105 protein-coding genes and 1 tRNA gene (1 of these 106 running past the window's edge) are annotated in these 115,343 nt (G+C 50.1%); 23 read left to right on the forward strand and 83 right to left on the reverse strand.

Annotated elements, in window-relative coordinates:
- Positions 1-428: 428 nt before the first annotated feature.
- Positions 429-1,196 carry a DeoR/GlpR family DNA-binding transcription regulator gene (locus tag NGM62_RS05260; RefSeq protein WP_262246387.1) on the forward strand — a complete coding sequence of 256 codons (768 nt, stop codon included), beginning with the start codon at positions 429-431 and terminating at the stop codon, positions 1,194-1,196.
- Between the two features lie 35 nt (positions 1,197-1,231).
- Here the strand turns inward: NGM62_RS05260 and NGM62_RS05265 are convergent, their stop codons facing one another.
- Complete coding sequence (locus NGM62_RS05265; protein WP_262246389.1) at positions 1,232-1,582, reverse strand: hypothetical protein; 351 nt, start codon at positions 1,580-1,582, stop codon at positions 1,232-1,234.
- Between the two features lie 90 nt (positions 1,583-1,672).
- On the opposite strand from NGM62_RS05265, the gene NGM62_RS05270 reads away from it, so the two are divergent.
- Both NGM62_RS05270 and NGM62_RS05275 read left to right on the forward strand, forming a co-directional pair.
- A complete protein-coding gene (locus NGM62_RS05270; RefSeq protein WP_262246391.1) occupies positions 1,673-2,833 on the forward strand; it encodes a glycosyltransferase in 1,161 nt (386 codons plus the stop codon).
- The gene (locus NGM62_RS05275; protein ID WP_262246392.1) at positions 2,830-4,257 is read left to right on the forward strand and encodes an arylsulfatase; all 1,428 of its coding nucleotides are present in this window, start codon (positions 2,830-2,832) and stop codon (positions 4,255-4,257) included. The genes NGM62_RS05270 and NGM62_RS05275 overlap by 4 nt, the downstream gene beginning before the upstream one ends.
- A gap of 159 nt (positions 4,258-4,416) precedes the next feature.
- Here NGM62_RS05275 and NGM62_RS05280 read toward each other — a convergent pair whose 3' ends face one another.
- The 8 genes from NGM62_RS05280 to NGM62_RS05315 all read right to left on the reverse strand — a co-directional run bounded on the left by NGM62_RS05280 (position 4,417) and on the right by NGM62_RS05315 (position 17,621).
- Positions 4,417-5,091 (reverse strand): DUF3823 domain-containing protein, encoded by a 675-nt coding sequence (locus tag NGM62_RS05280; RefSeq protein WP_262246394.1) that lies wholly within the window; start codon positions 5,089-5,091, stop codon positions 4,417-4,419.
- A gap of 17 nt (positions 5,092-5,108) precedes the next feature.
- Positions 5,109-6,956, reverse strand: coding sequence for a RagB/SusD family nutrient uptake outer membrane protein (locus tag NGM62_RS05285; RefSeq protein WP_262246396.1), 1,848 nt, complete (start codon positions 6,954-6,956; stop codon positions 5,109-5,111).
- A 35-nt stretch (positions 6,957-6,991) separates the two neighbouring features.
- The gene (locus tag NGM62_RS05290) at positions 6,992-10,099 is read right to left on the reverse strand and encodes a SusC/RagA family TonB-linked outer membrane protein (protein WP_262246398.1); all 3,108 of its coding nucleotides are present in this window, start codon (positions 10,097-10,099) and stop codon (positions 6,992-6,994) included.
- A gap of 138 nt (positions 10,100-10,237) precedes the next feature.
- The gene (locus NGM62_RS05295; protein ID WP_262246400.1) at positions 10,238-11,446 is read right to left on the reverse strand and encodes an enolase C-terminal domain-like protein; all 1,209 of its coding nucleotides are present in this window, start codon (positions 11,444-11,446) and stop codon (positions 10,238-10,240) included.
- A 43-nt stretch (positions 11,447-11,489) separates the two neighbouring features.
- Complete coding sequence (locus tag NGM62_RS05300; RefSeq protein WP_262246402.1) at positions 11,490-12,338, reverse strand: sugar phosphate isomerase/epimerase family protein; 849 nt, start codon at positions 12,336-12,338, stop codon at positions 11,490-11,492.
- A gap of 42 nt (positions 12,339-12,380) precedes the next feature.
- Complete coding sequence (locus NGM62_RS05305; RefSeq protein ID WP_262246404.1) at positions 12,381-13,490, reverse strand: Gfo/Idh/MocA family protein; 1,110 nt, start codon at positions 13,488-13,490, stop codon at positions 12,381-12,383.
- Between the two features lie 38 nt (positions 13,491-13,528).
- Positions 13,529-14,239 (reverse strand): ThuA domain-containing protein, encoded by a 711-nt coding sequence (locus NGM62_RS05310; protein WP_262246406.1) that lies wholly within the window; start codon positions 14,237-14,239, stop codon positions 13,529-13,531.
- 34 nt (positions 14,240-14,273) lie between these two features.
- A complete protein-coding gene (locus tag NGM62_RS05315) occupies positions 14,274-17,621 on the reverse strand; it encodes a PVC-type heme-binding CxxCH protein (RefSeq protein WP_262246408.1) in 3,348 nt (1,115 codons plus the stop codon).
- 130 nt (positions 17,622-17,751) lie between these two features.
- On the opposite strand from NGM62_RS05315, the gene NGM62_RS05320 reads away from it, so the two are divergent.
- Positions 17,752-18,654 carry an AraC family transcriptional regulator gene (locus NGM62_RS05320; RefSeq protein ID WP_262246410.1) on the forward strand — a complete coding sequence of 301 codons (903 nt, stop codon included), beginning with the start codon at positions 17,752-17,754 and terminating at the stop codon, positions 18,652-18,654.
- On the opposite strand, the gene NGM62_RS05325 is transcribed toward NGM62_RS05320, so the two are convergent.
- From NGM62_RS05325 to NGM62_RS05360, 8 genes are all read right to left on the reverse strand, one after another.
- Positions 18,648-19,718, reverse strand: a complete 1,071-nt coding sequence (locus NGM62_RS05325) for a family 43 glycosylhydrolase (protein ID WP_262246412.1) — start codon at positions 19,716-19,718, stop codon at positions 18,648-18,650. The two genes, NGM62_RS05320 and NGM62_RS05325, sit on opposite strands and share 7 nt — an antisense overlap.
- A 29-nt stretch (positions 19,719-19,747) precedes the next feature.
- Positions 19,748-20,755 carry a glycoside hydrolase family 43 protein gene (locus tag NGM62_RS05330; RefSeq protein WP_262246414.1) on the reverse strand — a complete coding sequence of 336 codons (1,008 nt, stop codon included), beginning with the start codon at positions 20,753-20,755 and terminating at the stop codon, positions 19,748-19,750.
- Between the two features lie 88 nt (positions 20,756-20,843).
- Positions 20,844-21,893 (reverse strand): glycoside hydrolase family 43 protein, encoded by a 1,050-nt coding sequence (locus NGM62_RS05335; RefSeq protein ID WP_262246416.1) that lies wholly within the window; start codon positions 21,891-21,893, stop codon positions 20,844-20,846.
- A gap of 11 nt (positions 21,894-21,904) precedes the next feature.
- Complete coding sequence (locus NGM62_RS05340; RefSeq protein WP_262246418.1) at positions 21,905-22,918, reverse strand: hypothetical protein; 1,014 nt, start codon at positions 22,916-22,918, stop codon at positions 21,905-21,907.
- A 225-nt stretch (positions 22,919-23,143) separates the two neighbouring features.
- The gene (locus tag NGM62_RS05345; protein WP_262246420.1) at positions 23,144-24,343 is read right to left on the reverse strand and encodes a sialidase family protein; all 1,200 of its coding nucleotides are present in this window, start codon (positions 24,341-24,343) and stop codon (positions 23,144-23,146) included.
- 116 nt (positions 24,344-24,459) lie between these two features.
- The gene (locus NGM62_RS05350; protein WP_262246422.1) at positions 24,460-26,262 is read right to left on the reverse strand and encodes a RagB/SusD family nutrient uptake outer membrane protein; all 1,803 of its coding nucleotides are present in this window, start codon (positions 26,260-26,262) and stop codon (positions 24,460-24,462) included.
- Between the two features lie 7 nt (positions 26,263-26,269).
- On the reverse strand, positions 26,270-29,398 hold the full coding sequence (locus tag NGM62_RS05355) for a SusC/RagA family TonB-linked outer membrane protein (protein WP_262246424.1): 3,129 nt from the start codon (positions 29,396-29,398) through the stop codon (positions 26,270-26,272).
- A 58-nt stretch (positions 29,399-29,456) separates the two neighbouring features.
- The gene (locus tag NGM62_RS05360; protein WP_262246426.1) at positions 29,457-30,617 is read right to left on the reverse strand and encodes a glycosyl hydrolase; all 1,161 of its coding nucleotides are present in this window, start codon (positions 30,615-30,617) and stop codon (positions 29,457-29,459) included.
- A gap of 422 nt (positions 30,618-31,039) precedes the next feature.
- On the opposite strand from NGM62_RS05360, the gene NGM62_RS05365 reads away from it, so the two are divergent.
- A complete protein-coding gene (locus NGM62_RS05365) occupies positions 31,040-34,255 on the forward strand; it encodes a ligand-binding sensor domain-containing protein (protein WP_262246428.1) in 3,216 nt (1,071 codons plus the stop codon).
- Positions 34,230-35,024, forward strand: coding sequence for a response regulator transcription factor (locus tag NGM62_RS05370; protein ID WP_262246430.1), 795 nt, complete (start codon positions 34,230-34,232; stop codon positions 35,022-35,024). The genes NGM62_RS05365 and NGM62_RS05370 overlap by 26 nt, the downstream gene beginning before the upstream one ends.
- Here the strand turns inward: NGM62_RS05370 and NGM62_RS05375 are convergent.
- From NGM62_RS05375 to NGM62_RS05415, 9 genes are all read right to left on the reverse strand, one after another.
- Positions 35,021-37,288 (reverse strand): GH92 family glycosyl hydrolase, encoded by a 2,268-nt coding sequence (locus NGM62_RS05375; protein WP_262246432.1) that lies wholly within the window; start codon positions 37,286-37,288, stop codon positions 35,021-35,023. The genes NGM62_RS05370 and NGM62_RS05375 overlap by 4 nt on opposite strands.
- A gap of 31 nt (positions 37,289-37,319) precedes the next feature.
- The gene (locus NGM62_RS05380; protein ID WP_262246434.1) at positions 37,320-38,234 is read right to left on the reverse strand and encodes an endonuclease/exonuclease/phosphatase family protein; all 915 of its coding nucleotides are present in this window, start codon (positions 38,232-38,234) and stop codon (positions 37,320-37,322) included.
- Positions 38,235-38,262: 28 nt separating this feature from the next.
- Positions 38,263-39,654 (reverse strand): sugar porter family MFS transporter, encoded by a 1,392-nt coding sequence (locus tag NGM62_RS05385; protein WP_262246436.1) that lies wholly within the window; start codon positions 39,652-39,654, stop codon positions 38,263-38,265.
- Entirely contained in the window at positions 39,632-40,669 is a 1,038-nt protein-coding gene (locus NGM62_RS05390; RefSeq protein ID WP_262246437.1) for a class I mannose-6-phosphate isomerase, read from the reverse strand. Before NGM62_RS05390 ends, NGM62_RS05385 begins: the two co-directional genes overlap by 23 nt.
- An 856-nt stretch (positions 40,670-41,525) precedes the next feature.
- Complete coding sequence (locus NGM62_RS05395) at positions 41,526-42,827, reverse strand: hypothetical protein (RefSeq protein WP_262246438.1); 1,302 nt, start codon at positions 42,825-42,827, stop codon at positions 41,526-41,528.
- Positions 42,828-42,860: 33 nt separating this feature from the next.
- Positions 42,861-44,294 carry a glycoside hydrolase family 92 protein gene (locus NGM62_RS05400; RefSeq protein ID WP_262246439.1) on the reverse strand — a complete coding sequence of 478 codons (1,434 nt, stop codon included), beginning with the start codon at positions 44,292-44,294 and terminating at the stop codon, positions 42,861-42,863.
- Between the two features lie 12 nt (positions 44,295-44,306).
- Positions 44,307-46,019 (reverse strand): polysaccharide lyase family protein, encoded by a 1,713-nt coding sequence (locus tag NGM62_RS05405; RefSeq protein ID WP_262246441.1) that lies wholly within the window; start codon positions 46,017-46,019, stop codon positions 44,307-44,309.
- Between the two features lie 14 nt (positions 46,020-46,033).
- Positions 46,034-47,614, reverse strand: coding sequence for a RagB/SusD family nutrient uptake outer membrane protein (locus tag NGM62_RS05410; protein WP_262246443.1), 1,581 nt, complete (start codon positions 47,612-47,614; stop codon positions 46,034-46,036).
- An 18-nt stretch (positions 47,615-47,632) separates the two neighbouring features.
- Positions 47,633-50,680 (reverse strand): SusC/RagA family TonB-linked outer membrane protein, encoded by a 3,048-nt coding sequence (locus NGM62_RS05415; protein WP_262246444.1) that lies wholly within the window; start codon positions 50,678-50,680, stop codon positions 47,633-47,635.
- A 237-nt stretch (positions 50,681-50,917) separates the two neighbouring features.
- Between NGM62_RS05415 and NGM62_RS05420 the strand changes: the two genes are divergently transcribed.
- The gene (locus NGM62_RS05420) at positions 50,918-51,667 is read left to right on the forward strand and encodes a GntR family transcriptional regulator (protein WP_262246446.1); all 750 of its coding nucleotides are present in this window, start codon (positions 50,918-50,920) and stop codon (positions 51,665-51,667) included.
- A gap of 36 nt (positions 51,668-51,703) precedes the next feature.
- On the opposite strand, the gene NGM62_RS05425 is transcribed toward NGM62_RS05420, so the two are convergent.
- Positions 51,704-53,563, reverse strand: a complete 1,860-nt coding sequence (locus NGM62_RS05425; protein ID WP_262246447.1) for a glycoside hydrolase family 2 protein — start codon at positions 53,561-53,563, stop codon at positions 51,704-51,706.
- A 286-nt stretch (positions 53,564-53,849) separates the two neighbouring features.
- Between NGM62_RS05425 and NGM62_RS05430 the strand changes: the two genes are divergently transcribed.
- Positions 53,850-54,512 (forward strand): carbonic anhydrase, encoded by a 663-nt coding sequence (locus tag NGM62_RS05430; RefSeq protein WP_262246449.1) that lies wholly within the window; start codon positions 53,850-53,852, stop codon positions 54,510-54,512.
- Between the two features lie 41 nt (positions 54,513-54,553).
- Here NGM62_RS05430 and pruA read toward each other — a convergent pair whose 3' ends face one another.
- The 6 genes from pruA to NGM62_RS05460 all read right to left on the reverse strand — a co-directional run bounded on the left by pruA (position 54,554) and on the right by NGM62_RS05460 (position 59,359).
- On the reverse strand, positions 54,554-56,188 hold the full coding sequence (pruA, locus tag NGM62_RS05435; protein WP_262246450.1) for an L-glutamate gamma-semialdehyde dehydrogenase: 1,635 nt from the start codon (positions 56,186-56,188) through the stop codon (positions 54,554-54,556).
- A 200-nt stretch (positions 56,189-56,388) separates the two neighbouring features.
- Positions 56,389-57,396 (reverse strand): zinc-binding dehydrogenase, encoded by a 1,008-nt coding sequence (locus tag NGM62_RS05440; RefSeq protein ID WP_262246451.1) that lies wholly within the window; start codon positions 57,394-57,396, stop codon positions 56,389-56,391.
- A 90-nt stretch (positions 57,397-57,486) separates the two neighbouring features.
- Positions 57,487-58,095, reverse strand: coding sequence for a superoxide dismutase (locus NGM62_RS05445; RefSeq protein WP_262246452.1), 609 nt, complete (start codon positions 58,093-58,095; stop codon positions 57,487-57,489).
- A 166-nt stretch (positions 58,096-58,261) separates the two neighbouring features.
- Positions 58,262-58,738 (reverse strand): nucleoside deaminase, encoded by a 477-nt coding sequence (locus tag NGM62_RS05450; protein WP_262246453.1) that lies wholly within the window; start codon positions 58,736-58,738, stop codon positions 58,262-58,264.
- Positions 58,739-58,785: 47 nt separating this feature from the next.
- Positions 58,786-59,124, reverse strand: coding sequence for a tRNA-binding protein (locus NGM62_RS05455; protein ID WP_262246454.1), 339 nt, complete (start codon positions 59,122-59,124; stop codon positions 58,786-58,788).
- A gap of 19 nt (positions 59,125-59,143) precedes the next feature.
- Positions 59,144-59,359 carry a hypothetical protein gene (locus NGM62_RS05460; RefSeq protein ID WP_262246455.1) on the reverse strand — a complete coding sequence of 72 codons (216 nt, stop codon included), beginning with the start codon at positions 59,357-59,359 and terminating at the stop codon, positions 59,144-59,146.
- Between the two features lie 178 nt (positions 59,360-59,537).
- Between NGM62_RS05460 and NGM62_RS05465 the strand changes: the two genes are divergently transcribed.
- From NGM62_RS05465 to NGM62_RS05485, 5 genes are all read left to right on the forward strand, one after another.
- Complete coding sequence (locus NGM62_RS05465) at positions 59,538-60,134, forward strand: porin family protein (RefSeq protein WP_262246456.1); 597 nt, start codon at positions 59,538-59,540, stop codon at positions 60,132-60,134.
- A gap of 175 nt (positions 60,135-60,309) precedes the next feature.
- Positions 60,310-61,083 carry a succinate dehydrogenase cytochrome b subunit gene (locus NGM62_RS05470; protein ID WP_262246457.1) on the forward strand — a complete coding sequence of 258 codons (774 nt, stop codon included), beginning with the start codon at positions 60,310-60,312 and terminating at the stop codon, positions 61,081-61,083.
- A gap of 59 nt (positions 61,084-61,142) precedes the next feature.
- Positions 61,143-63,074: a fumarate reductase/succinate dehydrogenase flavoprotein subunit gene (locus tag NGM62_RS05475; protein WP_262246458.1), complete on the forward strand. Its 1,932-nt coding sequence runs from the start codon at positions 61,143-61,145 to the stop codon at positions 63,072-63,074.
- Between the two features lie 66 nt (positions 63,075-63,140).
- Complete coding sequence (locus tag NGM62_RS05480) at positions 63,141-63,911, forward strand: succinate dehydrogenase/fumarate reductase iron-sulfur subunit (RefSeq protein WP_262246459.1); 771 nt, start codon at positions 63,141-63,143, stop codon at positions 63,909-63,911.
- Between the two features lie 85 nt (positions 63,912-63,996).
- On the forward strand, positions 63,997-67,755 hold the full coding sequence (locus tag NGM62_RS05485) for a sensor histidine kinase (protein WP_262246460.1): 3,759 nt from the start codon (positions 63,997-63,999) through the stop codon (positions 67,753-67,755).
- 29 nt (positions 67,756-67,784) lie between these two features.
- Here NGM62_RS05485 and NGM62_RS05490 read toward each other — a convergent pair whose 3' ends face one another.
- The 5 genes from NGM62_RS05490 to NGM62_RS05510 all read right to left on the reverse strand — a co-directional run bounded on the left by NGM62_RS05490 (position 67,785) and on the right by NGM62_RS05510 (position 71,999).
- A complete protein-coding gene (locus tag NGM62_RS05490) occupies positions 67,785-68,729 on the reverse strand; it encodes a hypothetical protein (RefSeq protein WP_262246461.1) in 945 nt (314 codons plus the stop codon).
- A 92-nt stretch (positions 68,730-68,821) separates the two neighbouring features.
- Positions 68,822-69,940, reverse strand: a complete 1,119-nt coding sequence (gmd, locus tag NGM62_RS05495) for a GDP-mannose 4,6-dehydratase (RefSeq protein WP_262246462.1) — start codon at positions 69,938-69,940, stop codon at positions 68,822-68,824.
- Between the two features lie 4 nt (positions 69,941-69,944).
- Positions 69,945-70,823 carry a glucose-1-phosphate thymidylyltransferase RfbA gene (gene rfbA / locus NGM62_RS05500; protein ID WP_262246463.1) on the reverse strand — a complete coding sequence of 293 codons (879 nt, stop codon included), beginning with the start codon at positions 70,821-70,823 and terminating at the stop codon, positions 69,945-69,947.
- Positions 70,824-70,901: 78 nt separating this feature from the next.
- Positions 70,902-71,420, reverse strand: coding sequence for a DUF2911 domain-containing protein (locus NGM62_RS05505; RefSeq protein WP_262246464.1), 519 nt, complete (start codon positions 71,418-71,420; stop codon positions 70,902-70,904).
- Between the two features lie 54 nt (positions 71,421-71,474).
- Positions 71,475-71,999 (reverse strand): hypothetical protein, encoded by a 525-nt coding sequence (locus NGM62_RS05510; RefSeq protein WP_262246465.1) that lies wholly within the window; start codon positions 71,997-71,999, stop codon positions 71,475-71,477.
- 156 nt (positions 72,000-72,155) lie between these two features.
- On the opposite strand from NGM62_RS05510, the gene NGM62_RS05515 reads away from it, so the two are divergent.
- From NGM62_RS05515 to NGM62_RS05530, 4 genes are all read left to right on the forward strand, one after another.
- Positions 72,156-72,491 (forward strand): hypothetical protein, encoded by a 336-nt coding sequence (locus NGM62_RS05515; protein ID WP_262246466.1) that lies wholly within the window; start codon positions 72,156-72,158, stop codon positions 72,489-72,491.
- 91 nt (positions 72,492-72,582) lie between these two features.
- Positions 72,583-73,581 carry a lysylphosphatidylglycerol synthase transmembrane domain-containing protein gene (locus tag NGM62_RS05520; RefSeq protein WP_262246468.1) on the forward strand — a complete coding sequence of 333 codons (999 nt, stop codon included), beginning with the start codon at positions 72,583-72,585 and terminating at the stop codon, positions 73,579-73,581.
- Positions 73,582-73,597: 16 nt separating this feature from the next.
- Complete coding sequence (locus tag NGM62_RS05525) at positions 73,598-74,299, forward strand: SDR family NAD(P)-dependent oxidoreductase (protein ID WP_262246470.1); 702 nt, start codon at positions 73,598-73,600, stop codon at positions 74,297-74,299.
- A 116-nt stretch (positions 74,300-74,415) separates the two neighbouring features.
- The gene (locus NGM62_RS05530) at positions 74,416-75,150 is read left to right on the forward strand and encodes a lysophospholipid acyltransferase family protein (protein WP_262246471.1); all 735 of its coding nucleotides are present in this window, start codon (positions 74,416-74,418) and stop codon (positions 75,148-75,150) included.
- A 3-nt stretch (positions 75,151-75,153) separates the two neighbouring features.
- Here NGM62_RS05530 and NGM62_RS05535 read toward each other — a convergent pair whose 3' ends face one another.
- Both NGM62_RS05535 and NGM62_RS05540 read right to left on the reverse strand, forming a co-directional pair.
- Positions 75,154-76,293, reverse strand: coding sequence for a glycosyltransferase family 2 protein (locus NGM62_RS05535; protein ID WP_315975851.1), 1,140 nt, complete (start codon positions 76,291-76,293; stop codon positions 75,154-75,156).
- Positions 76,274-77,248 carry a lysylphosphatidylglycerol synthase domain-containing protein gene (locus NGM62_RS05540; protein ID WP_262246472.1) on the reverse strand — a complete coding sequence of 325 codons (975 nt, stop codon included), beginning with the start codon at positions 77,246-77,248 and terminating at the stop codon, positions 76,274-76,276. Before NGM62_RS05540 ends, NGM62_RS05535 begins: the two co-directional genes overlap by 20 nt.
- A gap of 112 nt (positions 77,249-77,360) precedes the next feature.
- On the opposite strand from NGM62_RS05540, the gene ruvC reads away from it, so the two are divergent.
- Positions 77,361-77,927 (forward strand): crossover junction endodeoxyribonuclease RuvC, encoded by a 567-nt coding sequence (gene ruvC / locus NGM62_RS05545; RefSeq protein WP_262246473.1) that lies wholly within the window; start codon positions 77,361-77,363, stop codon positions 77,925-77,927.
- Between the two features lie 4 nt (positions 77,928-77,931).
- Here the strand turns inward: ruvC and NGM62_RS05550 are convergent, their stop codons facing one another.
- Positions 77,932-78,969 carry a hypothetical protein gene (locus tag NGM62_RS05550; RefSeq protein WP_262246474.1) on the reverse strand — a complete coding sequence of 346 codons (1,038 nt, stop codon included), beginning with the start codon at positions 78,967-78,969 and terminating at the stop codon, positions 77,932-77,934.
- Positions 78,970-79,172: 203 nt separating this feature from the next.
- Between NGM62_RS05550 and NGM62_RS05555 the strand changes: the two genes are divergently transcribed.
- Entirely contained in the window at positions 79,173-79,646 is a 474-nt protein-coding gene (locus NGM62_RS05555) for an Lrp/AsnC ligand binding domain-containing protein (protein ID WP_262246475.1), read from the forward strand.
- 36 nt (positions 79,647-79,682) lie between these two features.
- Here NGM62_RS05555 and NGM62_RS05560 read toward each other — a convergent pair whose 3' ends face one another.
- The gene (locus NGM62_RS05560) at positions 79,683-80,981 is read right to left on the reverse strand and encodes an FAD-dependent oxidoreductase (RefSeq protein ID WP_262246476.1); all 1,299 of its coding nucleotides are present in this window, start codon (positions 80,979-80,981) and stop codon (positions 79,683-79,685) included.
- 64 nt (positions 80,982-81,045) lie between these two features.
- Here NGM62_RS05560 and NGM62_RS05565 point away from each other — a divergent pair, with 64 nt between their 5' ends.
- The gene (locus tag NGM62_RS05565; RefSeq protein ID WP_262246477.1) at positions 81,046-82,716 is read left to right on the forward strand and encodes a glutamine--tRNA ligase/YqeY domain fusion protein; all 1,671 of its coding nucleotides are present in this window, start codon (positions 81,046-81,048) and stop codon (positions 82,714-82,716) included.
- A gap of 38 nt (positions 82,717-82,754) precedes the next feature.
- Here NGM62_RS05565 and NGM62_RS05570 read toward each other — a convergent pair whose 3' ends face one another.
- The 4 genes from NGM62_RS05570 to era all read right to left on the reverse strand — a co-directional run bounded on the left by NGM62_RS05570 (position 82,755) and on the right by era (position 86,098).
- A complete protein-coding gene (locus tag NGM62_RS05570) occupies positions 82,755-83,711 on the reverse strand; it encodes a methylenetetrahydrofolate reductase (RefSeq protein WP_262246478.1) in 957 nt (318 codons plus the stop codon).
- A gap of 132 nt (positions 83,712-83,843) precedes the next feature.
- Positions 83,844-84,365 (reverse strand): ribosome maturation factor RimM, encoded by a 522-nt coding sequence (rimM, locus tag NGM62_RS05575; protein WP_262246479.1) that lies wholly within the window; start codon positions 84,363-84,365, stop codon positions 83,844-83,846.
- A 107-nt stretch (positions 84,366-84,472) separates the two neighbouring features.
- Positions 84,473-85,105 carry a 30S ribosomal protein S16 gene (locus NGM62_RS05580; RefSeq protein ID WP_262246482.1) on the reverse strand — a complete coding sequence of 211 codons (633 nt, stop codon included), beginning with the start codon at positions 85,103-85,105 and terminating at the stop codon, positions 84,473-84,475.
- Between the two features lie 114 nt (positions 85,106-85,219).
- Entirely contained in the window at positions 85,220-86,098 is an 879-nt protein-coding gene (gene era / locus NGM62_RS05585; RefSeq protein WP_262246483.1) for a GTPase Era, read from the reverse strand.
- Between the two features lie 81 nt (positions 86,099-86,179).
- Between era and NGM62_RS05590 the strand changes: the two genes are divergently transcribed.
- Positions 86,180-86,255: transfer RNA gene (locus NGM62_RS05590), tRNA-Met, on the forward strand.
- Here the strand turns inward: NGM62_RS05590 and NGM62_RS22185 are convergent.
- Positions 86,212-87,828 carry a recombinase family protein gene (locus NGM62_RS22185; protein WP_390936558.1) on the reverse strand — a complete coding sequence of 539 codons (1,617 nt, stop codon included), beginning with the start codon at positions 87,826-87,828 and terminating at the stop codon, positions 86,212-86,214. The two genes, NGM62_RS05590 and NGM62_RS22185, sit on opposite strands and share 44 nt — an antisense overlap.
- A gap of 60 nt (positions 87,829-87,888) precedes the next feature.
- Positions 87,889-88,071, reverse strand: a complete 183-nt coding sequence (locus tag NGM62_RS05600; protein ID WP_262246486.1) for a hypothetical protein — start codon at positions 88,069-88,071, stop codon at positions 87,889-87,891.
- Positions 88,072-88,191: 120 nt separating this feature from the next.
- Between NGM62_RS05600 and NGM62_RS05605 the strand changes: the two genes are divergently transcribed.
- Positions 88,192-88,422 (forward strand): DUF4407 domain-containing protein, encoded by a 231-nt coding sequence (locus NGM62_RS05605; protein ID WP_262246487.1) that lies wholly within the window; start codon positions 88,192-88,194, stop codon positions 88,420-88,422.
- A gap of 110 nt (positions 88,423-88,532) precedes the next feature.
- Here the strand turns inward: NGM62_RS05605 and NGM62_RS05610 are convergent, their stop codons facing one another.
- The 31 genes from NGM62_RS05610 to NGM62_RS05760 all read right to left on the reverse strand — a co-directional run bounded on the left by NGM62_RS05610 (position 88,533) and on the right by NGM62_RS05760 (position 111,520).
- On the reverse strand, positions 88,533-89,054 hold the full coding sequence (locus NGM62_RS05610) for an ADP-ribosyltransferase-containing protein (protein ID WP_262246489.1): 522 nt from the start codon (positions 89,052-89,054) through the stop codon (positions 88,533-88,535).
- Positions 89,055-89,897, reverse strand: coding sequence for a DNA adenine methylase (locus NGM62_RS05615; protein WP_262246491.1), 843 nt, complete (start codon positions 89,895-89,897; stop codon positions 89,055-89,057).
- Positions 89,898-89,915: 18 nt separating this feature from the next.
- Complete coding sequence (locus tag NGM62_RS05620; protein WP_262246493.1) at positions 89,916-90,116, reverse strand: hypothetical protein; 201 nt, start codon at positions 90,114-90,116, stop codon at positions 89,916-89,918.
- A gap of 70 nt (positions 90,117-90,186) precedes the next feature.
- Complete coding sequence (locus NGM62_RS05625; protein WP_262246495.1) at positions 90,187-90,393, reverse strand: hypothetical protein; 207 nt, start codon at positions 90,391-90,393, stop codon at positions 90,187-90,189.
- Complete coding sequence (locus NGM62_RS05630; protein ID WP_262246497.1) at positions 90,345-91,211, reverse strand: hypothetical protein; 867 nt, start codon at positions 91,209-91,211, stop codon at positions 90,345-90,347. Before NGM62_RS05630 ends, NGM62_RS05625 begins: the two co-directional genes overlap by 49 nt.
- Before the next feature lie 41 nt (positions 91,212-91,252).
- Entirely contained in the window at positions 91,253-91,570 is a 318-nt protein-coding gene (locus NGM62_RS05635; protein ID WP_262246499.1) for a hypothetical protein, read from the reverse strand.
- A 4-nt stretch (positions 91,571-91,574) separates the two neighbouring features.
- Positions 91,575-92,144, reverse strand: coding sequence for a hypothetical protein (locus NGM62_RS05640; RefSeq protein ID WP_262246500.1), 570 nt, complete (start codon positions 92,142-92,144; stop codon positions 91,575-91,577).
- A 3-nt stretch (positions 92,145-92,147) separates the two neighbouring features.
- Positions 92,148-92,954: a DUF3945 domain-containing protein gene (locus tag NGM62_RS05645; RefSeq protein ID WP_262246502.1), complete on the reverse strand. Its 807-nt coding sequence runs from the start codon at positions 92,952-92,954 to the stop codon at positions 92,148-92,150.
- 13 nt (positions 92,955-92,967) lie between these two features.
- Positions 92,968-93,594, reverse strand: a complete 627-nt coding sequence (locus NGM62_RS05650) for a M23 family metallopeptidase (protein ID WP_262246503.1) — start codon at positions 93,592-93,594, stop codon at positions 92,968-92,970.
- Complete coding sequence (locus tag NGM62_RS05655; RefSeq protein ID WP_262246505.1) at positions 93,570-93,998, reverse strand: hypothetical protein; 429 nt, start codon at positions 93,996-93,998, stop codon at positions 93,570-93,572. Before NGM62_RS05655 ends, NGM62_RS05650 begins: the two co-directional genes overlap by 25 nt.
- A 27-nt stretch (positions 93,999-94,025) precedes the next feature.
- On the reverse strand, positions 94,026-96,068 hold the full coding sequence (locus NGM62_RS05660; protein ID WP_262246506.1) for a type IV secretory system conjugative DNA transfer family protein: 2,043 nt from the start codon (positions 96,066-96,068) through the stop codon (positions 94,026-94,028).
- A 144-nt stretch (positions 96,069-96,212) separates the two neighbouring features.
- Positions 96,213-96,647, reverse strand: a complete 435-nt coding sequence (locus tag NGM62_RS05665; RefSeq protein WP_262246507.1) for a hypothetical protein — start codon at positions 96,645-96,647, stop codon at positions 96,213-96,215.
- 30 nt (positions 96,648-96,677) lie between these two features.
- Positions 96,678-97,517 (reverse strand): conjugative transposon protein TraN, encoded by an 840-nt coding sequence (gene traN / locus NGM62_RS05670; protein ID WP_262246508.1) that lies wholly within the window; start codon positions 97,515-97,517, stop codon positions 96,678-96,680.
- Between the two features lie 11 nt (positions 97,518-97,528).
- On the reverse strand, positions 97,529-98,728 hold the full coding sequence (locus NGM62_RS05675) for a conjugative transposon protein TraM (RefSeq protein ID WP_262246509.1): 1,200 nt from the start codon (positions 98,726-98,728) through the stop codon (positions 97,529-97,531).
- Complete coding sequence (locus NGM62_RS05680) at positions 98,725-99,159, reverse strand: hypothetical protein (RefSeq protein WP_262246510.1); 435 nt, start codon at positions 99,157-99,159, stop codon at positions 98,725-98,727. The genes NGM62_RS05675 and NGM62_RS05680 overlap by 4 nt, the downstream gene beginning before the upstream one ends.
- Complete coding sequence (gene traK, locus NGM62_RS05685) at positions 99,137-99,757, reverse strand: conjugative transposon protein TraK (protein ID WP_262246512.1); 621 nt, start codon at positions 99,755-99,757, stop codon at positions 99,137-99,139. The genes NGM62_RS05680 and traK overlap by 23 nt, the downstream gene beginning before the upstream one ends.
- 9 nt (positions 99,758-99,766) lie before the next feature.
- The gene (locus NGM62_RS05690) at positions 99,767-100,909 is read right to left on the reverse strand and encodes a plasmid transfer protein (RefSeq protein WP_262246514.1); all 1,143 of its coding nucleotides are present in this window, start codon (positions 100,907-100,909) and stop codon (positions 99,767-99,769) included.
- 10 nt (positions 100,910-100,919) lie between these two features.
- Entirely contained in the window at positions 100,920-101,702 is a 783-nt protein-coding gene (locus NGM62_RS05695) for a hypothetical protein (protein ID WP_262246515.1), read from the reverse strand.
- 1 nt (position 101,703) lies between these two features.
- On the reverse strand, positions 101,704-102,390 hold the full coding sequence (locus NGM62_RS05700) for a hypothetical protein (RefSeq protein ID WP_262246517.1): 687 nt from the start codon (positions 102,388-102,390) through the stop codon (positions 101,704-101,706).
- On the reverse strand, positions 102,387-103,046 hold the full coding sequence (locus NGM62_RS05705) for a hypothetical protein (RefSeq protein ID WP_262246519.1): 660 nt from the start codon (positions 103,044-103,046) through the stop codon (positions 102,387-102,389). The genes NGM62_RS05700 and NGM62_RS05705 overlap by 4 nt, the downstream gene beginning before the upstream one ends.
- A complete protein-coding gene (locus NGM62_RS05710; protein ID WP_262246520.1) occupies positions 103,043-103,705 on the reverse strand; it encodes a hypothetical protein in 663 nt (220 codons plus the stop codon). Before NGM62_RS05710 ends, NGM62_RS05705 begins: the two co-directional genes overlap by 4 nt.
- A gap of 23 nt (positions 103,706-103,728) precedes the next feature.
- Positions 103,729-106,227: a TraG family conjugative transposon ATPase gene (locus NGM62_RS05715; RefSeq protein ID WP_262246522.1), complete on the reverse strand. Its 2,499-nt coding sequence runs from the start codon at positions 106,225-106,227 to the stop codon at positions 103,729-103,731.
- The gene (locus NGM62_RS05720) at positions 106,208-106,507 is read right to left on the reverse strand and encodes a DUF4133 domain-containing protein (protein ID WP_262246524.1); all 300 of its coding nucleotides are present in this window, start codon (positions 106,505-106,507) and stop codon (positions 106,208-106,210) included. The genes NGM62_RS05715 and NGM62_RS05720 overlap by 20 nt, the downstream gene beginning before the upstream one ends.
- Positions 106,507-106,821 (reverse strand): DUF4134 domain-containing protein, encoded by a 315-nt coding sequence (locus NGM62_RS05725; protein WP_262246526.1) that lies wholly within the window; start codon positions 106,819-106,821, stop codon positions 106,507-106,509. The genes NGM62_RS05720 and NGM62_RS05725 overlap by 1 nt, the downstream gene beginning before the upstream one ends.
- A 31-nt stretch (positions 106,822-106,852) precedes the next feature.
- A complete protein-coding gene (locus tag NGM62_RS05730; protein ID WP_262246528.1) occupies positions 106,853-107,167 on the reverse strand; it encodes a DUF4134 domain-containing protein in 315 nt (104 codons plus the stop codon).
- Positions 107,168-107,169: 2 nt separating this feature from the next.
- Positions 107,170-107,532, reverse strand: coding sequence for a hypothetical protein (locus NGM62_RS05735; protein ID WP_262246529.1), 363 nt, complete (start codon positions 107,530-107,532; stop codon positions 107,170-107,172).
- Positions 107,529-107,903: a hypothetical protein gene (locus NGM62_RS05740; RefSeq protein WP_262246531.1), complete on the reverse strand. Its 375-nt coding sequence runs from the start codon at positions 107,901-107,903 to the stop codon at positions 107,529-107,531. The genes NGM62_RS05735 and NGM62_RS05740 overlap by 4 nt, the downstream gene beginning before the upstream one ends.
- Entirely contained in the window at positions 107,900-108,535 is a 636-nt protein-coding gene (locus NGM62_RS05745) for a ParA family protein (protein WP_262246533.1), read from the reverse strand. Before NGM62_RS05745 ends, NGM62_RS05740 begins: the two co-directional genes overlap by 4 nt.
- A 21-nt stretch (positions 108,536-108,556) precedes the next feature.
- The gene (locus NGM62_RS05750; RefSeq protein WP_262246535.1) at positions 108,557-109,693 is read right to left on the reverse strand and encodes a relaxase/mobilization nuclease domain-containing protein; all 1,137 of its coding nucleotides are present in this window, start codon (positions 109,691-109,693) and stop codon (positions 108,557-108,559) included.
- Positions 109,694-109,703: 10 nt separating this feature from the next.
- Positions 109,704-110,117 carry a MobC family plasmid mobilization relaxosome protein gene (locus tag NGM62_RS05755; RefSeq protein ID WP_262246537.1) on the reverse strand — a complete coding sequence of 138 codons (414 nt, stop codon included), beginning with the start codon at positions 110,115-110,117 and terminating at the stop codon, positions 109,704-109,706.
- Between the two features lie 422 nt (positions 110,118-110,539).
- A complete protein-coding gene (locus NGM62_RS05760; RefSeq protein WP_262246539.1) occupies positions 110,540-111,520 on the reverse strand; it encodes a toprim domain-containing protein in 981 nt (326 codons plus the stop codon).
- Between the two features lie 76 nt (positions 111,521-111,596).
- On the opposite strand from NGM62_RS05760, the gene NGM62_RS05765 reads away from it, so the two are divergent.
- Positions 111,597-111,791 (forward strand): hypothetical protein, encoded by a 195-nt coding sequence (locus NGM62_RS05765; RefSeq protein WP_262246541.1) that lies wholly within the window; start codon positions 111,597-111,599, stop codon positions 111,789-111,791.
- 348 nt (positions 111,792-112,139) lie between these two features.
- On the opposite strand, the gene NGM62_RS05770 is transcribed toward NGM62_RS05765, so the two are convergent.
- The 4 genes from NGM62_RS05770 to NGM62_RS05785 form a co-directional block, all read right to left on the reverse strand.
- On the reverse strand, positions 112,140-113,018 hold the full coding sequence (locus NGM62_RS05770) for an RteC domain-containing protein (protein ID WP_262246543.1): 879 nt from the start codon (positions 113,016-113,018) through the stop codon (positions 112,140-112,142).
- Between the two features lie 129 nt (positions 113,019-113,147).
- Positions 113,148-114,050 carry a helix-turn-helix transcriptional regulator gene (locus NGM62_RS05775; RefSeq protein WP_262246545.1) on the reverse strand — a complete coding sequence of 301 codons (903 nt, stop codon included), beginning with the start codon at positions 114,048-114,050 and terminating at the stop codon, positions 113,148-113,150.
- A gap of 21 nt (positions 114,051-114,071) precedes the next feature.
- On the reverse strand, positions 114,072-114,428 hold the full coding sequence (locus tag NGM62_RS05780; protein WP_262246546.1) for a GNAT family N-acetyltransferase: 357 nt from the start codon (positions 114,426-114,428) through the stop codon (positions 114,072-114,074).
- 815 nt (positions 114,429-115,243) lie between these two features.
- A protein-coding gene (locus NGM62_RS05785; RefSeq protein ID WP_262246548.1) for a helix-turn-helix transcriptional regulator crosses the window boundary here: on the reverse strand, positions 115,244-115,343 show its final stretch. The gene runs 311 nt beyond the window's last position; the window shows 100 of its 411 coding nt (coding positions 312-411); the start codon falls outside the window, past its right edge — the gene reads right to left on this strand; the stop codon is at positions 115,244-115,246.

Consider the following 115,343-nt stretch of genomic DNA (forward strand, 5'->3'; position numbering starts at 1 on the left):
TGGTTGATCAGCTAATTTAGCCATACAAATCGTCATAGAACCGTAATTATTAATCAACACCTCAATCAGCAAATAGACTACAATGTTGTTAATTTCGGTTCATTCGTATAACCACTACCGCCCCCGACTCATCCACTTTTCCAAACGTACCACTATCGGGGAAATCACCCTCGTGACCTACGAAAACCTACCAATCTTACACTCATCGTATCAATGAACTCAGGCTCATAACGCTACAAATGTAATAAAATATAATACTTAAAAACAAAATAAAATTAAAAATAATATCAAATTAAAGTTTAATTAACTTAATAAAAGTTATTTGCTAACCGTTATATCCCAAAACACCATGTTTTTACTTCGACTTGTTCATAAAATAAACTACTTTTGTGCAAAAAGAAAGCTCCTTAAACTAAAGATAAGTCATCATGAAGAACATCACGAAGCGGCACCAGTTCATTTTGGAACGACTCAAGAAAAAAGGACAAATCACTATCCCCGAGTTGATCGACCAAACTAAGGTTTCTGGTGTCACCATTCGAAAGGACCTCAAATTCCTAGAAGACAAGGGACTTATCTTTATTACGCGTGGAGGCGCTTCGCTCACTAATCCATACACGATCGACCGTCCTATTTTAGAAAAGGCAACCATCAATGCCGAGCAGAAGAAAAAAATCGCAAAGGCCGCCGTCAAGCTTATCGGACAAAATGATGCCATCATCATCGGCTCCGGCACCACTGCTTTCGAATTAGCCCATTATTTGCATCCGGCCAAACCGCTTACCGTTATTACGCCTGCCATCAAGGTAACGATGGAATTATGTAATCGCACGAATGTTGAAGTGCTGCAATTGGGCGGCATCATTCGCATCAACTCATCGTCCGTAGCAGGTTCTTACGCCGAATATATGCTTGACCGGGTTTCCTGCGGGGTGTTGTTCATCGGCGTGGATGGAATCGATCTCGATTTTGGGTTTTCCATCAGTAATCTCACCGAAGCCAATATCAACCAAAAGATGATTAATGCATCGCAGGTCGTGGTGGTATTGGCCGACAGCTCGAAATTCGGAAAGCGTGGCATCGGCAAAATATGCGAACTGGAACAAGTACAATACATTATAACGGACACTGGTGTATCGGAGACGACGGTCAAGGAACTTGAAGAGCGCGGGTTGAAAGTAATCGTCGCCAAGTGAGACGGCGACAGCTTATAACGTGCGGGCCGGTTAGGTCAACCCTTCCGCCGCACCAGCAGCACCTCGTCCGCATCCAACAACAGGTATCCATACTCGTAGCAAAACCGATACTGGCACGCTTCCGTCGGCTCATTCATGTCGGTGATATAATTGAAATTGAACCCTTCGTCTATCAGCGCTTGCCATTTCACTTTTCTACCGCCTTCTGGGCTCAGTTTCGCTAAAATCCTCCGATTTCGCTTAAGAATGTTATTTACCTTACGGAGGTAACCGCTCTCTTCACTGTTGCGCCGGTTATTGTAATTGGCACGGCAGGCATCATCGCAAAATTTCTTGTCGGCTCGCCCTACAACCGGCTCACCACAGTCCATGCATCTTCTTTCCATAGGAAACGGTTATGTTTGACAACCATTTGATGGTGCCCTAAAGATAACATTTTTTTTGCAAATACATTTCGTAGCTTTGCCATACACGCCATGCGCATACTCATTATCCATAATTTTTATCAGCAGCCAGGCGGTGAAGATGTGGTTTTCGAGCAGGAGCGCGTTTTACTTAGCACCACCGAAGAAGTCTTCACGCTAGTGTTCCAAAACCGGAAAGGGTGGCGGGGTGCCTGGCAGACCCTATGGTTACCCTGGAATGTTTGGGCAGGGCGACGCATAAGAAAGGCTATCGAGCGCTATCAGCCAGACCTCGTCCATATCCATAACCTACACTATGCGGTCGGCCCACTCGCCATACGCATAGCCAGCCGCTTGGGGGTACCCGTGGTTATGACACTACACAACTACCGCTTGCTTTGCCCTTCGGCAACCCTATTCCACCAAGGACAGGTCTTCACGGCCAGTCTCCACACAAACTTCCCTTGGGAAGCGGTGCGAAAAGGCGTACACAGCCACTCGGTAGTGAAAACAGCGTGGCTGGCTTTCTCCAATTGGCTACACCGGAAAGTGGGCACGTGGCGCATGGTAGACAGATACATTACGTTGACGGATTTCTCCAAACAGCTATTCGTAAACTCCTCATTAGGTGTGGCCGCCGAAAAATTTATAACCAAGCCGAATTTCGTGGTTGACGGTCCCGAAAGCTCCGCATCTCGTGGTGACCATTTTCTATTCATCGGGCGCCTCTCCGCAGAGAAAGGGGTTCAGGTATTGCTGGATGCCTTTACTCGCACCGATCATCAACTCCGTATAGCAGGCGACGGTCCGCTACGGGAACAGGTGATAGCGGCAGCACAAGCCTCTCCAAACATCACATACCTCGGTAACCTCAGCCGCACCGCTATCGGCCATCAGCTGGCAGAATGCACTGCATTGCTTTTTCCGTCCATCTGGTTTGAAGGGCTGCCCATGACATTGCTTGAAGCATTTGCCGCAGGCACTCCGGTCATCGTCAGCGATCTCGGCGCCATGCGTAGTCTGGTACACGAAGGGCAGAACGGTTGGCGGTTTGCCGCCAACGATGCTACGGCCTTACGTCAAAAGGTTGCCGAATGGTTGCGCACAGACCGCCCATACAAAATGCAAATCAGTCGTAACGCACGGGGGGAATATGAGCAGTATTATACGGCATCACAAAACAAAAAGCTATTATTAACCTGTTATCACGCAACGAAAGGAACCGCATTATGATTATCCGCAACATCTTTAGGCTTATACTATTACTGGGCTCATTACCGCTGGCATTACACGCCCAACAACGGCCCAACATCGTTTTTATCCTTGCCGACGACCTCGGCTATGGTGATCTCGGTGTATACGGGCAAACACACATCCACACCCCCAACTTGGACCGGCTGGCAGCCGAGGGCATGCGCTTCACACAGTTTTATGCGGGCACCACGGTATGTGCTCCGTCGCGTTCCGTTCTCCTCACCGGCCAGCATACAGGGCATACCTATATACGTGGCAATAAAGAAATCCAACCGGAGGGCCAAGAGCCCCTAGCCGATTCCGTGCAGACGTTCGCCCAGTTGCTGCAGCAGGCGGGCTATACCACCGGGGCTTTCGGTAAGTGGGGTTTGGGCATGGTGGGCACCAGCGGCGACCCTAACCATAAGGGGTTCGATGAGTTTTTCGGATACAATTGCCAGCGCCAATCACATCGCTACTATCCTACTCACCTTTGGCACAATAGCGAAAAAGTCATATTGGAGGGCAATGATTTATCGCAAAAGGTGCATTACGCCCCAGCTATCATCCAAGAAAAGACGTTAGCATTTATCGAAAACCATCAAGATCATCCCTTTTTCTTATTTATCCCCACTATACTGCCCCATGCCGAGCTGCAAGGTCCGGAAGATGAATATTACAGGCAGTATGAAAATATGTTTCCGGAAACGCCCCACAAAGGTAACGACTACGGCCCGGAAGCCACCGTAGGCGGCTATGCTTCCGTAGCCAAGCCACGGGCTACGTTTGCCGCCATGGTAAGCCGAATGGATGCATACGTAGGTCAGGTATTGGACAAACTCGACGAACTGGGGTTGGCCGATAATACCATCGTGCTGTTCAGCAGCGACAATGGGCCCCATCAGGAAGGCGGCGCAGACCCCGACTTTTTCAACAGTGCAGCAGGCTTCCGCGGGGTGAAACGCGACCTATACGAGGGGGGCATCCGCACGCCGTTCATCGTACGTTGGCCGAACCATATAGCTGACGCAAGCGTATCGGATCATATCGGGGCTTTTTGGGATGTCATGCCTACGCTGGTTGAGATTACCGGGGCAACCCGGCCCCGCTATACCGACGGGATTTCATTTTTACCAACGCTCCTCGGCCAAGGCAACCAGCGGCAGCATACCTACCTGTACTGGGAGTTCCACGAGGGTGGTGGCCGACAAGCCGTACGCATGGGCAAATGGAAAGGTATACGGCTCAATGTGAAAGAAAATCCGGATGCACCCATAGCTCTTTACAATCTCTATGACGACCCCGCTGAAACAACAGACGTGGCCGCCGAACATCCGGAAATCGTGGGCCAGTTGGCAGGGATGATGGCGGAGGCCCATGAGGAAAGTGCTGTGTTTCCATTTATTCCGACGCAGCTCCGTTAACGTTACACGGCTTGTAGTTGGTTTAACAAAAGTAGCGGGTTACAAGAAAGGAAGCAAAATTGACCGTCGCGAGGTAACAGGAGTAGTTCCAACGCCAAACAAAAAACCGTTACCCGCCTTAACTGACGGATAACGGTTTAAAGATAAGTTCAATGGAACTTATCGTAACTTAACAACCTGCGAATAAATCGCTTGATCCTTACCTACCGGGCGTAATCCTACACGCGCATACAATGCCTTCCCCGATTGGAAATCCGCATTGTTTGCCAAATCAATGGAGCCGGTAACCGTGCTGCCAGCAGCAACTTCATTGATATCGACCCGTGCCGTGTACGAGACATCATCAACAAAGGAGGTTTTACCCACCAAAATCATTACGTATTCGATATCCCTGCCTCCTGCCACTTCATTAACCTGGAAAGAGGCATTGGCAGTATTACCACTTAGCGAGAGCTGTACATTGGATAGTGTGTAAAACGGCGTTACCTCAATATCGACGTTTGCTGTGCCCTTCACGTTAACCACTGTTGTATCACGGTCGTTTACCCACGGACCATTATTATCCCGTGTAACCAATTTGTATTCACCGTCGAAGACCAACGCCTCGAAGCTACCATCCTGTGCAACATACACCGGAATAGGGCTGCCCAATTCGTAACCATCTTGGTATAGCTGAAGCTGAACCGCCTCACCCGTACCACGGACACCTACCGGCTCCCCGTTATAGACTACGCGTCCCAGTATTTTTGACTCCGGTGCATCATAGTTATCCAGTCCACAACTACTTACCGCTACTATTGCGGGAAGCAACAACATATTAAATAATTTTTTCATCGTCATAATCATTAAAATCATTGAAACGGATTCAATACAATCTTCGGATTCGCATTCTGCCAACCTAAGTCGATGAAATTGTAATAATTTCTCAACTCAAAAAAGCGTGGGTGCAATGAATTGCTGAACACCAACCGATCAAACACGTATTTGCCGTCATTCTCGGTTCCAGGCGCAACCACTAAATATGGAAATAATGCATATTGTTGGGCTGTTGGGCTATTCACCACACCATTCCATACAATATGTGCCCTACGGAAACGCTTCAAATCCCAGTAGCGATGATTTTCAAAAGCAAACTCTACTCGACGTTCTTGGATGATATCATCCAAGGTCACGCTTGTCAACGGCTGTATCCCCGCCCGATCGCGCACCTGATTGATATATCCAACCGCTGCAGATTGCTGGCCCAGCTCCATCGCAGCCTCCGCAGCAATCAACACCGCTTCGGCGAACCGAAATCTTGGGAACCACATATCGCTATTACGGCCGCGCGTGGATGCTAACGGGGCTTCATCCAAAAATTTACGAAAGAAAAAACCGGTTTTGTTGACGTATGGTTCACTGGAACGGTTCGGCCCATTAGCCGCGGTTATCAACCGACCTGCATCGTCTTCCTCGTCACCGCCACTCGTTATCGTTTGCCACGCTCCGTTGTTCCACACTTTTTGGCCTGCTTGCAACACAACAGGTATACCCTTGAATGGTGCGTTTGGCAAAATCACCGTTCCTCCTAACCGGGCATCTTTATTTGCAAATGCATCCAATGGGTCGTCATAGAAAATATAATCACCTTGGCCATCCCGGATACGGATATCACCATTTCGGTTATCCGTATATTCGAAATCTTCTACCAGGTTCAAAATGGGGCCGGCATACGCGCGGTCAATATCCTCGGCATGCGAACCAGGGATGTTCTGAGTGGTAAAGTTAGTCTGTTGGCCACTACCCGGATAGATACGGTCTTGTGCCCAGATAACTTCTTTGTTGTTATCCTTCACACTCAATGCTTCGTAAAAATTCCGCTCCAAATCATCCGGCTTATTCAGCTGCAGCTCGTATGGACTGTTTTCAATGACATCTTTTGCGGCAGCCAAGGCTTGCTCGTAATAACCAGCTGCTCGATCGGCAGGAATCCCTACTTCACCTCCCGAGGTCCTGATGGGGCTCGGCATCTTGTTGTTGTAATTTGCCAGCGAGCCCGCATAAATTGCGGCACGTGCCTTCAACATCAGTGCCACCCACTTATTGGCACGGGCGGAGTTTTGGTTTGTTCCGTCTGGTAGCAGAGTAGAAATTGCGTCGCATTCTTCGATGACGTAATCATAAATCCCCGCCTCGGTAGACCGCGGATATTGCAAGGCTGTGACGTCCATACCACTTTCGTAATCAAATACCTCATCGCCTACAATGGGCATACCGCCCAATCCCTTGGCCATATTAAAATACGTCCAGGCACGGAGAAACCTGGCTTCTCCCTCGTACACCTGTTTGTCTGCAGCAGCCAATGCTGTCGTTTCTCGCAGACCCTGCAAAAATTGATTGATATTACGTATCAAGGTATAATCGTAAACGCGCCAGAGACTGTTCGAATAACCCTGTATATTATCAGGGCCTCCATCGGATTTTCCAGCCTCATCCAAGATGGTGTAATCATAGCCATTACCTGAGTTACTCTGCCCCCAGTTCACGCGACCGTAGTAATTAGCCAGTACCGAACGGATCATCACCGCATCACCAAAAATCTGGTCGTCGGTCATGATGGTGTCGGGCTGGCGCTCAAGGAAGTCTGAACAGCTATTAAAGCAGGTAATCCCGCTCGCTAGTATCAGCACCTTGAATATTGATATGCTAGACTTTTTCATAATACTTTCTTTTCTACTTAATAATCTTCAACCTATTAAAACCTCACATTGATACCGAAGTTCATGATCCGCATCGTCGGGTAACCTAATCCGTTGTTATCCTGTGTTTCAGGGTCAATACCAATCAGGTTGGTAAGCGTGAGCAGGTTCTGACCGGAGAAATAAACCCGAACACCTGTGATGGAAAGCGGCTCAAGAATCCGTGTCGGCAACGAATAGCCGAAGTCCAAATTCCGGAGTTTGATATAGCGGATGTTTTGCTTCCAGAAATCACTGTTCCAGTAGTTACTGTGTGACCCATTACCGATTAGGAGCATCGGGTATTCACCCGGTATAAGCTCACTATTGGCATCCCAGATATCGGAAAGCTTCCACGCACCGTCCGCATAGTACTGCGGAATATTCCCATCATTTTGGAAAGGAGTACGCATCTCCCACTCCTTGTAGAAGGTGTACATCGCACCACCGGAGAAATCTAGTGCTAAATCAAAGTTTTTATAGCCGAATGCAAAGTTTAAACCGAAGTTAATAACCGGTGTCGCATCTTGACGGTATCCAATCGGGCGTTCATCCAGCCCATTGATTACCCCATCGCCATTGAGGTCCTTGTATTTTACATCACCCGGCCGCAACGTGCGGTTACCTTGGCGGTCATTGTCGATTGGCCAGCTGTCAATCTCTTCCCAGCTTTGGAATTGCCCATCAGACTGCAAGCCCCAGTTCAAGTAACCATACCGGTGACCGAGTGAACCTCTATACTCATCCCAGGAGTTGCTGAAGCGGGGTTTGTAGCGGTCCCAATCGTAGAATCGAGCATAAGTAAAGTTACCTCCCAACGAGTAGGAAAACTCCCCCGCACGATCACTCCAGCGAACCATGGTTTCATAGCCTTTAATCATATCAGAATTCAGGTTTTCATTAGGAAGCCCAAACCCGACTTCTGCAGGTAACAAAATATCATAACGACCTGCCGGCAACCCCGTACGTTTACGCTGAAATAGTTCGACGGTGGCGGTCAACCGGTTGTCCAGGAAAGCCGCATCGAAACCGATATTGATCATCTTAGCACGCAACCAGGACAAAGTGGTTACAGGTAGGCCGCGTGGCTGCGTACCCAAAACGTATTGTCCGTTGATTACCGAACCACCTTGTTTGTAATTATATCCCGGCATGTAATCAAATGCCCCATAGCCCGGCGTGTCATCATCACCCACCAAACCATAGGATCCCCGAAGTTTCAAATCGTTAACAACATTCGCCAGCTTGCTGTCTTGCCAGAACGATTCCTGCGAAATACGCCATCCAGCAGATGCTGCAGGGAAGAAACCCCAGCGGTCATTGGGTGGGAATTTCCATGAACCATCATAGCGTCCAAGTAACTCAAGGAGATATTTGCCATTATAATCGTAATTGATTTTTCCAATATAACCTATCCGAGCTTGTGGATTATCACCCCTATCGTTATAGGTATCCATCGTTTCATAATCAATCAGGTGCAACGAATTGGCCGTAGGAATGGAATGCAGCCACGCCCCCGGCTCCTTTCTCAGGATCGTTTCCACACCACCAATTACCGCGAGATTATGCCCACCAAATGCCTTGGCGTAATTCAGCTGCACGTTCGAGGTCATTTCCTCCACATGGCCCATTTCCCGCTCGCGCCAAGGGTTGTTGTTTTCGAAAATCACCGGATAGGTATCGGTAGCTTCGTCATACCCATACAACTTATAGGTATACTCCTGATTATCCATCCGGTTGTTGGCGAAATAATAACCTACCAATGCTTTCGCTTTCAACCCATCGATAATATCATATTCAGCATCAAAGTTGAGTTGGCTAACCCGCCAAGTATCTGTCCGTTTACCCGCCAAATCATAGGTCAGCCAGCCGAAATTCGTTCCTGGGTCATTCGAAGTCAGCGTCGGGTACAATGGGTTGTCGTTGGCAAACGGCCGTACCGTAGGCAAATTACGGAATGTACCGAAGCGCGGTAACCACAGATCGTCACCGCCGGGTACACCTGGGTTTTCACGGTACTCTAGACGCGCGTTATAGCTGGCGCCAATCTTAAAACGGTCAGAAATCTGTGAATTGACATTTATCTGTACGTTGGTACGCTTGAATCCGCCATAATTCACAATCACATCCTGCTGGTTAAGGTGGCCCAAGCTAAAGTAATAATTGATCTTGTCCGAACCTCCTGATACGTTGGCATTCAGGTAAACTTGGGGAGAGGTTTCCCAAATAAAATCACGCCAATCAAACGGCACGTAGCCTTTCTCGGTGCCTTGCTTCCATTTGGCGAGGTCTTCAGCATTGTACCGATAATTATCTACCTGTTGTACAGTTTGGGATTGAATATAACTCTCCACATAGGTCACTGCATCCGCTGGTTCAGGAAAGGTGGATAAGTTCTGGAAACCATAATTTGATGTCAGATTGAACGTGTTTTTTGTGTTCCGCTTACCCTTTTTGGTCGTGACTACCACGACACCGTTCGCCGCCCGTACACCATAGATAGCTGCTGATGCATCCTTCAACACCGCGATTGATTCAATGTCATTGAAATCAAGATTGTTGAATTGCCCGGCATCTTTCTGTACACCGTCGATAACATACAGCGGGTTACCCATGTTGCGTATCCGCAACTGCGTAGACGATCCCGGCCGGCCGTCGGTTTGCCGAAAGTTTACGCCAGATAATTTTCCCACTAACGCACCAGACGTGGTGGAAGCTAATGATCGGCTGATATCCTCTGCACCGATAGATGCGATAGCGCCAGTTAACGTCTCTTTCCGCTGTGCCATACCAAAGCCTGTGACGACCACTTCTTCCAACGACTCGGCAGACGAAGTCAAACTGATAGATATATTATTCGTACCGATGCCAATGTTTACCACCGCCTGGTCGTAGCCAAGGTAGGTTACCAATAAGGAATCACCGGTGGATGACACCTCAATGGAAAACGTTCCATCAGCCGAACTCGACGTGGTCCGTTCGCTGGCCAACGCTTTGATGGTTGCACTGCCGATTGGCGTGCCTCCCGTCGCATCCCTTACCGTCCCAGTAACGGAACGGGTCTGGGCCATTGTCATGGATAGTCCAACACACCATAACAATGTTACAAGTAAAGTTTTACTCATAGTTCTGTTGTTGTTTTAATTGTTTATAACTGTATTTATTAATCCTGTATTCAAGTTTTCCAAACATCCACCCGTTAACTAAACCGGTTTACTAATCCCAGCAAAAGCGGCAGACATGGAATTTTCACCTTGCCAAGACTACCTTAACAAGGTAATCCCGAATCCCGGTGCATCCGGCGGAATGAGCCTTCCCGCTTTGATGGTATATCCACTGAGGTCCACATCGTCCGACGTGCTCGTTACCCCTTCTATCGTCACCGTATTGCCCAAGCCCCCGGCCATATGGGCGGTATAATAGGTCTTGAGCAGCGAACCCCACGCGTGGGGAGACGCTTGGACGCCGTATTGCACCAGTCTTGGCATGAGTTTCCGCCAGTTGGTAAATCCAAGCCCTTCGATATCCGAGATGTGCACGTCCATCAGCTTTTGCTGCATCAACTCGTCCAGCAATGCCGGATCTGGGTCGGCCTCACCCTCCGCGAGCAAACTTTTTACATTGGCTTTGGCCATCCAGTCGCGCAGTTTCCGGTAGTCCTGCACGGTCTCATGGAAGGGTTCCTCGATCCAGAACAGGGGCGTATCGCCTATCCCTTCGAGGTACTCAGTAAACTCATTGACCGTAAAACCGTTGTTGCCGTCTACCAGAATCTCACAATCGGGGAAGGCTGCCGCCACCCGCTTGGTGACCTCAATATCCCGGGCCAACCCTTCCTTTTGGGCCATCCAACGGTGTCCTCTACCGATTTTCAATTTGAACTGGCGGTAGCCGTAGTCGTAGTCATAGCGGCAGTTGGCCAACACTTTATCGATACCTCCCGGCGCGTGGGCTGGTTCGAGGTCATCGAAATAAATCATGCCGCTATAGTACTTTGTTGTAAATGGCTTGTCACGCCCAAGCAGGGCATATACCGGTTTGTTCAGGGCTACACCGGCTAGGTCGTGCAGCGCGATATCGAACGATAGATAACGGTCGTCTGTGATGCCTGCATCGACATGGAACACCTCTGATAATTTCTTGCCTACCAGTTCCGGAACAATCCGTTGTGCGCTATCGCGGCCGCCCCGAAGGGAGGCCCAGCCTTTGGCCCCCTTGTCTGTCGTGATGGTACAGATACCGATACGCGGTCCGAAACCATGCACGTCTAGCCGCGCATTTTTCCCCACAAAACGAGGGTACTGCATGCGCACATCGCCAAACGTTACCGATTGTATGGTATGGTAGGCTAATTCCTCTTGCATGCGGGCTGCACCCGGCCTGCTTCGCAACACCCCGCCAAGGGCCGTCTTTGACAGCACACCCGCCGCCAGTCCGGCATTCAGCATGTAAATGAATTCCCTTCTTCTCATAATTTAGTGTTTTAATAGTTAATCATTGTGTATCAATTACCCATCATTCACGAAATGTTTTCTTTAAAAATTCAAATCCTTCCACTGCCAGTTCATCGGCGCTATTGGCCAACGGGCGCCAGATACTGGCCGCCCGGGCTAGTTCTTTAGACGGTGCACCGAAAGTCTCGATCACCAGGCTTCCCTCATAGCCAATGGTGCGCAGCGCATCACGTATGCCTATCCAGTCCAAATGGCCCGTTCCGGGTGTCCCGCGGTCATTCTCATTGGCCTGCACATGGACCAGCCGATCCCCTAGCTTCACGATGCTGGCAGGGATGTCTTTTTCTTCAATATTGTTGTGGAAGGTATCTAACAAAACCTTCAAATAAGGGCTGTTCAATTCATCTACAATGGCAATAGCCTGATCGACGGTATTGACCATATCGGTCTCAAAACGATTCAATGGCTCCAATGCCAGGGTCACACCCAGCTCCTCAGCTCGCTTAATGGCTTCATGAAGGTTGTCCAGGCACCATTGCCTTTCCTGTGCTTTCTGTTCGGCAGAAACCAATCTTGTCTTCCCGACGGCCGAATAAAGAGGTCCGCCGAATACCGGACTTTCAAAGTCATTCGCGATCTCTAGGCAATCGATGATATAGGAAAGCCCATTTGCCCGGATTTCCGGCCGATCACTGGAAATATCGCGGTCCATACCGAAAGCGCCGCTGACCGTCACGCGCAAACCCAGCTCGCGGCTCACCTTCTTCAAGACCACCCAATCAATCAAATCGCGATCTTCCACAGCTATTTCAATGACATCGTACCCGATAGCTTTTGCCTTATGCAACACATCAAACGATGCTGTTGAGAACGGTGAAACCCAAACAAACGTGCTAATTCCTATATACATCTTTTTAAACCAACCTAACTTATGAATGGAACAAACCTTAACTTATTCAAAACTTGGAATCTCCACTCGGATGCCGCCTTTCATGGCCGACTCGTGGGCGCAGATACCCGCACAGGTATAGTTAGCCGCGAGTGCCGCATCCACCGCTGAGTCGCGGCCTTCCACGATGGCTGCAACGAATTCCTGCACCAAGTGGGGGTGCGAACCACCGTGTCCGGCCCCCTGGAGGAAAGACACGTGGTTAGGATCGTCGATGCGCTCGCGCTTGGTGAAATCAGCAATCTCCGGAATCAATAGTTCGTCGGTATCAGGCACGTCAATCCGACGCGCATTTTCACCGCCGTCAAAAATCACATGCTGCTCATCCTGCAATTGCTCCCATTCAAAAGACATCTTCGTTCCGTATACATCATAGCTCTCACGGTATTGCCTTACCACGTCAAATAACGACCGTGTAGCCTCTGCCACGACATCCGAATCTTTCAACTTGAACGTTGCGGTTTCTACGGCGTAGGGCGCATTGTAACGGCTGGCCAGATCGTCTGACAACCTCCCAGAGCCATGGCAAACCACAGACTCGGCAATGGTATTGTTGATGCGCAGCAATGGGGAGATGGCGTGCGTACCGTTCAACATTGGTGGATAGCCCTTCCAGTACTCCGCCCAGCCATCCATACTCATGTCTTGGATGTGCGATCCACGGACAAACTGGATTTTACCCAATTGTCCGGTTTCGGCCAATTTCAGTCCATAGAGGAATTCACGGGTATACAGTGCGGTTTCCATCATCATGTATACCTTACCTGATCTACGCTTGGCAGCTACAATGGCCTCACAGTCTGCTACCGTCATGGCCATCGGTATGGTACAGGCCGTATGCTTATTCGCATTTAATGAAGCCAGTGTCATCCGGGCATGTTCCGGTACAGGCGTTACAATGTGGATGGCATCCACATCATCCCGTTTCACGACTTCTTCGAAATCGGTAAACACCAAATCTTCATCGAGGTCGAACTTTGTTTTCAGCTCATTCAATGTATTTTCGTTGCGCGTGCAAATCCCAACAGCTTTGATATTCGGGTGTTTTTGGTAGATGGGTATAAACTCTTTACCAAAACCCATTCCTACGATAACGACAGTGATTTGTGACATGTTCTAATCTTGTTTTTAGCTAAATATTTCGTTTTTTGTTAGTTTGCAATCCAGTTAACAGCATTGATCAGCAGCGATTTGTATGCATCATGCTGGTGGCTATGTTCGTCGTGTCCCAAGGTGATTCCTGCAATCTTCGCTTTGCGGTGTTTCACGGTAAAAACAACTGGGTAAACGGCATCGGTTTCTTTCGACTGCCCGATAACCAGCACCTCAATCCCTTTAGCTGCTGGGTCCGGTACGTGGCGGTATAATTCGTCCTTAAATTCAAACTTTGCCGGCACGCCCTGTGTAATAGGGTGCGCTGGGTTAATGACATAGTCCTTGAATTCTTGGAACTTCTCGTGGCTCCTGCTACCGCCGCCCACATAATTAAGGTTGTACTCAGGCCAATCTTCCCAATTATACCATACAGCCGCGTGCAACAGCAGTAAGCCACGGCCTTTCTCCACGAATTTCGTGATTGCGGCCTGTCCTTCTGCGCCGATCGGCTGGTTGTTCGTTAGGATAAGAAGATCAGCGTGCTTCAGGTATGCCGGTATGGAATCGGTGTTCTCGGTATAAATAACACGGAATTCACCTGCCGATTCGATGGTGCTTTTGTCCTCCTGGCCATACCACCGGGCGAAATCATGGGAGCCGCCACCTCCAACCATCAAAATTTCGATAGGTTTGGTCTGACCCGGCGCTGTGCTCACCGTAATAAGCAACAATGCCAATACCGCTAATAGTTTCATTGTGTTGTTCATCTTTTATATTTTATAAATACATTTAATCCAATCCCTATTTCACTACCCGCATAATACCGTTCATCCCCCGCCAGTGCCCCGGGAACGTACATACGTAAGGATAGTCACCCGGCTCCCCCGGTGCCGTAAACTCCAACGTGTAGCTCTCGCCCGGATCTACCAATGGCGTATGGTGCAATACCTCGGGTATGCTGGGGATATATTGTTTTTCAAACGCTTCGGATGAACGGAGCATATCATCTGCCGCCTTGCCTACGATATCCAGCGTACCGGGTTGGATAATCAGTAGATTATGCTGCATTCCGTCAGGGTTTTCAAACACGAGTGTTATCCGCTTGCCGGCCGGAACGGTGATCAGTTTCTTATCATACTGCATGATATCTTTCACCGCTTTCAGTTCAATCCGTTCAGAAGGTACGCTCGCGGCAGCGTCGGCCGCAGCTGCTGCCCCATCGCTTGCCAAAGCAGACCGGTTTGCCTTTGAAAGCCTGACGATGATATTATTGGCATTACCTGTAAACCGGGAATGGTCGCCATAGTCTGTAAACGCTTCGGGTCCTTCTATATCTTCGCCCGAGCGCAGGTTGAGGCCCAGCGGCTGGGCAAAGAGGTGCATCGCTTTTGCACTTCCCTGGCTTACCCCATTGATGAGTAGCTCTATCGAGGCATCGGCCGTCAAACGGGCATCGGCCACAAACTCACCGGGCAGATTGCCACGTGAAGTTACCGTTGCCGATTGGCCATGCTGGTATACCTCGAAAAACAGTCGGTTGTTCTTGGCATACAACGCATAACCGCTATTTTTATCGCCCTGTCCTACAATCAGCCCGTTGTAAGGCTGGTTGTCTCGTCGCTGCACCTCCGCCTGGATGCGGATTTCCTTGTTTGAAACGTCGGGCGAAAACGTGAAACGGCTTCTACGGCCGAGCGTGTACTCTTCCGTAGCGAGCGACTCAAGTATGCGTGTAGCAAAATTACTTACGCCCGGTGCAGACGCCAACCTAAAAAATGGGTCTTCGTGATGCGCTATTGCCGCAAACAGTCCTTGTGATAGCCACCTATCGCTCTCATTAACCGAATCGCTCGTGGCTTCTAGCAACGCCTCTGCGACTTGTTCCGACACCGGGTACTCCGTGAGCTTCACAAACGCGGCGAGCCGGGTATTCAGATTAGTATCGGCCAACACGCCACTCTTCAATAACTCATCACGGAACTGCTCTCCTGTCGGCAACACCTGTACCGCAGCTTTACGTACCCCGGCTGAGGGGTGCCCCAAAGCTTTCACCACGGCGTCAGATACATCCTGCCGCTGACCAACCAGGTTCAATCCTTGCAAAGTCCAAAGTGCATGGATGGCCGGTGCATTCAACCCGATTTTGTCGACGCTACGATCACCCGCTATCCTGATCAAGTCCTTGGCAACGTCATCCTTTTGCCGCTCCACCAATAGCCGCTGCGCGTGCATGCGCCAAAATTTATTGTCGCTCTTCAGGGCCTTCAGTAGGCCACCCGTATCGTCTTTGGAAAGCTTATATGAGCTGTGGTGTTTGGCGTCTTTGTACACCAAGCGATATACACGGCCGTATTTTTTATCCCGCAACTCACTCTCAAACGCATTGCCGGGACCATGGGGTTGTTCCACAAATGGCAATACCAATTCCGATGGTGCCTGGGCCGGTACGAACACATTGTGCTGGATGATGAAGTTATACCAGTCAAGCACCCACACAGCTCCATCGGGACCTACCTCTGCGTGGACCGGACCGAACCATTCATCTGAACTGGCCATCAAATTCCACCCATCGTGCTCCTTAAAACCCGCGCCGTCAGGCTCGATAATGGCTTTATGAACCAAACGCACAGTTGGCTCGGTGACAAATGCGACCTTATTCCAATAACTTTGCGGATAGTCACGTGCGGTGTAGAAATGATGCCCAGCGGCCGAAGTGAATCCACCCACCACATCCACCTGGCGGAGGTTTGGTGTCATCGTATGCACCTCATAGTGACCATCGATTTTTTGCACTGCATTGATCGATGGCCGCGAGTCATCGCCCCGAAGCCTACGCTGCAACAGCTGCTCGGGCATCGAATAGTAGGCACTGTGCGTGTTGTTTGCCGTTGAAATAAAAACGTTGTTATCTTCAGTCATACCCAACCCCCATGTATTGTTGCTGGTGGTAGCTAAGAATTCGAAATCAGTACCATCGGGGTTAAAATGGTATACACCTTGGCCGAAGGCTAGCCGCTGGCCATTAATGTAACCGTTGAAACCAGCATAGCCCGTAACACCCCAGATTTTGTTATCGAACCCATACTGTAGGTTAGAAGGTCCAGCGTGGGTATCATTCTTATTCCATCCCGTCATCACGGTGTCGCGTAGGTCTGCCACGTCATCGCCATCGGTATCTTTGAGGAAAATGAAATGGGGGGCCATCGATACAATGACACCATCATTGGCAAAGGTCAGGCTCGTGGCTATATTCAGCCCGTCTGCAAATACCGTGAACTTATCCGCCACGCCATCGCCGTCGGTGTCTTCACAAATCTTAATCCGGTCGTTCGCCTCCCCTTTAAGCTCAACAAAATTGTTGGGATAATCCATAGCCTCAATAATCCACAGGCGCCCCTTCTCGTCCCAGCTCATCGCCATAGGGTTAACGATATCCGGTTCCGAAGCGAATAGCTTCAATTCGAAATCTGTGGGAACCTGGATAAGTTTCTCCGATTCCTCCGGCGACAACGGATCTTGCATTTTTGGAACAAAATGCCGGGCAGTAAAATCGGCAATGGTATCTTCATAAATACTTACACTTGGAATCTGTAATTGAGCTACCAAACCCATCACTTTCTCACCCAATGCCCACTGCGCACCACTATTGATCATTCGCAAAAAGTCCAAACGCTTCCACGTGTCGTTTTCTTTACCAAGCGCCGTATGGAATATACGGCCATTGCCCTTCACTAGCTGTTGCGCCGAGTTTGCGGCACCGCCATCCATTGCTCCGGCGGGTGTGGCGTCATCGATAACCAGTGATTCCGTACCTAAAGAGAGAAGACCCTTACCACCGGATACATAGTCAGATAAAATCCGCTTTTGATCTGCTGCAAGGGAGTCGGAAATGCCAAATAACACCACGCCATCGTATACGTGTAGGTTTTTTTTATTCAGATCTTCAAAGTTCTCGGTATACGTCAGGTTGATGCCGCTCTTAAAAAGTTCGATTGCCAGCCACGATGCATACTTACCTGCTTCGTCTGCTTCATCAGCGCTGCCTACGAACAACACCTCGGCTCGCCGGGGGTAATTTCGATTATCGCCCGTACATTGGACAAGAAACAGACACAAAACGGCAAGATACAAGTAGGAAATTAGTTTCATATAATAAGCTCTATAATCGTAAACAATACAAAAGTACACCGCAAACCCGCAGAAAAACCACGGTATCTTATCTCTTTATAATCAAATTATATCATTATTTTGTATTTTTATATATTTGCAATGATAAATCATGAAAAAAAAGAACGTTATACCCAAAGCACTTATCCCCGAAAACCGGACGTTCGTGGTACGTAAGCAAGTAGAACCTTATTTTGACCCCACATTCCACCTCCACCCGGAGTTCCAATTGTCTTACGTGGTTGAAGGCGAGGGAAACCGGTTCGTCGGCGATAGCATCAAACCATTCAAATCAAATGACTTGGTTCTTATCGGTCCGAACCTACCCCACGTATGGCGCAGCCATAACAGTTATTTCGAAAAAGACAGCGGCTTGAGTACCACGGTTATCGTCATTTATTTCCTCGACCATTTCTTGGGTGAAATCATCCATGACAAAGAGGAATTTGAAAGTATCAAGCATCTTTTCCAGCGCTCGCAATGTGGCATTGAAATCACTGGTGTCACCCAGCGGGCCGTAAGTCATATGATGGTCGAGTTGCTGGAGTTGAAAGGTACCGACAGTATCATTCAGCTCCTTAGGATACTCAATACCATCGCGTTATCAGACGAGTGCCAACTTATTACCGATACCCACTCAAAAGTCTACAATACCGAAGCAGAAACAGACCGGATGAACAAAGTGTATGAATTCATCATGAAGAACTTCCATCGGAAAATACATCTGGAAGAGGTCGCATCTATTGCTAGCATGACGAATACATCATTCAGCCGGTATTTTAAGTCGCGGGTCAACCAATCATTTTCCGACTTCCTGAAGGAGATCCGTATCGAGTATGCGTGCAAGCTTCTCAAAGAAGACAAGATGAACATAGACCGTATCGGATTCGCATGCGGTTTCCAGTCGGTCACCAATTTCAACAAACAATTCAAAAGCGTAACAGGCAAGCAGCCCCACCAGTACCGGAACGAGTACCAAAAGGTTGCGATAGACACGTACCACCAATATCATTGAAACACCGGCGCCGCTTGCGGTGTGGTGCTGGGTACGCCGCCGGCGATTTCCGGCCAGCCGTCGCGCCAAGTGACTTTATCCAATAGCAGCATCCGCCGGCTCGCACCGCTCGACACCTTGCCCTTAGCGCGGTCTATGCCATGGTATAGGAACCAATCTGTTCCTTCATCGTCGGCAATCAGCCGCGCATTATGGCCCGGACCAGCAATACGTGCGTTCCCTTCCATAAAAAGCGTACCTTTTCCACGGTCGGTAATGGCGTATCCTGCCTTGTCCACATACGGTCCCATCAGGTGTTCCGAGCGCGCCACCAACACATGGTATTTACTATCGGCCCCTTCGCAACAACTGCCTTTGGAACCGAAGAAATAATAATATTCGCCCCGTTTATGGATCATCACGGCTTCATAATCGCCGGCGGCGATTTTCACTTTTTGCGACAGATCGGGTACAGATAGCCCGTCGTCTGCCATTTTCACGCCATAGGTGCCTTGTGTTGGCGCATTGCTGAAGCTGCCCCAAAATAGGTATTTTTCTCCCTCTTCTTCAAAATAAAAGGCATCGATGGAATTCGGAACGTCCACTTCTTCGCTGGTAAACACCTTACCGTGGTCGGTAAAGGGGCCCGTCGGCTGGTCCGCCACAGCCACGCCGATACCCGGATTAGGGTCGCCCCACGTGGAATACGCATAGTAAAGGTGATATTTACCATTCACGAGATTTATATCCGGAGCCCATATCCCCCCGTCTTCCTTCCAAGAGGGCTTCTGTTCAAATGCCTGCCCCACCACTTGCCAGTCTACCAGGTTGGTCGATCGGATGATGGGCACGAGCCGGCTACCTTGCCCATCACCCCAATTATCCTGGGTGCCATAAGCGTAAAAGAATCCCGTTTCCGGGTCGCGGACCACGGTCGGGTCAGCAAGGATGGGTTCAAAGACCGGATTGGTGTATGTCGCCACCGATGTATCCGGTTGCTGTACATCGTCGGTATCAGGTTGTTCGTCTGTGCGTGCGCAGCCCGCAAGTAGCAACAAGACAACGAGAAGATTGTAAATCAGCATCGCTTTTGAACTTGAATGAGAAAATAGTTTTATTTCTGTAGCGTGGGTTTAATTATCCCATCGCTGTCCACACGAAACGTGTAGTGGCCGACCGCCTCATCCCACTTCCTAATGACGGGAACAATCCGCGTCCGCCTGGGCGTTACCTGTTGCTGGTCGAAATGCACATGGTACACGTAGTACAATTGACCATCCAATCCTTCAAATAAATCGCCATGTCCGGAGCCGTTTTCACCCACGATTGTACGGTGGATGATGGGGCTATCGCTTTGTTTGATCCAAGGGCCGTATGGCGAATCGGCAACGGCATATCCTACGGCGTAGTCGATATTCATGAAGTGATTGGCCGAATAAAACAGGTAATATTTATCTTTCAACTTGATGACGGTGGGTCCTTCCATGATGGGTGCCGACTCATAAGCCGGCGTTGCTTCCCATGGTTCGGTTTGACCAAAACATTTCGTTAATGTTTCGGGTTTTATCTCTCCTTTCTTCAAATCGAACTCGGCCACCCACAGGTAATTGCCATTATCAAACCGAACATGGTAGAGGTAATGTTTACCATCTTCATCTTTGAAGATGTAAGAGTCGATATTCTTCTCGGTACCGTCTATGGGCCTAACTTCACCTTGCGTATAGGGGCCTAGCAACGTAGTCGATTGCGTCAACACGGTTTGCTCATTGGCGGTATACGTCAAATAATACGCACCGTTTCCCTTTAATACTTGCGGCGCCCAGAACCCGTGGCTACCGAAGGCCTGCTCACCCTTCGAGAGGATCATATGCGAATCTTGCATACCCGTGGGCACGGTCCAGGTTTTTAGGTCCGTCGATTCCAACGCCGCGAATCCCGACGATGCCGACTTTCCACTTCCTCCTGTGCCTGTTAGGTAGTACTTTCCATTTTCGACATATATCGTTGGATCGGCAAAAAAAAGTTCCTGCTTTTCCTGCGCCCTCAGGTATATTCCGACGGTCAATAATCCGGTTACTAGCAAAAAGCAATAGCAAGTCGTGTTGTTCATTCGCTCGTTCATCTCAAAGGTTAGTATACGTTCAACTCGTTACAAGACAAAAATAAACCGTTCGCTTCCACAAAAACCATGATATATTGCCTCATTATAGTCAAATTATAGCATCGCACAGTCTTTCCGCCCATTTAGAATGACAATCACGGAGGAAACCAACAACCGACGAATAGGTGTCGTTATTGCAAAAGCACCGGTGTAATGTAATCGGCATCGATCTGCATGGTGGTTTCTCCATCCTTTTCGACGAAGTCCACCTTGCTGATATGCATGATACGGGGATGAATCTTCGCCTCACTGTGATGGGCATGGAAACGATCCGCAAGTCGCCCGCTTTATCGGTAAATAGGGCACTGTGGCCTACTCCGACCAAGTCGCCCGGCTTTTGTAAAATCGGGTTACCGGCGTACTTCGTCCAAGGCCCTGTTACCTTGTCGGCTGTAGCATACCCGATACCATAAAATGGACTCTCATAGCTATTAGCTGAATAGGTCATGTAATATTTCCCATCATGCTTTAGCACGAAAGGCCCTTCATTCACCCGCGGCCACACTTCTTCCCACGCTTGCGAAACGTTGATGCATTTCACAGCTGTTTCCGGCCGAATTTCCGTCAGGTTTTCTTCAAGCTCAGCCACCCAGATGTTCAAGCCGTCGTTAAACCGATCATAGAAAAGGTAAGGTTTCCCATCACCGTCTATGAACAACGAATTGTCGATGCATTTCTCACCGCTGATCATCGGCTGCTGTACTTCCTGCTTAAACGGGCCGAGCGGGTGGTCACTCGTGGCTACACAGATATGTTCGTCAGCTGAGTAATACATATAAAATTTGCCGTTCACATGGTACACTTCGGGCGCCCAAAACCAACGGTCGCCCCAAGAGTCTTTCTTATCCAGCGCCAACCGATTGCCCGGCACGGCTTCCCATGTAAGCAGGTCTTGCGACACATAAACGGCAATACCGTCGTCGGCATAGGTACCGTAAGCGTAATATGTATCCCCGTGCAATAAAATGAAAGGGTCACCGAAAAATACCTTTGTTTCCACTCGCTTGGGAGGCGGTTCCGGCAGCTCACCGTTCTTGCTCGACGAACAAGCCAATACATTGAAACTGATGGCGGCTGTGATCAATAAAATCGTCCTCATACCCATATACTTTACTCGTTATCTATTCCAAAATGATTTACTAACGCGTCGTACTCCGCTTTCGAAATCGTGATCATACAGCCATGGCGTACGGATGCCGGCAGGCTGTACTTGTCCCAATCTGCATGGAACGTATAACCCGATGCCTGGTACCAAGGCCCTTCCAGTCGATCGGCAATAGACAAGCCATATGAAACGCCGGGGTATTGTTCGTAGTACATGTACCAGATCTGGTTATCGGGCGACGGAATCAACATCGGTGCTTCCCGGAAATTGGGGCTTATCGGTGCCATAGGTTCCGAATAGGGGCCGGTAAGCGCCGGTGCCCGCGAAATACGGATGGTTTTGCCCGTAGGCCAGTACAAGGTGGGATACGTTTCGTCCTTGATAACGGCATAGTAATGAGCGTCTATCTTGCGGATGAACACATCAATGGTACCCATGTCCCAATCGAACAATTTCGTGGGGTGTTCGGAGAACGATTTGAGGTCTTTGGAAAGCACATACAAGGTGCGTTGGCTTGCCCAGTACCGTTCGGGGTCCTCCTTGGTACCCTCTTCGTGCGGCGTATGCCACGTAAGGATGTATTGCCGCGATGGCGCATCGAAATAGAGTTTTGGTGCACCGATACGTTGCAAAGCATGCCCATAGTCGGGTGTACTCTTCAGGTCGGGCGTGTAGGTGCTGTATTTTTCCCACTTGATCAAATCGGCAGATACCCAGATGTTGATATCCGGCGACGAATCACTGGTGTTTCCGGCGATGTAATACCTACCATCGTGCCCCTTGCAGATATCGGGGTGGCCGCGATAGTCTTCAAATACCCGCTTCTCGCCGTTGAGGGCATACCAATGCAAGCCATCGGTGCTGACCGAGTAGTACAATTTGCCATAATCCTGGTGGGTCATGTGAGCAAACAGATAGGCTTGGTTTATGGCCTCCGCGGGCTCCTCTACCTGTCCGGGAGGATCGGGTTGTTGGGCAAGAGTGGGGTTGCCTATCCATATGAATAGGAACAGTACCATCCTCGTTTGATTTTGTTTAACAGTTATCATAGTTTGTTCATTGACGCATCATTTGCGTCATAAATTAACATCTACTTCTCCACAAAAGGGCGGTAATAGGTATTCGCTGTGACATTACTTGTTTTAATCTTTACCCAAATAAAAACCGCGTTCTCAATTGATTTAGCCTCATTTATTTATTAAAAAAGAGGCAATGATATTATGTATCATGGAGGTAACAAGCAATCAATCCCGTTTTATTTGCCCCACAATCATCCATACGCCGATATTCCCACCGTCTAAATTGGAGGCCGATGTCGCTACCACGGTGTTATTATTCAAAACGGTTATCGCGTTCCATTTCGCTTCCCGATCCAATGAAACAGAAAAGGGCTGAGAAATATGCTCAAATTGGCGTCCGTCCTTGTCACCAATAGCCACTTCCATGGTCGATTTTTCCCAGTCAGGTCCGCGCCGCCTTGTCGTTTGGTACGATAGTAATACCTCGCCGGTAGTGAGCCGTGCCAGGTATGGCGCACCGGCATAGACATCATCGGGCAATAGATCTTTTAACGCATATTCCCGCTTGGGCGAATCGCCCAAAACAGGTTGGTTCCAGTTGTCGGGGATAGAAGTGCGTACGATATAGGGTTTAAACTGCCCGACCTTATTGTCTTCAATCGCCACCAAAATCTCATCGCCAACCAGCAATGGTACAGGCATACCATCCCGACGGCCCGCCCGGAAACTGACGGTCCGCGAGTCGGTATCCCATGTCTTTCCATTATCCACCGACGTCAGCACTGCAATCTCTTGCTCATCCGACTCGGTAAACGGCGCTTCATTTGCAAAGTAAACCTGCAACGTACCATCAGGCAATTGCAGGAAGGCCGGTTCCCAACAACCATCGCGGAACCGAGGCTCCGCCTCGAAAATTACCTGCGACTCGCTCCACGTTTCTCCCCGGTTAGTACTCCGGGTGATAGCTATCGCGAACGGCGCTACCTCCTCCCTAACGGGCCTGTAATTGCAGGCAGCCAGCCAGTCGCCATTTTGCAGTTCGATAAACTCCGGATTGGAAATATTGACCCGTACGGTATTCCCTTTTTCATCCGTATAGTCGTGCGCAGGAAAAAGGACCATAGGTTCAGACCACGTCTGCATGTCGGCTGTACTTCGAATCAACTCGACATCCCCATCGGCCTCATACACGGCGACGATTGCCCCGTCCCTTAGCTGTTTCACCCGCGGATAGCCCGCATAAGCGAGTTGTCGATCACTTTGCGGCGCAATCCGTTGGAGTGTAGAACGATCCCACTCAATTCGCAACCCCTTTGGCTTCTCCTCGGGAGGGGCAATTTCCGACCGAGGTTCCCCCTTCGATGTGCACCCCAAAAAAGCCATGCATACCAGCCCCCTTAGTAGCCATTTACTTTTTTTTCTCATTTATACTAGTAAGCGTTTCCGCTTTCGATGTTATACTCGACAATGTATGATCGCTGCCATCTAAAGACTACCTCACACGTAATGGCGTAAGGTAGTCTTCATCGATTTGCCTACTCCTATATCCAACCTGGATTTTGGATAATCGTGGGCGTCTTATTGATTTCCGATTGAGGTATTGGCCAAAGGTAATGCTTCTTCTCGAATACCCTGCGCTTCAAGATTGATCGCTCATAAAACTCATCGTCCTGCAAATGTGTCCCTTTGTCCACCGTCATCCGATAGAAATCCTTATTATCGGTTTCTTCGGCAATCAACCACCGACGCGTATCAAAATACCTATGCGTTTCAAAAGCGAGTTCGATTCTCCGTTCGTGACGAATCTTCTCCCGCATTTCGTCTTGGGTCAATCCTTCAGGAAGCTCCGGCAACCCAGACCGGTTTCGGATCGCATTCACATACTTGTAAACGTCAGCTACCGGGCCTTGTGCCTCATTTAGCGCCTCGGCATAATTGAGGTATTGTTCACCCAGCCGGAAATAAATCCACGTTTTCTGGGTAAAAATATTTTGCGGTATACGGACAGATTCTTCCGAGAATTTTTTCATGAGATATCCCGTCACGGAATGGTCCACTGCACTTCTCGACCGGCCATCGAGGCCACTATTCCAAAACTCGATGCGACGTTCGCGCCAGAAAGCTCCACTGTAATTGATAGCGGCATAGAAACGGGGTTCGCGGCCGACGTACATATTCCTGATCTGGTCCAAGTGGTAGCCTTTGGGATGGGCCTCCTCGGCATAGCCGGTTTCCCGATAACCCGATTCCGGATTAATAATAGGTTGCCCATTGGCCTCATATCCTAAAATCGGCGTAGACCCATCCGCCATCTCGTAGGCATCCACCAACTCCTGCGTAGGGCAATAGCCGCTCCATCCCCCCATTCCGTTAGGGCTCGTACAGCGCTCTTGATGGTCCCAATTGCCCATATTCCGAGCAAACAATACTTCTTTGTTGTGACGTACGTAAAACAACTCCTGATAATTGCGCATCGGATCATTATTGGTCGAGGTGTAAAGGCCATAACCGGCGGCTTCAGCCGCTGTGATTACATCACGTGCTGCGTCAGCAGCCTTCTGCCAACCTTGCGGGTCATATTCGGCAAACAATTTCAACCCGTCTTGATCGGTAAAGTCCGTATACTCTGGATTACCGTTCCAGAGTGGACTAGCAGCATACAATAACATTCGGGCTTTTAATGCCAGAGCCGAAGACTTGGTCGGGCGACCTAGCTGCGTCCGGTCTTCAGTGGCCCCACTAATATACGAAGGCAGCAATAATGAAGCTGCGCGGTCGCAGTCAGCCACGATAAAATCGACCACTTCTTTATAAGGCCGCCTTTTTATCGCTGCAAAGTCATCATCCAATGTAGCTGCACGGTCCATGATGGGTATCGGTCCATGAATACGCACTTGGAAAAAATGGAAGAATGCCCGCAAGAAATACGCCTCACCTTTCCAGATGTTTTTTTCCGCCTCGCTCATCGGTGTCTGGTCGATGCGTTCCAGGAATATATTTACCTTCCGCATACCTTCCCAATCAAATCGCCAAATGTTTTCCTCAATATTCTGCGGGCTCCATGCGCCAGACGTCATGACGTGTGCAAAAGGGTACGTCCATGTAATTTCCATCTCATCCGAGGCACCCACAAATGGATTACGCCCCCACCAATCGTTGAAACTAATCTCTTCATGCAGGGTAAAATAGGCCGAGGTAAGAAATCGCTCGGCATATTGGCGCTGGGCGAAGACTTGATCGAGTGTTAAGTCTTCATCGGGAGTCTTATCCAGAAAATCTTTGGTACACCCATTGAGTGCTAAAAAGAAGGTAAAAACCGTTATATATAGGAATATCCGCTTCATGTCTTTTTTACTTAAAATTAACTTGTAGACCAAAATTTAATGTGCGTTGCAACGGGTAAAAATTCGTTCCGTTATTGGACTCGGGGTCCATAATTTTTACCTTGTCCCAAGTGTGGAGGTTTACACCATTCACGAATAGGCGAATGCTATTCATGCCCCAGTTGGCCAAACTCGGCTGGGTAAACGTATAAGCTACTTCTGCATTTTTTAACCTTAAGAAAGAACCATCTACTTGCCAAAGCGTTGACGTTCTGTTATTATTGGGGTTGGCAACGGTGATTGCGCCCGGGTACTTGCCCTCTGGATTATCTGGGGTCCAGCGGTTGTCATAATACTGCCGTTGCACATTAAAGGTACCGACACCGTCTTGGAAGGGATACATTGTTGAACCATCCAGAAAAATACTAGTTCTTGTCGCGCCGGTAAGGAATAAACTCACGTCAAACCCTTTATACGCCACGGTCCCTCCAAATCCATACACGATTTGCGGCGTACGTGGGAAACCAATTGCGGTACGATCGTTGTCATCGATGATATTGTCGTTGTTCAGATCGCGGTATTTGATGTCGCCCGGCTGGCTAGCTCGCCCAAGCCGTTGCTCTGGGCTGTTTGCAATTTCGTCATCGCTTTGGAATATACCCTCGGCGATCCATCCGAACGGTTGATCAATGGGCAGCCCTTTTGCCGACAACCACGGATAACGTTGTGGTGGTTCATCGTTCTCAATGATGGTATTCTTGGCAAATGTAAAGTTACCTTGGAACGAATAGTACCAACCTGACGAGGTAGAATTCTTCACTTCAATCATTCCATCGATACCACGGTTCTTCGCTCGACCTAAGTTAGCATAAGGGATTACCCAAGGATAGAATCCGGTAACAAACGGTATCTGTTGACGCTGGATAAGGATACCTTCTCGATCTTCCCAAAAGGCATCTACCTGAAGAACAACTTTGCTTCGGAACAATTCGAGGTCTAACCCGAGGTTTGTTTTTGTCGCTACTTCCCACGTGACATTCTCATTACCGGTTTGGTCTTCTTCGATACCCGGCATAAAACGCATGTTATCACCGAAGTGGTAGGATTGAGCGCCCTCCGTTTTCATCGACGTTAGAAATAGAAAACGGATGTCTTGGCCTAAGTCGTCATTACCTACCTTTCCGACAGACCCTCTTATTTTGAAGTGGTTTATCGGGTTATTGTCGCCCCAGAACGACTCATTGGATAATATCCAGCCGGCAGATGCCGAAGGGAAAAAGCCGAAACGATTTCCTTTCGGAAAGTTTTCGGAGCCATTGTATCCGGCATTCACTTCCAAAAGATAGCGGTTATCGTATGCATAGGTGACGCGCGACGCCGTGCCCAATCTACGGTAGGGCAAGTTCAGCATCGACTCCCCAGCTGTGAGCCTTACCCTATCCCGTTGGTTGTACATCAACATACCAGAAACGTCGTGCTTTCCGAAAGATCGGGTATAGTTAGCCAGTAACTCGGTATAATATACCCGCTCTGCGGTGTTACCAAGTGCGTAGCCCAGGGGGCTCGCTTCGCGAAGAATTTCGCTATAAATATCTTCCCCAGTTACCGGGTCTTTCCCTTGGTATTGTTTCACCTCGAAATTCTTTTGCCGGCGTACGTCCGATCGGTAGTAATGGTCATATGCAAACTTACCGTTGAGTGAGAGCCCGGAGGTGATTAAGTCAGAGAGGTCCCATTTCGCCCCGAAAGTGCCTTGTACGGTATTGCGTGAATCCACGAGGTATCCAGATTGCGTAACCATACCCCAGGGATTGGAGCCCAGAAATTGAGTAATACCTGCCGGAGACCCGTCCGGATTCTGCTTAGGAAAAGCAATAGGAGGTGTTTTCCGCAATGCATCGAAAATATCCGGGGCCGACCGAGCCGGGTAATTCCCTTGCTGGATGATTCCACCCAACCCGAACTCAAATAATAGGTCCTTGGTAACACTCACGTCGATATTAGACCGGAGGTTATATCGACGCATATTGATGTTGGTGTTATACGGGTTGCTTTCGTCGTTCTTCCACAAACCACTCTGTTCGGTATAGCCGACATTTCCGTAATAGCGTATCACCTCCGTACCCCCATTAATACTGAGGTTGTTAATGGTCTGATAAGTGTTCTTCTTCATGATCTCGTTGGTCCAGTCGACGTTTGGGTAGAGATAAGGATCTTCCCCACTTGCATATCGTTGAATCTCTTCTTCCGAAAAAAAGTCGCTCTGGCCCATATTGCGGTATGCCTCATTCCATAACCTGGCATACTCCACGCCATCAATATACTTTGGCATCCGTTGTGCAGTAAGCAGTCCGGTTTCAGAACGGAGCGTTACCTTCGGCCGGCCTTGTACGCCGCGTTTGGTCGTGATGAGAATCACACCATTTGCTCCACGTACACCGTAAACAGCCGTGGCCGACGCATCTTTAAGGATAGAGAAACTCTCGATTTCTTGTGCGTTGATCGTATTCAACGCCGACATCCCACGCTCCACGCCATCAACCAATACCAGTGGTGTACGACTCACCCAAGTTCCCATACCGCGAATATAGACTTGCGCCTGGTCGTAACCGGGCTCGCCGCTGGTTTGTCGGGTAATGATACCGGGCATACGACCGGCCAAGGCATTCGACAGCGAGGGCGCGGTAGATTGTTCCAGCGCTTTGACCGACACCGAGGCTACGGAACCCGTCATGGTCACTTTTTTCTGCGTACCGAAACCAACGACTACGACCTCTTCGAGTTTGCTTTGTTCTTCATCAAATTCCATGACAAAACGCCGCTCCCGATCATTGCCTGCCGGAACCTCAATGGGAAAATAGCCCTGATAGGTAATGACGATAATCGATTCTGGCGACGGAATTTCCAACATAAAATTCCCATCAATGTCCGTTTGCGTACCATGTGTACTGTTTTTTATCATTACGGTTGCCCCGGCTAGCGGCTCATTTTGCTGGTCCGTCACTCTACCGTTCAACACATGCGATGATTGTGCTTGCACCCACATAGAAGACACAAGCAAAAACACCGTAAACGCAATTCCCATGCAACGAGCGGTATGCACTCCTGTACGGCACCACCGCTGCATGAGAAAATTTTTGGTAATTTTCTCACTCATAATTCACTAATTTATTTGATTACTAAACTTATTTATTTGGTTACTAGCTATATTTAGGTTACCTTTTTCCGATGTCGTCGGTTAACTGTTTAATCAATTCCACCTCTTCCTGCTTATACGGAGTGCCATCGCCCCTGAAAATATCATGGAACCACAGCGGCGGCTCATCCGTGTAGGTTTTCGTCCAGCTATCCCAAGGATAAATGGTCTGCGTCTTGCCGTCTACAAATCCCCAGTTAAACATGGCCACGTTGTATTGCTTGGCAATTGGCAGGAAGCCTTCGAACGTACTGCCATTGGCGCGTGCCATATATTCGGTACACCACAACGGCTTATTGTACCGCTGGAGTTGCTGTATACGCTTTTCGAAATCCTCGGGCTTGTCGTAGTTATGGAAACTAATGATATCCGACTGCTCGATCTGTAGTTTTTCGATTGGCTTTAACCCTTCGTGCGTAGACCAATCGCCCGCCCAGATACCCGACGTAAGCGGCTGCGAGGGGTTTGCTGACCGTGCCCATGCGAACGCCTGCTCCAACAACGGCAGCACAAAGGCCACCTTATCCTTTATTTCCACTGCTTCATAAGACGGTCCCGTCATGTTATCCGGCTCGTTCCATACGTCCCAACCGAGAATACGGTCATCTTCGGCAAAATGGCTGATGACACCTTTCACGTAACGTTCCAAACGTGGGTACTGTGTGCTGTCTTGAAGTACGTGTTGACCGGGGCTTTGTACCCAACCCGAATTATGCACATGCGGTTTGGGGGCGCGCTGCTTGCCGGCCACCGGGAACGGATCCCAGCAGGAATCAAAGAAAACAAATAAGGGCCGGATGCCGTGTTGATCGGCCAAACGCAGAAAATGTTCGATGCGGGCAATAAAACCTGCCGAGTCTTGCTCATAAGGTAAGTCATGCAAGTATACCCGCGCCGTGTTCATGCCCAGATCGGCCGCCCATCCAAGTTCTTTGTCAATCGTTTCCGGATCGAAGGTGTCTTCCTGCCACATCTCCAATTGGTTGATGGCCGTTGCGGGTGTATAATTTGGTCCTACGAGCCAGCCTTGCTCGGCCTGCCAGGCGTTGGCTTCCTCGGCCGTCCAAATGCCTCGCGCAGACTCACTTTTAACACCATCTCCGCCGCTGTTGCAACCGGATAATGAAAAAAGCGTTACGATAGAAAAAATCAAAAATGTACTGGTAATCCTTGTTGTCATTGGTGTTTTGCTGGTTATCAAATTGGCATCATGCCTTACTTCTTACAAAGGACGGCATTTATGGCTGCTGCGTGTTATACCATTTTGTTTCAACTTTTCCCTATTTTGTCTCAAAAAGTCTTTACCTTTGTTATACACAACCGCCAGTTGTTACCATGGGTTCCCGCCAACTCTTCTAAACGCTTCGTACTTGCTCCGTAATCGATTGGTACCTGATTTGCCGTAGTCCAGGTTTTTCCCGTAAAAAGGTGGACTCACCCGGACTCACCTTGGACTTACTCCGAAAGAGGTTCAAACGAAGTACCTATATGGTTCCTTGCAAAACCGATGCGGGGATGCGCCAGTAAGAAGACGAATAAGGTGGTGTGGTTGACGATTCGAAAGTACGATAAATTCTGCTATCTTGCAAATTACCGTTACCTTTGGCTAAAAAACCGCGGGAGCCGGATGAGCTAATGAGATTGCTTTTGTTGACATATATCGTATGTATGGGGTTGGCCATCGGCCCTGCCCATGGCCAACCGTTTTATTTCAAACACTACCAGGTGGAGAACGGACTGTCAAACAATGCCGTGCTATGCAGTGCCCAAGACCCCATGGGTTTCATGTGGTTCGGCACCAAAGATGGCCTCAACCGCTTCGATGGGTATTCTTTCAAGGTTTTCCATAGCGATCCGGATAACCCCAACGGGCTGGGAAGCAATTTCGTGAGGGCTTTATACGTGGGTGATTCGGGCATTTTATGGGTTGGCACCGACCAGGGCATTTTCCTGTTCAATCCGAAATCGGAAACCTTTTCACTTTTCCATCCCGCTATCACGAATGAAATACTCGATATACAAGGTGATCACCGAGGAAACATCTGGTTCGTCAATGACCTGACTTTGTATCGGTACGACACGACCACCGACAGTTTATCATCCGTTCCGCAAGCCACAACGGGATCTATAAGCTCATTCGGAATCAGCGAAACGGGTGACGTCTGGGCGGGAACCGTCAACGGCAACCTTCTTCATTACCAGCAAAACCATGGCGTCCGTCAGTCTTATGACCTCTTCATCCACTCTCCAAAAGTGGTATCGCAATGGATTGAACGGGTGTTGTGCACCAACGATGGCCACGTGCTGGTTGGAACATCCAAACAGGGCTTCAAAGTATTCGACACGGGAAGGGGAACCTACACCGATCTGCTGACACGGAACGGCGAGGGAACTGACTTGTTCATCCGTGATATCATCGAGCACCACACCAATGAATATTGGCTGGCAACTGAATCGGGCATTTTCATTTATAACCGCGCCACGGAAACCTACACCAACCTCAAAAAAGAGCGGGGAAACCCGTGGTCGCTATCCGATAACGCGGTATACACGCTTTGCAAAGACAAAGAAAACAGTATATGGGCCGGCACGTACTTCGGCGGCATCAACCACTACGCCCCCGCGAACACGTTCTTTGAAAAATATTTCCCCCTAGGCCGTGGGAACACCATATCTGGCAATGCCGTCCGGGAGATTTGCGCCGATGGATATGGCAACCTGTGGATCGGTACCGAAGACGATGGCCTCAATAAAATGGACCTCCGAACCGGCCGCATCACCAACTTCCGGCCAACCGGTGAGCCGGGTAGCCTGGCCCATTCCAATATCCATGGCCTGCTGATTACCGGTGACACCCTATGGGTAGGCACGTTCGAACATGGTCTCGATTTATTCAACGTCCGCACCGGAAAAGTTATCCGCCACTACAATGCCGAAGATGGCGACGGCACGCTTCATAATAACTTCATATTCAACATCTGTCGTACGCAAGACGGGCGCATATTGTTAGCCACGGGCCGGGGGCTGTATGAATATGTCATACCGGCCAAACGTTTCCAGCTCGTTCCGGATTTTCCGGACTACATTTTCTATACGACACTTTTTGAGGATAGCCGCGGAACGATATGGGCCGGTACCTGGCGCGATGGCTTGTATTATTCGAACCCCCGTACAGGAGAAAAGGGCTCGTTCGCACACCATGCGCGCGTACCCGGCAGCATTGGCAGCAATCGGGTAAACCGCATATTCGAAGATAGCCGCGCCAATATCTGGGTGGCCACAGAGGGTGGCCTATGTATGTTCCGTCCGGACCGTAGCGATTTCCAACGCTATGGCACCACGCAAGGATTCCCCAGCAACCTTATCCTTGCGCTATTGGAAGATGCACATGGAAGGTTGTGGGTAACCACCTCAAAAGGGTTGGTGCGATTCACGCCGGCTAACGGCGACATCACCGTGTTCACCAAAGCCAATGGCTTACTGGGCGATCAATTCAATTATAACTCCGCTTACGGAGCTCCGGATGGCACCTTGTATTTCGGTAGCGTGAAAGGACTGATCCGGTTCAACCCTACCCACCTCGCCGAAAACACCTTTCAGCCACCGGTCTACATCACCGGGATGCAGGTGTATGACCGTGAGCTGGCAATCAATCAAAAAGGGTCACCACTCACGCAGTCGATTACGTTCATGGAGCACCTCGAACTCAGCCATAACCAGTCGTCTTTCAGCATCGATTTTGCCGCGCTGAGCTATATCTCGCCCGATATGACGGAATACGCCTATAAGATGGAAGGTTTAGACAACGAATGGACGCATATCCAGACCAACCGAAAGGCGTATTTCACCAAACTGCCACCGGGCGACTACATGTTCAGGGTGAACGTGGTTGATCATAATGGCGACCTGAAAGGCAAGGAAACAACACTCCGCATTACCATCTTACCGCCTTTCTGGGCAAGCAACCCGGCCTTCCTGCTCTACGTCGTATTACTCATCGCCATCGTTTGGTATTCGATTAGCAGTTATCACCGCCGCGTCAGGGAAAAAAACAAACGAAAACTGGAGCAACTGCGCCATCGAAAGGAAGAAGAGCTATACCGGGCAAAAATCGACTTTTTCACCAACGTGACCCACGAAATACGTACACCGCTCACCCTCATCAAAGCGCCTTTGGAAAAGGTGATGAAAAAGGCGGAAGAGTTGCCCGCCGTACGTAAACACCTACAGACCATGGAGCGAAACACTGAGCGGTTACTCCAATTGACCGACCAATTGCTCGATTTCAGGAAAACCGAGGTCAATGGATACCGGTTGAGCTTCATAGACCAAGATGTTGCCGCTTTGGTGAAGGAAAATTATGCGGCCTTTAAACTGGTGGCCACACAGAGAAATATCAAGCTTTCATTTACCGCGCCAGCGCATCCGTGCATCGCCGCCGTGGATAAAGAAGCGTTCACCCAGATCATCGGCAATTTGCTCACCAATGCATTGAAATATGCCGAGCGTACGATTGAAATCGTCATGCGTACCGAATCGCCAACAGGTACCGTTACCATCTTGGTCAAAAATGACGGTTACCTCATCCCGCTATCGATGCGGGAGAAAATTTTCGAAACGTTTACCCGTCTGAAAATGACAGACAACCAACAAGGATCTGGTCTGGGCTTAGCCTTGGCCCGCTCACTCGCTCAGCTGCACAAAGGCCACCTCCGCTTAGCAAGCCCAGAAAACGGGATGAATGTATTTCTATTGACACTGCCCCTTAAACAACGCCCACACAAACGATACCATGGAACCAAAATCGCCAAAGATTGATAGATCGACCATACTGGTGGTAGACGATCACGTGGAAATTCTCGATTTCATCGTGGATGACCTTAGTGAACACTACGAGGTACTGCAAGCCGAAAATGGCAAACAGGCCTTGGAAGTCCTTGCAGCCCATCCAGTCCAATTGGTGGTAAGCGATGTGATGATGCCCGAGATGGATGGTTATGAACTGTGTCAACGCATCAAATCCGACTTGGCGCATAGCCATATCCCCATTATCTTACTAACGGCCAAAAACACGTTGAAATCGAAAATAGAAGGGTTGGAGCAGGGTGCCGATGCGTATATCGAAAAGCCGTTTTCGCCCGAACATCTCCAGGCCCAAATCGGTAGCTTGCTGGCGAACAGGAACAAAATCCGTGCATATTTCGCGCATTCGCCATTGGCACACATCAACTCAATGGCGCATACCAAAGCGGATGTGCTTTTCTTGGAAGAATTGAATACGTTGATCCTTGAACATATGGGCGATGTAGGATTCGATGTGGAACACCTGGCCGACCAAATGAATATGAGCCGTCCTACACTATACCGTAAAATCAAGGCGATATCCGATTTGACACCCAACGACCTGATCAATGTTGCCCGCCTAAAGAAAGCAGCTGAACTGCTCAGCGAAGGCCACTACAAAATCTACGAAGTTTCCTATCGCGTGGGATACAGTTCACAGACGCAATTCGGCCGGAATTTCCAGAAGCAATTCGGCATGTCGCCCAGCGAGTATATCGCGAAGCATAAGTCGCGAGAAAACTAGTTCTTTGAAAAAGAATACGGAGCGTCTTCCACGTCCGTTCCCCGCAATTTATTGGGCTGGCTGTCCATCGTGAAGATCAGGTCAGCGCCACCAGTCAGTATTCCATGCGTGACGTAGTTTTTTTCATACGGCTTACCATCTACCGTCAGCGATTCAATATAGCGGTTTTGCCGCCCGTTGTTTGGTGCTGAGATCGTAATTGCATTTCCGTTTTCCAATTGCAATGACACCTTTCGGAAAAGCGGCGAACCGATTACATATTCATCCGACCCGGGGCATACCGGGTAAAAGCCCATCGCAGAAAACACATACCATGCAGACGTCTGGCCGTTGTCTTCGTCGCCACAATACCCATCGGCGGCCGGCGAATAGAGCTTATCCATAATCTCCCGCACCCGGTACTGTGCTTTCCAAGGCTGCTTGGAGTAATTGTACAAATAAGTCATGTGCTGGATGGGCTGGTTGCCGTGGGCATACTGCCCCATGTTCATCACCTGCATTTCCCGCATTTCGTGGATCATCCGCCGGCTTTGCATGCCTTCGTTGCTCGGAATGGTAAACACCGAATCCATCATGGCATTGAACATGTCATCTCCTCCCATCAGGTCAATCAGCCCCTGCGGGTCGTGGAATACACAAAAGCTCCAGTGCCAGCTGTTCCCCTCGCAAAACGGCCAACTCCAATCTGCCGGGTTGAAATCGGGATCGAATACACCGCGGTCATCGCGCCCCGCCATCAGCCGGCGGTTGGGAAGGTAGACGTTCTTGTAGTTCATTGCGCGCTGGGCGTAGATACCGATTTCGCTTTCCGGCTTCCCCAATGCTTTACCCAGCGTATAGATGGTCCAGTCGTTGTAGGCGTATTCGAGCGTACGCGCCGTGCTGTGCCTGATGTCTACATTGTCGGGCACATACCCGATGTCGTTATAGTATTGGTAACCCACGCGGCCGGACGCCGTGCCTTCCAGATGATTGTTGGCGCCATGTTTCAACGCTTCCCATAGCAGCTCTATATCATAGCCACGGAGGCCCTTGACGTACGCATCGGCAACAACGGAAGCCGAATTATTGCCAATCATGATGTTCCGGTGCCCCGGGCTGGCCCACTCTGGAAGATACCCACTTTGCTTGTACGCATTGATAAGCCCTTCCTGCATCTTGATGCTCATGGAAGGGTAAGCTAGGTTCAACAGCGGAAACAGGCTTCGGAACGTGTCCCAAAACCCCGTGTCGGTGAACATATAGCCGGGATGAACACCGCCGTCGTAGGGACTGTAATGGACAATTTGGCCATCGCCGTCGATTTCATAGAAAGCGCGTGGGAAAAGCACCGAGCGGTAAAGGCAGGAATAGAAAGTACGCAGGTTATCGATGTTATCGTCTTCCACCTCGATACGGCCAAGCACGTCATTCCAAGCAGTTCTCCCCTTTTCGGCTACGCAATCAAAAGAATCGTTTCCAAGTTCGTTGAGGTTGCGCTCGGCCTGCTCAAAGCTGATAAAAGAGGAGGCAACCCGGGCGTGGATCTCTTCGCCACGCTTGGTTCTAAAGCCCACGATGGCACCGGCGTGGTTTTCGTCGGCTTCCAGTTCGTCCTCACGGATGATGCTATCGGCCACCGTTGCCTGATAGGTAAACGGTTTATCGAAGTGGATTACGAAATAATTCTTGAAATTCTCGGGCACACCGCCGCTGTTGCGCGTGGTAAATCCGATGATTTTGTTCTCCGAAGGGATGACCTTTACATACGATCCTCTGTCGAACGCATCGATAACCACGTATGCACTGTCCGTCTCGGGAAACGTAAACCGGAACATAGCGGCCCGTTCAGTTGGTGTAATCTCCGTCGTCACATCATGGTCGGCTAAGTACACTTTGTAATAATAAGGCTTTGCTATTTCGGCCTTGTGCGAAAACCAGCTTGCCCGCTCATCTTGGTCGAATGTAAGGCTACCAGTGATCGGCATGATAGCGAATTGCCCGTAATCGTTCATCCACGGGCTAGGTTGGTGCGTTTGCTTGAATCCGCGGATTTTATCTGCGGTATACGTATACAACCAGCCGTTGCCCATTTTGCCGGTCTGGGGCGCCCAGAAGTTCATGCCCCAAGGCCGCGCGATGACGGGATACGTGTTGCCTGTGGAAAGCTCGTATTTAGACATGGTTCCCATGAGTGGGTTGACATAATCTACAGGCTCTTGGGCACACACCGCTAGCGGAGCAAACAACCAAAATAAGCCAGCCAATTTTCTTAAGAATGCCATAAGAGTAAGCGTTTTTTTTTGTGTAAAATGGTTAAAAGTTTATGGTTACTACCACCGGATTATGGTCGGAAGGAAGCCGCGCCTGATGCTTTAGGAGTGAGACCTCGTCGGGAAAGTTCGCCGACTTGATGGAATCTGCGGGTACATTGGCCGTTGAAAAATAAAAATCGGTGAGCAACCCGTAACGCTGTACCTCAATCGTTGGACTTAAGAAAATATGATCGATCCGGCTGTTCGTTTTTAGGTTGATATCGAAGTTGTTGAATGTACCCGTCGGTGCGTACCGCAATGCAGCGGCTTCATACGCATCGACCAATATGCCCGAATCGTGGATAACAGCGTAGTTGGCATGTGTTTGATCTACATTGAAATCGCCGGTGAGGATGACCGGCCCGGCTGGAGCTATCTCCCGTATTTTCTCAAGTACCAAGGCGGCACTCTTCTCGCGGGCCATTACCCCCCGGTGATCCATATGTAGGTTGAAAAACCAGAAAGCCGTACCCGTCTCCTTCTCTTTGAAATGCCCCCAGGTGCATATCCGCGGAAGTGCGGCATCCCATCCCTTGTTGGGGTAGGTGGTCTCTTCGGACAACCAAAAATGCCCCGAGTCCAGCAGGTCAAACTTGTCCTTCTTCCAAAAAATCGGTGCGTATTCGCCTTCGGTTTTGCCGTCGTCACGGCCGACACCCACGTAGGTATAGTCGGACAAACAACCCAGCAGGTCTCCCAGCTGGCCGTGCAGTACTTCCTGTGCACCCCAGATATCGAAATCGTGGTACTGCACCAAGTTACAGATAACGGGTAAGCGTTGTTCCCATCCGTTGCCGTGCTTCGTGTCGTTACTGTTTTGGTAGCGTACATTGTAGGTGGCTATCTTCAACTGCTGGCTATAGCCGATTAATGCAAAGCAAACCGCTGGTATAAGTAATAGGAACCGTCTTATCATAGCGTCAAAGTTAGCTAAATCGATTAAATTAACCGCTATTTTTCGTAAACCACTCATCCTGTATCTCTTCCAGCGACTTGCCCTTGGTCTCGGGCAATAGTTTATAAACCACCGCAAACGCGAGTACGCACCAACATGCGAAAAACCAGAACGTAAAACCTGCACCGATGCTTTTCAGCAACACGGGTGTCAGTTGCCCGATGATGGTATCAGCCACCCACATCACCATGATGCTGAGTGCTACGGCTCTTCCGCGGATATGGACGGGGAAGATCTCGGCCGCGACCACAAATTTGAGGGGGCCGATCGAAAATGCGAAGCTGGCCAGAAAGATCACAACGGAAAGCAGCAACAACAAGCCTTGGGTATTTTCGGTGTACATGCACGCGCCGACTGCTATTAGGCTCAACGCCGCCGCCGCCGTACCAATCAAGTAAAGTGGTCGCCTGCCCAGTTGGTCTACCTTCCATACTGCGATTAATGTAAATGCAAGATTGGCGGCACCGAAAATAATCTGGCTTTGCAACGAGTTCGACAAGCTCACACCCGCGTCGCTCAATATGCTCGGGCCATAATAGATAATCGCGTTGATGCCGCAGAACTGCGAGAAGAATGGAAGGAGCAGCCCCAAAAGGAGCGGCCTGCGAAGGCTTGGTGAAAACAAATCGCGGTAGGAAGGCCGCCGCGGCTCCTGCTGGCGCCTGCTTTCCAACTCAGCTTTGGCCTCGGTCTCTCCCGCGAAGCGGGAGAGCAGTGCTGCCCCAGCAGCCGTTTGCCCTTTCTGCAACAGCCAACGCGGGCTTTCCGGGATACCCAACAAACCCAACAGGAACACCAGTGCCGGCAACGCACCTACGAGAAACATGCCACGCCACACTTCTCCGTAGAACCAGGTACCGATCCAACAGGTTATCCCGTTGGCCGCGGCCTGTACCAAGAATGCATTGCTCACGTAAGCCACGAGAATCCCCAATGTCACAGCCAATTGGTAGTAGGTAACCAGTCGGCCCCGGATGCTGGCGGGAGCGATTTCTGATATATAGAGGGGTACCATGCTGGATGCGATGCCAACGCCCAGGCCACCTAGTATGCGTGCTGCGATAATCGTGTCGAACGTGGGCAGCAACCCGCACCCCATGGCAGATACCAGGAACAAAACAGCGGCCAGCAGCAATATCCTGCGGCGGCCATACCGGTCGCCGAGTTCGCCAGATGCCGCCACCCCCGCTATGCACCCCACCAGTGCCGAAGAAACGAACCAGCCCTGCTGGAAGGCCGAAAGCGAAAACTGCTTCGTAACCAGCGGCAGTATCCCAGACACCACTGCCATGTCAAATCCAAAGAGAAAGCCCCCCAGTGCCGCAATGGCACAGGCCCACCAGAGGATTCTGGGCAATCTATGGCGTTGTTGCATCGACATCTTTTACGAACGCTTTCACTACCTTGGCGGTCGCCCCACTGGTATTGATCAGCGTATATTGAGTTACTACGGCTGGAATAACGAATGTTTCCGCGTACTGGAATACCGTTTCTTTGTTGCCGACCCTAACCCGTATTTCGGTACCTTCCACCAGCATCATCACATGGCAGGCGTTGTAGGTCTGTACTGTCACCGTATCTGCTAGCTCGATTCGATGCACGTCATAAAAATGTGCCGCGTGTGTAGGTAGATGGATGGTCTTCCAGTCGGCACCCTGTTCTAGAACATAAGGTTTGGAAATGAGTTCCTGTTGCACCATCTTCCCTTTCCGGTCGAACCGCAGGTTATTGAAAGCATGCTCGATATTGATCGGCCGCGGGTCCCCGTTCAGGTCCTTGCTCAGCCAGTCATACATTTTGAACGTGAAAATATAGGGTGTGGCACTGATCTCAAGCACCAAATTATTCTGTCCGGAACTGTGTACGGTGCCGTTTGGGATGAGATACAGTCCGTGCTTCTCGGCTGGGAATGACTGTACATAATCCTCAATCGACACCTCGGTATCATTTTCCAAGCTGTTTTCCAACTCCTGCCTGAACGCCGTCGGGTCTATGTTGTCTTGAAAGCCCAAATATACCTTTGCATCGGGCGCACAGTCTAGCATATAATACGTCTCATCCTGTGTGAGGGTTTCGCCAAAATGTTCTTGGATGTAAGACTGTGAAGGGTGACATTGGATGGATAGGTTGCCGCCCTGGAATGTATCCAGGAAATCAAACCGGATGGGAAACTCATCGCCAAATCGAGCATGGTGTTTACCCAACACCTGCGCTCCGGCAAGCATCATCAAGCAATCGAACGACACTTCCAATCGGACGCCACCATGCTCGAAAACCAAGCCATTTTCAGGTGCAATGAGCTCGAAAGACCAAGCATAATTGGGTTCCTCTTGATTAATTTGCGGGATATGTTCCGTGAGCCACTGCCCCCCCCCCACGAGCCGGGGGTAAACCATGGACGCGGCCGGAACACCGACTGACTAAGTGCGTTTAAGCCGTTACGGATGTCCCGTGCATAAGCCCAGGTCAACCAGTCAATCCCTTGGCCATCGGCCAATACGTCTGCATGGGGGAGCACGGATGCCTTGTGCTGGTTGCAAACCACCCAGTCTACAAAATAAAACCGCTTGTACATCGCTGCCGGCTTTTCGGGAGATGATTTGCCCAGGTTCGTAATTGCCCCGGCATTCATACGGTGCTGCAATTCATTTTTGGGTAAATCGATGTAAATCATGGCAGCTTCCCATCCACTCAGGGCAGCACCTGTACCGATGAGGATGTTGACGGAGAAAGCCGGGTTCGGTTTACGGTTGACCAAGGCATCCATTTGATAGAAATCCGATAATTGAAGTGACGTTTTCGTGCCCCATACAGAATCCTCGCTTCCTAAAAAGGGTTGCACGAGTTGTTCGATAGCGGCTTCCGGCTTCAGGAAATCATCCATGAAACACCAATTCACCCTCGTTCCTTGCTTTTCGAACTCACGGGATAAATCCGCCACGATACGATTCCAAAAAGTACCCACATAACCGTCGATGACCACCGTTTTTTTCCCAACGATCCATTTTACCAGTGTTTCGTACCCATTGTAGATTGTCGCTTCCAACGAATGGGACGGATAGATGTTGTACCCGCGCATATCCGTTGCCTCTGCCATGGCGGGCATGATTTCTTGTTTCGTGTTCCTCAATGTAGTAGACGCATTCGATGCGATTGTTTCCGTTTCTTCGCTTTCCTTCAGTTCCATTCACAAAAAAAAATTAAATTACGTAATAATAAATATAATAGCACGGCACCTAACGGGCTGAAAAATCAACGATTGGCGGCAGCAAATTCCTCGAATAAAACGATGGTGTCATAAAGCACCCCCGCTGCCCCACGGAACGTCCCCGAGCCATTAGGTAGATTATCTACGGTATACCATTCATAAAAACCATGGTTGTCGACGGCGCGGCGCAGCATCGGTTGTACCTGTTCATAGGCTTCAGTTACCAAACCGTAGTGGATAAGCTGTTGAATCATACGCCCGCCAAACCAATCCCAGTCGCCCCCATTCTGATAACCGTAGGGATACATTCCCTCGTTTTTAAAACTGCCCGCCGGGTAGGTTGGGTATAACGTGAGGCCGATGGTTGCGGCACCAGATTGCTGAACATTGGCTACCATCCGATCAAGCGCGTGCTTTACCTGTGCCTGTGACAGTAAGCCCGCTTCGATCGCCACGGCTGTGCCACCATGGTAGTAAACGTCCATTTCATTGAACCCGGAGGGAAAGGGCGAACCGTCCAAGTAGACGTGGGGGATGAACTTTTGACGCTCCTTATCCCACAGATGTGCCATACAATGCTTAGCAATTTCGTCATGGATTGTACTCCACTTCGGTTGTACTTCGGGGAGTAGCTCTATCAAATTGTCGAGCGCTATCAAGAACATAGCGTTATCATAAATATCAATGGCATAATGCGTGCTATCCGTCAGGTAGACGCCCCAGGTATGCTCCGGCTGCACGTCACCCCAATCGGCCGTAGTAGCGCCCCATAGCAAGCCGTACTTCCGGTCATACCGATGTGCCATAAGAAAGTCCATGGCCCGTTCCATGCGCCGGGCAACGGTTTGCCCACCCACGGTATCTCGTAAAAAAGCGTTATCCCCACTGCTCGATACATATTTGTACACCGCTTGTACCAACGAGCTTTCCTGATCGGTTTCAACCGTATTTTTATGCCCCGCATAATCGGGCTCCAATTCAGTGTAAATATAGGTGTACCCAACGCTCGCGGTTTGGGCTTTTTCTTTGGAAACGAAGCCGTCGACGATATTGCCATCTTCGCCCTGGAGGCGGAAAAACACGCGGAGGTTCTCTTTGATGGTTTCTGCCGGATGCAGCTCTGTCGCCAAAGTGATGAAGGTGTTGTAATCACGGATCCATACTTCGGCGTATCCATCGCCCGCGTTGAATCCCGAACCCACGGTCGCCTGCGCCATGGATTTAACCGTTTGCATCGAGGTGTCCTGGCTAATTCGAGCAGCTAGCACCCGGTCGCTACGCGAATCGGGCCCGCATGCGGTCAAACTAACTCCAACCAACCCTATTAACACGAGTACATTCTTCATGATATGTTCCTGTTTACGTAATGCCGTTTTATTTTAGTCGCTTACCGGCGGCAGCACTGCTGTGCCCCAATCGGTCTTTGGCTCCGGACCCATAACCAATTCGAGCTTTCCGCCTTTGAGCAACTCTGAAGCGGGGAACCAGCAATTCTCCAAAGGCTTTCCGTTAAGCCGTGCTTGCTGGACATAACGGTTTTCGCGAGAGGCATTTGTCGCAGTGATGGTAAAGGTTTTGCCCCTTCCGAAGCGATTGCCGAGATCGATGTCGACACGCTCGAAAATGGGGCTTCCAATTTCGTAGATGGGATTCTCGCGCGCGCCGCCATCAACCTGGAACAATCCCAGCGCGCTCATCACAAACCAGGCACTCATCTGGCCCTGGTCTTCATCGCCTAGGTAGGCATTGGAAACACCGTATCCATAGTAGCGATCCATGATGGCCCGGCTCCAATGCTGGGTAAGCCACGGTTTGCCCACCCAATTGAATAGATAGGCAAAATGCATGGACTGTTGGTTCCCCTGTACCACGGGATAGTCCCAGTATTGGTCATTCGGGCCGTTGAACCGCCATTTATAGCTTTCCTCAAACCCCCACTGCAACCGGTTGACGAACGTGTCGCGGCCGATAAGCCTGGCCAGGCCCGGGATGTCCTGTGGCACAAAATAGGTCAGCTGCCATGCATTGCCCTCCACATAATGCTCATTGGCGCCCGACTTGAATGGATCGAAATCAGGGAACCAATTACCCGCGGCATCTTTCATACGGGCGTACCCCGTGGCGGGGTCTATAGCGTTGCGCCACCATTGCCCCCGCTCTTTGAATTGGCGGTACTCGGCTTGTTTTCCCAGTGATTTGGCAAATTGCGAAACCGTCCAATCGTCATAGCTGTATTCCAACGAATTGGAAAACCGACCTTTATCATAAGGTACGTACTGGTGCTTGAGGTAAGTTACCAGATCGCGGTTGCCCGCCAACCCTCCCGCTACGCGCTCTGCCGGGGTAGTCTGCATCTTGTAGACGGCTTCGAATGCTTTCTGGGCATCAAAATCACGTATACCCATTTGGTAAGCCCCTATAATCAACGGGATTTCGTGCTCGGCGACCATCACCGGGATATACTCCATGCCGGCGGGTCCCTTGGCCAGCCAACCATTCGCATCGTACATAGCCAGCTGGGAACGTACCCAACGGTTCGACCATTCCGGTGTTACGAGGTTCCAGAACTGGTTGAGGTTCCAAAAGGTGTTCCAAAACGCATCGCAGCCCAGCGCTACATCGTCGGCATTGCCAAACTGCTGGATGCGTTCGTCTGCATCCCGCCATTTTCCATCAACATCGCTGAAGATGTTCCGGCTGGCCAAGCTACGATACATATTGGTATAGAACCGCACTTTCTCCCGCCGGTCGTTGCTGGTAACCTTTACGCGTGCCAACAAATCGTTCCACACATCGCGCTGGTGCTTGCGCACAGCATCGAAGTCTCAGCCGAACGGCTTTGAAATTTCCGTCTCCAAGTTGGTCGCTGCGTTTTCCGTGCTCACGTACGAAATACCGGTACGCACTTGGACGGAGGACGACTGCCTCGTATCAAATTCCACATATAGGCCAGCTTTATCCACCGCAGCTGCGTGCATATCGGCGCCGCTTTCAACGTTCCCATCCAACCAGTTCCCCGCGCGCAGCATGGGTCGGTCAAATTCCATGACGAAATGGACAGTATACTCCTGATCGGCATCTTTTGACCAAACACCGGACGACAGCTGCTTGCTATATCCCTCGATACGATATGGCGACACTTGTCTGACATCAAGCTCTTCCACCCCATAGCGGTATTCGGCAGGGATGGTGAAGTCGACCATGATACGGCCAGTATCTGCATCATGATAGGTGTAACGTTGTAGACTGGCACGTGTCGTCGCCGTCAATTCCGCTGTGATGTTGTAATCAGTCAAGTACACTTTGTAGTAGCCCAGCGGGGCCTGCTCGGAATCTTTGTCTATCCGCGAACGGTAGCCGGAATCGGGATCGGACTGGTCCCCGATTTGAGTGGTTAACACACCGGTTACCGGGAAGGTACCCAACCCCGCCATTGTCCATTCGTGGATATGGCTGAAGGTACCGATCGACTCGAATGTCGGGTCATAGCCGGACTGCCAGCCGCTGTTTTGGTTATCGGGACTGATCTTTACCATACCGAACGGCATCCATGGGCCCGGGGCAATCATCCAACGCGAATGGCCGGTGCCCATCATAGTGTTAACATAGTCGGCCGGTGTAATTACCGGTTGGGGGGACCGTTCAACTTCGCCTTGGTCAATGATCTCCCCATCCCGTAATATGGTATAAAGGCTGGTTGTGCGGTCGCTTACTCGGGGCATCGGCACTTCAAAACCATATTCTCCGCGTTCGATACGCTGGCTGAACGCGGCTTGGCCATCTAGCTCAACCGTAAGCATAGGGCTATTTTCCAGATGCGCCACATCAATGAGCAATGGCTGGTATCGCTCACCATTTTGCATCACTTCATATTCCGCTGCGGCTACCTGTTTTACGAGGACATCGGCAGGGACGGTAATGCTGGCTTCCAAGGGACCTACCAGCTGTACATTATCAAACACCAACCAGCCACCCATGAGCGTGGCCAGCGTGATTTCATTATATCCCGGCTTGATGCTGCCCGCAGGTAAATCGATAGTAACCTGTTGCCTATGTGCAGGCGTAAACGGTCCGATCGGTTCGTCGCTCCCGCTACCTCCTGTTAGCTGGTGGGTCGATGACCGATTATTTACCGTCACTTTGAGTAGTGGCGGGGCTTCTTTTTCCGTATCGAGGATACCTACCACCAGCTTACAATCCGCCTGCCGGGGGATATCTTTCACGATGAAATAGGCATTCAGCACATGTGAACGGATCCCAGCGGTGCGTCCCGTTCCTCCCCATCCATTGGCCGGTCCAGGCAGCACGTAAGGCCAATCGGTTTCGGGCGAAGAGTAGCCCACGAGAAAAAAGCGATCTTCGTAACCGAAGTCATGCCGCACGAATTGGGTATATTCACCCGGCGCAAGCGCCATACCGTCCGGTGAGCCGTCGTGCTGCCCAATTTGCCAGATGGTATGGTTTTGGCCGAACGTGAACTGCCCCATCGAGCACATGATGGCTACCAGAACGCTCGTAACATACTTTTTTTTCTTCATTTGTTAATCTCCATTTACTCGGTATACCCCGGATTTGGTTCGAGCGCAGGGTTACGCTGCATCTCATCATCCGGGATAGGGTACAATAAATGGTCTTCCGTATAGGTGGCGTCAAAACTGTTATTATGCCCCACCACATCCACGAAGTTGATCTGCCCATTGTCAGTTACGGGGAATTGCCGTGTACGCTGAATATCAAACCATACATGGAATTCGAAAATCAGTTCACGCAACCGTTCCTTCCATACTTCGGCCACGAATTGCTGCGGCGTTAAACCGGCCAAACTCGCTTTGACCTGTTCGGCCGATTGTTTCCAATAGGCACGTGCCCGTACCTGAGACAGGTAGTCTATGGCCTCGGCCGTGACCCCTTCTGAGAGGGCGATGGATTCCGCGGCGATGAGCAGCACATTGGCATACGTATAAATGGGTAAATCCTTTTCTGATGTTGCCGTTTCAAATGCGGCCTGCTCGTCATACCAAAGGTACGGCGCTTTCTGAAAATTGACCACGGTACCGTCTTCCCGCGTAAACGAAGAATGGAAATACTGCTTCTCCTGTCCGCGCAAATCTTCGGTAGGGCTGTATGCAGCTAAAAGATCCGCCGTAGGCGCATAAGCATTGTTGGCGATGGCGTATTCCAGTTCGGGTGAAATATTCGTCGGGAACGCCCACTGTGCGTACCCTGAAGTAGCGATGCCCACCGTATACTCGAAATAATAGATGTGTTCGTTGGGCAGATAATCGGCCAACCGCGCTTTGTTATAGGCACTCGCTGTAGGAATCACGTTCCCCGCCCCATCCCGGTCATGTGACGTAAGGCTAAAGACACCGCCGTTGATCAATGAGCGGGCTTGCTGAGCGGCATCGGCGTAATGGTTGGCCTGGAGCGGATATCCGCTCATGGTAAGATATACCTCGGCGAGCAAGGCTGTGGCGATACCATGGGTAATACGGTTCCCGTTTCCGTCCATGGTCGTATTGGGTAGGACACCTGCCTGCACGGCAAATCGAAGATCCTCTACGATTAAGGCATACACATCGCCGACGGCGGCACGCTCGACATATAGGTTCTCCAAGCTTTCGTAGGGCTCGGTGATCAACGGCACACCACCAAAGAAACGGACAAGGTAATAATAGTTCAATGCCCGGAAAAACCGTGCCTCGGCCAGTAGTTTATTGGCTTCCGCCTCGGCCAAGCCGGGTGTTGTGGGAACGTATTTGATGGCATTGTTCGCCCGTGATACGCCGAGGTAAAGATCCCGCCATATCCCGCCGAGATAGCCCGACATATTGACCGCATTCATGGTTAGTTGCTGGGCATGTTGCACATGCACTTCCTGGCCCTTATATTCGTTATCGATCAGTCCAGAGGTATAGGGGCCGAACATGATCCGGGAACCGGAATACACCCCGCCGCTGAACAGCGAAGGCAATCCGGACCGGTAAAGTGCATTGACAGCGTTGTAGGCATGGTCTGAATTTTTGAAAAACTGGCTGGGGGCTATCTCATCTTTCGGTATTTCCGTAAGAAAATCCGAGCAGGAAGTTGCCAACGCCCCTACGGCAACTATAATGGTGATTAACTTCTTCATAATCTCGTATATTATCGTTTAAAATTGGAAACTTGTGCCCACGGTGAACGTACGGGGATTGGGGTATTGATGGAAGAAAATATTCTGCCCCCACTGATTGCCTCCCCACGAGGTCGCTTCGGGATCATAGCCCTTAAAGTCGTCCGATTTGATTAGGAAGGCGTTCTGCACGCTCGCATAAATACGTAAACCTTTGATATTGAACCTATTGAGCAACGCACCACCGAAGTTATAACCCAACGAGACCAAGTTGCCCCGGATATAGGCCCCATCAGCCACCCAATGATCATCCACCTCACTGTTCTGCCCTGTATATGGGCCGTTTCTGATCTGCTGGATCATGGTGTTCTGGTTATCTTCGGTCCAGCTGTCGTAGAGGGTAGCCGCCAGCCCGTTGGAATAGCCCGTCCGGTCTTCCATGGAGTGCGTGAATTGCTGCAGGATATCTACCCCAAACACGAATTGGACATCGACGGTGAGGTCGAAATTTTTGTAACGTACGTTGTTTATAAAACTACCCATCCAGTCGGGAAGCCCGTTGCCGATGATCTGGCGCTCGCTGCTCCGCTTCGCCACACCCGGTATGGCGCCCACCGCCGCTGCTGCGTCTGCTTCATCCGTTCCCCAGGTGCCCAGGCGCCGATAGCCCCAGAACGAGCTGAGTGGCTCGCCTACACGTAGGATGGTTTGGCTGCCGGATACCCAGCCCGGCCCCGGGAAGATGTCTTCATCGTTTTCGCCCAGTGCCTCAATGCGATTCTTGTTGAAGTTGAAATTGAGCGTGGACTGCCAGCCAAAAACGTCGTTTGCTGCCGGCGTACCGCTTACCATCAATTCCACGCCCCTATTGGAGACCGATCCGATATTGTCCCGCACACCTTGGAAGCCGGTCGATGTGGGGACAGGCTTGTCGAGGAGCAGGTCGGTGGTGAGCTTGTAATAATAGTCAAAGCTCGCGTTGAGACGGCGGTTGAACAATGCAAGGTCGAAACCGACGTCGAACTGATTGGTCTTCTCCCACTCCAGGTTGGGGTTGGGTAGCCGGTTGATGTAGCTTTGCGATACACGCGTGCCGTTAAGCAATGTTGTACTGGTGGATATGGTACCGAGTGACTGGTAGGTTGGGATTTCCGTGTTCCCGGTGATCCCGTAGCTCGAACGGATCTTGAGTTCGTCCAGCCCTGCGGCATCGCTCAGGAACGGTTCTTCGGAAAGCACCCACCCCAGACCCGCCGAAGGGAATATCCCGTACTTATTATTCTCGCCGAACCGGGAGGAGCCATCAACACGGCCCGTCACGGTGAGCAAGTACCGGTTCTTGTAGCTATAGCTGCCACGCAGGAAGTACGAATTCATGGCCCATTTATCGTGCGAGGAGCCCGGTGCACCGGGCTGGCTGGCCGATTGGATCGCGTTGAAGCGGAAGAAGTCGTCTGCAAAACCCTGCGCAGTAATCCAGTTGCCTTGGTAAACGCGCTGTTGCCAGCTTAAACCCAATACGGAGTTGATACGATGGTCGCCGATTTCGGTGTTGTAGTTGAGGTAGGTTTCTTCCTGCCAATAAAACGACTGCTGGTTTTCCAGCCGGGCAGAGCCCAACGGTGCCGAAATATTGATTAAGTCGGTGGGACTGTACTCCTGGATATTCGTATCGTGTTTGTCAAAACCGAACTGCGTGCGCAGATCCAATCCCGGCAGGATATGGAATGTCAAGTAGGCATTACCGAACAGCTGCTGCCGCTTGCGGATGCGATCTTGTGTCTCCAGTACGTGTACGGGATTGGGTATGGCTTCAAGCCCATACAAATCGGTAATCATACTGCTATTGGACCACGTGCCATCCGGAAATTTCACGGGGAATATCGGTGGCATCTCCAGCATGGATCGCCGGGGCATCTGATGGCCCCCACCTTCTTCCGTTTCATTATCGCGGGTGTAATTAGCCAGTAGATTGACGCCCAGCGACAACCAGTTTTTCGGTTTCGCGTCATAGGCAACTTTACCATTTATCCGCTCCAGATCGCTGCGGAGCATAATACCCTGCATGTCGGCATAGTTGAGAAACGCGCCGAACGAGGAATTGTCGCCCTTGGTCTGCACGGAAAACTGGTGGTTATGCGACATCGCTGTCCGAGTGGCCTCCTCCTGCCAGTCCGTATCGTACAGGGGGTTGCCCTGTGCATCGAATAAACTTGGGTCGTTGCGCGTGAAAGCGGGTATGTCACTGCTACGGTATTTCGAGTGGTTGGCAAACCCGCGCTCCAGCACTTCCATGAATTCAGTAGCGTTAAGTACATCAAGTTTTCGTGGCAGCACTCCTACGTTCATGAACCCTTCATATCCTACAATCGTTCCGCCGACACTTGCACCCCTCCGGGTGGTGATTAGGACGACCCCATTCGCGCCCCGCGCACCGTAGATGGCGGTAGAAGAGGCGTCTTTGAGCACCTCCATGCGTTCTATGTCATTGGGGTTCAGAAATTGAATGTTTTCCATCACCACGCCATCAACCACGAACAAGGGATTGGACGACGAATTGATGGTACCCAATCCACGGATGAGGATGCGGGGACTGCTTGTTGGCGAGCCCGAGTTTAGAAAAACATTTACACCGGCAACCCGCCCTTTCATGCCCTGCAAGGCATTGGTGACTGGCGCTTGTAACAGTTCATCGCCCGATACCACCCCAACGGAACCGGTTAAATCCGATTTCCGTTGTGTACCGTAACCGACCACGACCACTTCTTCCAATTGCTGATCGACTGGCAAAAGCAATACGTCGATGGGCTGATCAGATTCCACGGGCACTTCTTGGGTTTCATAGCCGAGATAGTTAAAAACAAGGATTGCTACCGCAGATGGCACTTCGATACTGAATCGACCCGATTGGTCGGTAGTCGTACCGGTGTTACCTCCTTTTAATTGGATGCTTACCCCTTGTAAAATCGGATTGTTCTGCGATGCGTCGGCCGACCGGACCGTGCCCGTAGCGATGAAGCTGCTCTGTGCCCGGCTCGTCCACGGCAAGCAAGCCAGCATCATGACAAAAAGCCATGCGACCCGCATTTTTTTTGTCTTTAGGATAGTTGGATTTTGTACTATAACTGATAATAATTGGTGATAATTAAAAAATAATTATGTACACACATAATAGATAATCTATATTAGATTCACGGATATCTTGGTTAATCACATAAAATAAAGGCCATTAAATAAATGTATATATGTATATACATACAAATGTATAACTTTGTTTTTAAACACCAAATCATTTTTTTAAATTAGCTTACATTTTTATCCATTATGACAAAGTTGAATTTCAAGATCGACCATAAGAGTCCGATCCCCCTGCACGTACAAGCGGAAAATCTGTTGCGGAAACTGATTGAGACTCCGGAGTACCAGGAGGGTAAGCTTTTGCCCAACGAGATTGACCTTGCCAAGCGGCTGGCCATTTCGCGGGCCACGTTACGGCAGGCCATCAACAAGCTTGTTTTTGAGGAGCTTTTGGAACGGAAGAAGGGGGTCGGCACGAAGGCCGTTAAGAAGCGTTTCAGCTCGCGGTCCAACAACTGGCTCAGTTTCTCGCAGGAGATGGCCGCGCGGGGCATTCCGATCAAGAATTTCGAGCTTCACATCTCTTGGGAGGTCCCCAATGAAGGATTAGTGAATTTCTTCGGTATTGCCCCCGATCAAAAGATCCTGAAGCTCGAACGTGTGCGCGGCGGAACGGAGGGTCCGTTCGTCTACTTCGTTTCCTATTTCCACCCCCGCATAGGTCTTACCGGCGACGAGGATTTCAAGCGGCCGCTTTATGACATCCTGGAAACCGACCACCATACGGTGGCGGATTTATCAAAGGAAGAGATCAGTGCCACGGTGGCGGATAAATTCCTTGCAAACAAATTGGAGACGCAGGTCGGCGCCGCCATACTCTTCCGCAAACGGCACGTATTTGACCAAGCCGATCGTCCGTTGGAATTTAACCTGGGGTATTACAAAGCGGATAGTTTTATATATACGGTAGAAAGCAGGCGGCAGGGCACGCGCTAAACCCGTGCCCCTGCTGCCGCGTTACTGCTTTGGATCTCAATCCACCGTTATCTGATACAATTGCTGATGCCACTCGTTCAATTCGGCTTCAGGCATCTTAACCACTTCGCGGTCGTACGTCATCAACCCGTTGGTTTCTATCTCCACATCGGTGGTCTGTGTGTATACCGCAGCAGAGAGGCCCAAGGGTATCAACCGGGCCAGGTCTTTAACCAATCCGCTATAGCGGCGTTTTAGCTCATCGGTGTTCTTGAAACTTTGGTATCCCCAGTTGTCTTTATCCTGCCAGGTATGCCCCTCTACGGGAAGCCCCAAGCCACCGAATTCACCAAGTACCAAGATCCGTGTATCGCCGTATAGCTCGGGGCGTGGCATTACGGCATCCGGGTAGTTGTGGATATCCATGATATGGCCGGTTTCGTAAAAGTTGCCACCACTGGCGCTATTCACTAGGCGCGACGGATCGTAGGCCATCGTCCATTCGGTGATTTCTTCGGTTTTAAACTGACCCCAAGCTTCGTTGAAAGGAACCCATACCACGATGCTGGGGAAATTATACAGGGCATCCATGATTGCCTTCCATTCCTTCCGATAGATCGCTTCCGACTGGGCACTGCGGTCTTTGTCGTGCTGGCGGCCCGACGTAATCCCTGGTCGCATATCCCAATGATTACCGCCGAGGTCGCCGCTAGGCATGTCTTGCCAAACCAATAAGCCCAGTTGATCGCAGTGGTAATACCAGCGTGCCGGTTCCACTTTGATATGCTTGCGGATCATGTTGAAGCCCATGTCTTTGGTCTTCTCAACATCATAACGCAGCGCTTCGTCTGTGGGTGCCGTATATAAGCCATCCGGCCACCAGCCTTGATCGAGCGGACCGTATTGGAATACGAACTCATTGTTAAGCAGCATCCGCTGTATGCCTTTTGCGTCCTTAGCCATCGATATCTTTCGCATGGCAAAGTACGATTCGATTTCATCTACCACTTTCCCTCTGCGCAAGACTGCCACTTTGAGGTCGTACAACGATGGCGATGTGGGCGACCACAATTGGGCATTGTTGATTTTCAACGTAGCTTCATTGCCTGCTGCCACCATTTCTTCGGCCACCTTTGCCCCGTTTTTCCATGCAGATATCCGCACTTGGTCGCCTTCGCGCGCGCCTTCCACCACGGTTTGTACGGCCAGCGTACCCCGATCGATATCAGATGTATGTTTAGTCGCGGTGATGTGGGTTTCGGGCACCCCCTCAATCCACACGGTTTGCCAGATGCCGGTTACTGGCGTATACCAAATGCCATGCGGACGGACCACCTGTTTGCCATTTGGTTGCGGACCTTCATTCGTGGGGTCCCACACACCCACAACAATTTCCTGTTTGGCCCCCTTAGCTAAATAGGGGGTGATGTCGATGGAAAAAGGATCGTATCCTCCTTCGTGCGAACCTGCCTTTTGGCCATTGACATACACCTCACTCTGCCAATCGACAGCACCGAAATGCAGGAGTACCTGTTGCTTGCGGATTTTCTTATCCAACACCACGGTACGCCGGTACCACAGGGAGCTATCCTTACCCACGGTCTTCCCTACACCCGAAAGTGCCGACTCCACGGCAAAGGGGACTAGGATTTGACCATCGAAATTGCCAGGTGCGGCCCCCAGCTTACCGGGTACGATGGCATAGTCCCAAAGACCATTGAGGTTTTGCCACTCTTCGCGCACCATTTGGGGCCTGGGATATTCAGGCAGGGGGTTGGCCACATTGATATTGTTAACCCAAGGCGATTTGATTTTATCACCTACAGGTTGCCAGGCCTGCGGCTCTTGTGCGGCTAACCGTCCGAATTGTAAGCAGGACAAGAAGAGAAGAATTGAATAACTAATTTTTTTCATCATTGTTATGTTTTAATATGTTGACTCCACACCAGCGAAGATATGGACAATGTCCCGGTTTTCCGTCTCAATATTTCGATATTATGTCTTAGCAATACTACTGCACACACCTGTTTGCCTCAAGCCATGATTTCTATACATTTTAATTTCTTTTGGAATAAAATAGGAAAAGAGCGAAAATAACTTTTACCTTCGCCCAATAGGTGATTCTCCTCCAACAAAGCGATCCATTAAATTCCGAGTCGGCAAAACGAATCTCGAAGACAATCTGATAAATCATAATAAAGCTATGTTCAAAAAACAATTAAATAACCCTGCGCTAAAAATAAGTTTCGAAAAAATCCTTAAAGGCAATGCCGAATGGGTTCAACAGGTGGAGGAAGATACCAGTGGGAAACTGAAGCAACTGGCGGAGGGGCAACATCCCGAGCTGCTGTGGATCGGTTGTGCCGATAGCCGTGTGCCGGCAAACCAGATTACGAATACCCAGCCCGGCGAAGTTTTCGTACACCGTAACATTGCCAATATGTGCGTGCATTCAGACATGAACATGCTTAGCGTGCTTGACTACGCGGTAAACGTATTGAAGGTAAAGCACATCGTTGTAGCGGGGCATTACGGTTGCGGCGGCGTGGGCGCTGCATTGAGCCGCCAGCAATTCGGCATCATCGACAACTGGCTTTGCCACATCAAAGATGTATACCGTTTCCATAGCGAGGAGATTGACGCCATAACGGATGAAAAGCAAAAAGTAAACCGGTTGGTTGAGCTCAATGTGGCTGAACAGGTTTTCAACCTGTGCACCACCTCGATTGTACAGAACGCATGGAAGGAACGCGATGACCTGGCCGTACATGGCATGGTTATCGACATCTCTACCGGCAAATTGATCGACCTCGATATCACGTTTACGGATAGTTTGGGTCTTGGCAAAGTGTTTGCTTTCAAATAAAAAAAGAAGGGCATCTGCCGGTTGGTAGATGCCCTTCTTCCCTATTCCGCCCCTAAAAACGGATACCGGTAATCCGTTGGTGGGTCGAACGTTTCCTTGATGGTACGTGGCGATACCCACCGCAGCAGATTGATCATCGAACCCGCCTTATCGTTGGTACCGGATCCCCTGGCTCCCCCAAATGGCTGCTGCCCAACCACGGCACCCGTACATTTATCGTTGATGTAAAAATTGCCCGCCGCATTGCGGAGTGCTTGGGTTGCTTGGCTGATGGCATAGCGATCTTGCGCGATGACCGCTCCTGTAAGGGCGTAAATGGATGTATTGTCTATTACCTGCAGCGTATCTTCCCAATCGCCGTCGGGATATACATAAACGGTCAATACCGGGCCGAACAGTTCCTCACACATGGTGACGTAGTCGGGCCTATTGGCCTGGATTACCGTAGGGTGGATATAATAGCCTTCGCTCTTGTCGTACGTACCGCCTACGATAATCTCGGCATCAGCGTCGGCCTTTGCCCGGTCGATATACCCTGCTAGCTTATCGAAAGCTTTTTCATCGATGACCGCATTGATAAAATTACTGAAATCGTCGGTCGGTCCAATCTTGAAAGACTCAACATCGGCCACAATCAATCGTTTAAGCGCGGGCCACAGCGACTCAGGGATATAGACCCGCGAGGCCGCCGAACATTTCTGCCCTTGATATTCAAATGCTCCCCGCACGATGGCTGTCGCCGCCACTTCCACATTGGCGGAGGGATGCACCAATATAAAATCCTTCCCGCCGGTTTCACCCACGATGCGGGGATACGAGCGATAACGATGTATATTTTCACCGATTGTCTTCCAGATATGCTGGAACACAGCGGTGGATCCGGTGAAGTGTATGCCGGCAAAGTCGGGATGTTTGAAAATAACCTCACCGGCCGTGGGGCCATCTACGTAGACCAAGTTTATGACGCCTTCGGGCACACCGGCTTCACGGAAGACCTCCATGAGCACATTAGCCGAAAAAATCTGCGTGTTGGCCGGCTTCCAAACCACAACATTGCCCATCATTGCTGCGGAAGTCGGTAGATTGCCCGCTATGGCGGTAAAATTAAAGGGGGTTAATGCAAATACGAATCCTTCCAATGGCCGCTGCTCTACACGGTTCCAACTACCCGTGGGTGAAACGGGCGGCTGCTGCATGTATATTTCACTCATATACTTCACGTTAAAGCGCAGGAAGTCGACAATTTCACAAGCGGAATCAATCTCAGCCTGAAAAGCATTTTTCGACTGCCCCAACATTGTTGCGGCATTTAGCTTGTACCGATAAGGGCCGGATATCAGATCGGCCGCTTTCAGAAATATCGCCGCACGCTGCTCCCATGGCAGGTTTTCCCAACCTTCCTTGGCTGCCAGCGCAGCACCAATAGCCGCCTGCACGTGGGTCTGATCCCCAGCATGATAGTATCCTAGGGTATGTTTGTGTTGGTGAGGCGGGTGGACGGCCACTTTCCGTTCCGTACGCACCTCTTCCCCACCGATATACATCGGAATATCAGCCTCTTCAGCTAATGCAGCTTGCACTGCCCGTTGCAACAGTTTCCGCTCGCTGCTGCCGGGGGCGTATGACAATACCGGCTCATTGATGGGATTGGGGACATTGAAAAATCCTTTTGACATAGTTCATTCATTTTGTGTGACGCCACAAAACTACCAAAACCAACAGGACTCTGCAAACCCTACTTCTTAAGCCGCTCTTTAAACACTTCCCTAAACTCCCGCTTCTTTAGCCCGGTTCCTTTCTACCACAAAAGCACAGAGGCTTAAGTGGTTTTGCGAGTGGAACCCGCAAAATGCAATATATTAGGCACTGAGGGGTATCAGGACACTTTCAATACGATTTTACCGAATTGCGTGTATCGGTCCATTTGCCGGATTGCGCTTTCGGCTTCGTGCCATGGATATACACCATGAACGACCGGAACTATCCGATGCTGGTTTACGAAGGCTAACATGGCTGCAAAATCAGCCGGTGAGCCCATCGTCGTACCTAATAGGGAGAGCTGTTTCCAGAATATTTTCCGGGCATTCAATGGAGGTAAGTTTCCTGCAGTCCCACCAAAAAATACGATCCGGCCGCCAGGATTGGCTAAGTCCAAATAGTGCGCTACGCCCTCACCCAATGCGCTATCCACGATGATATCAAAACCGCCAGCCCGTTCCCGGAGCTGTGTAGCCCAGTCGCCATCGGTATATAACACCCCTCCCTCAGCACCTAAGGATACCGCCCGTTCAATTTTGGGCGCTGTGCTGGAAGTGACGTATACCTTTGCACCGGCATGGATGGCCCACTGTAATACAAAGGTTGCCACTCCCCCACCTGCTCCAATCACCAATAACGTGTCGCCGCCCTTCAATGCCGCCCGACTGAAGACAGCCCGATAAGCCGTAAGCCCACCGAGGGGCAGTGCGGCAGCTTCTTCAAACGAGAGATGCATCGGCTTCTCGTGTAAATTGGCAACCGGAACACGTACGAATTCGGCGAAAGTGCCGTCTTGGGGCAGCCCGAGGATGTGGAATGACTTCCCTTGAAAGGCCTCGTTATCGCCCCATGCGATAGATGGATTAATTACAACTTCGCGACCGACCCAATACCTATGGCCTTCATCTCCCACTCTTTCAACGACCCCCGCTCCATCCGAACCTAATATGATGGGAAATTGCATTCCTGCATACTGGCCTTGTTGCATCCACCAATCACGCCGGTTGAATGCAGCTGCTTTGATTCGTACTAGAGCCTCGTCTTTACCAATCGATGGAATAGGTACTTCTTCCAATACCAACGGCTTCTGGATACCATGGAGGACGATTGCTTTTTGGTTAGCCATGAGATGTTAGAAATGAGATATGAGAAAGGAGACAACAAAAAAGCGGCACATAGAGCACGATGTGGCCGCTTTTTTACTTATATTTTTGCACTATTTAGCATCTGCGTAGCGCTTGGCTACAGCGTCCCAATCGATTACATTGAAGATTGCCTCTAAGTAGCCCGGGCGCTTATTTTGGTATTTCAGGTAGTAGGCGTGTTCCCAAACGTCTATACCTAGGATAGGTGTGCCTTTCACTTCGGCAATATCAAACAAGGGATTATCTTGGTTGGGGGTTGACGTTACCTGAAGCTTACCGGAACCGTCTACGATAAGCCACGCCCAACCCGACCCAAACCGGGTAGCCCCTGCCTCTTGCAGTTTTTTCTTCAACTCATCGAATGAACCGAAAGCCTCGTCGATAGCAGCAGCGAGATCGCCTGATGGGGCACCTCCACCATTGGGCGACAGCACTGTCCAAAACAGGGAGTGGTTATAATGCCCACCGCCATTGTTACGTACAGCACCGCTGTATTTCGAGATATTCTTGCAGATGTCCTCAATAGATAGATTCTCTGCGTCTGTTCCCGCAATCGCCTTATTGAGGTTATCGATATAGCCCTTGTGGTGACGGCCGTGGTGGATTTCCATGGTTTCTTTATCGATATGGGGTTCCAATGCGTCTGTGGCGTAGGGTAACGCCGGTAATTCAAAAGCCATAATATGTATTGTTTTTAGTTAAAAATTAATATTTCGTGTTGGACAAACTTAATTAAAGTTGCAGATAATTGCAACCGACTTCGTTGCTTATCGTGACTAATTGCCGCGATAAAGACGTAATATCAACATTTATAACGCTGTTTTGTTTGTGGCCGATTGTTTCAGCTCACCGGATGGCGCGTTTATTACGGAAAAATGACGTAACGAGATTAGCACAATCCGCTTCCAAAATCCCATTGGTTACTATCGTCTTCGGATGCAGTATTTTATTTCCGAAAATCGAAAAGCCCCGCTTTTCATCGATTGCACCGAATACAATTCGGTCGATTTGGGTCCAGTAAGCCGCACCTGCGCACATCACGCAAGGTTCGATGGTAACGTATAGGGTGCAGTCGCGCAAATATTTACCGCCAACGTAATTAGCAGCAGCAGTGAACGCCTGCATTTCGGCATGCGCCGTCACGTCGTTCAGCCGTTCGGTAAGGTTATGCCCCCGCCCGATGATCTTCCCATTAGCAACAACCACGGCACCAATGGGCACCTCACCTTGCTCAAGTGCCTTCTGTGCCTCGCGGAGCGCCTCTTTCATATAGACCTCATCAGGGATGGTGGCAACGGAATCTTCAAAGTTGATGTATTTCATCTAGACTTGAGATATGAGATGTGTGAAACCATTCGTTGAGCGCCAGCTCACATTAACTTCGATCCGTTTGGTACCGGGCGTTCCACGGCACTTAATACAATGTCTCCGTTGTCGTCAGCAAAACCCGTAACCAAGCATTCCGACATGAAGTCTGCAATCTGTTTCTTCGGGAAATTGACGACACCGACGACTTGTCTACCGACTAATTCCTCCTTGCTGTAATGTTTGGTAATCTGTGCACTGCTTCGACGTTGTCCAATTACCGCCCCAAAATCTATAGTCAGTTTATAGGCCGGCTTGTGCGCTTTCGGGAATTCATCGACTTGGATGATCGTACCGACACGCAGCTCCACCTTCTCAAAATCATGCCAAGAAATCTCAACCATCAGAATATGCAAACCGTTACTATAACCGATTACTCTCCAGGTCAGCAATACCCTTTTTCAACGTGAAAAGGATATAATCCCGGCTACGCCGTACCCGCTTGGCTAACCTTCCGATTAGTTCGTTTTCCTTTCCAGGCTCGAAAGCGAGGTCCTCTTCTGAAAGATGGTTGTATTTCCGCAGGAATTTCGCCTTCGCTACTTCCCACTCTTCCAAAGTCATTTTGATATCAGCCATATAATGTTGATTTGAGACAAAATTAGCCAAAGTTGCTAGCTTGTGCAAGTTTATTAAGCTGATAACCTACGCGCTGCGCACATTCCCAACTGGCCACAATTTTATTTTCGGCTTGAATTTTGCTACAATTGCACATCAGTATACGAATGGACAAATAAACATTAAAAAAGATTATGCTATGAAAAAGTACTTTATTATTGCATTTCTCGTAACCGCTACGATTTTTGGCGCGAATGCTCAGTTGCTGCCGAGTTTCCAATTCGGGGTGAAAGCGGGGCTTAACTTTTCCAACTTGAAATCGGAAGACGGAAATTGGCTCGACGCTAGTACTAGGACCGGATACCAAGCCGGGGTGTGGGCGCGCATAGGCGGTGCCGGTGTACATTTTCAACCCGAACTCTATTTAACTGGCAAAAGCTCGGAAGCTAAACTGGTGGAAGAGAACGAAGAAGGCAAAGTGAGCTTTACGTCGCTCGACCTCCCGCTATTGCTTGGTACACGCATCGGTTTAGGCCCTGCCGGCCTGCGCATTGTCGCCGGTCCAGTCGTGTCGTTCGTCGTAGATAAAAATATTGGTGACGCGCTGGCCCAAGTCCCTGAATTCAGCGAATACAAAAACCAAGCCTGGGCAGTAACCGGCGGACTCGGACTCGACATCAGCAATTTCCGCATCGATGCGCGTTACGAGCACGGGTTAAGTGAATTAAGCAAGAACGATAGTGCACCGCAAAAGGTCAACCTCTGGACCGTGGGCATAGGTTATCGGTTGTTTTAACACTATTCGGGCTAAAAGAAATTACATGTTCGGCGCCACGCAAATCAATGTGTGGCGTTTTTTTTGACACCAAAACCAATTAGAACTGTTCTAAATTAAGGATTTTGCTTGTTTATTTACGCGCGTATTGAATCAATTGGTAGATTTGCTTACCAAAATTAAATATTCGAGGAGAATGAATAAGTCCAAACCACTACTTTCCTCAACGCTTGGGAAGAAGCTTATCATGAGCTTAACTGGTCTGTTTTTGTGCACATTTCTGATTGTCCATCTTATTGGCAATCTCCAGTTATTTTATAACGACCAAGGAAAAGCGTTTAACGATTATGCACATTTCATGACGCATTTCACGCCGATTAAAGTCGTATCATACCTGCTTTATACGTCGATCGTTATACACGCAGTTTATGCATTGGTCATAACCATCCACAACAAAAAGGCGAGACCCATTGGTTACGCAGTTTACCGCGGATCGGCCAACAGCGCTTGGAATTCCCGCAATATGGGCTTGTTGGGTACCGTTTTACTGGTATTCATCGTAACACACATGAGCAATTTCTGGTGGAAATATCATAATGACGCTGTACCTTATATAGAATACCGCACCAACTTGGCCACCCATGAGACTACGGCCACCGAGTTGATTGCTGGGGAATATACGGGTTATGTGAAATATGTAGACAACGACTTTGAAATACTGAAGGCCAAGGATTTGTATAAGCAGGTGCAATTTGCTTTCCAGAATTGGATTTTGGTCGCATTTTATGTCATTGCTATGGGAGCACTTTCTTTCCACCTCATCCATGGGTTCAAGAGCGCATTTCAGACTTTAGGGTGGGACCATAAGAAATATGCCCCTATTATCCGGTTTATCGGTATTTGGTTGTTCGGCGTTGTAATCCCCATCGGATTTGCGGCAATGCCGTTGTATTTCTATTTTTCTAACTAGCTATTTTGTAAGTCTATGCACGTTTTGCAAGGCACAAAAGATATAACAGACATCATCATATGTTAGATTCGAAAGTACCAGCAGGGCCACTGGCCGAAAAGTGGTCGAGACATAAGTTTAATCTGAAGTTGGTCAACCCGGCCAACAAGCGTAAATACACCATCATTGTTGTCGGCACCGGCCTAGCCGGATCATCCGCTGCGGCTTCACTCGCCGAGCTCGGTTACAATGTAAAGGCATTTTGCTACCAGGACAGCCCACGGCGCGCACATTCCATTGCCGCCCAAGGTGGTATCAATGCAGCAAAAAATTATCAAAACGACGGCGACAGTGTTTATCGATTGTTTTACGACACCGTAAAGGGTGGCGACTACCGGTCGCGCGAGGCCAACGTACACCGCTTGGCAGAAGTGTCGGTAAACATTATCGACCAATGTGTGGCACAGGGCGTACCGTTCGCCCGCGAGTATGGTGGGTTGCTCGACAACCGTTCGTTTGGTGGGGCCCAGGTATCGCGTACATTTTATGCGCGGGGACAAACGGGGCAACAGTTGCTCCTGGGTGCTTACTCTGCCCTGAACCGGCAAATCCACAAAGGCACGGTGAAAATGTACAACCGCCATGAAATGCTGGACTTGGTTACCATCGATGGCCATGCCCGTGGTATCGTTACGCGTGATATGATTACCGGCGAAATCGAATCGCACGAAGGCCACGCGGTGTTACTATGCACCGGTGGTTATGGCAACGTATTTTTCCTGTCCACAAACGCCATGGGCTGTAACGTCACCGCCGCGTGGCGGGCCCATAAGCGGGGTGCGTTCTTCGCCAATCCGTGTTATACGCAAATCCACCCAACCTGTATCCCAGTCACCGGCGACCACCAATCAAAGCTGACACTGATGTCTGAATCACTGCGCAACGACGGTCGTGTATGGGTGCCGAAAACCGTAGAGCTTGCACAAAAACTACGCAAGGGCGAAATTAAAATCGCCGACATCAAAGAAGAAGACCGGGATTACTACCTAGAGCGTAAGTACCCTTCATTCGGCAACCTCGTACCTCGGGATGTGGCATCGCGGAATGCGAAAGAAGTGGTAGATGAGGGCCGTGGTGTAGGTGCCTCCGGCATCGCCGTATTCCTCGATTTCGAAGACGCCATTAAACGGCTTGGGGAAGACGCGGTTCGTGCCAAATACGGCAACCTGTTTGACATGTATCACCAGATTACCGATGAGAATCCATATAAACAGCCTATGCGCATCTATCCAGCTGTGCACTACACCATGGGGGGCGTTTGGGTCGACTATAACCTGATGACTACCGTCCCCGGGTTGTATGCATTGGGCGAATGTAATTTCTCCGACCACGGAGCCAACCGGCTAGGGGCTTCGGCCTTGATGCAGGGACTCGCCGATGGTTATTTCGTCATCCCATATACCGTGGGTGATTACCTAGCCGGCATCGGCTTCGATCCGGTAGACAAAAACCACCCTAATTTCGAAAAAACACGTAAGGAAGTGGAAGAACGGGTACATCATTTACTCTCCCTTAAAGGAAATAAAACGGTAGACGACATCCACAAAAAACTAGGCCATATCATGTGGGAATACTGCGGCATGGCGCGGAATGAGGCTGGACTTACCAAAGCGAAAGAGCTCATACGGGAGCTTCGGCAGGAATTTTGGGACGACGTGACCGTGCTGGGTGAAAATGAGGAAATGAACCAGTCGCTCGAGAAAGCAGGGCGAGTAGCAGACTTCCTTGAGCTCGCCGAGCTGATGGTAGAGGATGCACTCCATCGCCGTGAATCGTGTGGCGGGCACTTCCGCGAAGAGAGCCAAACCGACGAGGGTGAAGCGAAACGCGATGATGAAAACTTCAGCTATGTCGCTGCCTGGGAGTACAAGGGGGACGGGCAAGCCGAAGTACTCCACAAAGAAGCATTGGAATTCGAGTATGTTAAATTAACACAACGGAGTTATAAGTAAACGAAGCTGCTGGCCGTAAGTCGCTAATTGTAGCATAAAGCGCGAAGCAAAATAAAATAAAATAACATGAGTGGAAATATGAACCTGACGCTCAAAGTATGGCGCCAAAAGAATAACAAAACCAGGGGCAAGTTTGTAACGTACAACGCAAACGGCATCTCGCCTGATATGTCTTTTCTTGAAATGCTCGACGTGGTCAATGAAGACCTGGTACGGAAGGGCGAGGATCCCATCCACTTTGACCACGACTGCCGTGAGGGGATATGCGGGATGTGCTCACTCCATATCAATGGGCGGCCACACGGCCCCAATCAACTCACAACCACCTGCCAGCTGCACATGCGCAGTTTCCACGATGGACAAACCATCGTGATCGAACCGTGGCGAGCAGCCGCATTCCCGGTAATCAAGGATCTAGCGGTAGACCGCACCGCTTTCGACCGGATACAACAAGCGGGGGGATATGTCAACGTCAACACCGGCGGTGTGCCCGATGCGAATAGCATACCCATTCCCAAAGCGGTATCGGACGAGGCGTTTGAATCGGCGACCTGCATCGGTTGCGGTGCTTGCGTGGCAGCCTGCAAAAATTCTTCGGCTATGCTCTTTGTTTCGGCCAAAGTATCCCAATATGCTTTATTGCCCCAAGGCCAAACCGAGCGATACAGCCGTGCCCAAGCCATGGTTAACCAAATGGATGCGGAGGGTTTCGGCAGCTGTACCAATACCGGCGCTTGTGAAGCCGAATGCCCGGTAGGCATCAAACTCACCAATATTGCCCGGTTAAACCGGGAATACTTTACGGCCAAGCTCTTCAAAGAAGAAGAAGTACATTAAGCCAATCCGCATAACCGTATTGCCCCCCACAGTGACCCGATATTGTGGGGGTTTCTATTTTTACGTACATTAGCGGCTATAAACGGTGAGTACGGTTGTCAAAATACGGCTTTTATTGTTGGTGTTGACGTTATGCTTCATAGGCACCGCCGTCACCATCAACTTGACCTTCAAAAACGAGGAGACCTTACTCCTGGATGGCAGGCGTGTCCAGCACAACCTTCAGAAAAAAGAACAGATAGTATTAGATTTCCTAAACGACACCAGCCGCTTTAATAAGTTAAAAGCGATGGAAACCGATGTGGCACAGGCCGAAGAAATTTTCGATTATTTCGTAGGCCAACATGACATCTATCCATTTATCTACGTAAATAACGAGCTGGTTATCTGGGGTACTGATAAATTTGTCCCGAAAACGGATGCAGGCTTTAGCGATGGTGTAGATATTATCCAAGCCGATAATGGATGGTATGAATCCATAAAAAAAACTGCAGGAAACATCTCGGCGTTGTTCCTGATTCCAATAAAATCCAACTACCAAAGGAACAACGAGTACCTGCAAAACACATTTTCTAAAAGCCTGATAGAAACCTACAACCTGGAAATAGCAGATTACAACGACCATGTCATCTACAATATTAGGAGCGTAACCGGCAAGTACCTCTTCTCAGTAAAGTTGGGCGAGGGTCGGCACGACACCTTTTTTTCCAAGTTGGAGCTGACTATGTGGGTGCTCGCCGGGCTTTCTATAGTGCTTCTACTCAATATTATGTGCATTTGGCTGGCCCGGCGGGGTTGGGTATGGTCTTCGGTAGTATTATTTGCATGTTGCCTGGCGGGGCTGCGCTATGTCGATTTACACTACGGTTGGCTGGCTTCCCATTTCTATACGGGACTTTTCGATTCACGTAATTTCGCCTCCAGCTTCCTTTTTCCCCACTTGGGCGGATTTCTGCTCAACATAATCGCATTCACTTGGTTCATCGGCTACCTATACGCTTTCCGAAAGGAGCTACACATCCCCGCAATAAGCCGCACCAGCGTTGGGAGCTTTATCACGATTTGTATTTTCGCGGCGGTGGTGTATGGGGTAAGCCATGCGATGTCAAACATTTTTTTGGGTTTGGTATCCAATTCCGACATCAATTTCGATGTGACCAATATACTTGACCTAAGCTTCTATAGCTGGGTCGGCATCTTTGCGTTATGCCTGAGCATGCTATCTCTCTTACTGCTTATTGACCTGCTAGTGGGGGCAGCACACGCCGTGGTTCCGAACCAAAGGCAGTTACTATTCATGGGTATTGTGGTTGTGGCCGTTGTAGGGGTATTGATCGTCCTAAATGGTTTTTCACTTCGCAATCTGCCGATTACTTTTTTATTGCTGATCGCCCTTATCGGACTACGGGCTTGGTATAAAAAACGGAAACGCCGATTCGACCTAGCGGTTTTTATCGCCACCCTATTGCTCCTTGCCTCCATCACGGCGATAAAACATGGCCAGTTTCAACGCTACAAAAAGGAGGAAAAGCAAAAAGTAGCCATCTCGCGTTTAGAGGCCGTTGATGATGCCAACGCCCTTGCGCTTTTTCACGACCTCGAAAAGGAAATCGTTAAAGACCCTTTCCTTATTGATTATTTCAAGAACCCCCGAAATGAAAGTCGCGAATTACTCAATGAGCACCTCAAGCGGACTTACTTAAGCGGATACCTCTCGCGCTATGAATTTGTAGCCAATGAATACGACACCAATTGGGTACCAATCGGCAATAGTTCTGCCAGTAAGCGGCAGGACTACCGAAACAAGGTTATTTCCGGTGCCATAAAGGTGTCTGAAAACTTCTACCGGGGGAACAGCCGGCTGGGTAATTTTGAATACTTCGCCCAGCTACCCGTACAGGAAGATGGTGAACTGCTTGGTATATTGCTTATCGAGCTCCAAAACAGGTCATTTAGCCAGCTCGCCTCCTATCCGGATATCCTCGCTGATAGCCGCATTGACCAACAACAAACAGAATTGATAGCCGAATATGCCTATGCGTTTTACCGAAACGGCACCTTGGTAAGCCAATATGGCGACTACGTATACCCACTATCTGCGGAAACTTATCCCGCCGAACAACGGAAGTTTATCTCTCTCGGCACAGCAAACGGATACGAACACATGATGCGCCGGCCAAACAGCCAAACCTTAATTGTGGTGAGCAGCCCTCAGCTTAGCCGTTGGATGCAGCTGGCCGCACTGTCGTTCATTTTCCTGGTTTTCCTGCTGTTCGCGATATTGGCGTTCATCGCACGATGGCTAGTACTGACGCTCAACAGCAACGATTTCAGCCTGCGCAACCTCCGATGGAGCTTCCTGATTCTCTCTAACAAAATATTATACAGCACGCGTATCCAGACGTTTATGGTTGTAGCAGTGGTAACCACCTTGATTGTGGCTGGTATTATCACCTTCTTCAGCATCAGTAGCCAGTTTAGAAAACAGCAGGAAAGCGGCGTATTGAAATATGTGGTTGATATCGCAGGTAGACTAGAGTCCAGGTGGTTAAAGGAGCTCAATACGAACAGGGGGGTATCGGCCGATGAGCAATTCAATACTATCGCCGAATCGATCGCCGCTGATTTAAACCTATACGACACGGATGGCCAGCTGATTTATTCCACACAGCCGCGCATATACGACCTCCGGTTGCTATCGCGTTATATGCAGCCCCATGCTTGGCTCCACATGGCTCGGTACCAACGATCTGAATTCCTCCAGCACGAACATATCGGAGGACTGAATTTTATTGCTGCATACGCCCCTATCAGAAACGATGAATACGAGGCTGTAGCATTCCTCAGTTTACCCCATTACAGTTACCGGAAAGAGTTTGACCAGAATGTAGGTCTCTTGCTCAACACGCTCATCAACATTTACGCACTGGTTATTGTTGTCCTGGGTCTATTTGCCGTATTCGTGGCCAATAAAATTACCGCTCCATTGGCCTTGGTACAGCGTAGCCTCGCAAAGACAAGTATCGGAAAACCGAATGAGCCTATCTTCTGGAAACGGCATGACGAGATAGGCAGCCTCATCAAAGAATATAACCTGATGATTGTGGCGCTCGAACAGAGCGCGAACACCATAATGCGTTCGGAGCGCGAATCGGCCTGGCGTGAGATGGCCAAACAAGTAGCCCATGAAATCAAGAACCCGCTTACCCCATTGAAGCTCGGCATCCAGCAATTAGAGCGCTCCTGGAGAGAAAAGGATCCACGGTTTGAAGAGCGGTTTGAAAAATTCAGCGAATCGTTTATCGAACAGATAGATAGCCTCTCGCACATTGCATCGGAATTTTCGGAGTTTGCCAAAATGCCCGACACGCAGCTCAGGGAGGTTGATATACTGGATATCCTGACCAAGGCAGTTGAAGTGTTCCGCAACAACGTGGGTGTCAAGATAACGATTACGAATGCTTGCAACGATAAAGCGATTATCGTACAAGGTGACCGCGATCAATTGCTCAGGTCGTTCAATAATTTGATTAAGAACTCCATCGAGGCGGCTATCTCAAAACGTCGATGCCAGATTAACATCGTCCTAAATTACGATGCAGACTTCTATGTAGCAATCGCCGTACAGGATAACGGTGAGGGCATAAATCCTGAGGCCCGCGAGAAGCTGTTCCAGCCCAATTTTACGACGAAAAGCTCAGGTACGGGACTGGGATTGGCATTTGTAAAGCAGGCGATAGAGGGGATGCGTGGAAGTATTCGATACGAAACTTTTGTGGGGAAAGGCACAACATTCTACATACGCATCCCCTCCGTACGTGCGCGGCAATCGTCTACCGCATAATAAGAGCAAAACTATTCTGAACGGCGGGATTACCGTAATACAATACTATTTTGCCCCATTACTGCATTATCTGTGTAGAGTAAAATGGTATAGGTTCCTTTTTGAAATCCCCTGGTATCGGCCCATTCAATGGTATACGTAGCTCCATCGTTCTTGAATTCAATAGCCGTTTTGTAGGTGTATTGCATTTGCTTACCATCTACCTCAAAAAGTCCGTAATCGTCGGTGGTTCTAAGATTGCCATTGGGGTCTATTACACGCATGTATATATCGTGATTGCCTATTTCAGCCAACGGATTATCCGCCAGTGTAAAATCAATATGGATGCTGCTGACACGGCGTGCTCTGGTTTCTATGCTCTCCTTGTTATTGCTCCGCTCCCGCACGCCATTGATGGAAATACTGGAAATCTTTAGTGCAGAAGCAAGTTTAACCATATCGACCAAATCGGTATGTTGCTCTTCAAGTTCGATAAGCCGGTCTGAAGATGAGGAAACTTCTTCCCGCAGCTCATCACGTTCGGACATCAATTGCGCATTCCGGCTCCGGAGCAGCTCGACTTCTTGAAGGTAACTCGACACTTGCTGCTTCAACTGGTTGATCTCCTGCTGCGCCCTACCCAGCTGCTCGAGGGTAAGGTTGCTCTTTGCCAATTCGGCACGTAAGGTCACTATTGTCGAACGCACACTGTCCCTGGAAGCCAGCAATGCGGAGTTAAGCTCGATGTTGTCGTCGGTCAATCGATCCAATTCCGCTTCGATACGATCTATTTCGGCTTCCATGCTTACCTTTTCATCGGTCAACTCGTAAACCTTATCGTCGGTATTTTTGTATTTGACGTAGAAATATATATTGGTTGCTAGCAAGGCAGCAATAGCTACCACAAAGAAGTAAATCTTGGTGGAATCCCTTCTTGTCTCCTCCGGAGCGGACTCTTCAGCTGCTTTGTCTAGCATCGTACGTATCTCTTGCATGGTCTATAGACAACACCCCCACTAACACATCTCTCGACTTATTATTAGAACAAAAATTGTTCCAACATATTTTCCGGGGTCAAAAAGCGGGATTATTCCGATCTGTTGCCAAGCTGATTTTCCCTACGCATCAATAGTAGATCCGCGTGCACCATATCCTTTATCAGTGCATTGAGGTCGTATTTAGGCTGCCAACCGAGTTGGCGGTGGGCTTTGGTTGCATCACCGATCAGCATGTCCACTTCCGTGGGTCTGAAATAAGTAGGATCTACTTTCACCACGGTCTGACCCAGCTTAATGGCCGCAGGATCAATGCCCAATGCGCTAAGTCGGGCTTCATCAGCGTCGATGACGACTCCTTTTTCCCGTTCACCTTTGCCACTAAACTCGACTTCGATACCGAGCTCGGCAAAACCAAGTCTCACAAAATCACGTACCGTGGTGGTTATACCAGTAGCTATAACATAATCTTCCGGCATATCTTGCTGTAGCATGAGCCACATCGCCTCGACATAATCCTTGGCGTGTCCCCAATCGCGCTGTGCCGACAGGTTACCCAAGAACAATCTGTCTTGCAATCCGAGGGCGATACGGGCAACAGCACGGGTTATTTTACGCGTTACGAAGGTCTCGCCCCGTATGGGGCTCTCATGATTGAACAAGATACCGTTGCATGCGTATAGCCGGTAGGCTTCACGGTAATTGACTGTAATCCAATAGGCATAGAGCTTGGCTACCGCATAAGGGCTACGAGGATAAAATGGGGTCCGCTCATTTTGTGGTACTTCCTGCACCAACCCATACAACTCAGATGTAGCGGCTTGGTAAAAGCGGCATCTGTCACCGAGCCCCAGTAATCGGATAGCTTCCAACAGGCGTAGTGTGCCCAATCCATCTGCGTTTGCCGTATATTCGGGTGTGTCAAAGCTCACTTTCACATGGCTTTGTGCGGCCAAATTATAAATTTCGTCCGGCTGCGTTTCCTGTACTATACGGATCAGGTTAGTGGCATCGGTAAGGTCACCATAATGCAAGGTGAAACGGCGGTTGCTCTCGTGCGGATCTTGGTATAGATGATCAATACGATCGGTATTGAACAACGAGCTCCGGCGCTTCACACCATGCACCAAATACCCCTTGTCCAATAAGAGCTCAGCCAGGTAGGCTCCATCCTGTCCTGTAATCCCTGTAATCAGTGCGGTTTTAGCCATTCAATCAATTGTATTGCTTCAATACCGATTTTAAAAGGTACTGCCCGTACCCGCTCTTTAATAGCGGTTGGGCTATCAGTTCCAGTTGCCCGGCATCGATGTAACCCATCCGGTAAGCCACTTCCTCAATGCATCCGATTTTGAGGCCCTGCCGCTCTTCAATAACCTGAACGAATTGACCGGCCTGCATAAGGGAGGCAAATGTACCGGTATCCAGCCAAGCGGTACCGCGGCTGAAGATCCCCACTTTCAACCGGTCTTGCTGGAGGTAGGTTTTATTCACGTCCGTTATTTCGTATTCACCGCGGGCCGAAGGCTGGATATGTTTAGCAATATCTATGACGGTGTTATCATAGAAATATAGTCCAGGAACGGCATAGTTTGATTTGGGTCTATCCGGCTTTTCTTCAATAGAGACAACACGGTGCCCGCTATCAAACTCGACAACGCCATAGCGCTCCGGGTCGGATACGGGGTAGGCAAATACCACACCGCCACCTGCCGGCAGATTGGCACTTTGCTGCAAGAGGCGTGATAACCCTTCGCCGTGGAAGATGTTGTCGCCCAGTATGAGTGCAACATTATCATTTCCTATAAAATCTTCACCGATGACGAAAGCCTGGGCCAGCCCATTAGGCTCCTCTTGTACGCTATATGAAAATGAACAGCCGATTTGGGAGCCGTCGCCCAACAACTTGCGGAACGCGGGCAGGTCATGCGGGGTCGAAATAATCAACACCTCACGGATACCGGCCAGCATCAGTGTAGAAAGCGGGTAATAAATCATCGGCTTGTCGTAAACCGGCATCAGCTGCTTGCTTACGGCAAGCGTCAAAGGATGTAACCGTGTGCCAGATCCCCCGGCCAGAATAATACCTTTCACTTTTTATCTTTTAAACAAACAGGAAGGCAAAGCTATCAATTTTTAGGTAAACTGACCCAAAAAGACAAAAGATCGCTGCTATTGCGCAGCGACCTTGAATGTAACGGCGTAATTGCCCCACAACAGGGTAACGGCACCGTCTTTAGCACTTTTTATGGTGAACTGCTCGACCGAAGTACCGGTTTCCACGGGGGTTGCACCAACGCGTAGTGCATCCTGAGCCTCGTCGTAACGCGTACCCCATTGATCCCACGTTTTATTAAAAATAAACGTAACCTCCTGCTCGCCGAGGATAGAATAAAGGCTGTATTTACCGGCAGCGAGCGGTTGCCCTTGGATAAGTACATCTTTATCCACCTCGAAAGTGGTTGCTTCATTAGCTCCCGTCCGCCACACTTTCCCGAACGGGGCAATATCGACTCCGATCTGGCGGCCCTTTAACGAGGGCTTGCTGTAGTGGATGTCTATCGTAACCCCGTCATCGGTAGTAACGGTCGTACTGTCAGGCGGACTTGCCCTTTGGCTCTTATCTTGTTGGGCACAGGCGACAGTAGATATCACCAAGACTGCTAGAAAAGATAATAGTGTTGCTCTCATAACTTTTATTTTTTGGTTGTAAACTATTGTTCATCAAACGAATTGACAGCTAAATCATTGGAGACGCTCAAAGTTAAATACCAAATAGCCAGCCTGCCCATCTAAGTCTAAAGGCATCCGCAAAACCAGCTGGTCGGAATCGGCGTACGACAAATCTAACCGATACCCGGCGGTAACATTACTCGGCTTATCACCGGGATAAATTTTCTTGAACTGGAACGCCGGTTCGCCATTTCCCTTACCAGGGTTGTAAATAGACCAGACAATATTGCGTACGGCCCCAGGTGCACAAAGCGTCCCTTCGGCATCAAAAGTGATGCTCCCTTTGCCATTATTAGGCAGATTCCAGATGCTACCGACAAAACATTCTGCTGGAGCCTCTTCGAAAATTGTTTTAACGCTGTATGCAGTCGGAAAGTTCTCTTTGTCTACCGAGTGTAATACCCATTGGCCCTTCACGCCTTTACGCCAAGAGGCTGCCGTAGGCCCACCGTCTACAGCACCTTGCTGTGCTGAACAGGAGGTCAATAAAAAAGATACCGAAATCAAGGCCACTAGAAAAAATAACGTTTTATTCATGGTATTAAAAACTAACGAACGAATTACAAAATCAACCTCCACCCACACCTTTTGAAGATGTAAATATAACGCATTCCACTATAAAATGAATTATTTTTATGTGCCATAGGTTATATTCATGTATGTTTGCTTGCAAAAGACGCGTCACCCATTATTATGGCTATCCATTCCAAAAACCATACCATCAGTCAATTTACCGCCAAATTATTGGTACGGTTATTCATTTTCCTCCTCCTGTTTGCCTTCGCACCGGTTATCCTCGAACAAGAAACCACACGGACCTATAGCGAAACGTTTGTGTATATCGAAAACAAATGGGCCCTTATTTTCCCCGGGTTGCTCTTCGTCAGCTTCCTTGCATTACTGATTCTCACCCTACGCTACAAATACCGGAAAACGGACCTCAATTGGATGTTATCATTAAACACAGCCCTCCTTATTATCTATGTAACGATGCTGTATATACGGCTATACCCGATCATCTTCGGCTAGCGCATGGTCGATAATCCGGACCTTTTTTTACCTTTGCCCTTTTACCCACAGTCTTTTTGGGCATACCCCAAATAATGTTGCGATAGTACCCATGACAAAGAAACAAATATGGCGGATTGCGAAGACCATTTTGAAGGTTTGCATCACGGTGGCTGCGCTATATTGGGTATTCAGTAAAGTGGAAGCCGACTACCACGAACAGGCAATGGCCGACCCCGAGAGGGGGTCGGACGAATACCCGGTTAGTTTCTGGGAATTCATCCGGCAAACCATAGCCAGCTCAAGCCCACTTTTCCTATTTCTCGCCTTTGTGGCTTACGGGTGCTCAATCGTGATTGGCTCTTCGCGTCTCAACGGCTTTTTCAAGGGCGTTGGGCTGGTCCTCTCCGAGCGGTACAATTTCAAGCTTTATCTTTTGGGGTTGTTCTACAATCTCTTTCTGCCGGGCGGCGTGGGTGGCGATGGTTATAAGATTTATTTCCTGCGCCGGAAGTTCAGCGTTAAAGGGAGGAAGCTGCTATCGGCCGTCTTCTTCGACCGGCTGAGTGGGTTGTGGGCATTGTGTTTGATTACTGCCGCGTTGGTGATCTTCATTCCGCGTCTGCAAATCCCAAATGAGGTTCCGATTATTGTGGTCATCTTTGGGTCGGTTGCGTATTACGCGGTCATGCGAAAATACTTTCCGGATTATGGCAAGCGTTTTTTCCGTACACACCTTAAAGCACTGGGCACCCAGTCGATGCAAGTGATGTGCGCCATTTTTTTATTGTATGCACTAGGTTTCGATGGTAAATTTGCTCCCTATTTGCTAATGTTCTTACTCTCCTCACTTGTGGCGGTGGTGCCGTTTACGGTGGGCGGGCTTGGCGCACGCGAAATGGTATTTGTTTTCGGAGCAAAATATTTCCAGCTCGATACGCACCTCGCTATATTGATCAGCTTATTGTTTTACCTTACATCAGCTTTGTTAGCGGCATCAGGCGCATATTTTATTTTCAGACCCCAAGGTCTGGGTGAAGATAAACTGCCGAAAGCCACAGAGGCAGACTTGGAGCATATTGCCCAAGATGACAACAATGATGATGATTGAACCGAATATAAAAAGCATGGCAACAATTGTAATTACCGGGGCAAGTAAAGGGATAGGTTTTGAAACGGCGCTGGCATTAGCCGAGGAGGGCCATCGGGTAGTCGCTGTGGCACGTTCTCAGGCAGGACTGGAAAAACTGCGAGAAGCGGCCGTCGGGCACGCTTCCAATGCAGCGATACACCCACTTATCTTTGATATCGTACATGGCGACTATCAAAAAGATTTCCTGCCTTTCGCTGAAAAGCTGGGCCGCGTAGACATACTGATCAACAATGCAGGTTTGCTGATCAACAGCCCGTTTAAAGCCACCTCTATTAATTATTTCTCAGCAATGCTAGAAGGTAATTTTCTAGGGCATGTCCGCATGATTCAGCACCTGCTCCCACTGATGGCATCAGGGAGCCATATTGTCAATATCGGTAGTATGGGCGGATTCCAAGGCAGTGTGAAGTTTCCAGGACTTGCAGCCTATTCAGCCAGTAAGGCGGCGCTACACACCCTTACGGAGTGTTTGGCGATGGAGCTGGAAGACCAGAAGATTAGCGTAAATTGCCTGGCTTTGGGCTCGGCGCAAACAGAAATGCTTAAAAATGCGTTTCCACAATACAAGTCGCCCGTTACCGCACAGGAAATGGGAGGCTATATTGCCCAATTCGCGCTCAGTGGCCACCGGCTCTTTAACGGAAAGGTATTGCCCGTGGCGATAACAACGCCGTAAAAGGAGTGAATAGTTTAGCAGGAGGCCCTATGCTATTCCTTATCATATTGGCATTGATTACGGATTTTATCTAACTTTGCGGCATTCAATAACGAATACACCAAGGAACATCATACATGAGAAAATTTGTCGGGTACATTCTCTCTCCTATTTTTTACCTGCTTTTCGGCATCATCATCACCGTGTTCCACCCCATCCAATGGCTATGCCTGAAACTAGGCGGGTACAATGCGCACAAGCGCTGCGTGGATGTCCTCAACCTATGCCTACTTTGCACCTATTACGTATTGGGCAATACAATAACCTTTATCAATCGGCAGCACTTACCGGTGGACCGCCCTATACTTTTTGTGGCCAATCACCAAAGTATGTACGACATCCCGCCGTTGATTTTCTTCCTGCGCAAACACCACGGCAAATTTATTTCCAAGATTGAACTGGCAAAAGGGATACCGAGCATATCGTTCAACTTGCGCCATGGTGGCGCGGCCAACATCGACCGTAAGGACCCGAAGCAGTCTATCGCAGAAATCCTGAAGCTCGCTAATAACATGAAAGCCAGGAACTGGTCTGCCTTTATCTTCCCCGAAGGCACCCGGGCTAAAACAGGCATCATCAAGCCATTTAATGTGGGCGGTATCGCTACGATATTGAAAAAGGTGCCACAGGTGCTTGTTGTACCCATCGCTATCAACCACTCCTGGCAAATGGTACGTTACGGGTTCTTCCCGCTCAACACCTTTACGAGGATGGCGTGGGAAGTTCTTGAACCCATAGAACCGCAGGGCCAGAATGCGGAAGACGTGGTAGCACAAGCCGAAGCCAAAATCCGGGCAAAGGTTGAAAAATAGGTATCAACTTACCCGGCGTCCCTTCCACTGGTATTTACCCATATTTCCGGCAATACCGATATATACCATGTAAACGACATGCAAGACCGTGAGTATTGGCAGGTATGCCAGTAAATCCAAGCGCTTGGCGAAACGGCATAGTGGGTAAAGAAAGAATGCTTCTACAGCCAGCTTAAGGGCCACGGCAACCAGAAAAACGCTTCCCAGACCACTATCTCCGGCTAGAACCGATGTGCCAACTCCGGTGAGCAACAGCAGTAGGTTGAATGTCCATATAGCCACACCCAATGCTACAATCCCTTTATTTTTATAATGGGTACTTTTGGATGCCCATCGTCGACGCTGGTTGATGAATCCGCGCAAGCTCCGTTTCGCGTCGGTATAGACGATTGCCTGCCTTGATTTGCAGAAGCCTATCCGGTGCGGGTATTCTTGGGCTACCTTATGCAAAAACAGCTCATCATCACCTGATGCAAGATGATCGATGCCATTGAATCCCCCCAACTCATGGAATACGTCGCGACGGTAGGCCAGGTTCGCTCCGTTGCAGGTGGATGGATGTTTATTCCCGATACCCGCCGCACCAAGCCCGATCAGGTATAAAAACTCCAGTGTTTGCAGCTCTTCAAAAAACCCTTTCTGCTCGGAGTATACCACCGGCGAGGAAATCAGTACACATTCCGTTTCCTCGGCATAAGCAATCACGGTAGCCAGCCAGTCTTTTCCCATCCGGCAATCGGCATCGGTGGTCACGATGAAATCACCGGACGCCACGTTGATTGCCTCTGATATGGCCTTTTTCTTGTAGGAGTTCAACGGCTGGGATTCGTGCAATTCCAAGAGCTGCACGCCTTGTCCCTCAAATGAACGTACAATCGCCGAAGTATCGTCCGTGGAATGGTCATCTACCACGATTACTTCAAGCAGTTCTTTGGGGAAATCCTGGGCCAATATATCGGAGAGTGTGCGGCCGATGTTCGCTGCCTCATTACGTGCCGCAATCAGCACGCTCACCTTGGTTTTAGGTATATCCTTCTTGTAAAAAAACGGTAATGCAGACCACCCTGCCCGCATATAACATACCAGCACCGCGTATATCCCGGCGAATATGACCAATGCGATACTAACTAGTTGTGTCGCCAAAGAAATTGATTTTTAAAACAAATACCGACCCCAAAATGGCTGGCAATATAAGGTTAATAAACCAAATACAGGAAGCGATTGCCATCACCGCTATATCCTGATCGGTTATATGCGCGTACAGGTAACTTGCCGTAACACTGCGGACACCGAAATCGAATAAATCGAGTGTGGGCAGTGCTGCTTGCACAAAAAACAGGATAAAAATCAGCAAGAGCATGGGTATAAACTCGATTCCGGGGATGATAACCAACATCAAGATGCAGTATTGTGAAGTGAAGATAACGAACCGGGCTAGTGAGTTCACGAAGACAATCGCTAATTCCCGGTGGTCATAACGGGTAAGGATCTCAAAAAAACGGTGGAATTTCCGTAAGAACCCTATCCGCTGTATCCAGCTATTGATCCACCGCACGTTGAAATAGAGTGTTAAGAAAAACCCGGCATAGGTGGCGGCTACAAACCAGATGGCAATTCCCCAGGCCATACCGACATCAAAAAAACGGTTGACAAACCACGCAATGCTGAGTGAACCCGCCACACTTGTTAGGACAAGTTGGGCCAACGCCCCCACGCCCATGGCCACCACGCCGAAGATGCGCTTGCGTGGCTGGAGGAACATCACCCGCCCACCGTATTCACCGATGCGATTCGGTGTGAAAACGGCCCAGGTAAGTCCACAAAACACAGATTGCGTAGCCCGCCATAAGCTTATGCGCTCAATATGGCGGCAGAGGTACTGCCATTTCACCACTTCCAGAAACCAGTTGGCAAACATAAGCACCACAACCACCGACAAGGTAATTACCACGGTATGGGTACCAAGGTTCTTCATCAACCGTTCGAACTCCTTCAGGTTTTGGTGGTCGTTGAGCTTCTGGTAGAGCACCCAAGCCACCAACACCAAGATGGTCACTTTCAGTGCTACGCCCAGTTTCTTCTTCGTCTTATTAGTCAAAACCCGAATGATTCTAGCGTGCAATGTTACTAATTTATCCGCTCCATTCCCAATGGAATGATTTATCTCCAAACGGGCGACAAGATGGGCGGAAAAGTCCTAATATTGCAACATGCAAAAGGCAGCCAAAACAGAGCGGGTTATTTTGGGCATCGATCCAGGCACAACCATTTTGGGTTATGGCCTTGTCAAGGAGGTTGGCAAGCAACTATCGCTCATTAATCTTGGTGTCATCAAATTGGATCATCTCAATGACCACGCACTCAAGTTACAGCGAATCTTCGAAAAAACCAGTGCGTTGATTGAGCAATACCAGCCCGACTGCATGGCGCTGGAGGCACCGTTTTATGGCAAGAACATCCAGGTGATGCTTAAACTTGGCCGGGCGCAGGGCGTGGCCATGGCTGCGGCACTGCATAAAAACATCCCTATCTTTGAGTACGCTCCCCGGAAGATCAAGCAATCCGTGACCGGCAATGGGAATGCGGCCAAAGAACAAGTGGCTGCCATGCTCAAAACCTTATTGAATTTTGATGAGACACCGCAGTTCTTAGATGCTACCGACGGGCTGGCGGCGGCGGTATGCCACGCATTCCAGAACAAACGCACCAGTGGCTCGAAAGGGAGCTACTCTGGGTGGACCGCCTTTGTAAAAGACAACGCCGATCGCCTGAAGTAATGTATCAAAGCTTCACCTGCCTGATTACATTCTTCACATTCAGCTCGATGATATCGGTCATCGTGCGGCATTTCAGGTACTGGCTATTCTGATAATACTGGGCATAACCCTCTCTGAGCTGCCTTACGTTTTCTGGGGTAGACAGCTCTTCGGTATTAGATACATCGCGCAATGCGGCGATACGGTGGCGTTCGCTCCGTACCCGGTGTACGATCGATGATCGTTCTTCCTGCTGATATTGCAACGCCGTACGGTCTGTGAGGTGCTCCATACACAATTCCACATAAGCCAGGTTGTCTTTGAAGAACTGGGGTCTGTATACTTTGGGGTTCCCCTCATAAAACTGCTGGTCGAAATCAATGGCACGGATCCGGAACTGGAAATCATCGAAATCAGGGGTAATCTGCACAACAAAATTATAGGCGCGCATATCGCCCAGCAACGTGATGATGCACCGCTCGTTGAACTTCACGAATTCCTTTGCAATCCGTTTGGGGTTATAATCCGGGGTGTACATCAACGACTTCGTGAACACGTCACCGGGAATACCAACAATATGTTCCTCTACCAGTGTTTGTTCCCCTACTAGATAATTCACTGTATTGGGCGATATGATTTGCTCCAACTCCAACCCGTATATCCGCGATGCATCGACCTGTTTTACGTAAAAGTAATCATATACATCATTCAGCCGATTCACGATACGTACCCTGAACGGATGTGTATTGCCAAACGCACAATATTCCACTCGGTCGATATATTTATGCTCCACGATACGGGTATTGCCCGATGCCTTCAGCTCCGCATAAATGATTTTTAGTCCGTTGTATAAGTTTTCTTGGACATGCGGCGGATATACAGGCGTTTCCCACAACGTGTCGCGGCCATTTTTATCCATCACGGGCGAACTCTCATAAAAATCGAGGAGATCTTCATAACCGATCGGCATCCGTGCTTCGCGCTCGTAATGGCGCAGGTATTTACGCAATGCCGGGCTAACGCCATATACAGGCTTCTTACGAGAAATCTTTACGTCTTCCATCTTTCCCTAACAACAGGTTGTGTAAGGTAAAGATACGATTTTGCCCGGCTAATAAAAAATTGTAATATTTTCATAAATAATCGAATATTAGTGCCTATTTTTGACTAATTAGCAACAAACACCTGTTATAACATTAAATTGAACAATTACCTCACCTCATATTAAATATTAGCGACAGACGTATTGAGACAATTACATAAGCTATGGAAAAACGAAATGACAATTATGAGTTAGATAACCTGGACACCCAGATTCTATCTATTTTAATGAATAACGCATCTATTCCCTATACCGAGATAGCCAAAAAACTTATCGTCTCCGGCGGCACTATCCACGTACGGATGAAAAAGATGGAAGAGCTTGGTATCATAAGGGGATCTCACCTCATCATCAATCCCCAGAAAATCGGCTTTGACATTACGGCATTCCTTGGAATCTATCTCGAAAAGGGCTCCCAATACAATAATGCTGTGGAGCAATTGAAGCGGGTAAAGGAGGTAGTGGAATTGCATTATTGTACCGGAACGTACAGTATGTTTGCAAAGATTATATGCCGAGACACAACCCACCTCCGCAAGGTGCTCAATGAAGACATCCAAGCGGTAAAAGGTATCCAGCGCACGGAAACAATCATTTCGTTGGAAGAAAGCATAAAACGGCAGATCAGCTTAACCTAGGGGTGGTTCCCATTCCTATATTGGTAGTCGACCACACTATCGCTGGATGCCGCCGTCCATGCCGACCTTGACGTCAAACGGGTTGCAATAGGCATCCAGCAGCACGGCCATGCGCACCCGCGTTACGGGTTGCTGTTCATCGTACTCCCCTTCGAAGTGGTATCGCCGCTTCCAGTTTTTCTGTACTTGACCTTCCAGTTCATCACCCCGCTGCCCTACAAATTTGATGTAACTGAACAGGTCTGCCATGGTTATGGTGTCTACATCGGCATGGTTGATAAACCAAATCTGGCTTCTGGAGAACAACGCATTCAGCACGGGCTTGACCTCGGCGGTGGTAACAGGCGCTTCGGCATCAAAATGCAAGCGCCCACGCCCATCTTCCCTCCCCAGTAGCATTCCGGTCGCCCCGATGCGCTGAACAGCATCAAAGTGCGAGCTTTCGAGAGCGACATCCACGAACGGTATTAGTCGTGCGTCGTACTGCAATAGCTCACCCTGCACGTTACGCACATCCACCTTGTCGGGCGTGGTCTTGAAGAATGCTGTATATGCTGCTACCGCACCGATGGCCTGCCCCACATGCATCATTAAAGGGATATCTGCTTCCGTGCCCGTAGATAGTTGTTGAACCGTAGGTATGTACCGGGTTAAAAACAGATTGTAATCGCCAGTAGGAATGAGTGCCCCCAGCGGCAACGTATAGCTCCGTCCGTCGTCCTCGCCCACAGCTACCCCTGTGCGGGCGAGGCCATCATAAGGTAGCGACTGGAAATAATCGGCCGGGATTTCCGTACGGACGTTGAAGCTATCCAGCGTGCCGCGTGCCATCTGATACAACTGCCCGTCTACCGACGCGTCTACGACAGCATGAACTTTAAAGCGGCTCCGGTCGCTCAATTCCACCCGCCAATTCTTACCGGATCGTTTTACCGAGCGGAGCGTGCCTCCTTGGATTACGGTGAGGTTATTGAATTTCCCCAATATGCTGTCTACCGCATCCTGGACTAACCTGGGGTTAATCCGTCGCTTTACCGCTATAGATAGTGAATCCGTAGGCTTCTCTTTCCGTATCCCCGCCAGCAGGTTGGCCCAGATGCCGGCATCGAGGTGACTATTGTTTGCAATGGAAACAGATTCCGACGTCAGTTCCGGCATCATACGGTCACCATTGACCACCCATACGGTATTCAGGTTAGACATCGCCGATTGTAAAGCTGCGGCATAAGCGTCAGCCCCATAGCCATACACAAGTACCTGCGGGCGCTTCCGCTGCGCACTTCCTAGAAACGGAATCGTTAAGAGCAAACAAAAAAGCACGTATCTTTTATCCATACTCAACAATTTAGAAGAAAACGTAAAATTAGACATAATAGCCGAAAACAGCTACCTTTGCACTATGGAAAATGAAGAAAAATCCCTCAATTTCATAGAAGAGATTGTCGAAAAAGATATTCAAAACAGTACCCATGGCGGCCGGGTACTGACCCGCTTCCCGCCTGAACCGAACGGCTATCTGCACATCGGCCATGCAAAATCCATCGTACTCAATTTCGGATTGGCCCAAAAATACGGAGGCAAGACCAATTTACGATTCGACGATACCAATCCGTTGACGGAAGAGACGGAGTACGTAGAGAGCATAAAAAACGATATCCGGTGGCTGGGCTTCGAATGGGAAGAAGAGCGCTATACATCCGATTACTTCGAAACGCTATACAACTTTGCCATCACACTTATAAAAAAAGGATTGGCTTATGTAGACGACAGCACGTCGGATGCCATAGCCGCTGCCAAAGGCACACCTACGGAGCCCGGCAAGCCTACCCCCTACCGCTCGCGGAGTGTGGACGAAAATCTTCGCCTATTTGAAGAAATGCGCGACGGAAAACACGCAGAAGGCTCAAAGGTGCTGCGGGCTAAGATCGATCTTTCCAGCCCCAACATGCACATGCGCGACCCGCTGTTGTACCGCATAAAGCACGCACACCACCACCGGACGGGCAATAAGTGGTGTATATATCCGATGTATGATTTCGCACACGGGCAGAGCGACTCCATCGAGGAAATCACACATTCAATTTGCACGCTGGAATTCGTACCGCATCGGCCACTGTATGATTGGCTCATCGAAAAGCTGGAGATATTCCCGTCCAAACAGTACGAATTTGCCCGGCTCAACCTCAATTATACAGTGATGAGCAAGCGGAAGTTGCTCCAACTGGTCAACGAAAAATACGTTGAGGGCTGGGATGACCCGCGTATGCCCACTATCAGCGGACTACGCCGGCGGGGATATACGCCTGCGAGTATCCGCAATTTCTGCGAGCGTATCGGGGTAGCCAAGCGCGAAAACATCATTGATGTGGGACTGCTCGAATTCTGCATCCGGGAGGATCTCAACAAAACCGCCTGGCGCCGTATGGCCGTGCTCGACCCCGTCAAATTGGTCATCACCAACTATCCGGAGGGTGAAGTGGAGATGTTGGTGGGCGAGAACAATCCAGAGGCTGCCGACGGCGAGGGTAGCCGGCCCCTTCCGTTCAGCAATACATTATGGATTGAGCGGGACGATTTCATGGAAAACCCACCTAAGAAGTTCTTCCGGCTGGGCCCGGGGTTGATGGTTCGGCTTAAACACGCCTATATCGTTAGATGCGACGATTTTGTGAAGGATACCGACGGGAATATTACGGAAATCCGCTGCAGTTACATCCCCGAATCCAAGAGCGGCGAAGACACCAGCGGCATAAAGGTAAAGGGAACCATCCATTGGGTAAGCGCCCTCCACGCAAAAACGGTGGAAGTGAGGCTATACGACCGGCTATTCAATGTGGAGAATCCCGCGGCAGAGGAAGATTTCCGGGCAACGATCAATCCGGATAGCCTGCAGATCATCGAGAAAGCATATGTGGAGCCCGACCTGCTGCAAGCCATCCCCGGCAAGGGATATCAGTTTATCCGAAAAGGATACTTCACACTCGATACCAAGTCGACCCCAGATAAATTAGTTTTCAACCGGACGGTAACCCTACGGGATACATGGGCAAAAGAAGTTAACAGGGGCTAGCGCGGAAGCAGGTAGGCGTTGAGCGTACAAGGCGGTCGTTAAAACACCGCCTTTATAATTCGTTTGGTGGGCTTCGGGTTACCCATGGTATAAAAATGCAATACCGGCGCTCCCATTTCTTTAAGTTCCCTGCATTGGTGGATCATCCATTCAATGCCAACTTCGCGTACTTCCTCTTCCGATTTACAGGCATGCACGGCTTCACTCAGCTCCAGCGGGATATCAAGGTGGAAGGTCTTGGGGAGGCTTACCAGCTGCTTACTGCTTGTAAGCGGCTTTAAACCTGGTATAATGGGTATGTTGATACCATTCGCCCGGCAGTTGTCTACAAATGCTTTGTATTTACTATTGTCAAAAAACATCTGGGTCACGATAAAATCAGCACCCAGATCCACCTTCAGTTTCAGGTATCTGAAATCGGTATCCAAATTGGGCGACTCGAAATGCTTTTCAGGGTATCCCGCCACTCCAATACAGAAATCTGTCTTTTCGGAGTTCTCCATATGCTCATGGAGGTATTGCCCATTATTCATATTGACCACATGCTGCAACAGTTCGGAAGCGTATGCGTGGCCGCCCGGCGTAGGAATGAATGAACTGTCACTCTTTCGCGCGTCACCCCTAAGTACCAATACATTATCTATACCCAGAAACTGCAAATCAATAAGGGCATTTTCGGTTTCATCTTTGGTAAACCCACCGCAGATCAGATGCGGTACGGCATCCACCTTATACTTATTCATGATAGCGGCACAGGTGGCTACGGTACTTGGCCGCTTCCGGTAAGCTACCTTTTCCAATAGCCCATTGGGGTGCTGCTTATAAATATAGTCTTCGCGCAGGTAAGTTACGTCGATGAAGGGGGGTTCGAACTCCATCAAGGGGTCGATGGCATTAAAAATAGACTGGATACTCTGCCCTTTTATGGGTGGTAGTATCTCAAACGAGTAGAGGGTCTTCCCCTTCGCATTTTTAATATGTTCGGTTACCTTCATATCACCTTATTAAAACAGCCGCCAAACTTAGCCAAATTCTTTTTCAATGCCAAGCGGTTTCGCGGGCCATGCAGACCATTACTTCATCGGTTCATCGTAGGCGCGCTCGCCCGAAGTGGCACGGTGGCCTTTTTACAAATAGATGTCGATCAGCCCATCAGGCAAATTAACATCGATGGTTCTATTCGTCCGATCCGTAGACAGTATCCATTCATCGGCAAGTGGGAACAGCACTTCATTCCCTTTATACATCACGGCGGCCACATGCTGCTGTGGGTACTGGTGGATTTCAACAATCTCACCTAGGGGACCATAATTTTTATCTGTCACCGAATACCCCTTTAAGTCGGTAAGGCGAAAGTCGTCCGGGCCGCGCTGGGGTAGTTTGCTATCTGGCAGGTAAACCCGCTTGCGGACCAGTGGCTGGGCCTGATCGATATGATCTACGTCATCAAAGAAGAGATAAGCCGTACGATTGGGCAACACGTTGACAGCCCTTACGAAATAAGGCACCAATTTTCCATCAATTTGTAGAAATAGGATATCCAGGTCCAGGCTTTTATAATCGTCAAATTCAAAAAACAACTGCACCTCACCTTTGAGTCCGCGGGTTTTACTGATATAGCCGATATAAAAATGATTACTTACTTCCATTTGATACTAAATGGTTGGGTTCTGTAGACGTAAAGAAAGCAAAAACCGCTCTAAGCGGGTAGACCCCTCCTGAGCGGCTTTTCTGTGCTGGATGAATAAACCAACGGTTATTCTTCCGTTTTCTTTTCTTCTTCGGCACCAGCTTCTGAGGCCCCTGCATCAGCTACGGGAGCTTCCGTAGTTTCAGCTGCAGCAGTTTCCGCAGTTGCTTCCACCACTTCTTCACCCTCAGCCACCACTTCCTCTACAGGAGCTTCAGCCTCTGGAGTCTCTTCTGCCGGAGGGGTATTCTTTGCGGCTACGGTAGCCGCGACAGCCTCTTTGCGTTTCGCTTCCACAGCCAGTGCGGCTTTCTTCGCTTCTTCCTTGGTTTGTGCTACGTTTTGCGCTTTACCCTGGATTTTTGCTTCCTTAGCTTTCAGCCATTCGTCAAATTTGGCGTCGGCGGCAGCTTCATCAAAAGCACCCTTCTTTACGCCACCCAGCAAATGCTTCTTGTAAAGCACCCCTTTATAGGATAGGATAGCGCGGGTGGTATCCGTGGGTTGAGCACCTTTGGCCAACCAATCAAGTGCCCGATCGAAATTCAAATCGATGGTAGCAGGATTTGTGTTGGGGTTGTAAGAGCCGATACGCTCGATGAATTTGCCATCACGTGGTGAACGTGAATCGGCTACTACTAGATGGTAAAAAGGTTTCCCTTTCTTACCGTGTCTTTGCAATCTAATTTTAACTGCCATTCTTCTTTGCTAATTATGTATACAACATAGTTCCCGGAAGCCTTGTGCTGCGGGGCTGCAAAGATAATCAATTATTTGATAACCAAGCGCGCCAGGCCGTTTTATTTTTGGAGCTTATCGTTCATAGCCAAACCGTTTCAGGTAATTGTCTTTTTTCCGCCAGTCGGGGATCACCTTGACGAATAGCTCCAAAAACACCTTCTTTTGAAGAAACTCTTCGATATCCTGCCTTGCATAAGTACCCACTTTCTTTATCATGCTGCCCCCCTTGCCGATAAGGATATTCTTTTGCGACTCACGTTCGACAATGATTTCTCCACTGATCCGTGTGATATGCTCCTCTTCTTTAAATGCCGTGATGACCACCTCCGTGCTGTATGGGATTTCCTTTTCATACAGTTTAAACACTTTCTCGCGGATAATTTCCGAAACGAAAAACCGCTCGTTCTTATCAGTAAGGGTATCCTTATCGTAATAAGGTGGATGTTCTGGTAGATGGTCGAGGATAAATTGCATTACCGCTTGGATATTGTGGTCATGTAATGCGGATATTGCATAAACGGCGTTCGGCGCCACAGTCTCTTGCCAATAGGCTGCCTTGGCCTTGACCTCTTCCTCCGTAGATTTATCAATTTTATTAATCAGTACTGCTACAGGCGACTCGGTTGCTTTCAGTTTCTCGATGATATCACTTTCGTCGTGCCGTTCGTGTATATCGGCAACCAACAGGATGACATCCGCATCTATTAAAGACCCCTGCACCGCGTTCATCATGGAAGTTTGCAGGGTATACACCGGTTTTATCACGCCCGGTGTATCTGAGAAAACGATTTGATAATCAGGGTCGTTTACGACACCAATTATACGATGACGGGTCGTTTGGGCTTTTGGGGTAATAATCGATAGCTTCTCACCCACTAACGCATTCATTAAGGTTGACTTACCCGCATTGGGTTTTCCTACAATACTGACAAAACCTGCTTTATGCGCCATTTTTTTCAATCTAATTTGCTTTGCAAAGAAACAAATTATATCTTTGCAGTCCAATTCAGAAAAAGAATTGAAAAACTACAGTGCGGGGTGGAGCAGTTGGTAGCTCGTCGGGCTCATAACCCGAAGGTCATTGGTTCGAGTCCAATCCCCGCTACCAAAGTGGAAAAAGAGGCAAAATTCAGACCCAGTTCTGGTATGCCTCTTTTCTTTTTTGTTATAATTTGCTGAAAATAAGCAATATACAAAAACAACAAATTGATTCTCGGGGTTCGACTTTCATCTGTTTTCTTACTGTACCTAATGCCTTGAGGGAAGAGTAAAAACTGGATACGCTGCTTGGTGTTATAATCGGCAGAAACCCACTTTAAAGGCAATTCAAGGGCGAATTTGATAACGAATCCGATGCTATCATCAAGGTTCGACACCTGCCGGGACAGCGTCATCAGTTTTTTCTCTATTTCTTTCCTCTCATCGTTGTATCGTTGATGGTATTTGTGGTACAGTTCACCCCCTACTTCCTCTTCAATATATCTCTCCTCTAGTCTATTGATCTTGATTACGATTTCCCGGTGTTGTTGCTGCAGATGTTGGTAGTCATCTTGCTTACCGGCGGTCAACTGATTGAATACGGCCACGGTCTGCTGCTTTATCAGATCAATAACATCCGTTGCCATATCGATTTTAAACGTGTCCAGGATCCGTTCAAAAAGGCTATTGAGAACCTTTGCGCTTTTGTTGTTATTGCAGCCTTTTGTGCAGCATTTGTAATAGTGTAGATTCTTTTTCTGGACAATATAGCCACGGAGGGGCTTTCCGCAATGATCGCAAATCAGAAATCGCTTGAGCGGGATATTGGCGTTTTCCTCTTTGACGGTGTATCCTTGATGGTTTTCTTTCAGCAGGCCGTTCACCTTCAGGAATACTTCCCGAGATATCAGTCTTTCGTGATTACCTTCCACCACCTTGCCTTCCAACATGTTGTGTGCCATCAGGCCGCAATAAAACGGGTTCCGCAGGATATTGGACATATGTTGTTTGCCGACCTTAAACCCTTTTTCGGCAAGCTTTGCCCTAACGCTCTCCGTGGAGAGGTTATCATAGGCTTTCCATTCGAATGCCTGTCGGATGAGCCGACCCCTGGCATTGGCCACGATCTTGCGCTTACCGTGTTGCCGGATGATATCGTAACCGAGAGGTGGTTTGGTTGGCCAGTCTCCGCGAAGGAGCATCTCCCTGATACCTGCCATGCACTTCTGTCTACGCAGCTGGTTGTCGAACTCGCCGAACAAAAAAAGCATCTTCTGCTGCATCTGCCCGGATGCATTAGAAGTGTCGATGGGCTGCGTTACGGAGACAATTTCAATGCCTAGTTTCCTCAGCTCATTAGTGAGCCAGATAGAATTGTCATTGCGCGAGAAGCGCTCAAGGCTGTACACAAGGATGTAGGATATCTTCCCCCTATACTTCTTCACAAAGGAAATCATGGCCGTGAACTGCTTCCGCTCGTCCGTCTCGGCACTTTCATAAGTACCCCCAAAAGTGGCGGCAACTTCGTATCCCATCTTTTCGGCGTACAGGGTACAGGCTTTCAACTGTGTGGCCAGGCTGAGATTATCGGCTTGCTGTTGGCTGCTCACCCGTGTGTAGATAACACAGTCCTTACTGTTCTTTAGCGCCTTGGCCTCTATTTTGCCTTTGGCGAAGGTGTCAAAAAATAGCATATCTGACATAAGCGATCAAATTAAAGGTTCGTGTTAGACAATGCTCTAATATACTAAAAATCAGCTGATTTATCCTGTTTTTGCTTCTGTTTTTTTATAATAATCGAGTGCAATTTCCACAAAAATGCGGATAGTCCGGATGATTTCCTGCGCCTGTTCATCGGTAACATTTTCAAACATGGGGAAGGACTTTACTTCTTCCACCGTAAGATCGTGTTTCCTTGTTATATCTTCTTTGTTTATGTATTTCATGGTAAGGTGTCTTTGAATAAAGAGCGGCGGATCTATCGCTCCTATCTAAATTAAAAAATCACAATAATTTGATATACAGCATATTATTAGCTATATTTGTCTGTATAAGGAGGTCTTGCTATGAAGACATTTGTTTACCTGTGCATCACAAGCATTATCGGCTCCGGGGCATTCCTTGCCGCGTTGTCCATGTCTAATCCGTGGCCGGCATATGCCGTGGGCTTTGGGGTGTGGGGATTGTTCTTTTTTGGAGTGGTTAAACGTTCGCAAGAGGCTGCAAAGCGTCGCAAACGGGAAAGGTTGCTCGATGAGTGGCTAGGTTCGCAGTCGCGTGGCGGTAGGAATTACTGAGACGGTAACAGCTTACCGTTTCCCACCACCGCCGTTGGATTTCCGAAAGCTCCGTGCGATTTCCGAATGGTGTATTTTTCTTTTGCCGGTAGATGCAAAGGATTGAATCGTCAGCGGCTATGCCTTATGGACAATGGCCTGTCGATAGACAGGATTTCGATTTGAGAGGCAGTGAAAACAACGTACTCCGGTACATTCTTACCGAAGTCGGAAATAATACCATCATACCCCGCTCCGACCATCATCCTGTGGGCATCTTCGTTATTCAGGGCGTCGTGCATCTCGCCGAGTTCCCCCAAACTTATTTCATCATACAAAGCCTGTAGCGCTGTGGGATTGTCCAGCTTTTCACCCGTTCCGATTTCCCAGATCAGGGACGCCTGGCTTTCCTCGTTGAAAATGGAATGAATGCGCAGATCGAGAGGGTTTCTAATGTCCAAGTGTGCCGTGACGATGGTGTCGCCGAACATCAGGACGTTTTCTTTTTTGCTGGAAAAGAAAAAACCGTGTACCGTATTGTCCCAAGCGGTATTACTGCCGCGGTAGTGATCCTCGAACTGGTCGAAGAAAGCGTGCGTACCATGGTAGAACAGCATATTCGGATCGACTTCCATCTTTTTATACTCATACATCTATTCGGGATTTAGCGGTTCTTCAAAGGCGGTCAGTTGCTCACCGATTGGGTAATTAGCCACGAGCATTTCAGTCTTGGTCTTTTGGTCGCCGCCTTTGGCATTGACGGATACCTTCTGCCTGACCGACCATTTCTGCCAACCATGTTGTTTAGTATACCGCTCAAGTGGCGGCGAGGGATAGGATGAGAGCAGGAACTTACCTTTTATCTTGCTGAGCAGGTATAGCAATTCCTCATAATCCCGCTCGCTGTACCCGTCGTAATGCCCGAGGTCAGAGTTGTAGTAAGGAGGGTCACAGTAGAAGAAACTCTCCGGGGTATCCCTGCTGGCGATGACATACAGCGCATCGGCACATTCGAGCTGACACCTTTCCAGCCGGGTTGCAAATACCTTAGTAAATCCATCCCTTTTGGCATTGACTTTCCTGGTGGTTGTGTTGGAAGTCACATCAAATCCCCAACTACCGTTGAGCTTACTGCTGAACGATTGCGAGCTGAGTACCCATACAGCCCAGGCCCGTTTTACGTCCGAAAACATATCGGGATTGTTGTAAACGACCCATGCCTTCCGGTGCAGGTCACGACTGTGGAGGCTGTTTCGTATTTCGGCTTCCAGTCGGGCAAAGCCCTCCTTGACTACCCGGTAGAAGTTGATCAGCTCGCCGTTGGTGTCGTTGATGACCTCAACCTTAGAGGGGCGCTTGGCAAAGAAGATGGCGGCACCGCCGATAAACGGTTCGCAGTAGAGCGTGTGTCGCGGTATGAGCGAGACGATGCGGGCGGCAAGCTTCTGTTTTCCGCCGTAATAGCTGATGGGAGTCTTTAGCCTGATCATGTTCATATCAATTGTCGTAAAGAGTCAGAGAATCTCGTTGATGGTAAAGTCCATGGGTCTGCCTTCCACCAGCAGCGTTACGCGGCTCTTGAGGGCAGGCTTATCCATGCCCTGAACGGGGAAGCGCTTGCCATTGAGGTGGTAATGCGGCGAAGACGGTTCAAGGTTGAGTGTGGCGTAGCCAGATGCCCTGATCCGGTCTACGCGCTGAAATAGTTTGTTCATGCTGAATGGTTTGATAAAAATGATAGATCCCATCCTGGGATAGTCTTGTGCGGTGGTTAAAAGCGTGGTCTTAAAGCGCACGGGCGGTATTTGCCGATGGCTGGGGGTGCGCTTTATGTCCACGCGTGCGATGCCCAGGAGGTTTGCGGCCGTCCCGCCGCTGGAACGCACCCGGCGATAGCGTGGTGCGCAGCGGTCTAGGGACGGCCGCAGTCCTTCGGGCAATGGCTACCTCCCCCGCTTCCGGCCAGTCTCCTGCTCCGGTTCCTGCTGCCATGGTAGCGGTTCGGTTTTTTTGCCGTTTTTACGTTCAACCGATTCCGATGGTGTCTCCCGCTCCTCCTTTTTAGCAGTCGTCTTTTCCGGGAATATCGTTTCGTCCCGTATTTCGGTCATGTCTTTGTCGTAAATGTCGATGGTCTTCATCTGCGGGTTGGCGGCAATGGAGACGGGTATGTTTTTCCGGCCAATGGCCAATGTGGTGTGAACATAGTTGCCATTTCGCAGCGCAATCATGGCTTCTTGCATCTTTTCGGGAGTATCGAGCCCCTTGATTGGGTATTTACCGAGCGCTTCGCTTAGTTCATAACCGTATTCCGGGCGGAACGTGCGCAGTGGGTGATTGCCGTAGGCGTCGGTAATATCAAGATTGAGTCTGAACCACATGGGTATCTTTTCAGGTTGCGCCCCTTGTTGCTGGCCTTCACTTTTATTGCGGAGGAAAACCTCTTTCTCCAGTGAAAATCCAGAAAGCAGCTTGAACGCTTGGTAGGCCGTAATGCGATGATCCCGCGCTAGATCGAAAGTCTGCTCGCGAACGACGGGGTCATCGTTTTTCCGTAGCGTGACCCGGTAATCGTTAAGAAAATACATGTCGCTTTCTTTGGAGCGGTTAAAATTGATCCGAAAGTCGAGAACTTCCGTTCTCGCATCGCCGAAATCCCTGCTTTCAGCAGGCCTCATCCGGGTGTTCACACCCAAGCTGAACTTGGGCATTTCACGCCGGATAGCGGTTTCCAGTACGTCGTGGAGCTTAGTGCCAAAGCCCAGCCCTTCGAGGGTCTTCTTGAGGTATTCCAAATTGTTCTCGTTCATGTTGTATTGGATTAAAAAGGGGTTTGAAAAATCAGTGGTAATTAGAACAGGGTCGTCTGTCCTCGTGGCGGCGGCTTGTACCCGTTCTCGATAGCGAGGTTCTCGCCGATGGTAGTCACCAGTTCCTCGATGGAGGTGTAATCGGTTCCGTCAAGCATCTGGGTATGGAAGAAATGGGATCGGTATCCCGTTTCGCTGATGATGGGCGATTCAGCCCGGTATTCGATGTGGCTGAATAGCGGGTCTTTCTGGTCTTCCTCCTTTTTACCGGGCCAATAGAACCGGTAATTGGCTTGGACGGAAAAGCCGAACACCTTGATCTCAAGGCTGGCATTCTGCTTGAATTGTTCGGGAATCATAATGTTAAGTTTGGTGGCAGGGGTCATTCAAGTGATGGACGACCATCGTGGTAAAAGACACGAAGCCCCGCGTCTTAAGGGTGCGGTAGGTGGATCGCATGCCGGTGAGTATACGGAAGCGGTGCAAGGAAAACCGGGGCACGGGAACACGGAAGGTGTTACCACAATAGGCGAATGCGACCATATCATCGTCCAATATAAATGAGGCATCGCGGCCCATTTGCCAAAGCGCGACCTTGCAGTCGAGCACCCTGCCGCAAAGGTCGTCGTCGAATACGCCGACCATCCTAGCATTGGTATACCTATGTTTGAGTTCCAGCAGCTGGCCTGCCGTGGAATGTAAACCAATTACGGTAAACACATTGCTACCGGGTCTTGCGAGCAGATGGGGATGGAAGTGACAAAAGCACAAAGCATCGATAGCAGTATGGAACAGGAAGTGCTGCCGTGCCATACGCGGTTCTACTACCCCTACCGTACCCGTCACAATAGGTAATGCACCGGCGGTGTCATCCAGCCAAGGCGCAAAGTAATCCTGCACCCGCCTATCGACATGCTGTAACAACAGCATCATTGTTTATCGGGAGCGGCTTTTGCCGTTTACCCTCTGCTGCTGTTCCTGCTCCATTTCCCACTGGGGGACGGGTGCCCGCGACGGAGTCTGCTTTGCACGTTGCCATTGCTGCATATCTTGCATTGCCCTTTGGTAACCTTCCGTATAGGGGTCTTTTTGCGCGGCTTTGTTACCGAAGAGATTGCGTAGGCTGCGGAGCAGAAGGTAGGAAATACCGCCATCGAGTATAAGCGAATACATGAGTGCCTCCCTGTTGGAAGTTACCCCGCTTCGGCTGCTTGCACGGCGTTGCAGGTGTGTCCCGTCCGAAAGCTGGACGATATCTCCGTTCCGGTATTGCTCTTTCTGGAGTTCGGACAGCTTCTCTCCATTGATTTTTGCCGGGACTTTTACGCTTGCGGGGTCTGAGGATATGAATTCCCTGGTCTCGGGATCGTACTCGATAACCCATGATTTCTTCTTTCCGTCGCCCGTATGATAGGTTTTCAGTACGTGGGTGAGTGTGCCCTGTTCGAGCTGTTCCGCCTCGACATCCAGCAGCAGCGGATGTTTCTTTATATCACGGTAGATGGGATGCAGCTGTACGGTTACGTGACCTTCGGGAGTGCGCTGGAGCGATAGTTTGGCGTCCATTTTTCTGATGTGGATGCCGTCACTGCTCAGATCTTGTAGCGTGATGAGGTCTGTCCTGTGCCCTGCGAGCAGAGCGGTGAGGTCTTCGTCTGAAAGAAGGGGCTTGCCGTTCCTGACAAGACCAAGTTTACCCAGATCACCTATCGGCAGATCATTTTCCTGAAATTGATTTTCCATAATTAAATCGTGTTTAATATTCGTTTTTGGAGTGTTCGATAAGTTTTTGCAAAAACTTCCAAGGGTTAATGTAAGTTCCGTTCCTTTGGACGCCGAGGTGTAGGTGTTCACCGGTGGCTCGTCCCGTCCTGCCGGTGATGCCGATGGGATACCCCGCTGTGACGGGCTGGCCGCGTTTAACATTTATACGTGAAAGATGACCGTAGGTACTCTGCACGGCACCATGATCAATGCGAACGTAGTTGCCGAGGTGCCTATGATAACCGGTGGCCGTGACCGTACCATCCAAGATGCTCCGCACGGTCTGCGCCTGGGCGGCGAGGTCGATGCCCTTATGGAAACTAACCTTTCCTGTAATTGGATGCTTGCGCCAACCAAAGCGTGAGGTAATCCTGTACTTAGCCAACGGCATATGTACCGCGGGTACCGATGGTTCAGACGCGCGAACAGCGGGCTCCGGTCCCGGGACGTTGGTTTGGATTTCCGGTTTGCGCACCGGGTATTCCATGGGATGGCGTGCAACGTGCTTGATGCAGGCTGCCTGTGCTCCCGCTGCATGAGGTAGCAACTGGCCAAGAAATGGGAGCATCCAGTAAATGGCCAGCTTACGCACCGTCACCGTCCCGTTCCTTTCTGCCAATGCGATTCCCTATCCTGCGGAAGAGTCAGTTCCAATCTGCTGGACAAGGGTATCGTGGCGGAACGGAGAATTTGGTCGTTGATGAGCGCCATGCCAAGGGCCTCGTGCTGCTGGCGCGGCGTTCCGTTCTCGAGGATCATGCTGATGCTTAGCAAAATCTTGAAGTCCTGTGCGTCCATGTCCCGGAGGGCATCCATCATGTCCCGGAAAAGTTCGCTGTGCGGTTTGAGCACGAGTAAGGTATCAGTGGTGTAGAGCGACCTGTGTTTGTCCGCAAAGCTGACCTCGATTACCTCATTGTCATAACTTACGTGAGAAACCGTGCCCAATTGCCCTTGCCTGTCCGCAGGGTCTGTGATCAGCTCGGGGTGTACCAGCACAGGTCTGCCTATTAAATCTTCCATAGTACTGTGTGTTTAATGGTGAATGGATTACTTTTTGAAACCCGGCCGCATGGAGCCTTTGCCCTTCGGTAGGGGCCGTGGTGGTGCCGGTGGTTTGAATGTTCTTACGATACCCTGCACTTCGGCATTGATGCGATGGAAATTCTGGAGCAATATCTCCTCTTTCCTATCGCCGAAGTCGTAGAATACGGGTAACTCGGGATAGGCTTCTTCCTCTTTGCGGATCGCTTTGAGGTCGAGGTCAATGCGGCAATTGACAGCAGATGTCTCAAATTTGCCCGTGTACTTGTCGACGGCATCGGACGCAAGGATGCCAACCATCTCTCCGGCTTTCAGCGAAGCAATCTTACCTGCTGGGATAAGCGGTTCGAGCCGTTCGTTGATCGACAGCGAGGTTTTTGTCCGGTCGATGGATAGACTTTCGCCCATCTGCTTTACTTTTCCAAAAAGACGTTCCATCCATTCGAGTCCGTCCTTATCACGGATGGATCCGCTGAGGATGTTTCCTACGATAGAGGTAATCGTGTCCGCGGTTTCCTTACCGTATTGTTGCCTGAACATGGTCAGCCCCTGTACCCCCAAAATGGCCGAAACGCGATTACTTCTGGCCTGTGAAATGATATCCTGGACTTTATATAGGTATAAAGTTGGAGCCTCATCCACCACCAAACCGACCGGAATGTTGCCCCTTGTATTGATCAGTTTGGTAATCCGGTTGATGACCACCGAATAGGATGCGGAATTCGTACTCTGTGTATTCGGGTTGCTTGCCAGTACAAGAATGGACGGGGCTTCGGGATTGCTGATCTTGAGGTCAAAATCATCGCCCGAAAACACCCAGAAGGTTTCCTTGGTGGCCAAGCGGCTGATGAATATCTTGAGCGTACCGACCTGCCCTTCCAACTGGTCAAAGGCGCGGGCCTTATAGGCGGTCATGAATGGCGAGAGCAGGGATTCGAGTTCCTTGTTGGAAAACAGGGTGCTGAATATTTCCTCATACGATCGGTTGAGGAAGGCCAGCACGTGCGGGAAGCTGGAATACCGCCCGCCCTCGTATTTGCTGAAAAAGTAGATACAGGCAGCCAGAAAGTTAACGGCCGATTGGGTGAAAAATTGGTCGCTCCCCGTCGCCTTGTCGCCTTTCTTCATCGCTTCCACCAATGCCTCGGCAGTTTCAGAGGCTTCGGCCAGAGTCTGCAGATAATCACTTCGCCAGGGATTGACACGCCTGCTCTTTTCCGGCTCGTTCAGGTTAATCACATGAAACCCGAAATCTTTCAGTTTGCCCTGTTGTTTACCGAGCAGGTAATGGTAGTAGGTAACCTGCCACAGGTCGGGGAACTTAAAATCGAATACACAGAGTGTCCACTCAAGTGCCACAAGTTGGCGGATAATCGGCATAAAGACCGAGAAGCTCTTGCCCGACCCCGGGGTACCGATTACGAGGCACCCGCGAAATAAATTCTCCAACACGATAAATCCCTTGCGCACTTTCTTCCGGTAGTAGAATAGCATCGGAATGTTCACCGCGTAGGGTGTTATCTTCGGTTTGGTGGGCTGCATGAAGGATTCCTCTTCGACATTCCACCTGTCCTTACCGAGCCGCGAGCCGATAATCTTGGACACGTTATCCATCGCGATGTGCAGGAGCAGCGTCCCGATGACCGTGCATCCGATATAGCCCAGATCGAACCAACTGGTATAGGGCAGCGGCCAGACTCCGGATGGCCTGCCGTAAAACCAGAGACTGGCTGCCAGCAATAGCAGCCCTGCGGTTAAAGGATACGCAATAGCATTCTTGGGGTTGAGATCTTTCTCCTTTCTGCTGAGCGTACCGACAGAGACGAGACAAATCAGAATGAACGTGAACAATTTGCTGTGGATCGGGTAATGGTAAATGGCAATGCCTGCCATGCGTACAAGGAAGTGCGATAATCCGTACCGTTCGCTAGCTGGACTGGCCACTACCTTTTCGGCGTAGATAAACATCAGGATGTCGAGGGCTACGGATAGGTATATGGCGAATTGCAGGAAGCGATGCATCGCCTGCTGTTCTTTGGATTCCTCCATATGTAATTGGATTTTATAGCCTGGAAGGAGCCCTGCGGGGTTCTTCCATAATGATTTGCTTTTCTATGGCTTAGGGGCGCTACAAAAAATTCATGCTAACCCACCCAATACGGGTGGGATGCACAAATTTTTCGGATTATCGAATTAAATGCCCCTTCCCGGCGGCTGTTGCTGGTTAGGTCTTCCTATCTGAAACTCGATCCAATCCTCGACGCTGAATACTACCGCTCCGGAAATCTTATCATGGGTCACGGCCCAATCAAGGGCTTCCTGCTGGACTTCCGGTATCCCGGTTGCATCCAGCTGGTACATTTCCATAATATCCACTACGTCCGAGGCATTCATATTCAAGATATCTACATCACTCCGTAGCTTATCTATTGCCATGTCTACGGGAACCAGCATCAGCAAGGCATTGGTATCGTAAAGGCCGATCGCGTGGTTTTTGAACTTAACGTAAACTGAATTATCCTCGTAAATAACGTGACTAATCGTTCCCAAGTGTCCTTGCATGTTCACCGGATCGGTGGTCAATTCGGGATGCACCATGACCGATGTGCCAACTAGTTTTTCCATCATAAATTCGTTAGGGGTGAATAAAAGGGTTGATTAAAACGTATCAGCATCAAGGATGTCCCGGTACTTGATCCTCAGCGTAATCGTCCTCCCGGATATCTGCTTTTCGGAAAGCTCGACGTTCAGCACCTTACTCGCTGGGAAGGTGGCTTTCTTCAGGACGTAGATATTCCGATACGTCCGTTTGAAGGAACTGTGCGGATAGAGTTGCCAAATCGGCTCTATCTCGATGGACTGCACGTTGGTGGCCTTGGTTATCTTTTTGTCCTCAATCTTGAAACGGAGCTCATCAATGTCGTAGGCAAGGTTAGTAGCATTGTGGTAGGTGATGTCCAGCAACACGAGGTCGCCCACGGTATAGACATTATTCAGGTCGGCATGGATACCGTAAGTGCTGGCCTGGCGGATCGGCTTGGCATTATGCCGGGAAAGCAATCTTACCGCATGGCTGCGTAATTCCGGCGTGGTCAGCTCGACCGGGATATGGAGCGGACGGGTATGGCGGGGCAGGATGTCGAAACTAGCGGCGATAGCGGATGCGGGTGCACCCCCGGCATAGTGCAGCCTGTACTGCGCGATGAAACTCTCGCCGATGACGGTGACTACGCCAAGCCCCCCAGAACCTCCGTACAAGCTTTTCGCGGAGTCGGATACCCATTTGAGGCGCAGGACGTTGAGTTCGGGTAGATCACCAACCACGTCGTGGGTGGAGATGTCTACGTAGCGGATGGGTTCCGGCGAGATGATGTGCAGTGAACTACTGCCGTCCATGATGATATCGGGCAGTTCGTCCCGATAGGTTCCGGCCTTTTCCTGGGCGTCGAGGTTTAGCCCTGCCAACAACAGGGATAGGATAACGAGTAATATTTTCATTTTCGGATCTTTTAATAATTCTTCTGGTTGTTGCGCAGCTGGTCGGGGTCAATGAGGTAGACCAGCGTGTTATATTTAATCTTCGCCTTATTCTGCCGGATTACCTTGTTAACGGCACTAGTGGTGGATTGAAACATTTTCTGCACCATACTCATCACCAGCTGGCTGTTGTTCGCCGCGGCCTGCTGAAGGGTAATGCCCTGACTTGTATTACTTCCCAAGTCGCGCGTGAACTCACGAAATGCCGATGCCGGAACGTAAAGTCCGGGCAGGCCGTCGTGGTCGTAGACCTCGAGCCGTACCGGTAGGATATGCTGGTCGTTCATGATGGAGGTGACCGTCAGATTAACCCGTTGCCCAGTGAACCCGGATATCTCTGCATAGATGTAAGTTCCTTTTTTTATCAGGAAATGGCCCGCCATCATGTCTTCGAGCAGACGAATGCGAAGGCGTGATCCGGCATAGCCCTTGATGTCCTGGTCGACCATGGCGGTAATGAAGGTTTCTTCGCGATCCGGAGTGACCGTATTGAAGACGGCGGCAGTGCCGGATGCCTTGCTGACGGTAAGCCGCGCTTGCTTTTGCTCCTGACGCTGCTTTTCGAGGAGTTCGGCTTGTCGGAGCTGTTCCTGCTCGGCACGGTATTCTGGGTCACTGGCCTTGGCCATGCTATCCAGCAATTCCATTTGCTGGCGGAAGAGCTCCATCGGATCGGCCTGTGCAGGCTGCGGCGCAGTGGTTTGCGTGGTCTGTCCGTGCATTTCTGCGAGTGCTTCCTGCAATGCCCTGTCGTGGGGGTCGAATGTATCACCGCGACGTATCGGATCGACAGCATCCGGGAAGTCACTGCCAGATGTGTCGCTATACCTCCCTTTCATGGCACGGTCGATAGAGTCGAGCATCTGCCGCTCGCGTTCGTTGTACAGGGTATTGGGCGTTTCGGTGACCGCCTGTTCCTCCTGAATGTGACCGATCGCGGTATAGCCATCGGCCTGCCGGTACCGGTCGCGGTAGGCTTCCAATTTATCTGAGAGCGCACGATTACGCACTTGGTCGGAGACCTCAGCGAGATCGGTCTGCAGGGAATCCCCGCCCGCCTTGGGTGGTTGTTCTTTGCCGAAGCTGCTCTTGTATGCATAGAAGAATATGCATAGGAATGGCAGCAGAATGAGCGGTATAATGTACCGCGGCTTTCTGAAATCGATGATCATGGTGCTGTGTCATTATTTTTATGGTTCATAATGGATTGCTGTATCTGCTCAAATCGCCGGAGGGCTTCGGTGAGCCGGATGCTATCGGTGGCATCGAGTGTATCCTTTTCGATGATATGAGCGATGGTATCTTGCAATGCAGTCACTTCGTTGAGGGCGGCATAGGTATCGATGATGCCCGTGATAGCCCCGCCTGCACCGCTCGCCGGTGGTTTGGGAAAAGCGGGCAGAGCGTGGGGTTCATCCGTTCGCATGACGGTAAAGGCCAGAATGCCCGACGCGAGCATGCAGGCAAGCATCCCGGCAAAGAAATAAAGGGGATGTCGTTTCACCAGCTCGCGGCAGAAGCCGCTCACCTGTCGGAGATGGCGACGGATGCCGTCCATCCCTAGGATGTCGGTTGCGGGGTCAGAAGGTGTTTTTCTGTTCATGTTGGATGTCTTTGTTTTCGAGTGTCTTCCAGTGGGTGATCAGCACAGCATGTGGATTGTTGTCCGACCGTATCTCAAGGTCACTGAGGTATCCCTCGGTGATGAGCGAGCGGGTGATGGTGGAGCTACGCCGGTCGATTTTCTGCGTGCCGTAATAGCGGAAGTAGCGCTTCGGCATATCAATGTGTATGCTGTCGGTGCGGATGGTCAGCACGGCGCTTGAGGACAGGATGGAGTTGAAAAATCCTTTTTCCTTGAGATTGTTGTATTGCAGTGCCCCGCTCTCATCGATGAGGTACATGGCCTGCTTCATCTGGTACTCTATAAACTTGTCGTCAGGGGTTAGCGAGAAGAACAAGTTATGGAAGCGCCCAACGTGTGAGCGGTACTCGGCCTCCCGGTTCATCTGCACGTCCGTTCGCCTGGCGGACATGGGCACGTTTGCCGCATCCATAATGTAGATGCTCTTTCGTGCGTCCGCTACCTGCCGGTAGGCGAAAAAGGAGACGCCGAGTACCATTAGGACTGCTGCGATGAGGCAGCCCGCTGAGAGAAATGTAGCGAGCCGCACTTTAGATTCGATATTCTTGATGATCATATGTGCTGTCTATCTTTTTATTCCTTTGGTTAATATCCTGCCCATCATACGGGACATGCCGGATGCACCCCTGCCCATCGTGGAGGCGGCGGATGAGATGCCGGACGTCGAGATGATCCATGTAGAGATGCTGGGTACGGTGAGCATGGTCAGTGCGCCGATAACGAAGGTGCCGATAACTATACCGAAGGACAGGATACCGTTGCTGGCGAAGGCAGCCAGTTTTTCCATGTCGGCTACTCCCGTTTCTCCGACCAGTGCTTGGTAGCGGGTAATCTCGGCCTCCATGGCATATTGTTGGAATAGCGACGCAATGTACAGCACCAAATAACCGATACCCGAGTACAGGTTGACCGAGATGAAGCGGGCAATCCATGTGCTGAACGAGTCCCGGAAGGCGGGCAGGATACTGGCTGCTACTGAAAACGGGCCAAGGATAATAAGGATGGTCGAGTAGATGATCTGGATAACGAATATAACATAAACGCATATACGCAGCAGCCAGATAGCGAGGGTTTCCAACAGGGAGGTAGCCAGTAGCTGGAGTCCCACCTTCATGCGGTTACGCACTTTGACCACCGCGTTCCATACCTCGGAAAAGCCCTCTTTGACGGAGGAGGTGACGGATTCCCATGCCTTGCCATACCACGTATCGGCCTCGGCTTTCGCCGTTTCGGTTTCGGCCTCGATGGTAAGGAGCTGGTCGGCCACTTCGACCATAAGCGCAGCGCGTTGGAGACGGAGGTTATTGACCTCGGCCTGGCTACCGTCGAATAAAACCTCGGTCTTGTTTGCCACGATGTCGGTTGGATAAGCGACGACCCGCGTAAAGGTAGGCCACCAGAGTATGACCATAACGAGGCCGAATGGCCTGAGCAGCGGCATGACCTCCAGCTGCTTGTCGCCCGCCATCATTTCGTAGGTCTTGATGGCGAAGAACACCAGCATGAAGATGGCGCAGAGTGCCTGCGCGTCGGCAATGAAGGCATCGTAGTGTGTCCAGATGGTATTTTTCATCTGCTTCAGGAAGTGCATCATGCCTTCTTCGTATACACCGTTGCCCTGCAAAAAATTAAAGGTTTCCTTGAAGGAATCCGGGACGCTCTGTATCCGGGTTCGGGTTGCATCGATAAATAGTTCTATCAGGTTCATAAAGGGTGTTTTATAGTTTGGATTTACTGAGGATATCGTCGGCGATCTGCCGGTCTGTCCTGCCGGGCGGGAGGGTGATGGACTGACCCGGCTCCGTGATCCTTGTATCGGCTTCCGTCAGGGACAGGTATAGTTTTATCCGCTGCTTCTTCGCTTCCCACATGGCGGAAAGCTGGCGGTATTCCCCAAGCACACGGTGGTAGGCCATGATGCGCGACCCCCTGTCCATGTTGGTCGTCCGTGCGGCATCAAGACGTTCGGCCAGTGCTTCCTTTTCTTCGCGATACCATTCCAACAGACCCGTATGGGTCAAATAGTCGCGTACGTTGGGTTCGGCCCCTTCCAATGGGTCTATCCCGTCTGTGAGCGAACGGAACTCACCGCGGTAGTAGAGCTGCCAGAGCGGATCGGCGGCAGATGCGGCACCGGCGTAGTTCACCATTTCGGTAAGGGCGGTGTTGCGCAAGGTATCCGCGTGTTTCTTATAGGCTTCCTCAGTGTTCTTCATGGCGGCGACAAGTCGCAACCGAAGGGTTTGGGGGCCTGTAAAACTAAGGGACCGTCGGTCGGTACGGGGGTAGTTGGGATGCCAGGCCCACGTTAGCCAGTACTGGTAATTGAGACCGAGGAATCCTTTCTTGGGCGTAAAATTATCGCGATTCCACTGCTTGAAAACCATGCGCTCCTGCTGGTGGACAATGTGCTTGTCGGTTTGGTATTTGACCGTCTGTGCCATGCCTTGCGTGATGGAGAGCGCCAGCACCACCGGCCATATGATAAGGTGAGTGTTCATATCATTGATCTGTTAAGAGGTTGGATTTATAGATGATATCGTCCACTAACCGCTTGTCCTGATTGATGAACTGCTGGTAAGGATTGAGCGTGCGGAATATACCATTGAACTTTGCCCAATACATGGATTGGTGCATGCTGTAAGCCAGTGCCCGCATCACGCGTAGTTCAAGGAGTATCTTGCGAAGTAGGACATCACGCTTTTCATAATCCATCAGTACATTCCGACCTTCTTTGAGGACAAATTCGGAGACCTCGCTGGCGAGGTTTACGCCCCGGCTTTTCATTTGCCTAGCCACGTCCTCCGCAAAGAGCAACAGGTGCGGCGCATCTCTTGCAGTCTGCACCATTCCGTTGCACTCACGGATGATATCGGCACCGATGCGACCAATCTGCCGAACGGTTAGCCCCGTGCGTAGTGCCTGGTCTACCTCGGTTAGTCCCCGATGGATCATGTCCTGCACCATGACTACGGAACTGACGTTGATGTTGATGTCGTTGAGACGATCCTTGATCGTCGACAGGTAGCTGTTGTGCATGATTTCTGCGGCGGAGCGCGCGGCGGCATTTTGACCAACGATGGACAGGTGCTTGCTATCATAGATAATGGTAACGTAGCTCTGAGCCTGCGCCAACTCGGCACCCATCATCAAGCCAAATAGCAGTATCATTGTTTTCGTTCTGTTCATTGCCGGATTTGTTTGAGTTTGGAGAGGATGTTGTCCACCAGCTGCCGGTCCCGGTTTACGTACTCCCCGAAAGGATTTATCGATGCGAGTATCCGTTTACGGTTAGCGTGATACATATTGGCGGCAAGCCCGCGGGAGGCCCCGGCGATACGCCGGAGCTCGGTCAGTACGTGACCGAAAAGAAGTCTGCGATCGCTGGCTTTCATCTGGTTGATGTCGCCGATACTGATGGCCAGTGCGTAAAGGTACCGGCTGAGCCGGTAGGCCCGGTCTGCCAGATCCTCTTCGGTTTGATAGGCCATCACGATGAGCATCGGGTCCTGTCCCGCCAGCCGGACGATGGTTACTTGGTGTTCCACGATCTCCCGGATAATCGGTGCTGCCTGTATACCGATCTGGGTAGCATCGATGGCAAGGCCAATGGTTTGGAAGCGGCTTTGCAGGGTACGGTACTTTTGCTTGAGATCGCCCATTTTCGAGCGATTGACTTCCTCGTTCGCCGAAGTGAGCGCCTGCCGGTTACGCGCGGTCTGCTGTCGGCTGTATTCGTCCTTGCTGTGCTGGACAAGTTGGTGCAATAGCTCGACGTTCAGTTGTGCGTGCCCTTTTGGCAGGAATGCCAAAAGGAAAAGGGCCGTTATCAGGGTCACTTTCATTGCTTGAGGTATTTTGCGTTGCGAATGATGTCATCGGCGATTCGCTTGTCGATGTTGATGAAACCCGCATACGGATTCAGTGAATCCAAGATGCCGCGCTGCTTGGCCCAATACATGGATCGGTACATGCCGTAAGCTACACCGCGCAGGATGGTCAGTTCAGTGACGATCCGGTTCAGCAGTTTGGCGCGTTCGCCCGAGTCCATGAGGTTGTCGCGCCCACCGCGGGTGACGAAGGAGCTGACTTCGGCGGCCAGTGCCGTTGCGCGGGTCTTGAACTCCCTTGCGCCTTCCTTTGCAAACAGCAGCAGTACAGGATTGCTGCCCGCGATGTCCATCGCTTTGTTCACATCCCGCACGATGTCGGTGCTGATGTCGACAATGTCCTTTACGGCAAGCAGGTTGCGCACCACGGCGGAGACTTCGCTGAGCCCCTTGTATATCTTGTCCTGCAAATCGTTTACGATGACGAGTTGCCCGGTGACGGCCAACTGCCCCCGCTGGATGAGGGTGAGATTGTCGTTGGTGGTATTGAGTTGTCCGTTGATGACGGCGGCATGGGCACCCGTGGCGGCGGCGACCGCCGGATCGATATAAATCTGGGCTTGCAGGTGCGCCCCGAAAAGGAGCATGCCCAACAGTGTGCATAATGTTCTCATGGTTGGAAATGGGTTAAAAGAAGTTAATCGATGCGCGGCTCTCCAGACGTTATCGGTCGCCCGGCTTCATTGACTTTGGAGACAAACGCGCCGAGGGCAAGGCCGCTGGCCTGCATGTCGGTGACAAAAGCCTCGAGTCCAGACTGGTAATCACCATGCGCACGGACGTAGGTCTGCACGGCATTCTTCTCAGGCTTTTCGGTTGTATAGCACAGATACTGGTAAATGGAAACCTCCACACCGTAGACCTCCCCAGTGGTTCCCCTGCGGATGTAGACCTCCTTGAATCTGCCCCGTCCGTCCTTGTTATCAAGCTGGTTAACCGTGAATATCTTGCGCCGCTCGGTCTCGGTAATGGAGAGCAGTTTGGCGATAGCATCGTAATTTTCGCGGAATTTAGCTTGGTCCAGCAGGCAGATCGTATCGGAGTTGGCGATGATGCTGTCCTTGACGATCGGGTTACCGAGGATGTCCCCGAGTTCCTGTGTGACCACGATGACCTCTCCCCAGAACTTCCTAACCGTCTTATACAGATAGAGGATGTACCCAGCCATAAGCGGACTCGCAATAGCCTTCCACGCTTCCTCTATAATGAGGGCTTTGCGCTGCGACGTACGGTGGCGCATCTTCTGAAGGAACACGTCCATAATAATCAAGGTCACTATGGGAAAAAGCACCTTGTTCTCTTTCAGGTTATCGATTTCGAACACAATGAAACGTTCGGAGAACAGCGACGAGTCGGCATCCTCGTTCAGCACGGTCCCGAACTCCTCGCCCGAATGGAATTTGCGCAGCACGTAGCGATATTCGTCCAGATCGAAAGTGATGGATTCCTGCTCGGTGATCTCGCGTATCCGGCCCACCGAATAGGTATAGAAGGAGTCGAAGTCCAGCTTCGCGGGTCTGCTCGGATTTTCCGGACCGGGATCGAGCCAGAAGTATTCGTAATAATAGGACGAGAGTACGTTGGACAGCACGGTGTCCTCGATTTGGGAGAGTTGCCCGTCAGCTCCCTTCCAAAGCAAGGCAATCAGGGTCTTGAGGAAATCCTTTTTTTCGAGGTTGAATTCCTTTTGCGAAATGGCGAAGGGATTCATCGAGATGGGTTTTTCCTCGGTATAGGTGATGTACTTACCGCCGTAGTAACTGCAAAGCCCGGAATAGGAGTCCCCGGTGTCGACGATGACCACATCCATGTTGTAACGGCAGTACTGTTCGACCAGGGCATTCATGAAAAAGGATTTTCCCGATCCCGACGGCCCTAAAGTGAACCTTGACCGATTGTTGACACGTCCGGTCCGCATGGGCAGATCCGATGGGTCGATTGCCACCGGCAGCCCCTGCCTGTCCGTGAAGCGTATCAGGAAATCCGAGTCATCGTCGGTCTGCATGGACTCCTTGAAGAGCAGGCAGAGGGCTGCATCGGACGTCGTGAGGAACCAGTCGTATTTTTTCAGTTCCACGCCATTGCCCGGCAATGCGGTCCGGAACAATTCCAGTTGGTTATAGCTATTCCGGGAGGGTATGATGCCCTGCTGGAAGAGGGCGGCCTCGATGTAATTGGCGGCCTTGCCGATCTTTTCGCTCTCGGCACACAGGACGATGTTGAAGTGGGCGTTCACCAGCAACTGGTTCTCGCGGGCCACGTCCACCAGCAACTGGTCGATATCCTCCACAGCGATCAGGTTGGCCGGATCGGGCACGCCTGAATGCCGTTTGCGTTTCAGTTCAAGCTTGTTCAGCGTGGCTTGCTGTCCGGGTATCTCAATCAGCTGGTTGTAGATAATACAACGGTAGTCCGGTACGTGGTGCAGGAAAAAGAGGTTATCCACCGGGAAGTCCCGGAGGTACCGCCCATCCTGCTTTTGGGTATAGGTGCTGACCGTCTCGGGCAGATCGATGGTGTCGGTGTTGATCAGGCTGATGCTACGGAGTGTCCGTTCGCCCATATCGAGTTGCCGGTCGTTCGCCAGCAGGTTGTCCAACACAATGTTTTCCGATGCGAAGTCCATTGCCAGTAGGCGCGATACATAGCTACGTATGTCCGGCTCGCCGAGGCGGTACGGCTGCATGCCTGCACCGTGCAGCAGGTCGTGGATCTTATCCATGTCCTGGCTGAAGTCAGCCAGCGCTCTGGGGTCGTGGACGTAAAAGGTCCCGCGTTTCACCTGCCGGGTGATGGCCAGGAACGTGTCGATGCTGGTGTACTCCCGGCCTTGGAAGTGCTCGTTATATTTGCGTTGGAGGAATTCGTCGGCCTCCGGCGCGCGATAGGTTCCGCGGGAAAAGATATCCTGTTTCTGGACAATGTAGCCTTCGCCGAGTATCTTAATCATGTTAAGCAGCACGCCATGGTAGGCGGTATAGGGTTCCGGATCGGCTCCGTACTGCATGACGGGATTGCGGATGCGTAGCAGAGCGGAGAAGTCTCCCCGCTCACCGTAGAGCAGGGGCTCCCCATGGTAATGGTCGATGCCTGCATAGGGCATGCGGAATGCCGTCTTAGGGTGATGTGTCTGCATAGTTGGTCTTGAGATGTACGGGATGGATGAATATGCCTTTGTGTCGGGTCTTGTCGTGGAGGCCGTTCTTCTGGCGATGGAAAGTGAAGGTGAGTCCTCCGGCAATGGCAAGGATGGTGACCAGCCCACCGAGGTACATATTGGTGAGTGCCCCGGTTAGTCCACCGCCTACCAGACCGAGCGCCAACGAGGCAATGCCCCAGCCGATGAACTTTCCTTTGAACCCCCGATATACGAGGGGCTTCTGAAGCCCCTTGTATATGGAGAAGTAGCGGATCATCAGACGCCGAAGAATGCCTTGATGACCACCGAAACCAGTACGAGAAACAGGCAGGAGCCGCCCCAGCCCATCAATTCTTTATTGATGTCCTGATCGCCCGAGTTCCACTTGATGTAGACACGGACGCCGCCGATGATGCCGACGACGGCCCCGATGGCCAGGGTAAGCGTAGAGACAGGATCGACATAACTGGTGAGTGAGGAAGTGGCGGCATTGATACCGGTGGTTCCCCCGCCGCCCTGCGCAAGTAGGGTATTTGCAGTGGTTAGGATAAGCGTAGCAAACGCGAACAATCTTTTGGTTGTCACTGTCATTGGAAAATGATTAGAAGGTGAGAAATATGGGTTAACTGACCCCGTAAAGGGCTCTGAGGAAGGTGCTGACAAGCGTAAGGAAGAGGCATGAAAAAAACCAGCCCATGACTTGTCCGTCGATGTAATGGTGTTTGCCGGATTGCCAGTTGGTATAGATGCGCAGCCCACCGAGGATGCCGGCAATCGCACCGATGACCAGCACCAGATCGGATAGACTGAAATACCAGCGATGCATCTCGCCCGATGCTTTATAGAACTCGCCAATACCGGGCTGTGCGCTGCCTATAGTCGGCAGGGTACAAAAAATGATGACGATAGCCATCTCTGCAGTTAAAGATTGCGGCATGATCAGTAGGATATCGCACGGGTATGCTCGATGAGATTGTCCTTGGCGAGGTTGAACAACTCCTTCAACCCGACCGCCCCGGTGGAAAGGATCGGTCCGGACAGCCCGATCGGCGGCCGCTCGGCCAGTGGTGTGACGTCGGCTTCGTCCTGTGCCGGTTGGGTAGGCTCCGCACCGGATTCCGGTAGCGGGTCGTCTGCCGGTTCGATGATCTGGGGACGGACGTCTTCATCGAAGAAGAGCACGTTCCCTGCTTTTTCGGTACCGGGCGGCCTCCGGGTGGTGAACAGGTCGTATAAGAGGTTGAGGCCGTAGTAGGCCAAATAAATGAGAGCGAGGGTAAGTAGGAAACTTGTCCAGTTCATGGTTCTGAGTTTTTAAGGGTTTCTTGAATGTGTTTCGGTAGCCAGGGATGCTGGCCGATGTACCGGTGCAGAGCATAGACGATGAACCGGTTCATGTCGACGCCTTTGGCGAGCTTGATGCGCTTGAGCAGGTTCATCGTCCGGCTGTCTACGCGGATGAGGCTTTTCTCGGTACCTTCGAGTTTAAACGCATCGATTGCTTGGAAAAATTCCGCGGCCTTCCGATCATTTACGGAACGTTTCGGGGACTTTCTGGGCTTTGTCGGAAGGACTGGTTCCGCTTTTTCTTTAGCGGGCGGCCGGTCGCTTTCCGTTTCGTCGGTACGCAGCTTTTCGCGCAACTGGTCTGCGAGCGATTTGATTTCGTTCATTTAGCCGCCTCCTTATTGATATAGCTGCCGTAGATCAGGTCGAGCACCGGTTGTACGGCAGGTAGAACCGTGGCCGGGGTGTGGAGCGTGTCCACCCGCTGGAAGCCGATGCGGTCGGCGATGCCCGGACTGACGGTTCCGAAACGTGATAGCGCCCGGTCCACGTCTTGGCGGGTGTCGTAGCGTACGGTGGCTTTGATGCGGTTAGGCACGAAAACGATGGATGCACGGTTATTGATTTTTCCGGCGACCATCGCGAAAAGCAGCGTCGAGTCGACCGAAAACTCATCGTAGTTGAACGGGCAGAGGATAAGGTCGCCTGAGAGGATGACCGGAATCAGTCCGTCGTCGTCCATCTTGCCGGGTAGGTCGATCAATACCGTCTCTTTCGGATTGCGGGTAAGCACTTCAAGCAGCATGGGAAAATGGGTTAGGTCTGCCGGAATGACTTCATAGGGTGCGGTGTTGTCCAGTATCTTGGCCTTTTCGTACTTAGCCGCTACGGACTGCTGGTAGTCCATATCGAGCACGGTGACTTTACGTTTGTGTGCCTCTGTGAGGTAATTGGCCAGCAACAGGGTGAGCGTGCTCTTGCCTGCGCCGCCCTTTTGGTTTCCTATCAAGATTACCATAATGGGGAGTTTTAAATTGTGTTATCTGGTGTTGGTTCGTGCCTTTTTCTTGCGGCGGCGGTTGCGTCCAAGGGTGGCCTCGTCGTCGATATCGTCCGAGATACTAATGTCGAGGGCGACCAGAGCCATGTCGGGATCAGTAGTGTCGATGGCGGAGTCGGTTTCCCACGGCCGGTCGAGCGTGGGTTTGGTTTGAGACCAAGCATGGGGTTCCGGCTGGCTACTATGCGGTTGTTGCCGTCCGCCTGTAGTCGCTCGGTGCGCAATAAATTCCCCCATCGGCATGACTTCACCGCCTTTGTAGACGGCTTTTGCTGCATGGTCGATGAGGGTGTAGCCGTAAGGCGGCTTTCCGCTCTTACCATGGAATACGGCCTGTAGCCCAAATTTTTCGTATAGGAAGGAGAACAAAGTTGAGCTGTATCCGGCATCGGTCGCATACGGCGTTGGATCGTACTTGCTGCGATACCGTTCGATGATTGCACGCACCTGTGCGACCCTACCTTTGTCCTTTTCCCGTGCGGCGATCCGTTCATCCACTTTGGCCACATCGATGCTGGCAAGCTCCTTGCCGTATTTAGAAATGGCGTATGCGCCATCTTTTAATGCCAGCGTATAGCCCCGGGTTTCGAGGATCATCATGAACTGCGCGCGGGTGGAGAAGCTGTAGTCGAGTGCTTTTTTCAAGTCGGCGGAGGTGGCCTGCCGTTCATCCTTACCCATGATTTGATTTAATACCCGGTATGCTCGGATCTTTTCGTATTTGTCGGATATCTTTTTACCATCCCTGCCCACACGTGTAGAGACTAGGTGCACGTGGTTGTTAGCCGTGTCCCTGTGGAAGATGAGCAGGTAGGGCTGATTGCCGTAGCCCATGTCCTCCATCCATTTTTGTGCGATGTCCGAGAGATCCTCCTTGCTGTGGGCGCGACCTTTGGTCGAAATAGCGACATGGAACTGTGGGTATTTGATGCGGGTGCTGCGTGCCGATACGGCCTCGAGGTAGTTCACGTAGTCCTGCGGACGGAGATTTTCCAATCCCTGGAGTGCACCGAAATTCCGGACAAGCAGCAGCTCGCCCCGATCCTTATCAACTTTTCCGGTGTTGTACCGGACAGCCCTAAAGGTGGCAGATTTCTTCAGTATCTTGACAATCATCGTGCGGTTGTTAGGAATGCTTCATGGCGCGGAGCAGCCCACGGATGTTCTTTTCAAGTTCGCGCTGGATGCGTATGTAATCCGTAAACAGGCGGTTGAATTCGGTTGCAACTTCCGGCGCGAGCCTGCCCTGCCTGTTCAGTACATTGGCGTGTCTTGCGAGTTGGTTGATGTTGTTACCCGCACGCCCCAACTCGGCACCGATGGTATCGAGGGCGGTGAGCAGTTCCGCGGTATTGACGGCCACCACTGCGCCGCCGCCGAGTACTCGCCTGCGAATGACTTCCATGCGGCTCATGCCGGAGGCTTTCTGGATTTCCAGCAGCTTGGTAAATTCCTCGTCGGTGAGCTTGGCCTTGATCAGGCGCGTTCGTTTTCCGGTCAGCATGGGCGGCCTTCCGGGCTTTCTTTTAGGCTTGTCCATAGGCTTGAATATTATCTTTAGCCTTCCTTTTGGAAGAAAAACCAAGTTGCGCAGGTTTTTCCCCCTTTGTCCGAGGCTCCCCTATCGGGGTGCCGCGGGGCAAAGGCAAGGTGGTTTTCGGGGGACCCGAAAACACAACTTGCAGCTGACAAAACAACGGGTGGTGTGTTAGGGGTTTTGGCTGCTGACCGGATGTTTACGCTTGCGGGCGCGGTAGCGGCTGCGTGCGTAAACTCCGGAGGGTTGTGCTTATTCAGCCTATCAGCAAATCGCTTAAGTAGCTTATCGACAAAACAGCCTATTGTATAGCTGATTAGTTAGCCTATTAACAAATTGCTTAGCTAGCTTATCGACAAAACGGCCTATTGTATAGCTGTTTAGTTAGCCTATTAGCAAAGCATAGTACTATATAAAGCGCCTAGTCATCGTTGGTAGGTAGCCATGACCTTCTCGAAAATATGTTCTTCCTCCCACGGGAGGCGGCGCGGCGGACGCGCCATGAGCATCTCATTATAATCGTTATATCCCTCATAAGTAGCGGAGCAATCGCGGGCATGCGGCAACGCATTGTGCAGGGTACGGAAGGCCATTTCACCCGCCCTATCGCGGTCGAAATAGGTATTGATCTGCCCATAGGCACGCGCCCTGTCCACCGCGGCGTCAATCAGGTTGACTGAGTTGAGGACGATGACCGTATCGGAAGCAGCTGGATTATCGGTCTTCCAGCTAAGGTAGTCCATGAAGCCCTCGAATATCGAAAGGTTGCCGGGGTCGCCGGGCAAGAAGGTGATGGCCTTGCGGCCGAGGCACGACTTGAAGTCGCGGTCGCCGACGCGGTTGCGGAGTTCCCATGCACCGGCTTCATTCTGCCAGCCTGCAGAGAAGAACTGCCTACCCTGCTTTGGGCCACTATCGACAGCATAATAGACCTCTTTGATCTTGCTCTGGGCGGCCTCCCATATCCCTCGGCTTTTCAGGTATCGGGTAATTGCAGGGTGGCTATCCAGTTCCTTAACGGTTTCAACCCGGTAGTTGGCCACGCGTTTAGCCTGCTGGCGTGGGCGTTTCCGCTGTTTGTTATCCAGCGACATTGTTTGCACGGGAATAGCCATGATGTTGCTGATCCGTTCGATCACCTCGGGAAAGGTCGCCGGATGCCAGTAAGCGAGCCCGAAGTCGATGACATTGCCGCCTCTGATGCCGGATCGACCTTGGCCGCCGTGGTCGAACCAAACGTCCATGATGTCGTTGACACAGAGCGAAGGGGTACGTTCCTCACGAAGCATGCTCCTGTAAAAAAGTTCTCTGCCCGAGCGGTAAGCTGGCGTGTGGCCAAGGCGGGTGAGCAGGTCGACCAAGGATACTTGGTCTTTAATCTGCTCAGCATTTATCCATTTAGCCATAATAATTTGGTTTTTATGTTTGTTGAAATAATATAAGGGGGCCGAAGCCCCCTCTGGTTATATTCTTGGTGGTGTTTTGAATTCTATCGTTCGGATTGTTGTTGATCCTGTTGACGTATCGCTACGCGAGTGGACACTCTATATTGATAATGTTATCGGGAATACTCACGTGGGTAATTACATACCCGCCGAAACCGGCTGCCTATGGTTCATCGGGACAGGTGCCGTTGCATACACGTATGCGGCGGGAGACCGGCCGACTGCACTGTAATTCCCGGCTCTCACCGGAAATGCTTCTTCCCCAAATGTCAAAGAACGTGTCCTTTTATGGGGTCAAAATTGCCGAGGGTGCAGACGGGGGGTTCCCAATTCGAAAATGTTGGTATCAATTTTTTTTGAGTGGGATTTTTTGGTTTTGGTGGGGATTTTTGGTTTAATCAGGCCGGTTTTGGCAAAAAAGGCATATAAATTTCATGATAGCATCGAAAACAAACGAGCTATTACGCCTTCAATGCTGAAGACATTGATTTTGGGCATGACATGAACGAAATCTTTTAACAAGTTCGCCGCATTGGTAAGGCCTGTTTTTTGGCAGGTTTTTAGCTAACGCAGTAGCAAATTAATTTTTTGGTATTCTTTTTTTGGGCTTGTACTTAAAGGATTCCTCAATTCGGCCATGAATGGCCCCTCGCATTTCATCGAGGTACTTGGTATAGCTAACGGTTTTACGGCGGGTAATATCGACGAACATACGATAAGCCTGCGCCAAGTCGACATCAAGACTTTCCTCTAACCAACCTACAATATCCGAAATCTCTGCTTTTCCATCATTGATACGTTGCGTGTAGTAAATACCATAAGCAATTTCGATTAGCTCAACCTTATCTCCAGACCATCGACGTTTTCTACCAACAAGCAGTTCGGCCATGATTGAGTTGTCAGGATTCCGGTAGAGCAGCCGGAGTCTGCGTATGATAAAGTCACGCACCATTTCATAGGCACGGAACATCGAAAATAGATAGTCCATTTCAGTAGAAAACCCGCTATCCTCCGGTTGATGTTCCTGCCCCGGCGAGAAAGTGGATTTGTTCCGGCAAAGGAAAAATTCCGCATCCTTGGCCGTCTCGTCAGCCAGATAGTATTCATAGCCAAAAGCGTGTTGGCGGATAAAGCGGTTGATGACACCCAATTCACTCATATAGTAGTCCCGGACCATTTGATCCGTACCAACGGGCAAGGCGCCGAGGATGTGGTGCAGTTCCACCACATAGATATGCCAGCAATAAAACCGTGGTTTGGTGTACTTGAAAAAATGGATTTCGTCGCGATCATCCGCAAAGGGATGTGCCCGAAGGTATTGCCGAAGGTGTTGTATGGTTGCAGCGATGCACGAAAGGGAATCGGTCAAATTAGCAAGAGAGTCTTTTAATGTTCCGTTGATGGATTCCAACTGTTCCGTCATACCGGAATAAAGGATTTCGATGTCCTTGGTTATCATGGCACGATGTTTTAGTAAATCCCTCCCAACAATAGGGAAAAGGAACCCCAAAATTACAGGGCCGCAAACAAGAACCTTTCGTTGGTTTAGCGTATTTGGATAGGTATCTTTTACCTATTATGCTTCCGGTTAGGACGGCGTATTGAGTTTGGCGAGCAATTCCTCGCGAGAGGTAACGCCGATCTTGAGGAAAATATTCTCGCTATGTTTGTCTACGGTGCGGCCGGAGATAAACAATTTATCGGCAATCTCACGGCGCTTGAGTCGGTGGCAAAGTAGAACCGCTATTTCCGTCTCCCGAGGGGTAAGCATTTCGCGGACACAGTTCATGCGGATGACTTCTGTATCCATGGTCAGTTGGCGAAGACTGTCCAGCTGCCGCTGCTCGGCGCGGCTCAGGGTGACCGATCGGTAGATGAACAATGCAGTGATAACCAAAAAGCCTAGATTGGTAAACAGCGCCTCGGTCAGCTGCCCTAATTCGAAGTAAGCAATAATTGTCATGGCCGACCAAGGTGCCACCGCGAGGTACATCAGTATTTCTTCCATATACCGCTTTTTATTCCGGTTCTCCCTATAGGCAACGCGGATGGCCCGCAGGATTGCCCAGAGTAACACCATAGAGTAATAAAAAGGCACCACTACGCCATACCGGATCGCCAACCAGAGATCCTTATGCCAAGCATAGCTGATTACAAAGAACAAGAGGAACGGCAGAAGCAGGAACAGCGGTACTCCATACAGTGCATGGAAACGCAATAACCGTAAATTGAATACACGGTAAAAATAGTAGGGAAAATATGCCGCCGTCAGGAAGCCAGTACCATAAGCGACAATGTTTTGAATATGTACCGGTATATCGATTGTCGGATCGGGGAACAGGCCTCCGGTGATGTTGTAGACGATGAGCAGACCAAGTAACACCAGAAAATACCTACGGTGGCGATCAGCCGGACGTATCAGGTAAAGGGCCAATTGTACACAGAACATCGCACATTCCAGCAGGGTGAATACAAAGGTGACTATGTGCATCTCTGTACCCGGTAGCAGCATCTATCCTCCCATCTTTGCTGGCATCCGTCGCATGAAATACAACGTATGACTACCCATATCGAGCGAATCATAGATTGTGAACCCGAACCGTTGGTACCACGGCAGGTTCTCTGTGACGGAAGTCTCCAGATAAACCGGCAGTCCGTCTCGTGACGCCACGTCAATCACACTCTGCAAAAGGGTACTGCCAATGCCTGCGTGTTGACGGGCGGGATCCACGCCGATGAACCAGAGGTAAGCCATATCTTCTTTCGGCTGTATCTTATTGATTTGCTCCTCCCGCCGTAATACACGGCGGATTCTGTGCAACCCAATAGCACGAAAGGCCAACTGTGCATCTAGCACTACCGACTTCAATGTTGTCCGCTTACGATGCGGGTACAATATCAGTGCACAGGCTGTACGATCCTCGTCAAGGTATACATCGCCGAAACGGAAGCAGATCTCGACAGAATATNCAACTGTGCATCTAGCACTACCGACTTCAATGTTGTCCGCTTACGATGCGGGTACAATATCAGTGCACAGGCTGTACGATCCTCGTCAAGGTATACATCGCCGAAACGGAAGCAGATCTCGACAGAATATTCCATTAACGCGCGAATGCGCTTCGATTGACCTTCGCTGCTGCCTACGACATAGTTGACGCTGCCGTTGGCCGCGAAGGCTTGAGATAACAAGTGTACTAACAAGGGTTTGTCTTGGTATGTTGCAAGCATCATCATGTTTTTTCATAGGGTTGCCGAATTTCGGCATTTCATAGACAATCGTAGCTTATATAACTTTAGCTTTCATATAAGACAACGATATTACAGCTAAAAATGCCACAAATTCGTGATTCTTTATCAGTTTACCAAACTAACCAAGGTAACATCTGCCCAAAATGACCAATGGATACCTTCCCGAAATCAGAAAAATCATCTGGAAAAAAAGGCCGGTGTTATGAGCGAAAAAGATTCCTGAAGTTTGAGGGACGGTTGATTGACCGAATGCGCTTGCCGCGGGTTCTCGGAGGTGGGTAAATCAGAATAGTCGGATTTGGATACGAAAGTATTGGCAATCCGATTTGTTGCCTGCGCTATATCCGGAAAACTCGCGGTAAAGCGTAGCGTCGGCTATCTATTCGGCTTGAGTAAAAAAACTAATAAAGTCGATGACCCGTTTCACGAATTTTATTTGTCTTTTAACAGTTGCTCCAAGTAAGCAATTTTATCTTTCTCGGCTTGCAACAAGCGTTCATAAAGGTCCACGATTTTATCCGTGGTATTAAAG

Source organism: Parapedobacter soli (assembly GCF_025460835.1).
Classification (GTDB): domain Bacteria; phylum Bacteroidota; class Bacteroidia; order Sphingobacteriales; family Sphingobacteriaceae; genus Parapedobacter; species Parapedobacter soli.

Excerpts from the sequence above, each read along its gene's own strand:
- NGM62_RS05260 (WP_262246387.1), top strand. The coding sequence starts at position 429 with ATGAAGAACATCACGAAGCGGCACCAGTTCATTTTGGAACGACTCAAG.
- NGM62_RS05265 (WP_262246389.1), bottom strand. The coding sequence starts at position 1,582 with ATGGAAAGAAGATGCATGGACTGTGGTGAGCCGGTTGTAGGGCGAGCC.
- NGM62_RS05270 (WP_262246391.1), top strand. The coding sequence starts at position 1,673 with ATGCGCATACTCATTATCCATAATTTTTATCAGCAGCCAGGCGGTGAA.
- NGM62_RS05275 (WP_262246392.1), top strand. The coding sequence starts at position 2,830 with ATGATTATCCGCAACATCTTTAGGCTTATACTATTACTGGGCTCATTA.
- NGM62_RS05280 (WP_262246394.1), bottom strand. The coding sequence starts at position 5,091 with ATGAAAAAATTATTTAATATGTTGTTGCTTCCCGCAATAGTAGCGGTA.
- NGM62_RS05285 (WP_262246396.1), bottom strand. The coding sequence starts at position 6,956 with ATGAAAAAGTCTAGCATATCAATATTCAAGGTGCTGATACTAGCGAGC.
- NGM62_RS05290 (WP_262246398.1), bottom strand. The coding sequence starts at position 10,099 with ATGAGTAAAACTTTACTTGTAACATTGTTATGGTGTGTTGGACTATCC.
- NGM62_RS05295 (WP_262246400.1), bottom strand. The coding sequence starts at position 11,446 with ATGAGAAGAAGGGAATTCATTTACATGCTGAATGCCGGACTGGCGGCG.
- NGM62_RS05300 (WP_262246402.1), bottom strand. The coding sequence starts at position 12,338 with ATGTATATAGGAATTAGCACGTTTGTTTGGGTTTCACCGTTCTCAACA.
- NGM62_RS05305 (WP_262246404.1), bottom strand. The coding sequence starts at position 13,490 with ATGTCACAAATCACTGTCGTTATCGTAGGAATGGGTTTTGGTAAAGAG.
- NGM62_RS05310 (WP_262246406.1), bottom strand. The coding sequence starts at position 14,239 with ATGAACAACACAATGAAACTATTAGCGGTATTGGCATTGTTGCTTATT.
- NGM62_RS05315 (WP_262246408.1), bottom strand. The coding sequence starts at position 17,621 with ATGAAACTAATTTCCTACTTGTATCTTGCCGTTTTGTGTCTGTTTCTT.
- NGM62_RS05320 (WP_262246410.1), top strand. The coding sequence starts at position 17,752 with ATGAAAAAAAAGAACGTTATACCCAAAGCACTTATCCCCGAAAACCGG.
- NGM62_RS05325 (WP_262246412.1), bottom strand. The coding sequence starts at position 19,718 with ATGCTGATTTACAATCTTCTCGTTGTCTTGTTGCTACTTGCGGGCTGC.
- NGM62_RS05330 (WP_262246414.1), bottom strand. The coding sequence starts at position 20,755 with ATGAACGAGCGAATGAACAACACGACTTGCTATTGCTTTTTGCTAGTA.
- NGM62_RS05335 (WP_262246416.1), bottom strand. The coding sequence starts at position 21,893 with ATGAGGACGATTTTATTGATCACAGCCGCCATCAGTTTCAATGTATTG.
- NGM62_RS05340 (WP_262246418.1), bottom strand. The coding sequence starts at position 22,918 with ATGGTACTGTTCCTATTCATATGGATAGGCAACCCCACTCTTGCCCAA.
- NGM62_RS05345 (WP_262246420.1), bottom strand. The coding sequence starts at position 24,343 with ATGAGAAAAAAAAGTAAATGGCTACTAAGGGGGCTGGTATGCATGGCT.
- NGM62_RS05350 (WP_262246422.1), bottom strand. The coding sequence starts at position 26,262 with ATGAAGCGGATATTCCTATATATAACGGTTTTTACCTTCTTTTTAGCA.
- NGM62_RS05355 (WP_262246424.1), bottom strand. The coding sequence starts at position 29,398 with ATGAGTGAGAAAATTACCAAAAATTTTCTCATGCAGCGGTGGTGCCGT.
- NGM62_RS05360 (WP_262246426.1), bottom strand. The coding sequence starts at position 30,617 with ATGACAACAAGGATTACCAGTACATTTTTGATTTTTTCTATCGTAACG.
- NGM62_RS05370 (WP_262246430.1), top strand. The coding sequence starts at position 34,230 with ATGGAACCAAAATCGCCAAAGATTGATAGATCGACCATACTGGTGGTA.
- NGM62_RS05375 (WP_262246432.1), bottom strand. The coding sequence starts at position 37,288 with ATGGCATTCTTAAGAAAATTGGCTGGCTTATTTTGGTTGTTTGCTCCG.
- NGM62_RS05380 (WP_262246434.1), bottom strand. The coding sequence starts at position 38,234 with ATGATAAGACGGTTCCTATTACTTATACCAGCGGTTTGCTTTGCATTA.
- NGM62_RS05385 (WP_262246436.1), bottom strand. The coding sequence starts at position 39,654 with ATGTCGATGCAACAACGCCATAGATTGCCCAGAATCCTCTGGTGGGCC.
- NGM62_RS05390 (WP_262246437.1), bottom strand. The coding sequence starts at position 40,669 with ATGGTTTACCCCCGGCTCGTGGGGGGGGGGCAGTGGCTCACGGAACAT.
- NGM62_RS05395 (WP_262246438.1), bottom strand. The coding sequence starts at position 42,827 with ATGAAGAATGTACTCGTGTTAATAGGGTTGGTTGGAGTTAGTTTGACC.
- NGM62_RS05405 (WP_262246441.1), bottom strand. The coding sequence starts at position 46,019 with ATGAAGAAAAAAAAGTATGTTACGAGCGTTCTGGTAGCCATCATGTGC.
- NGM62_RS05410 (WP_262246443.1), bottom strand. The coding sequence starts at position 47,614 with ATGAAGAAGTTAATCACCATTATAGTTGCCGTAGGGGCGTTGGCAACT.
- NGM62_RS05415 (WP_262246444.1), bottom strand. The coding sequence starts at position 50,680 with ATGCGGGTCGCATGGCTTTTTGTCATGATGCTGGCTTGCTTGCCGTGG.
- NGM62_RS05420 (WP_262246446.1), top strand. The coding sequence starts at position 50,918 with ATGACAAAGTTGAATTTCAAGATCGACCATAAGAGTCCGATCCCCCTG.
- NGM62_RS05425 (WP_262246447.1), bottom strand. The coding sequence starts at position 53,563 with ATGATGAAAAAAATTAGTTATTCAATTCTTCTCTTCTTGTCCTGCTTA.
- NGM62_RS05430 (WP_262246449.1), top strand. The coding sequence starts at position 53,850 with ATGTTCAAAAAACAATTAAATAACCCTGCGCTAAAAATAAGTTTCGAA.
- pruA (WP_262246450.1), bottom strand. The coding sequence starts at position 56,188 with ATGTCAAAAGGATTTTTCAATGTCCCCAATCCCATCAATGAGCCGGTA.
- NGM62_RS05440 (WP_262246451.1), bottom strand. The coding sequence starts at position 57,396 with ATGGCTAACCAAAAAGCAATCGTCCTCCATGGTATCCAGAAGCCGTTG.
- NGM62_RS05445 (WP_262246452.1), bottom strand. The coding sequence starts at position 58,095 with ATGGCTTTTGAATTACCGGCGTTACCCTACGCCACAGACGCATTGGAA.
- NGM62_RS05450 (WP_262246453.1), bottom strand. The coding sequence starts at position 58,738 with ATGAAATACATCAACTTTGAAGATTCCGTTGCCACCATCCCTGATGAG.
- NGM62_RS05455 (WP_262246454.1), bottom strand. The coding sequence starts at position 59,124 with ATGGTTGAGATTTCTTGGCATGATTTTGAGAAGGTGGAGCTGCGTGTC.
- NGM62_RS05460 (WP_262246455.1), bottom strand. The coding sequence starts at position 59,359 with ATGGCTGATATCAAAATGACTTTGGAAGAGTGGGAAGTAGCGAAGGCG.
- NGM62_RS05465 (WP_262246456.1), top strand. The coding sequence starts at position 59,538 with ATGAAAAAGTACTTTATTATTGCATTTCTCGTAACCGCTACGATTTTT.
- NGM62_RS05470 (WP_262246457.1), top strand. The coding sequence starts at position 60,310 with ATGAATAAGTCCAAACCACTACTTTCCTCAACGCTTGGGAAGAAGCTT.
- NGM62_RS05475 (WP_262246458.1), top strand. The coding sequence starts at position 61,143 with ATGTTAGATTCGAAAGTACCAGCAGGGCCACTGGCCGAAAAGTGGTCG.
- NGM62_RS05480 (WP_262246459.1), top strand. The coding sequence starts at position 63,141 with ATGAGTGGAAATATGAACCTGACGCTCAAAGTATGGCGCCAAAAGAAT.
- NGM62_RS05490 (WP_262246461.1), bottom strand. The coding sequence starts at position 68,729 with ATGCAAGAGATACGTACGATGCTAGACAAAGCAGCTGAAGAGTCCGCT.
- gmd (WP_262246462.1), bottom strand. The coding sequence starts at position 69,940 with ATGGCTAAAACCGCACTGATTACAGGGATTACAGGACAGGATGGAGCC.
- NGM62_RS05505 (WP_262246464.1), bottom strand. The coding sequence starts at position 71,420 with ATGAGAGCAACACTATTATCTTTTCTAGCAGTCTTGGTGATATCTACT.
- NGM62_RS05510 (WP_262246465.1), bottom strand. The coding sequence starts at position 71,999 with ATGAATAAAACGTTATTTTTTCTAGTGGCCTTGATTTCGGTATCTTTT.
- NGM62_RS05515 (WP_262246466.1), top strand. The coding sequence starts at position 72,156 with ATGGCTATCCATTCCAAAAACCATACCATCAGTCAATTTACCGCCAAA.
- NGM62_RS05520 (WP_262246468.1), top strand. The coding sequence starts at position 72,583 with ATGACAAAGAAACAAATATGGCGGATTGCGAAGACCATTTTGAAGGTT.
- NGM62_RS05525 (WP_262246470.1), top strand. The coding sequence starts at position 73,598 with ATGGCAACAATTGTAATTACCGGGGCAAGTAAAGGGATAGGTTTTGAA.
- NGM62_RS05530 (WP_262246471.1), top strand. The coding sequence starts at position 74,416 with ATGAGAAAATTTGTCGGGTACATTCTCTCTCCTATTTTTTACCTGCTT.
- ruvC (WP_262246473.1), top strand. The coding sequence starts at position 77,361 with ATGCAAAAGGCAGCCAAAACAGAGCGGGTTATTTTGGGCATCGATCCA.
- NGM62_RS05550 (WP_262246474.1), bottom strand. The coding sequence starts at position 78,969 with ATGGAAGACGTAAAGATTTCTCGTAAGAAGCCTGTATATGGCGTTAGC.
- NGM62_RS05555 (WP_262246475.1), top strand. The coding sequence starts at position 79,173 with ATGGAAAAACGAAATGACAATTATGAGTTAGATAACCTGGACACCCAG.
- NGM62_RS05560 (WP_262246476.1), bottom strand. The coding sequence starts at position 80,981 with ATGGATAAAAGATACGTGCTTTTTTGTTTGCTCTTAACGATTCCGTTT.
- NGM62_RS05565 (WP_262246477.1), top strand. The coding sequence starts at position 81,046 with ATGGAAAATGAAGAAAAATCCCTCAATTTCATAGAAGAGATTGTCGAA.
- NGM62_RS05570 (WP_262246478.1), bottom strand. The coding sequence starts at position 83,711 with ATGAAGGTAACCGAACATATTAAAAATGCGAAGGGGAAGACCCTCTAC.
- rimM (WP_262246479.1), bottom strand. The coding sequence starts at position 84,365 with ATGGAAGTAAGTAATCATTTTTATATCGGCTATATCAGTAAAACCCGC.
- NGM62_RS05580 (WP_262246482.1), bottom strand. The coding sequence starts at position 85,105 with ATGGCAGTTAAAATTAGATTGCAAAGACACGGTAAGAAAGGGAAACCT.
- era (WP_262246483.1), bottom strand. The coding sequence starts at position 86,098 with ATGGCGCATAAAGCAGGTTTTGTCAGTATTGTAGGAAAACCCAATGCG.
- NGM62_RS22185 (WP_390936558.1), bottom strand. The coding sequence starts at position 87,828 with ATGTCAGATATGCTATTTTTTGACACCTTCGCCAAAGGCAAAATAGAG.
- NGM62_RS05600 (WP_262246486.1), bottom strand. The coding sequence starts at position 88,071 with ATGAAATACATAAACAAAGAAGATATAACAAGGAAACACGATCTTACG.
- NGM62_RS05605 (WP_262246487.1), top strand. The coding sequence starts at position 88,192 with ATGAAGACATTTGTTTACCTGTGCATCACAAGCATTATCGGCTCCGGG.
- NGM62_RS05610 (WP_262246489.1), bottom strand. The coding sequence starts at position 89,054 with ATGTATGAGTATAAAAAGATGGAAGTCGATCCGAATATGCTGTTCTAC.
- NGM62_RS05615 (WP_262246491.1), bottom strand. The coding sequence starts at position 89,897 with ATGAACATGATCAGGCTAAAGACTCCCATCAGCTATTACGGCGGAAAA.
- NGM62_RS05620 (WP_262246493.1), bottom strand. The coding sequence starts at position 90,116 with ATGAACAAACTATTTCAGCGCGTAGACCGGATCAGGGCATCTGGCTAC.
- NGM62_RS05625 (WP_262246495.1), bottom strand. The coding sequence starts at position 90,393 with ATGGCAGCAGGAACCGGAGCAGGAGACTGGCCGGAAGCGGGGGAGGTA.
- NGM62_RS05630 (WP_262246497.1), bottom strand. The coding sequence starts at position 91,211 with ATGAACGAGAACAATTTGGAATACCTCAAGAAGACCCTCGAAGGGCTG.
- NGM62_RS05635 (WP_262246499.1), bottom strand. The coding sequence starts at position 91,570 with ATGATTCCCGAACAATTCAAGCAGAATGCCAGCCTTGAGATCAAGGTG.
- NGM62_RS05640 (WP_262246500.1), bottom strand. The coding sequence starts at position 92,144 with ATGATGCTGTTGTTACAGCATGTCGATAGGCGGGTGCAGGATTACTTT.
- NGM62_RS05645 (WP_262246502.1), bottom strand. The coding sequence starts at position 92,954 with ATGGAAAATCAATTTCAGGAAAATGATCTGCCGATAGGTGATCTGGGT.
- NGM62_RS05655 (WP_262246505.1), bottom strand. The coding sequence starts at position 93,998 with ATGGAAGATTTAATAGGCAGACCTGTGCTGGTACACCCCGAGCTGATC.
- NGM62_RS05660 (WP_262246506.1), bottom strand. The coding sequence starts at position 96,068 with ATGGAGGAATCCAAAGAACAGCAGGCGATGCATCGCTTCCTGCAATTC.
- NGM62_RS05665 (WP_262246507.1), bottom strand. The coding sequence starts at position 96,647 with ATGATGGAAAAACTAGTTGGCACATCGGTCATGGTGCATCCCGAATTG.
- traN (WP_262246508.1), bottom strand. The coding sequence starts at position 97,517 with ATGAAAATATTACTCGTTATCCTATCCCTGTTGTTGGCAGGGCTAAAC.
- NGM62_RS05675 (WP_262246509.1), bottom strand. The coding sequence starts at position 98,728 with ATGATCATCGATTTCAGAAAGCCGCGGTACATTATACCGCTCATTCTG.
- NGM62_RS05680 (WP_262246510.1), bottom strand. The coding sequence starts at position 99,159 with ATGAACAGAAAAACACCTTCTGACCCCGCAACCGACATCCTAGGGATG.
- traK (WP_262246512.1), bottom strand. The coding sequence starts at position 99,757 with ATGATCATCAAGAATATCGAATCTAAAGTGCGGCTCGCTACATTTCTC.
- NGM62_RS05690 (WP_262246514.1), bottom strand. The coding sequence starts at position 100,909 with ATGAACCTGATAGAACTATTTATCGATGCAACCCGAACCCGGATACAG.
- NGM62_RS05695 (WP_262246515.1), bottom strand. The coding sequence starts at position 101,702 with ATGAACACTCACCTTATCATATGGCCGGTGGTGCTGGCGCTCTCCATC.
- NGM62_RS05700 (WP_262246517.1), bottom strand. The coding sequence starts at position 102,390 with ATGAACAGAACGAAAACAATGATACTGCTATTTGGCTTGATGATGGGT.
- NGM62_RS05705 (WP_262246519.1), bottom strand. The coding sequence starts at position 103,046 with ATGAAAGTGACCCTGATAACGGCCCTTTTCCTTTTGGCATTCCTGCCA.
- NGM62_RS05710 (WP_262246520.1), bottom strand. The coding sequence starts at position 103,705 with ATGAGAACATTATGCACACTGTTGGGCATGCTCCTTTTCGGGGCGCAC.
- NGM62_RS05715 (WP_262246522.1), bottom strand. The coding sequence starts at position 106,227 with ATGCAGACACATCACCCTAAGACGGCATTCCGCATGCCCTATGCAGGC.
- NGM62_RS05720 (WP_262246524.1), bottom strand. The coding sequence starts at position 106,507 with ATGATCCGCTACTTCTCCATATACAAGGGGCTTCAGAAGCCCCTCGTA.
- NGM62_RS05725 (WP_262246526.1), bottom strand. The coding sequence starts at position 106,821 with ATGACAGTGACAACCAAAAGATTGTTCGCGTTTGCTACGCTTATCCTA.
- NGM62_RS05730 (WP_262246528.1), bottom strand. The coding sequence starts at position 107,167 with ATGCCGCAATCTTTAACTGCAGAGATGGCTATCGTCATCATTTTTTGT.
- NGM62_RS05735 (WP_262246529.1), bottom strand. The coding sequence starts at position 107,532 with ATGAACTGGACAAGTTTCCTACTTACCCTCGCTCTCATTTATTTGGCC.
- NGM62_RS05740 (WP_262246531.1), bottom strand. The coding sequence starts at position 107,903 with ATGAACGAAATCAAATCGCTCGCAGACCAGTTGCGCGAAAAGCTGCGT.
- NGM62_RS05745 (WP_262246533.1), bottom strand. The coding sequence starts at position 108,535 with ATGGTAATCTTGATAGGAAACCAAAAGGGCGGCGCAGGCAAGAGCACG.
- NGM62_RS05750 (WP_262246535.1), bottom strand. The coding sequence starts at position 109,693 with ATGATTGTCAAGATACTGAAGAAATCTGCCACCTTTAGGGCTGTCCGG.
- NGM62_RS05755 (WP_262246537.1), bottom strand. The coding sequence starts at position 110,117 with ATGGACAAGCCTAAAAGAAAGCCCGGAAGGCCGCCCATGCTGACCGGA.
- NGM62_RS05760 (WP_262246539.1), bottom strand. The coding sequence starts at position 111,520 with ATGGCTAAATGGATAAATGCTGAGCAGATTAAAGACCAAGTATCCTTG.
- NGM62_RS05770 (WP_262246543.1), bottom strand. The coding sequence starts at position 113,018 with ATGATAACCAAGGACATCGAAATCCTTTATTCCGGTATGACGGAACAG.
- NGM62_RS05775 (WP_262246545.1), bottom strand. The coding sequence starts at position 114,050 with ATGCACATAGTCACCTTTGTATTCACCCTGCTGGAATGTGCGATGTTC.